Genomic DNA, 110,889 nt, shown 5'->3' with positions numbered 1-110,889 from the left:
TCCTGCATTTCGGAATAATCGCCGGCGGTGACGATGCGCAGCAGTTCCACCTTCTCCGGCGGCGTCAGCTTCGCCAGCGGCTTTTCGGCGAAATAGGGCCAGACATACATTTCGTCCGGCGTGCCCTGGCCGACATGGGCAAAGCCGGTCGCCAGCACGTCGAGAAGGATGGCGAGGACCTCGATCCCGTCGGGATCGCCGGACTGGCCCTTGAGCGTCTCGACCGGGCCTTCCTCGCTTTCGACCATGGAGACCTGCGTCTCGGTCACGCCCTTGCCGAGCAGGGGCCGCAGCCGCTCGATGTCGCCGGAGGCGGCCGCCTCGACGATGAGTTCGCGCATGCGGCGCACCGGTTCCGGCGCCTTGGCGATGTCGTGGATGACCTCGACCGGCGGCTGGTCGGCCGAGCTGTCGTCGGCAGGCCCGGTCACCGCGCCGTCGTTGCGAATCAACGGGTCGGGCAAAGGCAACTGGAGGGGGCCGGTCTCTTCTTCCGTCTCGACCGGCGCGGGCTTTTCGTCCTTCGCGGGCTCTTGGCCCTCCGCCGGCTTTTCCTGCACCTGTTCGTGCTTCAACTCGCTGAGGGCGAAGGCCGGGCGCAGGGGAGTAACGAGCATTGTCGCCGCCAGAAGCACCGACAATGCGATGACGCTGCCGCAAGGCAGCTTTTTGCCGTCAGCCGACGTCTGCATGACCTGTCTTTCCAGCCTATTGCAGGATGCGCTCGGGGGAGAATTCTCCAGCCATCATGCGCTCGCGCAGCGAATCGAGCAACGCTTCCGCGCCCTTTTCGCCATGGACGCGGATCGTCTCGCGCAGGGCGAGCGCGATGGCCGCATCGGCGATGATCTCGGCTTCGATGCCATCAGCCATCCCGTCGGCCCAGGCCTCGTTCTGGTATTCCAGAGCGGCCTGCATCTTCTCGTGCACGATCATCTCGTCGATATCGTTGAGAGTAGGTTCCATTGATCGGTCCATGCCAGGCATTCAGTTCTTACTGCACTGTTAACGACCTTAGCAGCCTTTTCCCAAAACGGCACTGGCTGCTGCGAAAACAGGTTAATTAATCCCTAATTTCCGAACCTTGCGGTAATTTCCGTGGCAAGTGTTGCACCTTCGTTACGGTATCTCTCTTCTGCGACAACCGCCGAGTCGGTGCAAGCGGTATAGATGGCCGCGAAGGAGCGGTATCCACGGTTGAATGCGGCGGTCAGCTTTTCCTGCCGCTTCGGTTCCTTCGCCGCTTCCAGCTCGATGATGCGCTGCATGGCGGCGCGCCAGTTGTCCTCCGCCTTGCCCGCACAGAGATTGCGCAGGTAATGCACCGCGCCGAGGATTTCCGAAAGCCGCTCCAGCCGCTCGTCATAGGGCGCCGGCTTCTCCTCGACGGGGGCCGCGGCGGGCGTTTCCGTGCCGGCGGCCGGCTTCGCCTTCTGGGCAAGGGCGGGGCCGGCAAGGGCAAGGCTTGCGATCAGCGCGAGGCGAATCAGCTTCATGCGGCAGGCCCCAGCCGTTCGGCCTCCAGCCGGGCGATGCATTCGCGCACGCTGTCGGGCGCGGGAAGGCCCGCGATCTCCTCGGCGGTATACCAACCCACCCCCGCCGCGTCGTCCGAGGCGACGGCGACCGCATTCCGGTCGGCCTTTACCTTGAAGACGGAGAGGAAGAAGGAGGGGCTGCCGGGACCGTCCTCGCGGCCGGGCAGGTCGTAGGTCGCGAAAAGCACGGGCTTTTCGGCGCGGATGCCGGTTTCCTCGAAGAGTTCGCGCAGCGCCGTCTCGGCCGGCGTCTCGCCGTCCTCGCCGCGCCCGCCGGGAAAGGCATACATGGCGTCCGACGGCGGCTTGCTGCGCAGCACCAGCAGGTAGCGCCCGTCGCGCTCGATGACGGCGGAGGAGGCGGGCTGGGGTCTTCTGGATGTCTTCATCGCTGTCCGGCTCGGTTGCGCTTCATTGACCCCTTATAGGCAAAGTGCGATGACGACGCCATGTGTGGACGATATGCATTGCTGGCCAAGACGGATCTCGCCGAAGCGTATTTCGATCTTGCGGAACTGGACGACCTGCCGGAGCGCTACAACATCGCGCCGACGCAGCCGATCCTCGTCGTCGTCGCCGGCGAAAGGCAGGCGCCCGGCAGCAACCTGCCGGAGCGCAGGGCGATGCTGGTGCGCTGGGGCTTCATGCCCGGCTGGGTGAAGGACCCCCGCGAATTCCCGCTTTTGATCAACGCGCGCGCCGAAACGGCGATCGGCAAGGCCTCTTTCAAGGCCGCCATGCGCCACCGGCGCATCCTCGTGCCGGCCTCCGGCTTCTTCGAGTGGCGGCGGCCGGCGGAGAAGGGCGCGAAGGCGCAGGCCTACTTCATCCGCCCGCGGAAGGGCGCGATCGTCGCCTTCGCCGGCCTGATGGAGACCTGGTCTTCGGCGGACGGTTCCGAGGTCGATACCGGGGCGATCCTGACGACGGCGGCGAACAGCGACATTTCCCGCATCCACGACCGCATGCCGGTCGTCATCCGCCCGGAGGATTTTTCCCGCTGGCTCGACTGCAAGACGCAGGAGCCGCGCGACGTCGCGGACCTCATGAAGCCCATCGACGACGGCTTCTTCGAGGCGATCCCGGTTTCCGACAGGGTGAACAAGGTCGCCAATATGGGACCCGACATCCTCGATCCCGTCGAGGAGCGTGCCGAGGAGGCGCCGGAAAAGAACAAGGGCGCAGAAGCGCCCCCATCGTCGGATCAGCTTTCGCTTTTCTGATCGCCTATTCGTAAAGCGACTGCAGGACCGGCGGCAGGTCGCGTTCGCGGCGCGGGTCCGTGCACTTCACCTCGGGCTTGCACTGCGTGGCGGCCACGACGGCGCGCAGGCCGAGCGGCTTGTAGCGCGCCTGCAAGGTCTCGGCGGCGGCACCGGTTTGTGCGGGTTGTTTCTTTGCGGTTGGCATTCTCACTCTCCTGACGTGTCGTTCTCAGGCGGCCCCGTATGATTCCCCCGGTTTGCCCCTGACGACCTATGCATTTACCGGACCCTTTCGGCCAAATTCTGCTCAAATTTTGATCGCTCTGCGGCGAAGGCGCCGAATGACGGGGTTTGACGATCAACAATTATGACCGGCGGACATATCGCGCACCGGGCGTGAGGCTGCCTCCCATGGCCGTAACGGGCCGAAAGGACAGGATTTTCGTCGCCTGGCCTTCGCGCCCGCTTGACCGCAGGCCCGCGCGGCGCGATAAAGCAGGCCATGAAAACGGTACTCTGCATTCGCCGGAGCATTATTCGCTAGCGCACGCGCTGGCCCGGCCGTTTTCGTCCCTCAAAATCCCCGGATGACAACGACCCGGCCAGCCGGGTGCATGCATTTTGGGAGATTTCCATGGCCGAAAAGCCGGTCCTGACGCTGTACAACACGCTCACGCGCTCGAAGGAGCCCTTCGCTCCCATCGATCCCGACAACGTGCGCATGTATGTCTGCGGCCCGACGGTCTACGACTTCGCCCATATCGGCAATGCGCGGCCGGTCATCGTCTTCGACGTGCTCTACCGCCTGCTGCGCCATGTCTATGGCGAAGCCCACGTCACCTATGCCCGCAACATCACGGACGTCGACGACAAGATCAACGCCCGGGCGCTGCGCGATTTCGGCGGCGAGATCGAAAGCGGCGCCCTGTCGCTGAACGAGGCGATCCGCCGGGTGACGGAGAAGACGGCCAACCAGTTCCATTCCGACATCGCCACGCTCGGCGCCATGCCGCCGACCCACGAGCCGCGCGCCACCGAATTCGTGCAGCCGCGCGAGGACGGCAAGGCGGACATGATCACCCTGATTCAGCGTCTCATCGAACGTGGCCATGCCTATGAAACCAATGGCGAAGTGCTGTTCGACACCGGTTCGATGGCCGATTACGGCCAGCTCTCCAGGCGCAATCTCGACGAACAGCAGGCCGGCGCCCGCGTCGCCGTCGACGTGCACAAGAAGAGCCCCGGCGACTTCGTGCTCTGGAAGCTCTCCTCGCCGGAAGAGCCCGGCTGGGATTCGCCTTGGGGCCAAGAGGCGTGGAAGGCCGCAGGCCTGACAGGGAAACCAAAGGGCCGGCCCGGCTGGCATATCGAGTGCTCGGCCATGTCGGCCGCCTATCTCGGCGAGGTCTTCGACATCCATGGCGGCGGGCTCGACCTGATCTTCCCGCACCACGAGAACGAGATCGCCCAGTCGCGCTGCGCCCATGGCACGAAGGTCATGGCGAATGTCTGGATGCACAACGGCTTCGTGCAGGTCGAAGGCCGCAAGATGTCGAAGTCGGAAGGCAACTTCGTCACGATCTACGAACTGCTGCACGAGGAGAAGTTCGGCGGCCGCAAATGGCCGGGCGAGGTGCTGCGCCTCGCCATGCTGATGACGCATTACCGCGAGCCGATCGACTTCTCCGTCAAGCGGCTGGAGGAGGCCGAGCGCCTTCTCTCCAAGTGGCCGGCCGGCGGCGATCCGGCGGAAGGAAGGGTGGACCAGTCGGTGCTCGCGCCGCTCTTCGACGACCTCAACACGGTCGGCGCCGTGCAGGCTTTGCACGCGCTCGCCCAATGCGCCAACAACGACCCGCTGATGCTACCGGTCTTCGCCGCCAGTGCCCGGCTCCTCGGCGTTGAGCCGAGGAAGGCCGAGGTCTCGAAGGCGCTGGAGGAGAGCATCGACTCGATCATCCAGCTCCGCCTCGAAATGCTGAAGGCGAAGAACTTCACTGAAGCCGACAGGATCCGCGACGACCTTTCCGCCAAGGGCATCCAGCTGAAAGACGGCAAGGACCCGGCGACGGGCGAGCGCGTGACGACGTGGGAGGTGAAGAGGTGACCACGCCCTTCTACACCGGTGGATGCCAGTGCGGCGCCGTGCGCTTTCATGTCGAGGGCGCGCTTGGCGATGCGTCGGTCTGTCATTGCCGGATGTGCCAGAAGGCGAGCGGGAACTTCTATCTGCCGCTGGTTTCGGTCAGCGGCGCGAAGCTGACATGGACGCGCGGCGCGCCGAAGCGCTTCAAGTCCTCCAACCACGGCCATCGCGGCTTCTGCGCCGAATGCGGCACGCCGCTGACCTATGAGGCGCCGGACGGCGTGGCGCTGACCATCGCCGCCTTCGACGATCCCGCCGAAATCGCCCCGCGCATCCAGTGGGGCATCGAGGCGAAGCTGCCCTATGTCGACACGATCCGCGACCTGCCCGGCGAGGACACGATGGCCGACCAGGACGCTGCGTCCTTCCTCGCCGATCTCGTCTCCTACCAGCACCCCGACCACGATACCGACGAATGGCCGCCGGAGCGCGCGTCATGAGCATCTCGCGCATCTATACCGGCGGCTGCCAGTGCGGCGCGGTGCGCTATCGCGTCGAGGGCACGCTCGGCGATCCGCATCTGTGCCATTGCCGCATGTGCCAGAAGGCGGCCGGCAACTATTTCCTGCCGCTCGCCAATGCCCCGCGCGAGCGCTTCGCCATCACCCGCGGCGAGCCGGGCTGGTTCCGGTCGTCGCAGATCGTGCGCCGCGGCTTCTGCCGCGATTGCGGCACGCCGCTCTTCTACGACGCCCTTGCCGCCGACCATGTCAATGTGACGCTCGGCTCGCTCGACGACCCGGACGACGTGCGCCCCATCGCGCAGGCCGGCGTCGAATCGCGCGTCGTCTGGTTCGCGCAACTCGCCCGGCTGCCGGAGCACGAAAGCAATGAAGGAGAGGGCGGCGAGGCGCGGCATGTGAGGATCCGCGATACGAACCGCCAGCATCCCGACTACGACACCGATCACTGGCCCCCGGAGGGTTCCGTATGAGCGATCCGAAACCCGAACTCGGCTTTCCCCGCAGATGGCTCTATTTCATCGCCGGCAAGCTGATCCTCATCACGGCCGTCGTGATCGCCGTCGTCGTCTATTCCACCTATCGCTGAAGGAGCCTGCCATGACCACGCAACAGGAAGGGATCAGGACCGGCGGCTGCCAGTGCGGCGCCGTGCGCTTCCGCATCAAGGGCGGGCTCGGCCGCCCGTCGATCTGCCATTGCCGCATGTGCCAGAAGCAGTTCGGCGGCTTCTTCGGCCCGCTCGTCACGGTCAAGGGCGAGGCGGAGTGGACCCGCGAGGAGCCCGCCTATTTCCAGTCCTCGGTCAACATCGCCCGCGGCTTCTGCCGGAACTGCGGCACGCCGCTGACCTACAGGCATCCGGGCGGGCTGGAAATCGCCATCGGCGCCTTCGACGACCGCAGCGATCTCGCCCCGCAGGTCCAGGTCAATTACGGCGCGCGCCTTCCCTGGGTCGAGACGATCTTCTCCGCGCCCGTCCATGAAGACCCGGATTATTACAGCCAGCAGGAGGCGATCATCTCCTTCCAGCACCCCGATCACGAAACCGAAAACTGGCCTGCCCACGGAATGAAGCTATGAGCGAAACCCTGCGTACCCTCTATCCCGAGATCGAACCCTATGCCTCGGGCCACCTGGACGTCGGCGACGGACATGTCGTCTACTGGGAACGGGCCGGCACGCCGGGCGCCAAGCCCGCGGTCTTCCTGCATGGCGGCCCGGGCGGCACGATCTCGCCGAGCCATCGCCGGCTGTTCGATCCGAAGCTCTACGACGTCACGCTGTTCGACCAGCGCGGCTGCGGCAAGTCCACGCCGCATGCGACGCTGGAAGCCAACACCACCTGGCACCTGGTCGCCGACATCGAGCGGCTGCGCGAGATGGCGGGCGTGGAAAAGTGGCTGGTCTTCGGCGGCTCCTGGGGTTCGACCCTGGCGCTCGCCTATGCGGAAAAATATCCCGAGCGCGTCTCCGAGCTCGTGCTTCGCGGCATCTACATGCTCACGAAGGCCGAACTCGACTGGTACTACCAGTTCGGCGTTTCGGAGATGTTCCCGGACAAATGGGAGCGTTTCATTGCGCCCATCCCGCCGGAAGAGCGCCACGAGATGATGCAAGCCTACCATCGCCGCCTGACCAGCGACGACAAGGCGACGCGCATCGCCGCGGCGAGGGCCTGGAGCCTGTGGGAAGGCGAAACGATCACGCTCCTGCCGGAGCCGGCGACGAGCGACCGCTTCGGCGAGGACGAATTCGCCGACGCCTTCGCCCGCATCGAGAACCATTTCTTCGTCAATGCCGGCTGGATGGAGGAGGGGCAGTTGCTGCGCGACGCGCACCGGCTGCATGGCATTCCCGGCCTCATCGTGCACGGCCGCTACGACATGCCGTGCCCGGCGAAGAACGCCTGGGCGCTGCACAAGGCCTGGCCGGACGCCGAGTTCTATCTCGTCGAAGGGGCGGGCCACGCCTATTCCGAACCCGGCATCCTCGACCGCCTGATCTACGCGACCGACACGTTCGCCGGTAAAGTTTGAGAGATTGCCCCTCACCCTGACCTTCTCCCCGCAGGCGGGGAGAAGGTCAGGGTGAGGGGCGGATTTGAAGTGCCTGGACCGTTCCCAGGGAGGGAACCGATGAAAGACCGTATCTACCTTTTCGACACCACGCTTCGCGACGGCCAGCAGACGCCGGGCATCGACTTTTCCGTCGAGGACAAGATCGCCATCGCCGCCATGCTGGACGCGTTCGGCCTGGACTATGTCGAGGGCGGCTATCCGGGCGCCAACCCCACCGATACGGCCTTCTTCGCGAAGAAACGCACCGGCCGCGCGAAATTCGTCGCCTTCGGCATGACGAAGCGCGCCGGCATCTCCGCCTCCAACGATCCCGGCCTCGCCGCGCTCCTCGATTCCCGCAGCGACGCGATCTGTCTCGTCGCCAAGAGCTGGGACTATCACGTGCGCGTCGCGCTCGGCTGTTCCAACGAGGAGAACCTCGAAAGCATTGCCGAATCCGTGAAGGCCGTGGTGGCCTCGGGCCGCGAAGCCATGATCGACTGCGAACATTTCTTCGACGGCTACAAGGCGAACCCGGATTATGCGCTGGCCTGTGCCACGACCGCCTTTTCCTCCGGCGCGCGCTGGGTGGTGCTCTGCGACACCAATGGCGGCACGCAGCCCTCCGAGGTGCAGGCCATCGTGAAGGCGGTGATCGCCGCCGGCGTGCCGGGCGAGAACCTCGGCATCCACGCCCACAACGACACCGGGCAGGCCGTCGCCAATTCGCTCGCCGCCGTCGAGGCGGGCGTGCGCCAGGTCCAGGGCACGCTCAACGGCATCGGCGAGCGTTGCGGCAACGCCAACCTCGTCACGCTCGTGCCGACGCTCGCGCTCAAGGAAGCCTATAACGGGCGCTTCGAGACCGGCATCGACACGGAAAAGCTGACCGGCCTCACCCAGCTCGCCCACACATTCGACGAGCTGCTCAACCGCTCGCCCGACCACCAGGCGCCCTATGTCGGCGCTTCCGCCTTTGCCACCAAGGCCGGCATCCATGCCTCCGCGCTGCTCAAGGACCCGCGCACCTACGAGCATGTCACGCCGGAAAGCGTCGGCAACCTGCGCAAGGTCATGGTGTCGGACCAGGGCGGCAAGGCGAATTTCATCAACGCGCTGAAGCTGCGCGGCATCACGGTCGCCAGGGACGATCCGAAGCTCGACCGCCTCATCCAGATCGTCAAGGAGCGCGAGGCGACGGGCTATGCCTATGAGGGCGCGGATGCCAGCTTCGCGCTGCTCGCCTACCGCACGCTCGGCACCGTGCCGGATTTCTTCCATGTCGAAAGCTTCCGCGTCATGGTCGAGCGCCGCTATGACGCCAACGGCCAGCTCAAGACGGTGTCCGAGGCGGTCGTGCGGGTGATCGTCGACGGCGAGACCATGATGTCCGTCGCCGAGGGCCACGGCCCCGTCAACGCGCTCGACCTTGCGCTTCGCAAGGACCTCGGCAAGTACCAGGCCGAGATCGCCGACCTGGAACTGGCGGACTACAAGGTGCGCATCCTCAACGGCGGCACCGGGGCCATCACCCGCGTCCTCATCGAATCGACCGATGCGTCGGGCGCCCGCTGGTGGACCGTCGGCGTCTCCGACAACATTATCGACGCCTCCTTCCAGGCGCTGATGGATTCGATCGTCTACAAGCTGCTGAAGAACCGCGGCGAGGCGGGGCGGGCGGCGGCGGAATAGGGGCGAGGTTCAGCGCCCTTCATCCTCCCTTCACGGGAATGAATTGGTGCATTCACCGCCATTGGGGTAGGACGACGGAAATCCGGGACATCGACGGGAAGTGACACCATGGCCGACGCAAATTCCTCCAGCGGCCCCGAAACGGGCGATTCGCCGCGCGGCTTCGCCTTTGCGCTTGCAGCCTATCTGCTGTGGGGCTTCCTGCCCTTCTTCATGAAGGCGGTTGCCCATATTCCCGCCTCCGAAGTGGTGGCCCACCGCATCGTCTGGTCGGTGCCGCTGGCCGGCCTCGTGCTGGTCTGGCTCGGCCGCACGGCCGACATAAAGGCGGCGCTGCGCTCGCCGCGCATGCTGGCCATGGCGACGCTGACGGCGGTGCTGATCACCGTCAACTGGGGTATCTATGTCTGGGCCATCGGTGCCGGCCGGGCCATCGAGACGGCGCTCGGCTACTATATCAACCCGCTCTTCTCGGTCTTCCTCGGCGCGGTGCTGCTGAAGGAAAAGCTCGGCAAGGCGCAGATGGTGGCCATCGCGCTCGCCGCCTGCGCGGTGGCGATCCTCGCCTTCGACGCCGGCGGGCTGCCGTGGGTGTCGATCGGCCTCTGCTTCTCCTGGGGTTTCTACGCCTTCTTCCGCAAGACGCTGCCGGTCGGCCCCAACCAGGGCTTCTTCCTGGAGGTGCTGCTGCTCAGCGTGCCGGCGCTCGCCTATGTGGTCTGGCTCGAGGCGACGGGGCAGGGGCATTTCGGCGACACGGGCATGGCCGACATGCTCTGGCTGCTCGCCTGCGGCATCGTCACCGCCGTGCCGCTGATGATCTACGCCAACGGCGCGAAGCTCCTGCGTCTGTCGACCATCGGCATCATGCAGTATATCGCTCCGACGATGATCTTCTTCATCGCCGTCTTCGCCTTCGGCGAACCCTTCGGCACCACCAAGCTCATCGCCTTCGCCTTCATCTGGGCGGCGCTCTTCATCTATTCCGGATCGATGCTGCACACGGCGCGGGCAAGGCGCCTTGCGGCGGCGGAGTTGAAGCCGGCGGAATAGCAAGGGGCAGGGAATGCCTCGGGGCGAGCCCGAGGCAGGGGCGCCTAGAGCCGCGCGATGATCTCGGCTTCGCCTTCGCGGTCGATCTGGCCGGCCCAGTGGTCGAGGAGGGTGCTGACGATCTCCTCCGGCTCGTCGATGACGACCGGCTGGACGAGGTGGGCGGTGTGGATGAAGCCCTCGTCGGCCATGTGGCGGATGAGCTTCAGCATCGGGTCCCAGAAGCCGCCGACATTGGCGAAGACCATCGGCTTCCGGTGCCGGCCGAGCTGCGCCCAGGTCATCACCTCGACGATCTCCTCCAGCGTGCCGATGCCGCCGGGCAGCGCCACGAAGGCGTCGGCGCGGTCGAACATCTTGTGCTTGCGCTCGTGCATGTCGGGCGTGACGATCAGTTCGCTGAGCTGGCCGAGCGAATGACGCGTGGCCTCCATATCCACGAGGAATTGCGGTATGATGCCGGTGACGCGCCCGCCATGCGAGAGCACGCCGCTGGCGACGGCCCCCATGATGCCCTTGGTCCCGCCGCCATAGACGAGCCGGAGGTGGTTTTCCGCCATCGCCTTGCCGAGTCGCCGACCGGCGGCGATATAGGCGGAATCACGGCCTGGCTGGGAACCGCAGTAAACGCAGACGGATCGAATCGGCATGTTTTGTTCGCTCATGGCGCGATTCAGACACCCGCCCGCCGGCCCGTCAAGGATAATGACCGAAAAAGCGTGCGGAGGGTGCTCGCAATGCCCCCGGAACCTTGTGCAACACACCGGGAATCGATAGCAATTTCGGCAGGGGACCTCCCGGGAAACCGGGACAGAGAGAGAGTTGATGATGAAGAACAGGACCGGCCTTGTGGCGTTGATCGTGCTGGCGGTGGCGACGCTGCTCATGGTTTTCTTCGTGCTGCCCAACATGAACAAGGAAAAGCCCGCGCAAACGCCGGTCGCGACGATTGACGAAAAGCCGGCCGAGGGCGGCGGCGACACGACGGCGGCTGACGGCAAGCAGGCGCGCGCGGGCGGCGAGCAGGCGCCCGTCGAGGGCGAAAAGCCGGCCGCCGAACCTGCCGGCGAGCAGGCCGCCAAGCCGGAAGAGGCCCCGGCCGATCCCGCCGCAAGCTGGGTCACGCCCGCCTTCGATGTCCTGCGTGTCGAGCCGGACGGCTCCACCGTCATCGCAGGCCGCGGCCAGCCGAACACGAAGCTGGAGATCAGGAACGGCGAGACGGTGATCGGCAAGGCCGATATCGGCCCGTCCGGCGATTTCGCTGCCGTCTTCGACCATCCGCTCGCCGCCGGCGACTATCAGCTCACCCTCGCCACCCGCGACGACAGGGGCGCCTCGAAGACCTCGGAAGAGGTCGCGACGGTGTCCGTGCCGAAGGACGGCAGCGGCGAGCTGCTCGCCATGGTGTCCCGCCCCGGCGAGGCGAGCCGTCTGATCACGGTGCCGGAAGCCGCCCGGAAGCCGGCCGGCGACGCCGCGCAAACGGCGCAGGCTGCCGCCGGCCAGGTCGCCGGTGACGTTGCCTCGGCGGCCGGCGATGTCGCCGCCACGGCGAACGAGACAGCCGCGGCCGCTGGCCAGGCCGCCGCCACGGCCAGCGATGCGGCTGCGACGGCCGGCGCGCAGGCCATGCAGCCGGCGGGTGAGGGCGCGCAGCCCTCTGCCGACACGGCGAGCAGCGCCACGGCGGGCCCGGCCGCGCAGGCCCGCGTTTCCGCCGTCGAGCTGGAAGGCGAACGCATGTTCATCGCCGGCACGGCCCGGCCCGGCGCGCTGGTGCGCATCTATGCAGACGACAAGCTCGTCGGCGAGGCGAAGGCGGACGACGAGGGCCGCTATGTCGTCGACGGCAGGATCGACCTTTCCGTCGGCCGCCACACGGTCCGCGCCGACGTGATGAGCGCGGACGGCAGCAAGGTCGATTTCCGCGCCTCCGTTCCGTTCGACCGGCCGGAAGGCGAGCAGGTCGCCGTGGTGGCGCAGGACAATGCCGCTAGCGATGCCGGCCCGGCGCTCGGCCTCATCGGCGGCGGAACCTTCGACAAGCTTCGCACCGAGGCGGACAAGGCGATCGCCCTCCTCAAGGGCCTCTATGCAAACGGCCGCGTGCCGACCGCCGAGGAACTCGCCGCCGCCCGCTCGGCGACGGAGATCGCGCTGAAGTCGCTGGCCGAATTCAAGCCGGGCGAGGAAGAGGGCGAGGCTGCCCGCCAGATGGCCGCCAAGGCCTCCGCCGCTGCCGCCTCCGCACTCGCGCGCCTCCATGCCCTGCCGTCGGATGCCGCCGCAGTCGGTGAGGCGCTCGGCTCGATCGAGACGGCTGTGGCCGATGCGCTCGCGCCCGCGATCGAAAAGGCGCATGACGCGGCGGGCCATGTCGTCGCCGCGGCCGGCGACACCATCGAGTCGCTGGCGGGACAGGCGAGCGCGCTCCAGCAGAAGTTCGTGGCGCTCTTTTCTGATGGCGGCAACGCGACGACGGCGGATATCCGCAGCGCCCGCAGCGCGCTGGAAGGGGCCCTCAGGCGCATCACGGGCTTCACGCCGCCGGCCGGCACCGCTGCCGACGTCGGCGCGGCCATCGAGGAACTGAAGGGCTGGGCCGCCACCGCGCTCGACCGCCTCGCCGCCGTTCCCGCGGATGCCGGCAAGGAGGCCTACCAGCAGGCGCTGGTGGCGCTCGAAGGCATGCCTTCGCTCACCGCCGCCGCCAATGCGGTCGCGACGGCGACCGAAGGCGCTGCCCCCGCCACGGACGCCTCCAAGGCTGCCGGGACGACGGACGTCGAAGGCGGCAGCACCGCGGCACCGGCCGGGCAGGGCGCTGCTCCCGTCGCCGCCGGCGAGGCCGCGGCCGAAGAGCCCGAGACCGTCGAGCAGGCGCCGCTGCAGCAGAGCAAGACCTCGGTCATCATCCGCCGCGGCGATACGCTGTGGCAGATCTCCCGCCGCATCTACGGCAAGGGCGTGCGCTACACGACGATCTACCTCGCCAACGAGGACCAGATCACCAACCCGGACCGCATCATCCCCGGCCAGGTCTTCGGCGTACCGGACAAGACCATGGAGACCGACGCCGAGGCCGAGGAGATGCACCGAAAGCACGTCCGCGGCAATTGACCGCTGTTATTTCCCGCCGGCCGTTGCGAAACGGCCGGCGAGGTCCTATCTCCGCGATGCGGCGCCCCACCGGGCGCCGCATTTTCATTCAGGCACGGCCGGCGGGCGCACGATGAAGCGCTCCGGCAGCACACGAGACCGGGCACACGGCCGCCCGGCGGAGGCCAGCGTGGCGACGACGACGAAGAAGACGGTTTCGGCCGACAGCAGCAATCCCCTCCACACGCTGGTGAATCTCTGGCCCTACATGTGGCCCTCCGACCGGCCGGACCTGAAGATGCGCGTCGTCTGGGCCTCTGTCTTCCTGCTCGCCTCCAAGGTCGTGCTGCTGCTCGTGCCCTATTTCTTCAAATGGGCGACGGATGCGCTGAACGGCAAGCCCGATGCCGTGGGCCTCCTGCCGACATTCCTGCTCGGCGCCGTCATGCTGGTGCTCGCCTATAACGGCGCGCGCATCGTGCAGGCAGGCCTCAACCAGCTCCGCGACGCGCTCTTCGCCAGCGTCGGGCAATATGCCGTGCGCCAGCTCGCCTACCGCACCTTCGTGCACCTGCACCGCCTGTCGCTGCGCTTCCATCTGGAGCGGCGCACCGGCGGTCTTTCGCGCGTCATCGAGCGCGGCACCAAGGGCATCGAGACGATCGTGCGCTTCACGATCCTCAACAGCATACCGACCTTCGTCGAGTTCCTGCTGACCGCCGCCGTCTTCTGGCGCGGCTACGGCCCGCAGTATCTCCTCGTCACGGCCGTCACCGTATGGTTCTACATCTGGTTCACCGTGCGGGCGAGCGACTGGCGCATCTCCATCCGCCGCTCGATGAACGACAGCGACACGGAGGCGAACACCAAGGCCATCGATTCGCTTCTCAACTTCGAGACGGTGAAGTATTTCGGCAACGAGGAGATGGAGGCCCGCCGCTTCGACCAGTCCATGGAGCGCTACGAGAAATCCGCCACGCAGGTCTGGACCTCGCTCGGCTGGCTGAACTTCGGCCAGTCTCTGATCTTCGGCGTCGGCATGGCGGTCATGATGGCCATGTCCGCGCTCGCCGTGCAGCGCGGCGAGCAGACGGTCGGCGACTTCGTCTTCATCAACGCCATGCTGATCCAGCTCGCCATCCCCCTCAACTTCATCGGCTTCGTCTACCGCGAAATCCGCCAGGGCCTCACGGACATCGAGCAGATGTTCGATCTCCTGGAGGTCGAGGAGGAGGTTCAGGACAAGCCGGGCGCGGCCGACCTTGCCGTCACCGACGGCGCGATCTCCTTCAAGGACGTGCACTTCGCCTACGATCCGGCGCGGCCGATCCTCAAGGGCATTTCCTTCGACGTGCCGGCCGGCAGGACCGTCGCCGTCGTCGGCCCGTCCGGTGCGGGCAAGTCGACGCTCTCTCGTCTCCTCTACCGTTTCTACGACGTGCAGGAGGGCGCGATCACCATCGACGGGCAGGACGTGCGCGACGTCACGCAGAAGAGCCTGCGCAAGGTCATCGGCATGGTGCCGCAGGATACCGTGCTCTTCAACGACACCATCGCCTACAACATCCGCTACGGCCGGCCGGGCGCGAGCGACGAGGAGGTGGCCGCCGCCGCCGAGGCCGCCCAGATCGGCCCCTTCATCCGGCATCTGCCGGAAGGCTACAACGCCATGGTGGGCGAGCGCGGCCTGAAGCTTTCCGGCGGCGAGAAGCAGCGCGTCGCCATCGCCCGCACGATCCTCAAGAGCCCGCCGATCCTCATCCTCGACGAGGCGACCTCGGCCCTCGACACGCGCACGGAGCAGGAGATCCAGGCCGCGCTCGACATCGTCTCGAAGAACCGCACGACGCTCGTCATCGCGCACCGCCTGTCGACCGTCATCTCGGCCGACGAGATCATCGTGCTGAAGGATGGCGTGATCGCCGAGCGCGGCACGCATGGCGAGCTGATGCAGCGCGACGACGGCCTCTATGCCTCCATGTGGAACCGCCAGCGCGAGGCCGTCCAGGCCGAGGAGCGGCTGAAGCAGGTGCGCGAAAGCGACGAATTCGGCATCGTCGCGCGCGGCGTGCCGGCGGCGGAGTGATCAGTCGCCGGGGGCGGCGAAGAGAAGCAGGTTGCCGTCCGGATCGCGGACGATGACGTTCCTTGCGCCCCATGGCTGCGTCGTCAGCTCCAGGTGGAAGGACACGCCCTTCGCCTGATAGCCTAGAAAGAACCGCTCGATGGCCGCCGCGCTGTCGAGCGTGATCGATGCCGAAAGCAGCTCCTTACGCTCCCGCACGTCTCCGGCAAAGACTGGCCCTTTCACGAGCCGCAGGCAGAGCCGCGCCCGATCCCGCTGCACGACGCCGTAGAACGGCGGGTCGCCGTAGGTGAAATCCACCGCAAAACCGAGCTTCTGTGTGTAGAAGGCGAGGGCGGCGGGAAAGTCGGTGACGTAGAGGACCGGTTCTGCGCCGCTGAGAAAGGGCTGTTTCTCCGTCTCACTGCTCATGGTGTGTCTCCCGTGTCCGGCATGAATGTCGGCCTCTTAGGGCAGGCCTGTCAATGCGGCCGCCCACTGTGGCCTGCTGGCGCCAACCTCACTCAAGCAGAAACGCTAGCGAGGGCCGAAACATAGCCCAATCCAATCTCCCCCCTTGAGGGGGAGATGCCCGGTAGGGCAGAGGGGGGGTATGCCGCCCGCTTTCCCATCGAAACCACATACGCCAAGCCTCACCTCCGGGGTCTATCCACTGCGCCGCATTGCCCCGGCGGGCTTTTCACGCTAGTTCGATGGCGTGAAATCATCAGGAGATGCCGGAAGATGAGTTTGGTCGATACGATACGCAGCACCCTGGTGCCGATCCATCGGGAGGGCTGGAAGTTCGTCGCCGGCTTCTTCGTCGCCTCGCTGCTGCTCGGCGCTGCCTGGCAGCCGCTGATGTGGATCGGCTTCATCCTCACCGCCTGGTGCGCCTACTTCTTCCGCGACCCCGAGCGCCTGACGCCGCAGGACGACGACCTCGTCATCAGCCCCGCGGACGGCCGCGTCTCGGCCATCGCCATGATGACGCCGCCGGCCGAGCTGGAACTCGGCGACCAGCCGATGCTGCGCATCTCGGTCTTCATGAACGTCTTCAACTGCCATGTGAACCGCGCGCCGATGCGCGGGCGCATCGCGCGCGTCGCCTACCGCGCCGGCAAGTTCCTCAACGCCGATCTCGACAAGGCGAGCCAGGACAACGAGCGCAACGGCCTCGTCATCGAAACCGCCCATGGTCCTATCGGCGTCGTGCAGATCGCCGGCCTCGTCGCCCGCCGCATCCTCTGCTGGAGCGCGATGAACGACCATCTGGAGGCCGGCGAGCGCTTCGGCCTCATCCGCTTCGGCTCGCGCCTCGACGTCTTCCTGCCGGCCGGCGCCGAGCCGCGCGTCAGCGTCGGGCAGACGGCGATCGCCGGCGAGACGGTGCTTGCCGAGTTCGGCTCGGCCAAGGGGCCGGTCATCAGCCGGCGCGGCTGAACGATTGACCATTCGCCGCGGCGGCTTATCTCAACGGGAAACGGCCGCTGCCAGGCACACGAACGAAGCGAAAAGCAATGGACACTCCGTTTCCGCCCTATGAGCCGAATGGCCCGAACGACGAGGCCCGCGGCCCGCGCCTGCGCGAAATCCCGCTGCGCATCATCATCCCGAACGTCATAACGGTCCTCGCCATCTGCGCCGGCCTCACCGGCATCCGGCTCGCCTTCGAGAACCGCTATGAACTCGCCGTCGGCATGGTCCTGCTCGCCGCCTTCCTCGACGGCATCGACGGCCGCGTCGCGCGGCTCCTGAAGGCGACGTCGAAGTTCGGCGGGCAGATGGATTCGCTCGCCGACATCGTCAATTTCGGTGTCGCACCCGCCCTGGTGCTCTATGTCTTCATCCTCGACCAGGCGCGCTCCTTCGGCTGGATCGCCGCGCTGATCTACGCCATCGCCGCGGGCCTGCGCCTCGCGCGCTTCAACGTCATGGCCGAGCGCGAGACCAAGGCGAAGTGGCAGTCGGAATATTTCGTCGGCGTGCCGGCGCCGGCCGGCGCCATGCTGGTGCTGCTGCCAGTCTATCTCGGCTTCCTCGGCATCGCGCCGAGCCCGCTCTTCGCCTTCCTCGCCTCCGGCTACACGGTGCTGATCGGCTTCCTGCTGGTCAGCCGCCTGCCGGTCTGGTCCGGCAAGTCCGAGGGAAGCCGCATCCGCCGCGACCTCGTGTTGCCGGCGATCCTGCTCGTCGTCATCTATGTCGCGACGCTGATGAGCTTCACCTGGGAAACCATGGTTGTGACGGTCGTCGCCTATCTGGCGACCCTGCCGTTCGGCGCGCGCTCCTGGCAGCGCAAATACGGCGGCTGGACCGCACCCTCGACCCACGGCGCGAGCGAGTTCCCCGAAGAGACCGACGGCCCCTGACCCTTCGTCATCACGTCCGCGTGAGATCGATACGAAGCCCCGTCCACGGCCCGTGGGCGGGGCTTGATTTTTTGACGCGGATCAATTACCTAGCGAGCAAATAGGTAGCAAGCTAATAATGTCCGGACTATCAAGATGAACACGACCGATCCGCGCGAGCGCCTTCTCGACGATCTCTCCCGTGTGCAGCGCAAGATGCGCGCGCTGTTCGATGCCCGCGTGAAGGAGAGGGGACTGACGCTCCCGCGCGCCCGCGCGCTGCTGATCCTCGGCCGCGGCGTGCAGCTCAACCAGCGCGAACTTGCCGACGAACTCGACATCGAGACCCCGACGCTGGTGCGCCTGCTCGACGGCATGGAGAAACAGGGCTTCATCGAGCGGCAGGCCGTCGAGGGCGACCGCCGCGCCAAGCAGATCGCCATGACGCGCTACGGGGCGAAGGTGGCCGAAGAGGTGCTGGACCTTGCAAGGACCCTGCGCGCCGATGTCCTGAAGGGCATTTCCCCGGCCGACATGGCGACCACCGTCAAGGTCTTCGCCGCTATGGCCGGCAACATCGCGCAAAGCTGTCGGGAGAGCGCCGACGCATGACCAGCGCTCCCGTCAACGGGGCACGCGGGGCAGGGGGCGAGGAGGCTGCGGAGGAAAAGCCCGCCGCACCGCCGCCGCCGCCGTCCGCGCCCTCCGCGCCCATGGCCCCCTCCCGCGCCGCCGCCTACATGGCCGCCTCCACCCTGCTGGCCCTCACGCAGGGCTTCGGCATGAACCTCGTCGCCGCCAACATCCCGCAGCTTCAGGGGCCGTTCGGCGCGACGAGCACGGAGGCGCTCTGGCTGATGGCGGCCTACATGGCGCCCAACGCCTCGCTGTCGCTCGCCCTCATCAAGATCCGCAACCAGTATGGCCTGCGCCATTTCGCCGAGCTCGGCATTGCCGTCTTCCTCGTCGTGGCGGCGCTGCATATCTTCATCACGGACCTTCAATCCGCGATCGTGCTGCGCTTCTTCGCCGGCATCGCCGCCGCGCCGCTCTCCTCGCTCGGCTTCCTCTACATGCTGGAGGCGTTTTCCCCGGCGCGCAAGCTGACGGTCGGCCTCTCGCTGGCGCTCACCAATATCGGGCTCGCCGCGCCGCTGACGCGCTTCATCTCGCCGACGCTCATCGACCTCGGCGGGGTGAGGGCGCTGCTGCAGCTGGAGCTGGCACTCGCCATGCTTTCCTTCGCGGCCATCTACCTCCTGCCGCTGACGCCGATGCCGCGCGCCAGGGTCATCGAGAAGCTCGACATCGTCAGCTATCTCTTCATCGCCATCGGTTTCGGGGCGGGCGCCGTCATCCTCGTGACCGGCCGCACCTACTGGTGGCTTGAGGCGCAGTGGATCGGCGAGCTGCTGGTGGTGATGATCGGCGCGCTCACCATCGCCGCCGTGCTCGAACTGAACCGGGAAAAGCCCCTTGTCGACCTGCGCTGGCTCGTCAGCCGCGAGGTGCTGCATGTCGGCGCCGTGCTGGTCCTCTTCCGGCTGATGCTGGCCGAGCAGACGGCCGTCGCCGGCAACTTCTTCCAGATCACCGGCCTGCAGAACGACCAGCTCACCGGCCTCTACGGCTTCGTGGCGCTCGCCACCATCGCGGGCGGCCTTGCCTGTGCGGCGGTCATGAAGCCCGGGCGCGAACCGGGCATCCACATGGTGGCGCTGCTGTTCATCGGCGCCGGCGCCTTCCTCGACAGCCACGCGACGAACCTCACGCGGCCGGAGCAGATGTACTGGAGCCAGGCGATGATCGCCGTCGGCGGCAGCCTCTTCATGCCCCCGGCGGTGGCCTCCGGCTTCACCATGGCGCTGCGCAAGGGCCCGCAATACATCCTCAGCTTCATCGTCGTCTTCCTGGTGACGCAGAGTCTCGGGGGGCTTGCCGGCTCGGCGCTGTTCGGCTCCTTCATCACGCTGCGCGAGAAGTTCCATTCGAACATGCTCGCCCAGTCGATGACGCTCACCGACCCGCTGGTCGCCACCCGCGTCTCGCAGCTTTCCGCCGCCTATGGCCGCACGATCACCGATCCCGCCGTGCTCAAGGCGGAAGGCATATCGCTGCTCGGCCAGCAGGTGACGCGCGAGGCGAACGTCCTGGCCCACAACGACGCGTTCCTCGTCATCGCCCTCCTGGCGGTCGCCGCTGCCGCCGCGCTCGCCATTCACATGCTTTACGTCCGTATCAGAGAGGCCGCCGCCCGCACCGATGGGCAAGCGGCCGTTGAAGGTTGACCGAAATGAAGAAGTACATCCGCAACACCGCGACCACGCTCGCCGTGCTCCTCGGCCTCGCCGGCATCCTCGCCGTGCTCTACGCCTGGCAGCTCCCGCCCTTTTCCAGCGAGGTGCAGACGACGGACAACGCCTATGTGCGCGGCTACGTGACGCTGATCAGCCCGCAGCTTCCCGGCTACGTCACCGACGTCTCCGTGAAGGATTACGAGACCGTGAAGGCCGGCGCCGTGCTCGCCCGCCTGGATGACCGCATCTACCGGCAGAAGGTCGAGCAGGCCAATGCCACGCTTGCCAGCCAGAAGGCGGCGCTGGCCAATTCGCAGCAGCAGGAGAAGGCGGCCAAGGCCCGCATCGGCGCCAGCGAGGCGGCGCTTGCCAGCGCCACCTATGCCAAGCGCAGGGCCGAGGAGAGCTGGAACCGCATCGAGGAGCTCTCCGACAAGGGCATCGCCACCCAGAGCGACCGCGAGCAGAGCCGCACGACGCTCGACCAGGCCGAAGCCGCCGTCTCGCAGGGAGAGGCCAATCTCGAAGTGTCGAAGCAGGATCTCCAGACGATCATCGTCGGCCGCGATTCGCTGCGCGCCGCCGTGGCGGGCGCCGAAGCCGCCGTCGAGCTCGCCCGGATCGACCTGTCGAACACGGTCATCACCGCGCCCCGCGACGGCGTCGTCGGCGAGGTGGGCGTGAAGCTCGGCCAGTATGTCGCCGCCGGCACCCAGCTCATGGCCGTCGTTCCGCACGACACCTGGGTCATCGCCAATTTCAAGGAGACCCAGCTTGCCTATATCAGGCCCGGCCAGAAGGTGAAGGTGAGCGTCGATGCGCTGAAGCACGCCGTCCTCACCGGCCATGTCGAGCGCTTCTCGCCCGCCGCCGGCTCGGAATTCAGCGTCATCCGCCCGGACAACGCCACCGGCAACTTCACCAAGATCGCCCAGCGCATTCCCGTCCGCATCGCCATCGACGAGGGGCAGGACCTGGCGAAATATCTCGCGCCGGGGCTTTCGGTGGAGGTGACGACGGTGGTCGGGGAATAGGCAGTAGGCAGTAGGCAGTAGGCGGTAGGTTTGCCCCTCATCCGCCTGCCGGCACCTTCTCCCCGCAGGCTGGGCGAAGGCTTACGCCGATCTGGCTTCCAGCAATTCGCAACCGTGGTGGATGGCAGAACCGTGCCACGACAATCCTTCTCCCCGCTTGCGGGGAGAAGGTGCCGACAGGCGGATGAGGGGCTCTACTGGCGCCCACCTCAATCCGGCAGCCGGTAATCCAGCAAACGCCCCTGGCGCATGTCGAAGAGCTTGCCCGTCTCCGTGAAATCCGGCGAGACCAGCGACAGGATGGCCTTCGCCACCTCGGAAGGATGCTGCACCGTCGACGGGTCCTCGCCCGGAATGGCCTGTGCGCGCATGGCGGTGCGGGTGGCGCCGGGGTCGAGCGAGGTGATGCGCAGCGCCGTGCGCTGCGTCTCGCCGGCCCAGGTGCGGGCGAGCGCCTCGACGGCGGCCTTGGAGGCCGAGTAGGGCCCCCAGAAGGGCTTGCACTTGTGCGCGGCGCTGGAGGAGAGGATGACGGCGCGGCCGGCATCGGACTTCAGCAGCAGCGGCTCGACCGAGCGGATGAGCCGCCATGTCGCGGTGACGTTGACGGTCATCACCTTCTCGAAGACCTTCGCCTCGACATGGCCGATGGGCGAGATGGTGCCGAGCACGCCGGCATTGGCGACGAGGATGTCGAGCTTGCCCCAGCGCTCGAAGATCGAGCCGCCGAGCTTGTCGATGGCCGCCATGTCGGCGAGGTCGAAGGGCACCAGCGTTGCGCTGCCGCCGGCGGCCTTGATCGCATCGTCCAGTTCCTCCAGCCCCCCGACGGTGCGGGCGCAGGCGACGACATGCGCGCCGGCCTTTGCCAGTTCGAGGGCGGTGAAATAGCCGATGCCGCGCGAGGCGCCGGTGACCAGCGCGAGGCGGCCCTTCAGGTCGATGCTCATGATGTCTTCAATTATCCGTTGCTTGCCAGAACCGAGACCTTCCGTCCCATCGTCTCGCCTTCCTTGTCAAGGAGGCGCGTCGGATAGTCGCCGGTGAAGTAATGGTCGGTGAACTGCGGACGGGCCGGGTTGCGGTCCTCGCCGCCGACGGCGCGGTAGAGCCCGTCGATGGACAGGAACTCCAGCGAATCCGCGCCGATATACTTCGCCATCGCCTTGACGTCGTTGTACTGGTTGGCGAGCAGCTTGTCCCGGTCCGGCGTGTCGATGCCGTAGAAGTCCGGATAGAAGATCATCGGGCTGGCGACGCGGATATGCACTTCCTTCGCCCCCGCATCGCGGATCATCTGCACGATCTTCAGCGACGTCGTGCCGCGCACGATCGAATCGTCGACGAGGATGACGCGCTTGCCGTCGATCATCGCCCGGTTGGCCGAATGCTTCAGCTTGACGCCGAAGGCGCGGATCTGCTGCGTCGGCTCGATGAAGGTGCGCCCGACATAATGGTTGCGGATGATGCCGTATTCGAAGGGAATGCCGCTCTGCTGCGCGTAGCCGAGCGCCGCGGGCGTGCCGCCGTCCGGCACCGGCACGACGACGTCGCCCTCGACCGGATGTTCCTTGGCAAGGTTCATGCCCATGTTCTTGCGCGCCACATAGACGCTGCGGCCGCCGACGACGGAATCGGGGCGGGCGAAATAGACATATTCGAAGAGGCAGAGCCGTTCCGGCTGCGGGTTGCCCGATTTCCTCGCCTCGATGCTGATCGAGCCGTCCGGCTGGATCTCGCAGACGATGATCTCGCCGTTCTCCACGTCACGGATGTATTTCGCGCCGATGATGTCGAGCGCGCAGGTCTCTGAGGCGAAGATCGGCTTGCCGTCGAGCTCGCCCATGACCAGCGGGCGGATGCCCGTGGGGTCGCGCGCGGCGATCAGCTTGGTGCGGGTGATTCCGAGCATCGAATAGCCGCCTTCCATCTGGCGGATGGCGTCGATGAAGCGGTCGGTGGTGGAGGTGTAGCGCGAGCGGGCGATGAGGTGGAGGACGACTTCGGTGTCCGAGGTCGACTGACAGATGGCGCCGCCGGCGATGATCTGGCGGCGCAGCGTCAGGCCGTTGGTGAAGTTGCCGTTATGGGCGACGGCGATGCCGCCGACTTCCAGTTCGGCAAAGAGCGGCTGCACGTTGCGCAGCGCCACTTCCCCGGTCGTGGAATAGCGCGTGTGGCCGATCGCCATGTTGCCGGGGAGCTTGGCCAGCGTCGCCGGGTTGGTATAGTGGTCGCCGACGAGTCCCATGTGCTTTTCGGTGTGGAACTGCTTGCCGTCGAAGCAGACGATGCCCGCCGCTTCCTGGCCGCGATGCTGCAGCGCGTGCAGCCCCAGCGCCGTCAGCGTGGCCGCCTCGGGATGGCCGAGGATGCCGAAGACGCCGCATTCTTCATGAAGCGTATCGCCGTCGAGATCGTCGTCGTGGCGGCCGGGGAACTCAAAATCGCTCATTGCTGCAAGCCTTTGCTCGGGACCGTAAGAGGTTGCACGGGGTATTACGCTTTCTTCGCGTCCGGCGAGGCGCATATGGGTATCGCCGAAAGCATTTGCCACCGAGGCCCGGAAGCGTCAGTGGCGATTGTCTATCCTACCAAAAAATCGGGGAGCCTGCGCTCGTCAATTCTCGCGAGCGGCGGCTCCCCTGGTCGGTTCATCCGTTCGTGGCCGGGGCATCTTCGGCGGGCGTCTGGTTCGTGCCGCCGGTGGCGCCATCAGGGTCTTCCGCACCGCCTTCGCCCTGGGCCGGCTTGCCGCGCAGCCGGTCGATGATCGTCGCGTCGGCGTCCTCCGGCAGCAGCGCCACGAGGCGCGAGCCGAGATTGTCGAGAAGCGGCTTGGACTTGGCCGTGGTGACCCAGGTCGGCTGCTGCTGCGGGGCGACCAGCCAGTTGAAGAACAGCATGGCGACGACGACCAGCAGGATGCCGCGGGCCGCGCCGAACAGGAAGCCGAGCGTGCGGTCGAGCGCGCCGATGCGGCTGTCGATGATGAAATCGGCGATGCGCATGGTGATGAAGGAGATCACGATGAGCGCGACGAGGAAGACGGCACCGGCCGAGCCGACCATCGCGACGGTGTCGCTCGTCGTATAGTCCTTCGCATAGGGCAGGAGCACCGGATAGAGGAAGTAGGCGGCCGCGGCGGCGCCAACCCAGCTTGCGACGGAGAGCACCTCGCGCGAAAAGCCGCGCACCATCGCCAGAACGGCGGAGAACAGGGCAACGCCGATGACGATACCGTCGAGAATTGTGATGGGCATGTTCGTCCTACTCCAAACCCGAAATGTCGCCGGCCCCACGTCCCGGTGCGGGGCGCACATTAGCGAAAGGCGTCCTTGCCGTCCCGGTCCGGCACGCGCCAGGCCATGTTTCCCACAGGGCTTTATGCATGCCGGAGGGCGTCAGACGTCCTCGTCCTCCCGTTTCAGGGCGTTCTTCGATCCGGCAATGCGCGCCACCAGATCCGGCAGGCCGCCGATTTCGCTCCAGCGGCCACCGCTGCCCTTGGGCAGATCGGCGGAACCGGCGGGCAGCACGGCCTGCGAAAAACCCAGCTTTTCGGCCTCTTTGAGGCGCTGGGCGGTGTGCGCAACCGGGCGAATGGCGCCCGACAGGCTGACTTCGCCGAAATAGACGCAATCGGCGGGAAGGGCAAGTCCGGCAAGCGAGGAAACGAGCGCGGAGGCGACGGCAAGGTCCGCCGCCGGCTCCGAGATGCGGTAGCCGCCCGCGACGTTGAGATAGACGTCGTGCTGGCCGAGCCTGACGCCGCAATGGGCCTCCAGCACCGCGAGGATCATCGAAAGCCGCGCCGAATCCCAGCCGACGATGGCCCGGCGCGGCGTGCCGAGCGAGGTGGGCGCGACGAGCGCCTGCACCTCGACCAGCACCGGCCGCGTGCCCTCCATGCCGGCGAAGACGGCCGCGCCCGGCGCCTTGGCGTTGCGCTCGCCGAGGAAGAGCTCGGAGGGATTGGAGACCTCGCGCAGCCCCTTGTCGGACATTTCGAAGACGCCGATCTCGTCCGTCGGGCCGAAGCGGTTCTTCACCGTGCGCAGGATGCGGTAGTGGTGGCCGCGATCGCCCTCGAAATAGAGCACGGCATCGACCATGTGCTCGACGACGCGGGGACCGGCGATCTGGCCTTCCTTGGTGACGTGGCCGACCAGCACCATGGCTGCGCCCGTCTGCTTGGCGAAGCGGATCATCGCCTGCACGCCGGTCCTCACCTGCGTCACCGTGCCGGGCGCGGCCTCGGCCGTGTCGCTCCACAGCGTCTGGATCGAATCGATGATGACGAGGTCCGGCCGCTTGCCCTCGCCGACGGTGGCGAGGATATCCTCCACATTGGTCTCGGCGGCGAGCAGCACGTCCGTCTCGTGGGCGTGCAGGCGCTGGGCGCGAAGGCGCACCTGCGCGACGGCCTCTTCGCCCGAGACATAGATGATGCGGTGGCCCTGCCGGGAAAGCGCGGCGGCGGACTGCATCAGCAGCGTCGACTTGCCGATGCCGGGATCGCCGCCGATCAGCACCGCAGAGCCGCGCACGAAGCCGCCGCCGGTCGCCCGGTCGAGCTCGGCGATGCCGGTATGGATGCGCGGGGCCTCCTCCGTCTCGCCGGAAAGCGTGGTGAGCGCGACGGGGCGGCCCTTCTTCGGCACTTTGCCGGGGCCGGCGCCGATGCCGCCCATCGGGTCTTCCTCGACCACGGTGTTCCATTCGCCGCAGCCCTCGCATTTCCCGACCCAGCGGGAATGCGCGGTGCCGCAGTTCTGGCAGACGAATTGGGTGCGGGCTTTCGCCATCGGATCTCGCTTCTGGTGCCTGACATGGGAATCGTCCGCAAGCCCATAGCACAAAACAGGAACATGTCCTATTTTTTCACCGCCTCGTATCGCCGCTCGTAGCGGTTGCCGAGGCTGGTGAGGAGTTCGTAGTCGACGGTGCCGGCGGCGCGCGCGACATCCTGGATCGGCATGGCGCGGCCGAAGAGTTCTATGAAGTCGCCGGCCCGCACGCTGCCGGGCGGCAGGTCGGTGACGTCGAAATGGGTGAGGTCCATGGTGACGCGGCCGATCAGCGGCACGGTGCGACCGTGCAGCACGCCGCTCGCACCGGGAATGCCGGCCGCGCGCAGCGGCACACCGGCGCCGAGCGTGCGCATGTAGCCGTCCGCATAGCCGATGGCGGCGATGGCGATGCGGCTGTCGCGGGCAAGCGGCGTCGCGCCGTAGCTCACGCTCTCGCCGGCCTTCGCCTCGCGCACCTGGAGGATGCGCGCCTCGGCGGTGACGACCGGCTTCATCGGGTTTTCCACACCGTTGACGGCGCTGCCGCCATAGAGCGCGATGCCGGGGCGGGTGAGGGTGAAGTGATAGTCCTCGCCGAGGAAGATGCCCGCCGAATTGGCAAGGCTGGCGTCGATGTCGTCGAAGGCCTCGACGACGCTGCGGAACCTTTGCAACTGCTGGCGGTTGAGCGGGTGGGCCGGCTCGTCGGCGCAGGCGAGGTGGCTGAGCAGCATGATCGGCGAGAAGCTTGCCGGCCGCGCGGCGTCGTTTGCCAGCGCCAGCGCGTCCTCGACCCGAAGGCCGAGCCGGTTCATGCCCGTATCGACATGCAGCACGCAGGGATGGTCGCGCCCATCGGAAACCGCCGCCATGAAGACGACGAGCTGTTCTTCCGAGACGATGACGGGCACGAGGTCGAATTCGAAGAAGAGGCGTTCCGAGCCGGCCCACATGCCGGAGAGCACGTAGATGCGCGCATCCGGTAGGACGGCACGCAGCGTCGCGCCTTCCGCCGGCGTGGCGACGAAGAAATCGCGGGCACCCGCATGATGGAATGTCCGCCCCGCATGCTCCAGGCCGATGCCGTAGCCGTCGGCCTTGAGCACGGCGGCCGTGCGCGCCGCGCCGGAACGCCGGGCCATCGCCCGCCAGTTGTCGGCGAGTGCGGAGAGGTCGATCGTCAGGCGGGCGTGATCCTCGCCGGCGATCGGCAGGCTGGAACGTGCATGGGAATGATGCGGGCTCATGATTCTGAATACAGCCTGTTGACCATGGCGGCAATATGCCGTTTCTCGGCATTGCCGCCGGAAAAGCCCGTCACTATGGTTCGCGCCAAAAAGGGGAAGAGCATGCGGCGGATAACGGGAACGGCCTTCGGGATGGTGGCGGTCGTCCTTGCCTTTGCGGCGCAGGGCGTGGCCCAGGCGCCGCCCACGGACGCGGAAATGCGCCAGGTCCATGCCGCGTTGCTCGGCCTTGCCCAGGACGGCGCGGAGTCCGAGCGGGACGACGGGGCGGACATCTACTATTCCATCGTCGAGAACCCGAACGCGCCGCGGCTGGTCACGCGGCTTGAGGTCTCCGGCGCGCCCTGCCGCGCCCGCACGGTCTCCGCGCTGCAGTTTCCCGGCAAGTGGGCGACCCTGACCCTCGGCCGCATCGATCTGTCCCGCGTCGCCGCCGTCACCGCCTATGCCTCGGTCGACGACATGATCGCCGAGATCAATCCGCTCCCGCTCGATGCCCCGGCGGTCGAGCAGGTCGTGCTGACGGGCGAGGGGCTCTACTGCACCAGCCGCATGTCGCTCTCCGGCGAGAGCATGACCGCGGACGAGGCCTGTTCCGACCGCCTCGACCTGTCCATGGCGGACGCCGACCAGAAGACGCGCGGCAGGCGCGCCCTCGCCATCGTCGCGGACGTCTGCAAGGCCCCGGCCTTCGGCGGAAAGTGAACCCGAAAGCAGGAAACCCGCCGTTTCGGGCGGGTTTCCTCATCTGTCCGTGCGCGTGAGATTACGGCGTGGTCGTGGTCGCGCCGCCGCCTTCGGCCGGCTGGCTTTCCGGCGACTGGGTGCCGCCGGTCGTACCGCCGGTCTGGCCATCGGTGGGCGTGCTTCCAGCCGGGGCAGGAGCCGGGGCAGGAGCCGTAGCAGGGGCAGGGGCAGGGGCCGCAGGGGTATCCGGCGTGCCGACAGCCGGGGTGTTGGCGTTGGGCTCGACGCGGTCCGGCGATCCGCCGCCGACGAAATAGTAGATACCCACGGCAACGAGGACGGCCAGGATCACGGCGACGGCCCAGCCGCCAGCGCCGCTGCCGCCGCTGCTGGCATTGACGACCGTGGGGCCGCGATCTTCCGGCCGGCGCGCATTGGGGTCCTCCACGGGACGATTGACAAGATTGGGGTCTTGCATGTCTGGCACTCCATCTGGTTTGGTCGGGCTGAACAACGCGCCATGACCATTTTTGTTCCTGTGCCATCGGGCAACGGGACGGCGCTTCCCGGCAGGGGCCTTGCATTCGTCCGGAAAATCCGTATAAGCGCGCTGTTCAACACACCCGGTCAATCGGCTGGTGGCTGAACGGAGGGCCGGCGATCCCAGCGATCCGCCGTTTGGAGCCAAGGGCTCCAGCCTCCCGTGTCTCCGCTCTCGACCGTCTGGATTAACGCTTTTCTTGCTTGCGGCCTTGGGCCCCTGGGAACTGTCGTTGAGGCTTGGCGCCGGTTTCGGGTGTAGGATCAAACGCAAGAAAGGCAAAGCCACATGGCTCTCTACGAACATGTATTCCTGGCCCGCCAGGACGTGTCCGCCCAGCAGGTCGACGCTCTCGTCGAACAGTACAAGGGCGTGATCGAAGCACACGGCGGCAAGGTCGGCCGGGTCGAGAACTGGGGCCTCAAGTCCCTGACCTACCGCATCAAGAAGAACCGCAAGGCGCATTACGCGCTGATGGACATCGACGCTCCGGCCGCCGCCATCCACGAGATGGAACGCCAGATGCGCATCAACGAAGACGTTCTTCGCTACATGACCATCGCCGTCGAGGCCCACGAAGAAGGCCCGTCCGCGATGATGCAGAAGCGCGACCGCGACGACCGTCCGCGCCGCGATGGCGACGACCGCGGCCCGCGCCGCGATTTCGGCGACCGTCCGCGCCGCGACTTCGGCGACCGCCCGCCGCGTGGCGACCGTCCGGCCCGCGAAGACCGCGCGTAATCGAAGCAGAAGGAGACTAAGACAATGGCTGATACTTCCTCCGCTCCGGCACGCCGTCCGTTCCACCGCCGTCGCAAGACCTGCCCCTTCTCGGGCGCCAACGCTCCGAAGATCGACTACAAGGACGTCCGTCTTCTGTCGCGTTACATCTCCGAGCGCGGCAAGATCGTTCCGTCCCGCATCACGGCCGTTTCCCAGAAGAAGCAGCGCGAACTCGCCAAGGCGATCAAGCGCGCCCGCTTCCTCGGCCTGCTGCCCTACGTCGTGGCGTAACAACGCGACGTCTCCGGCCTGACATCATGTCGGGCCGGATCGCCTGATTTCGGGGAAGACGGCCTGCCGCCTTCCCCTTCTCCCTTCCGCGTTGGGCGCGGATCGGAACCGCCGGCCTTTCGAGGCCAGAACCCATGTTGGGGATGTCTTCCTGAATCGCTTTGCCAGGAAACTCCTCTAACTGTCTGACCGGACAGGACAGCGAACGTGAAGACCCTGACGCCAACCTCGATTGCGACCGGCCTCGTCGCCGGTGTGACCGCCGCTCTGCTGTCGCTGAGCGCGAACGCGCAGTCGTCGCTCGCCATCGTGCTCTACGCCGCGTCGGCCCTTCCCATCCTCATCGCCGGTCTCGGCTGGGGCAATGCGAGCGCCTTCATCGCGGTCGTGGCGGGCGGCGCGACGGCTTCCGCACTGGTCTCCTCGCAATTCGCCGCGCTGATCGTCATCATCACGCTCATCCCGGCCGGCTGGCTCAGCAATCTTGCGAACCTCGCCCGTCCGGCCTCCGAGCTCGGCGGCCCGGAAGACGCGCTCGCCTGGTATCCGCTGTCCAACATCCTCGCCCATCTCGCCGTGATGGTGACGCTCGGCATGATCGCCGTCGGTGCGATCGTCGGCTACAACAGCGAGATGGCCGGCAAGCTGGTCGACATCGTCATCGAGACGCTGAAGGCGCAGGAACCGCTCTACAATCCGGATGCCGCAGCCGTCGCGCAGATGAAGTCCATCTTCGCGCTGGCGCTGCCGCTGGTGCAGGGCGCGCTGTGGGTGTTCCTGCTGTTCGCCGCCTATTATGTCGCAAGCTTCATCGTGCGCCTTTCCGGCAAGGGCCTGCGCCCGCGCGAGGACATGCCCTCCACGCTGCGCATGCACCGCAACGCGATCTTCATCTTCCTCGCCGGCCTCGTCCTTTCCTTCATGGGCGGCGTCCCGGCGCTCGTCGGCGCGCTCGTCTGCGGCACCTTCGGGGCCGGCTTCGTGCTCGCCGGCTTCGCGAGCCTGCATTTCAGGACGCGCGGCAAGCCGTGGCGGCTCTTTGCCCTGTGGTTCGCCTATATCTCGGTATTGCTCTTCACGATACCGGTCTTCGCCATCCTCGTCCTCGGCCTGATGGACACGCGGCGCACCATAGCGCTGACGCCCGCCGGCCCGGCGAGCAAGAAAAACCAGAATAGCTGAACTCAAGAAAGGAACTCGAAATGGACGTCATCCTCCTCGAACGCATCGCCAAGCTCGGCCAGATGGGCGAGACCGTAAAGGTCCGCGACGGCTTTGCCCGCAACTACCTGCTGCCGCTCGGCAAGGCGCTGCGCGCCAACGAAGCCAACAAGAAGCGCTTCGAATCCGAGCGCGCGACGCTCGAAGCCCGTAACCTCGAGCGCAAGTCGGAAGCCCAGGGCGTTGCCGAAAAGCTCGACGGCAAGTCCTTCATCGTCGTCCGCTCCGCCGGCGAAACCGGCCAGCTCTACGGTTCGGTCGCTGCCCGCGACATCATCGAGGTCCTGTCGGCCGAAGGCTTCAACATCGGCCGCAACCAGGTCGAACTCAATACCCCGATCAAGGCCATCGGCCTGCACAAGGTCGTCCTGCACCTTCATGCCGAAGTCGAGATCTCGATCGTGCTGAACGTCGCCCGCTCCGCAGACGAAGCCGAACGCCAGGCCAAGGGCGAAAGCCTGACCTCCGCCGACGCCATCTACGGCGTGGACGAGGACGCCCTGAAGCCGGAAGACTTCTTCGATCCGGAAGCCGACAACGACGGCGACGAAGAATAACAATCGAACGGATGAGCCGGCTTTTGCCGGCTCATTTGTTTCCGGCGAAGGCCTCCCGCCGCGGCCTGTCGGCACTGTTCCCGGGCATTCCTGCCTTCACCGGCCGGCTTCGCCTGTCCGCCAGACTTGAAAAAGGCCAAAAAACGCGGGTTGAAATCCCGCTTTTTCCGTTAATATTTATACTTCGTTAGACTGGATTGGCGGTGGGGCCGCTTTCTAGGCCGGTTTCCGACCAGACCCGTTCCGCCAGATTTTAAGCGCGACGGAGTTTAGAGAATGAAATTCATTGTACAGGCTCTCGTTTCCCGCCTCATCGAGACCGGAAATCTGACGATTACTTACCCCGACGGCAGCAGCCAGACCTATGGCGACGGCACTGGCAATCCCGTCCATCTGCGCATCAACACCAGGAAGGCCCTCTGGGGCATCGGCTTCGACCCCGCCTACTATCTCGGCCATTGTTACGGCACGGGGGAGGTCGACCTGGTCGAGGGCGACATGTACGGCCTGCTGAAGGCCGTCTTCACCGGCAATCCCGACTTCAAGTATTACGACACCGGCTGGAACCGCCTCCTCGAGCGGGTCCGCTATCTCTTCCGCTGGGTGCGCGAGAAGAACAGCGTCGTGCGCTCGCGCAGGAACGTGCAGCATCACTACGATCTCACCGGCGCGCTCTACGATCTCTTCCTCGATCGGGACCGGCAATATTCCTGCGCCTATTTCGAGCGCCCCGACCAGTCGCTGGACGACGCCCAGCTCGCCAAGAAGCGCCATATCGCCGCCAAGCTGAACATCAACCGGCCCGGCCAGAGCGTGCTCGACATCGGCTGCGGCTGGGGCGGCATGGCGCTTTACCTCGCCCGCCAGCTCGGCGCGAAGGTGACCGGCGTCACGCTGTCCGACGAGCAGCACGCGATGGCCGTGAAACGGGCGAGCGACGCGGGCCTGTCGGAGGAGGTGAAGTTCCTGCTGCAGGACTACCGCAACACGGACGGTCCCTTCGACCGCGTCGTCTCCGTCGGCATGTTCGAGCATGTCGGCCGGCCGAACTACCTGACCTTCTTCAAGAAGAGCGCATCGCTGTTGAAGCGCGACGGCGTGATGCTGCTGCACACGATCGGCCGCACGGACCGGCCCTCCGCCAACAATCCGTTCATCGAGAAGTACATCTTCCCGGGCGGCTACATCCCGGCGTTGTCCGAGGTGATGCAGGCGGTGGAGAAGAGCGGGCTTGCGGTGACGGATGTCGAGATCCTGCGGCTGCACTACGCCGAGACGCTGCGCCACTGGCGCGAGCGCTTCATGGCGCGGCGCGCGGAGGCCAAGGCGCTCTACGACGAGAAGTTCTGCCGCATATGGGAGTTCTATCTCGCCGCCTCCGAAAGCGCCTTCCGCTGGCAGCACCTCGTCGTCTTCCAGCTCCAGCTTGCGCACGACCAGCAGTCCGTGCCGCTCATCCGCGAATATATCGGCCGCGGCGAGGATTGCCTGAAGGCGCACGAGGCCAATCCGAAGGGCGAGCGGCATGGCGCCCGCCAGTTCCCGCAGGAGGCCTCGCTCTGAGTCGCACGAGTCAACCGCAAGGTGGCAGGCCCGGCGGAATCCGGGCTTGCTGTGTCCCCGCTGCCTGTGGAAAAGTCTAACACCGGGCCTAAGGCAAGCGTCGAGTCGGAAGCGCTTGACCCTCGGCGCCAAAGCAACCAAACCACCGGCTTCAGGAAACAGGGACGGGAGATTCGGGACGATGAACGATGCCGTGCGCAAGCTGAGCCAGGCCGGTCGCGAACTGCCGGAGGCACATCACCGCGAGGCGCCGAACAACGTCGAGGCGGAACAGGCGCTGCTCGGTGCGATCCTCGTCAACAACGACGCGTATTACCGCGTCTCCGACTTCCTCAAGCCGATCCATTTCCACGAGCCCCTGCACCGCAAGATCTACGAGCTTGCCGGCGACACGATCCGCATGGGCAAGATCGCGACGACGATCACGCTGAAGACCCACCTGCCGGCCGACGGCAAGGTCGGCGACCTGACGATACCGCAATATCTCGCCCGCCTTGCCGCCGAGGCCGTGACGATCATCAACGCGGAAGACTATGGCCGCGCGATCTATGACCTGGCGCTGCGCCGCTCGCTGATCAATATCGGCGAGGACATGGTCAACATCGCCTATGACGCGCCGCTCGACATGCCGCCGCAGACGCAGATCGAGGACGCCGAGCGCCGCCTCTTCGAGCTGGCCGAGACCGGCCGTTACGACGGCGGCTTCCAGTCGTTCAACGATGCGGTGGCGCAGGCGATCGACATGGCCGGCCAGGCCTTCGAGCGCGACGGCTCGCTTTCCGGCATCTCCACCGGCATCCAGTCGCTCGACGGCCGCATGGGCGGCCTGCAGCGCTCGGACCTGATCGTGCTCGCGGGACGCCCCGGCATGGGCAAGACCTCGCTCGCCACCAACATCGCCTACAATATCGCCGCCGCCTACGAGCCGGAGGTTCAGGCGGATGGTTCGTTCAAGGCCAGGAACGGCGGCGTCGTCGGCTTCTACTCGCTGGAAATGTCCTCCGAACAGCTCGCCACCCGTATCATCTCCGAGCAGACGGAAGTCTCCTCCTCGAAGATCCGCCGCGGCGACATTTCCGAGGCCGATTTCGAAAAGCTCGTCGCCTGCTCGCAGATGATGCAGAAGGTGCCGCTCTATATCGACCAGACCGGTGGTATCTCGATTGCCCAGCTTTCCGCCCGCGCCCGCCGCCTCAAGCGCCAGCGCGGCCTCGATTGCCTCGTGGTGGACTATATCCAGCTCATGACAGGCTCGGGCAAGTCGAGCGACAACCGCGTGCAGGAGATCACCCAGATCACGACGGGCCTGAAGGCGCTCGGCAAGGAGCTGAACGTGCCGATCATCGCGCTCTCCCAGCTCTCCCGTCAGGTGGAAAGCCGCGAGGACAAGCGCCCGCAACTCTCCGACCTTCGCGAATCGGGCTCCATCGAGCAGGACGCCGACGTGGTGCTCTTCGTGTTCCGCGAGGAATATTACGTCAAGAACCTCGAGCCACGTGACGAGTTCGATCCGAAATACGAGGAATGGAAGATGAAGTTCGAAGCGGTGAAGGGCACCGCGGACGTCATCATCGCCAAGCAGCGTCACGGACCCACCGGCACGGTCAAGCTCGCCTTCCAGTCGGAATACACCCGCTTCACCGACCTCGCCGACCCGTCCTTCAGCCAGTACGAGCACTGAGGGCGTTTCCGGCTTGCCGGAGGCTCCGGCAAGCCGTTCGTGCGGCGCTTACATCGGCGCCGGGTAGAGCCGGTGGATGCGGCGGATGCCGTTCATCACCTCGGCGGAAAGTGTCACGTCCTTCGCCCCGATGTCCGCCTTCAACTGCTCCATGGTCGTCGCGCCGATGATGACGGAGGCCATGAAGGGGCGCGTCAGGCAGAAGGCGAGGGCCATCTGGGCGGGATCGAGCCCGTTTTCCTTCGCAAGCTCCACATAGGCGCGCACCGCCGGCTCCTGCAGCGGCTGGTAGCGCCCGCCGAGATCGCCGTTCTTCGTCAGGCGCGAGCCTTCGGGCCGCGCGCCGTCGAGATACTTGCCGGTCAGGAGCCCGGCGGCGAGCGGCGAATAGGCGAGCAGCCCGATCTCCTCGTGATGCGACACCTCCGCGAGGTCGAGGTCGTAGGCCCGGTAGAGCAGGTTGTATTCGTTCTGGATCGAGGCGACGCGCGGCAGGCCCTTTTCCTCGGAAAGCTTCAGGAGCTGCATCGTGCCCCAGGCCGTGTCGTTGGAAAGGCCGAGCGCCCGCACCTTGCCGGCCTTGACGAGTTCGCCGACCGTTTCGAGGATTTCGAGAAGCTCGGCGGCGACCTTCGCGCGGTCCTGCCTGGAGGGCTCGTAGCTCCAGGCGTTGCGGAAATGGTAGTGGCCGCGGTTCGGCCAATGGAGCTGGTAGAGGTCGAGATAGTCGGTCTTGAGGCGCGACAGGCTGTTGTCGATCGCCTCCAGGATGCCCGCGCGGCTCATCGGCGCGCCGCCGCGTATGTAGGGGCGGCCGGGGCCGGCGACCTTGGAGGCGAGCACGATCCGGTCGCGGTTGCCGCGCGCCTTCATCCAGCTGCCGATGAAGCGTTCGGTGTCGCCATAGGTTTCGGGGGAAAGCGGCGTGGTCGGGTAGAGCTCGGCGGTATCGATGAAGTTGACGCCTTCCGAGAACGCGTAGTCGAGTTGGTCGTGGGCGTCCTGCTCGCTGTTCTGCGACCCCCAGGTCATCGTGCCGAGGCAGATCTCCGACACGCTGATGCCGGTCCGGCCGAGCGGATTGTATTTCATGGGTGGGAAAATCCTTTGGTGGAAACCGCGCGAATGTAGGCAGGTCTTTGCGAAGCGCAAGTCCGAAGGGCGCGATTCCCTGTGCGAAGGCCCCGGAAAGGCGGGGGCAGGCGGGGCCGGGGAGGCGCCACGCCTTGACTTGCGGGGCCGGAATGTGAATGGAAAAGGAAAGATGAGACGGGAGAACCCCCTATGAGCGTAGCATTCACCTTCCCCGGCCAGGGCAGCCAGGCCGTCGGCATGGGCAAGGATCTCGCGGACGCCTTCCCGGAAGCGCGCGCCGTTTTCGCCGAAGTCGACGAGGCCCTCGGCCAGAATCTGTCCGCCATCATGTTCGAGGGACCCGAGGAAACTCTGACGCTGACGGCCAACGCCCAGCCGGCGCTGATGGCCGTTTCCATCGCCGTCATGCGCGTGCTGGAAGCGCGCGGCCTATCGCTGAAGGATCAGGTCTCCTATGTCGCCGGCCACTCGCTCGGCGAATATTCGGCGCTCTGTGCCGCCGGCACCTTCTCGCTGGCCGATACGGCGCGCCTGCTGCGCATCCGCGGCAACGCCATGCAGTCGGCCGTTCCGGTCGGCGAGGGCGCCATGGCCGCGATCATCGGTCTGGAACAGGCGGATGTCGAAGCCATCTGCAGGGAAGCCTCCACTGGCGGCTCGTGCCAGATCGCCAACGACAATGGCGGTGGCCAGCTCGTCATCTCCGGCTCCAAGCCGGCCGTCGAAGTCGCAGCCCGGCTCGCGACGGAGAAGGGCGCCAAGCGCGCGCTGATGCTCTCCGTCTCCGCCCCCTTCCATTCCGCCCTGATGGCGCCTGCCGCCGACGCCATGCGCGAGGCGCTCGCCACTGTCACGGCCAAGGCCCCCGTCGTCCCGGTCGTCGCCAATGTCCGCGCCGCCCCGGTCAGCGACCCGCAGGAGATCGTCACGCTCCTCGTCGAGCAGGTCACCGGCCAGGTCCGCTGGCGCGAGACGGTCGAATGGTTCGGCGCGAACGACGTGACGACGCTTTACGAAGTCGGCTCCGGCAAGGTGCTGACCGGCCTTGCGCGCCGCATCGACAAGTCCGTCACCGGCATCGCTATCAACACCCCCGCCGACATCGACAGCGCGCTCGCCGCGCTCATCGGCTGATCTCTTTTTGAAGGAACACGACCATGCTTGATCTTACCGGCCGCAAGGCTCTCGTTACCGGCGCATCCGGCGGCATCGGCGAGGAGATCGCCCGCATCCTCCACGCCCAGGGCGCCATCGTCGGCCTGCACGGCACCCGCGTCGAGAAGCTGGAAACGCTCGCGGGCGACCTTGGCGAGCGCGTCCACATCTTCCCGGCCAACCTTTCCGACCGCGCCGAGGTCAAGGCGCTCGGCGAGAAGGCGGAAGCCGAGCTCGGCGGCGTCGACATCCTCGTCAACAATGCCGGCATCACCAGGGACGGCCTGTTCGTGCGCATGAGCGACGAGGACTGGGACGCCGTCCTCGAAGTCAACCTCACGGCCGTCTTCCGCCTGACACGCGAGCTGACCCACCCGATGATGCGCCGCCGCTACGGCCGCATCATCAACATCACCTCGGTCGTCGGCGTCACCGGCAATCCGGGGCAGGCGAACTACTGCGCCTCCAAGGCCGGCATGATCGGCTTCACCAAGTCGCTGGCGCAGGAGATCGCGACCCGCAACGTGACCGTCAACTGCGTCGCCCCCGGCTTCATCGAAAGCGCCATGACCGGCAAGCTGAACGACAAGCAGAAGGAAGCCATCATGGGGGCCATCCCGATGAAGCGCATGGGCACCGGCGCGGAAGTCGCATCCGCCGTCGCCTACCTCGCCTCGTCGGAAGCGTCCTACATGACGGGCCAGACGCTGCATGTGAACGGCGGCATGGCGATGATCTGAACATGGCCCAAGCGCCCGGCGAAACAGCATAAATTGCATGTTGACCGCTGGAGTGCCCGCCATTTTCAGGCTTTGCGGCAGGCATAAACCGTGTTAATCGGGCCATGACTGCCAGCAGTCGACCGGTAAAAGCCTGAGCGATCGGGCGATACGCAAAAGGATCGTCGATCCCGCATTGCCGGTTGAAGGGATTGCCGGGTGTGTTCTTGAGGCACATCGGGCGTGTCGAGTGTGCGGCGCCGTGAAGGCGCCGATCAAAAAACGAAGGTCGAGGAATCCGACATGAGCGACGTAGCAGAACGCGTAAAGAAAATTGTCATTGATCATCTGGGCGTTGACGCCGAAAAGGTCAGCGAAGGCGCAAGCTTCATCGATGATCTTGGCGCGGACTCTCTCGACACCGTCGAACTGGTCATGGCGTTCGAAGAAGAATTCGGCGTCGAGATCCCGGACGATGCCGCCGACTCGATCCTGACGGTCGGCGACGCCGTCAAGTTCATCGAGAAGGCCCAGGCCTGATCTGGCTGCCGGCGGGCCGCTTTCCAGCGGCCCGCCCCGGTCCGCCCGCGGGCGGCCGCACCTCTTGACGAGGCAACGACTATAAGACTGCAAAGGGTGGATCACGGACGATGAGGCGTGTCGTTATCACGGGTACCGGCATGGTATCCCCGCTTGGCTGTGGCACCGAAGTGACCTGGAGCCGGCTTCTGGAAGGCCGCAGCGGCGCCGCCAGGATAACCGCCTTCGAGGTCGAGGACCTCCCCGCCAAGATCGCCTGCTCCATCCCGCTCGGCGACGGTTCCGACGGCACCTACAATCCCGACCAGTGGATGGAACCCAAGGAGCAGCGCAAGGTCGATCCGTTCATCGTCTATGCGATGGCGGCCGCCGACATGGCGCTTGCCGACGCCGGCTGGCATCCGAAGACCGACGAGGACCAGATCGCCACCGGCGTGCTCATCGGCTCCGGCATCGGCGGCCTCGAAGGCATCGTCGAGGGCGGCTACACGCTGCGCGATAAGGGCCCGCGCCGCGTCTCGCCCTTCTTCATCCCCGGCCGCCTGATCAACCTCGCCTCCGGCCACGTCTCGATCCGCCACAAGCTGCGCGGCCCGAACCATTCCGTCGTCACCGCCTGCTCGACCGGCGCGCACGCCATCGGCGACGCCAGCCGCCTGATCGCGCTCGGCGACGCCGACGTCATGGTGGCGGGCGGCGCCGAATCGCCGATCTGCCGCATCGCGCTCGCCGGCTTTGCCGCCTGCAAGGCGCTGTCGACCGAGCGCAACGACGACCCGACCGCCGCCTCGCGCCCCTATGATCGCGACCGTGACGGCTTCGTCATGGGCGAGGGCGCCGGCATCGTCGTGCTGGAGGAGCTGGAACACGCCAGGGCGCGCGGCGCGAAGATCTATGCCGAAGTCGTCGGCTACGGCCTTTCCGGCGACGCCTATCACATCACCGCGCCGTCCGAGGACGGCGACGGCGCCTTCCGCTGCATGACCATGGCGCTGAAGCGCGCCGGCATTGCGGCGGGCGAAGTCGACTATATCAACGCGCACGGCACCTCCACCATGGCTGACACGATCGAGCTCGGCGCGGTGGAACGGCTCGTCGGCGATGCGGCCTCCCGCGTCTCCATGTCGTCCACCAAGTCGGCCATCGGCCACCTTCTGGGCGCGGCCGGTGCCGTCGAGGCGATCTTCACCGCGCTGGCGATCCGTGACAATATCGCGCCGCCGACGCTGAACCTCGACAATCCCGACGTCGAGACGGCGATCGACCTGGTGCCCCACAAGGCCCGCAAGCGCGAGATCAACGTGGCGCTGTCCAACTCGTTCGGCTTCGGCGGAACGAATGCATCGCTGGTTCTCAAGCGTTACGACGCCTGATCCCGTCCGGGACGCCATGTCGTCCCGGCGCGCCCGCACACCCGAATGAGAAGAGCGGGTTCATCCCGCTTTTGCCGCATTGCTCTGCTGCAAGACGTCGAGCAATGCCCGAACCCATGAGGACAGTCCGTGAGCGACACGAACGATTCCGGCGAGACGCAATTCGGCCGCGGCGAGGCCTCCGGCCAGCCGCGCATCATTCCGAAGTCCGCCAAGGAGGCCCTGCGTCCCGAGCAGGTGCCCGAACCGCCGAGCCGCCGCCGGTCGCGCAAGGCGCGCAGCCAGGTCGTCATCTTCCTGAATTTCGTCATGACCGTGGTGGTCTTCGCCACGATCATCGGTGTCTGCGTCTTCTATTACGGCATCAAGAGCTACGAGGAAGCCGGCCCCCTGACCGCCAACACGAACTTCATCGTGCGGGGCGGGGCGGGCACCAACGAGATCGCCGCCAACCTCGAGCGCAACAACATCATCACCGACAGCCGCGTCTTCCGCGTGCTCTCGCGCATCTATCTCGACGGCGAGACCCTGAAGGCCGGCGAATACGAGATCAAGGCCGGCGCCTCCATGCGCGAGATCGTCGAATTGCTGAAGTCCGGCAAGTCGATCCTCTACAGCGTGTCCGTGCCGGAGGGCCTGACGGTCAAGCAGGTCTTCAAGCGTCTCGCGGAGGATCCGGTGCTGGAAGGCGACCTGCCGGCCGAACTGCCGGCCGAGGGCTCGCTGATGACCGATACCTACAAGTTCTCGCGCGGTACCAAGCGCGTCGACATCCTGCGCCAGATGCTCGACGCCCAGAAGGCCCTGATCGACCAGATCTGGGAGCGCCGCGACGACAACCTGCCGATCGCCAGCCGCGAGGAGTTCGTTACGCTCGCCTCGATCGTCGAGAAGGAAACGGGCAGGGCCGACGAGCGCTCGCGCGTCGCGTCGGTGTTCCTCAACCGGCTCGAAAAGGGCATGCGCCTGCAGTCCGACCCGACGATCATCTACGGCATCTTCGGCGGCGAGGGGAAGCCGGCCGACAGGCCGATCTACCAGTCGGACCTCGAAAAGCAGACGCCGTTCAACACCTATATCATCAAGGGCCTGCCGCCGACGCCGATCGCCAATCCCGGCCGCGCGGCACTGGAGGCGGTCGCCAACCCCTCGCGGACCTCCGACCTCTACTTCGTTGCCGACGGCACCGGAGGCCACGTCTTCGCCGAGACGCTGGAGGAGCACAACCAGAACGTCCGCCGCTGGCGCAAGCTGGAAGCGGAGAAGGCGGCGGAAGCGGCCAAGGAAACGAAATCCACCGATTCCCCCTAACGGCCCCCGCATTCGGTGAAGCGGCTCTGGCGCGGCATGCGCCGGGGCCCGTCGGGCGTCGGCAGCCCGCCGATGCTCGCATTCGAGGGCTTTTCGGCCGGTCGCACCACCTTTGATGTGGATCGATGCCCACACGGCGCGCCAAGCCGTTTCCAACCCCGCGAAACTGTTTCACTTTGAATGGATGATGGCGCTGCTGCGCGTATCCGGCAGCCCGCTTGCAGCGAGGCGCCATTGGAGGCTGACATGACGTTGCAATCGATGACCGGCTTTGCGCGGGTCGAGGGAACCAGCGGACGCACGCGCTGGGCATGGGAGCTGCGTTCCGTGAACGGCAAGGGGCTCGACATGCGCCTTCGCCTGCCGCCGGGGCTGGAGGCGCTGGAGGCGGACGTGCGACGCCTTGCCGGCGAGGCCTTCTCGCGCGGCAATCTCCAGGTCGGCCTTTCGACCAGCGTCAGCGAGGCGCAGGTCGAGGCCGTCGTGAACCAGGGCGCGCTTGCCGCCGTGCTGGCGCTGCGCGACCAACTCGCCGGCACCATCGATCCCGCGCCGGTCAGGCTCGACACCCTGCTCTCCGTGCGCGGCATCGTCGATTTCCGCGAAGCGGAGGAGAGCGAGGCCGAGCGCAACGCGCGCGACGCCGACATCCGCGCGGGCTTTGCCGAGGCGGTGCGCTGTCTTGCCGACATGCGGCGCAAGGAGGGAAGCGCACTTGCCGGCGTGCTTCTCGGCCAGGTCGACCGCATCGAGGCGCTGACGCAGATCGTCGAGGCCGATCCCTCGCGCAGCGTCGCGGCCACCGCCGAGCGGCTCGCCGGGCAGGTCGCGGTGCTGCTGCAGGGCGCCACCGCGCTCGACCGGGACCGGCTGCACCAGGAGGCGGCGCTGCTCGCCACCAAGGCGGACCTGCGCGAGGAGATCGACCGGCTGAAGGCGCATGTGGCGGCCGCGCGCGAACTCATCGCCGCCGGCGGCCCGATCGGCCGCAAGCTCGATTTTCTCGCACAGGAATTTAACCGGGAATCGAATACGATCTGTTCCAAGTCGAACGCCGCTGCTGTAACGGCTGCAGGCATCGAGCTGAAGGTCGTCATCGACCAGTTCAGGGAACAGGTCCAGAATTTGGAGTAGGCCATGGCCGAACCGTCGAAGCAGATCCACATCGAGCGCCGCGGGCTCATGCTCGTCATCTCCTCGCCGTCGGGCGCCGGCAAGTCGACCATCGCCCGCAACCTGCTGGAGGCCGATCCCGGCCTCAGCCTCTCGGTCAGCGTGACGACACGCCAGCGCCGCGCCAGCGAGATCGCCGGCCGGCACTACCATTTCATCAACCACAAGGAATTCGAGCGCCTGCGCGACAGCCACGCGCTGCTCGAATGGGCCGAGGTACACGGCAATTTCTACGGCACGCCGCGCGAGCCGGTGGAGGAAGCCATGTCCGCCGGCCGCGACATGCTCTTCGACATCGACTGGCAGGGCGCCCAGCAGCTCCAGGAGAAGATGCCGGCCGACGTCGTCTCGATCTTCATCCTCCCGCCCTCGATGACCGAGCTGCAATCGCGCCTGCATCGCCGCGCGGAGGACACGGAGGAAGTCATCCAGACGCGCCTGGCCAATTCCTGCGCCGAGATCGAGCATTGGCGGGAATACGACTACGTCATCCTCAATGACGACCTCTCGGTCGCCTTCGATGCCGTGCAGAGCATCGTCAAGGCCGAGCGCCTGCGCCGCGACCGGCGGCACGGACTGTTCGAGTTCGTGACGAATCTGGTGACGGAGAAGCCGGTTCTGTAAGGTTTGGACCGTGCGGCCTTGCCCTTCACCCTAACCTTCTCCCCGCAAGCGGGAAGAGGGCACTTGCCCCACGGCATGTTCGAGGTTTGGGGAAACCGGCGCGGCACGTCTTCTTCTCCCCGATGGCCGGCAGGCCGGATGAGGGGCGAATGCTACAGCGCGTTCGCCAGCCGCACGAACTCTTCCACGCTCAGCGTCTCCGCCCGCCGCTGCGGATCGATCTCCGCCCGCGCCAGCAGCGCCTCGCCGCCGAGCGATTTCACGCTCTGGCGCAGCATCTTGCGGCGCTGGCCGAAGGCAGCCTGGGTGACGCGCTCCAGCGTGCCCGCATCGCAGGCCAGCGGATTGGCGATCGGTTCCAGATGCACGACGGAGGACGTCACCTTCGGCGGCGGCGTGAAGGCCTGCGGCGGCACGTCGAAGGCCATGCGCGCATGGGTGCGCCAGCCGCAGAGCACGCCGAGCCGGCCGTAGTGGTCGTCGTTCTCCTCGGCGACGATGCGCAGGCCCACCTCGCGCTGGAACATCAGCGTCAGTGATTCCCAGAAGGGCGGCCATGTCTTCGGCAGCAGCCAGTTGACCAGGAGCTGCGTGCCGACATTGTAGGGCAGGTTGGCGATGATGCGCACGGGCTCGCCCGGTGCCAGCGCCTCGAAATCCGTTTTCAGCGCATCGCCTTCGATGACCGTCAGGCGGCCCGGATAGTGGTCGGAGATTTCCGCCAGCGCCGGCAGGCAGCGGGCGTCGCGCTCGATGGCGATCACGCGTTTCGCGCCGAGCGCAAGGATGGCGCGCGTCAGGCCGCCCGGACCGGGCCCCACTTCGATCACCGTATGGTTCTCGATCGGGCCGGCGGTGCGGGCGATCTTCTGGGTGAGGTTCAGGTCGAGCAGGAAGTTCTGGCCGAGCGCCTTCCTGGCGTCGAGCCCATGCCGCTGGATGACGTCGCGCAGCGGCGGAAGTCCGTCGAGCGCCGCCATCACGCATCCGCCTTCGCAAGCTGTTCATGCGCGGCGAGTTCCGCCGCAAGCCGCAGCGCGGCCAGCAGGCTGTCCGGTCTGGCGACGCCCTTTCCGGCAATGGCAAAGGCCGTGCCGTGGTCCGGCGAGGTGCGGATGAAGGGTAGGCCCAGCGTCGCGTTGACGGACGTGTCGAAGCCGAGCGCCTTGGCCGGGATCAGCGCCTGATCGTGATACATGCACAGCGCCACGTCATAGGTCGCGCGGGCGGCGTCGTGGAACATCGTGTCGGCCGGAAGCGGGCCGACGGCATCGATGCCGGCCGCCCGCAGCCGCGCGACGGCCGGCCGCACGACGGCATCGTCCTCCAGCCCCAGCGCGCCGCCTTCGCCGGCATGCGGATTGAGCCCGGCAATGGCAAGGCGCGGCCTTCCAATGCCGAAGCGCTCGCGCAGATCCCGCTCGGTGATGGTGGCCGTCTCGACGATCAGGTCCTCCGTGAGCGCGGCGGGAACGTCCTTCAGCGGGATGTGGATCGTCACGGGCACCGCCCGCAGTTTCGGCCCGGCGAGCAGCATGACGGGCGGGAGGAACGGCTGGCCCGTCGCCTTTGCCGCGAGGTCGGCCAGGAACTCCGTGTGGCCGGGAAAGCCGAAGCCGGCATCGTAGAGGACGGCCTTGGCGATCGGGTTCGTCACGACGGCGGATGTCCGGCCGGCCATGGTCAGGGCGACGGCGGTCTCGATCGCGCCTATGATCGCGCCGGCATTGCGCGCATCCGGCGTGCCCGGCACGACGGGGGCAGGGCAATCGGCGGCGAGCACGGGGATGGCCTTTGGAAAGACGGCGCTGGCCGTCTCGGGCTCCGCGGCCGCCACGGCGATATCGAGGCCGAGTACTGCTGCGCGCTCACGCAGGACCCGCGCATCGCCGATGAAAAGGAAAGGAGGAAGCGAGAGAGCGTCGCGCGCCGCCCAGAGGGCAAGGGTGATGTCGGGCCCGATCCCTGCCGGATCGCCCATGGTGAGCGCCAGCGGCGGAATGTTCGTCGTCGTCATGAGACCCTGCCGCGTGAGCAATTCCGGCAAGCGCGCGCCGCGGTTGGCATCCGGAATTGCGGGGGAATGAAAGGCGGGAGCATTCGCAAATGCTCCCGCGGGATTGAAAAGCGTCTGCCGTCCCCGGCGCGCCGGAGGATCAGCGTTCGGTGATCGTCGCCTTCTTGCGCAGTTCGGCGATGTACTTCTTGCTGTTCTCGTCGTTTTCGTCGCCCTTGGCCTTGGCGAGGTCTTCGGCGCGGAAGACCATTTCGGCGGCCACGTCGTCGTTCACTTCGCGCTTCTTGCAGATCGCGAGATATTCGACGCCGCGTTCGGTGACGCGCGTGCCGGTCGTCAGGCCGTTGGCCTTCTCGACCAGCGGCTTCCAGTCCTCTGGCATCTGCGGGGCGAGGACGCGGCCGAGATCGCGGATCGACACGTCGTGCATCGTCGCGGCGAAGGCCTTGGCCTGGTCGCAGCCCGGGAACTTCGAACGGGAAGCCTCGGCTTCCGCCTTGCGCTTGCCGAGGATCGCGTTGCGGCGCTTTTCCGGCACCACGAAAATCACCTGCTTGAGGAAATATTCCGTCGTCACCGGCTTCTTGCCGCCGTGCTCCTGCATGCGCTCGACAAGCGTCTTGCCGTTGGCGTTGCCGCCGAAGCGGGCGTTGACCACGCGCGGCCAGCTCATCTGGATGGCGATGAACTGCTTGAAATGCTCCGGTCCGACGCCGGCCTGGTTGAGGATCTTTCCAAGCTGGTCCGTCGTCATCTTGTTGGACGAGGCGAAGCGCCCATAGGCGGCGTCCACCTCGCTCGTGCTGACGGAAGCGCGCGCCCTGAGGACCTCCTCGCGCTTCAGCGCTTCCTCGATGAGCTGCTCGCGGGCAACGCTTCGCAGATTGCCCTTGGTGCGCTGCAGCTTCAGGAAGTTGATGCGGCGCTCGACATCGCCCGACGTGATCGGCGTGTTGTTGACGACCGCGACGACCGACGTCGCCGCCTGCGCAATGCCGGCCGGCGCAGCGATGATCGCCGCCACCGCCAGCGCAACGCCCGCCGTCATGGATCGCACCAGAGATTGTCTGCCCATCTTGCCAGTCCCTTTATCCAAACCCGTTTCGCGCCCGCCCGTTCTCCACACGGCCATCAGGGCGCGCGGCGTCGGCGGGAAACCATTGCCCCGGATGTGCATAATACATACGGCCAAACGATGACAAGACCGGCAGGCGGCGGTTATTCGAAACCGGTGAGCGTCGCATCGCCGACCTTTATGTCGCCGAGCGTGCGGAACATCAGGCGCGCGCCGATCGACCAGTCGTTTGCATTGGTATTTCCTCTATCCCTCGTCTGCTCGTAGACGATGGAGAAGACCGTGTCGCGGTCATCGTAGGACAGGCCGATACCGTTGCGCGAAATGACGTGATTGCCGATGTCGTACGTCAGTGAACCGAAGACGGACCAGTAGTCGTGGAACTTGAAGGCCGCCTTGCTCTGCAGTTCGCTGGCGGTCTCCAATGAGCCGTAGTCCGGCTGCGCCGCGACGCGCGTATAGGTGAACTCCGTCTCGACCTTCGCGCCGTCGAAACGCAGCGAGGTGTCCGAGCGGCGCAGCGACAGGTCGTCCTTGTCGAGGCGCGCGCTGGTGGAGAAGGAAATGCCGTTCGGCAGGTCCACGCCCGCCATGCCGACATAGTCGGAGCGGTCGGTGTCGAGGCCGGAATTGGCGCCGGCATTCACCAGGTCGGGCATTGCGAAGGAGTTCACGCCGCCGAGATGGAACGACTGGCCGACGATGCTGCGCACGAGGACGCCGTTGTCGAAGGTGCCGGTATAACGCAGGCCGAGATTGGCGCGCGTGCCGCCCTCGATACGGTCGAAGCCGGAAAACTTGTCGCGCTCGAAGAGGTTGGTGGCGTCGAAGACGAAGCTCTGGGAGTCCTCGTTCGGCAGGCCTCCGGCAAGGTCCTCGTCGGGACGCATGTAGAGCTGCGCGATCGGTTCGAAGAGGTGCGTGCTGTAGTCCGTCGTCGCGAGGATCGGGTAGCGCGCCTCCAGGCCGGCCGTCAGCATCGAGCGGGTCGCGCTGCCGCCCGTCTCGTAGGCGCCGCCATAGGGGTTGAGGCCGCCGCCTGGCGCGCGCATGTCGAGGCGATGAATGTCCCCGCGCGCGGCGAGCAGCGGCGTCAGCACGAGCCCGCCCGGCACGACGAACTGGCGCTTCCATTCCACTTCGCTGGTCAGCCGCGTCATGCCGCCTTCGAGGCCGAGGAAGCGGTCGCTCGTGCCGATGGTCAGGGTATCGGCAAGGTCGCGGTCGATATTGGTGATGTTCGTGGTGACGCTGAGTTCGCCGCCGAGCACCGGCTGCGGCACGATATATTCGTGGTCGAGCGTCTGGGCGATCGCCTGCTTGCGCTCGGCATTGTCATCGGGGTCGGCGTCCTGGACGTCGAAATAGAAGGCGCGCATGTCGAAGCTGTTGCGGCGGCCGAGGCCCGAAAGATAGCCCTGGTTGACGAAGGTGTTGTCGTTGAATCCGTCGATGTCGTAGGTGCGCGAGAAGTTGTTGTCGGTCTGCGCCATCACCTTCCAGCCGAACGACCAGCGCGGATTGATCCGGAACTGGCCGGTGGAGGCGACCATGCCGCGGAAGCCATCCGCCAGGTTGTCGCTTTTGCCCGGCGTGAAGGTGTCCGAATCCATCTGCTTGATGCCGGCGGTACGCAGCGTCACGAGGCCGTTGTGGAAGCGCTTGCGGAATTCGGCTTCCATCAGGAAGCCCTGCCTGGTCAGCACGGTGGGCGAAAGCGTCGCGTCCACATCGGGTGCGATCGCGATGTAATAGGGCGTCGTCACGCCGAGGCCGAGCTTCTGGGCGTAGCTGAACTGCGGGAAGAGGAAGCCGGTCTTGCGCTTGACGGTATGGTCCGGCACTTCGAGCACAGGAATATAGGCGATCGGCCTGCCGAACATCTCGAAGCGGGCGCGTTCGAGGCGAATGGTCTTGGTGCGGCCGTTCTGCACGACGCGCTCGGCCTTGATCTCCCACAGGCCGCGATGCGTCGGATCCGTGGCGCAGGGCGTACAGGCCGTGTAGACGGCATGGTTGAGGATCATCTCCTCGTTGTCGACGCGCTCGCCGCTGGTGGCGGCCAGCTTGGTGAGGTCGGTTGTCTCGATTCGCAGCGCGTTGACGAACCCGTTGGCGAAGTCGTCCGACAGGTCCATTTCCTCGCCGTAGAGGCGGTTGCCGGTCGGCTCGATGAGCTCGATATTGCCGCGTGCCTTCAGCCGGCCTGTCTTCTGGTCGTATTCGACCTCGCGGGCGACGAGCTTGTAGCCGCCGTAATTGATCTGCACGGCGCCGCGCGCGACGACCGTCTCGTTGTCCCTGTTGTAGACGAGTTCGTTGGCCGCGAGGATCAGCTTGCTGCCCTCGGGAATGCTCGGCTCCATCCGGGCGATGTCCGGCGACTGCGCAAGGGAGGGGACGGCGGATGCACAGGTGAGCGCGCACGTTGCCGCACCTGCAAGCAGGGCGGCTTTCAACCACCTATTCGTTTTGCGGTCGCCTGCCGCCACTAGCCGTCCTCCTGATGCAGAAGAATCGTCGCACCCAAGGACATTGCGACGACCACTGGGAGCCAGGCCGCAACGAACGGAGGAACAACACCGCTGCTTCCGAATGCCTTCACAAGCACGGTGACGACATAAAGCATGAAGCCTGACAGGATTCCACCCAGAATCACCGCACGCGATTGATTAAACCGGCTAAATTTTAACGATACACAGGCTGCGATCAGCGTCATCGCAACCAGGAGCAGCGGAAGCGCAAGCATGGAGTGACGCTGCGTTTCCATCGCATTCGTCGGGAAGCCGAAGGACCTCGCCGCTTCGATTTTGCGTCCAAGCTCGAAAAATGCAATGTTTTCAGGCTTTTCCAGGCTCTCCTGGACGAACTCCCGTTTCATGTTGGTACGAAGTTGTACCTCATCGTGACGAACCGGCAGCTCGCCGATGCGCGTCTCGCGAACGTTCTTAAGCAGCCAGTAACCATCTTCCAAGGTGGCTGAGTCGGCGTCCTGCCGGAGCACGATCGCACCCCCCTCGTCGAAGTGGATGACGGAGACGTTGAGGAGGCGCGTCCCGCCGTCCAGCATCGCCTTCGCGCCGATGATCGCCTGGTCCTTTCCGTAGATCTGGCGCAGCCAGGGAACGGTGTTCTCGGCGCGCGCGTTGGTGGCGCCCCAGGAGGCTTCGAATTCCTGTGCCTTCCTGCTGCCCAGGGCGGCGAGCGGATTGAGCACCAGCACCGCCAGCATGCCGAACAGGAAGGCGCCGACCACGAAAGGGCGCAGGAACTGCCAGACGGAGATCCCCGCGGCGCGCGTGACGACCAGCTCGTATCGCCGGTTGAGCGAGATGAGGGCGGCCATGCCGGCAAAGAGCGCGACGAACGGCACGGTCTGCATCAGGATCGTGGGAATGCGCAGCGCCGTGACGAGCAGGCCGGTGGTGACCGTGTAGTGCGGCAGGCTGCCGACGCGATTCGACATCTCGCTGAAGTCGATGATGAAGATCAGCGCGAAGATGCCGAGCAGAAACCAGATCGTGGTGACGACATAGCGGCGAAGGAAGTAGCGGGCGAGCGTGGGGATCATGGATTGCCGCCTCCGCCGGCCGGGGCCGAGCCGCCGCCGGTGAGGCGCGAAAGCAGCCTGCCGCGCAGCTCGGCAAGGCGCTCGCCGAGCGTGGCGGGAATCTCCAGGCTCTTGTTGCGCGCGAGGTAGCGGATCGCAAGGCCGCCGGTGACGAGCGGTATGAGATACATCATGACCGTGAAATAGACGGAGTTTTCCGCACTGTTCGAGGCATAGAAGCTCGCCCATCGCACGAAGAGCGCCGTCAGCAGCGCCGTGATCATCGGGTGCATGCGCGCCTCGCGGTGCGAGCGGGCATCGCCGCTGACGACGAGGGCGATCAGGCCGAAAACCGCGGGAAACAGCCATTCGGAGAAGCGGCGGTGCAGTTCAGCGGAAAAGGCCCCCGGCTTGCTCTTGAAGTAGGGGTCGTTCGGATCCGGGTTGATGAGATAGGGCAGGTCCCGGTCCTTGGGACGGATGTTCGCCTCGCCCGCGCTCTGGGTGAGGTCGGCCAGGTCGAAGGCGTAGGATTCGAACTTGATGATGGAGACGTTGCCGTCCGGCAGCTTGCGGTGCACCTCGCCGTCCTTCATCACCAGCGCCGAGCTGTTCTCGTCGACCGCGCCTTCGCGGGCGTAATAGACCATCTCGAAGCGCGGATCGCGCGTGTCGGCGACGAAGAGGCCGCGCAGCACGCCGCCGTTCCGCCGTTCCGCCACCTGCACGTAGAGGCCGTCCGTGATCTTGCGGAAGGTGTTCTCCTGCACGACGGCGGACAGCATGTCGGCATGGGCCGTGGCGATCATCTTGCGCACGGCCATGCGCGAATAGGGTTCCACGAAATTGTCGACGGCGAAGGAGACGAGGCTCATCGCCACGGCAAGGATCATGATCGGCCGGATGATTGTCACGCGCGAGGCGCCGGCCGAATTCAGCACCGTCAGCTCCGAATCGCCGTTCATGACGGTCAGCGTCTGCGACACGCCGATGACGAGCGCGAAGGGCAGGATGATGGGGATGACGGAGGGCAGGATCAGCGTTGCGAGCTTGAGGAAGGCGAAGATCGACTGGCCGCTGTCCGTGACGAGGTTGACGCTGGTCAGCGCCTGCGTGACCCAGACGATGCCGAGCAGGGGCAGAAGCGTGGCGACGAACATCAGCGACGCCCGCCGCAGGATATAGCGCTCGATCAGTTTCATCTTTCAGTCCGTGCGTCCGACAAGCGGTTCCGGTCTCGCGCCCACGACGCCCGTCAACGGAACTGCAATGGGCATATAAGCTTTCTTGAGGCTGACGCCATAGCGAAGAGTGTCCGCCCGGATGGAAAATTTATGGCGAACAAGCATGCCTAACGTTCTCTAAACAAGCGAGCGCATCTTGCCAAGCGTCGTAAAAGCGACAAGGAATTGATGTGGTTCACGGCCTTTCCGGCCGGACGAGAGGCCGCAAGGCCACATGCGGAGTGTATCATGGCTTTCAGGTTCGACATCGGTTTTGCAAAGACGGCGCGCGCTTCGGGCGGTCTTGCGATCCTTCTTCAGGTTGCCGGCGCGCAGGCGGCGGGCCTTGGCGAGGTCGACCCGGAGGGCGTCGTGGCGCGCGCCGCGGGTGTTACGAAATTCACCGGCAAGGCGCTGAAAAGCCTCGACGTGCTGGCGCCGCACGGCGCGCCGGTCGACCGCATCGTCGTGCTCGGCCTCGGCGAGGCGGAGAAGCTTGCCGCCCATGACTGGCTGAAGGCCGGCGGCGCGGCCGCCGCGAAGATTTCCCGCGCCGAGAAGGCGACGATCCATCTCGATGCGCCGGGCGTCACCGTCACGGCGAAGAACGCCGCCGACTTCGCCCTCGGCATGCAGCTCGGCGCCTACAGCTTCGATCTCTACAAGACGAAGAAGAGCGACGACGACGAGGCGAAGAACGGCAAGGCCGTGAAGGTGACGATCGTCACCGCGACGGCGACCGCCGCCAGGAAGGCGAACGACGTCTCCGACGCCGTGGCCGAGGGCGTCATCCTCGCGCGCAACCTCGTCAACGAGCCGGCCAACGTGCTCGGCCCCGTCGAATTCGCTGACAAGGCCAAGGCGCTCGAAAAGCTCGGCGTCGAGGTGGACATCCTCACCGAGCGCGAGATGAAGAAGCTCGGCATGGCCGCGCTGCTCGGCGTCGCGCAGGGCTCCGTGCGCCCGCCGCGCCTTGCGGTCATGCACTGGAAGGGCGGCAAGGAGAAGGACCGGCCGGTCGCCTTCATCGGCAAGGGCGTCGTCTTCGACACCGGCGGCATCTCCATCAAGCCTGCCGCCGGCATGGAGGACATGAAGGGCGACATGGGCGGCGCCGCCGCCGTCATCGGCCTCATGCACACGCTCGCGGCGCGCAAGGCGAAGGCGAATGTCGTCGGCGTCCTCGGCCTCGTGGAAAACATGCCCGACGGCAACGCCCAGCGTCCCGGCGACATCGTCAGGTCCATGTCCGGCCAGACCATCGAGGTCATCAACACGGACGCCGAGGGCCGCCTCGTGCTCTGCGATGCGCTCTGGTACTGCAACGAGACGTTCAAGCCGCAGTTCATGGTGAACCTTGCGACGCTGACCGGCGCGATCATGGTGGCGCTCGGCAGCCACCATGCCGGCCTCTTCTCCAACGACGACACGCTCGCCGCGCGCCTCACCGCCGCCGGCCTTTCGACGAACGAGCGCCTCTGGCGCATGCCGCTCGGCCGCGAATACGACAAGATGATCGACAGCAAGTTCGCCGACATGAAGAACACCGGCGGCCGCTATGCCGGCTCGATCACCGCCGCGCAGTTCCTCCAGCGCTTCGTCAAGGATACGCCCTGGGCGCATCTCGACATCGCCGGCACGGCCATGGGCTCGCCGACCGACGAGATCAACCAGTCCTGGGCCTCCGGCTTCGGCGTGCGCCTGCTGGATGAGCTCGTACGCGCCAACTACGAGGGGTGAGGAAGAGGTGAGCGAAGTCCTCTTCTACCACCTGACGGAATCCAGGCTCGAAGACGCGCTGCCGCCGCTGCTCGACAAGAGCCTGGAGCGCGGCTGGCGTGTCGTCGTGCAGGCGGGGGACGCCGAGCGCCGCGATGCGCTCGACACGCATCTGTGGACCTTCCGCGAGGACAGCTTCCTGCCGCACGGTACGGACGAGCAGGCCTTCCCCGAAGACCAGCCGGTGCTCCTGACGGCAACGCCCGAAAACCCGAACGCCGCCACCGTGCGCTTCCTCGTCGCGGGCGCTGAGCCGCCGCCGCTCGACGCCTACGAGCGCGTCATCTTCATGTTCGACGGCTACGACCAGGCCGAGCTGGAGACGGCACGCGCACACTGGAAGCGCCTGAAAGGCGAGGGGCACCAGCTCACCTACTGGCAGCAGAACGGCGACGGGCGCTGGATGAAGAAGGCGTGACCGTCATTTGGCGGCTTCGCCCCTCACCCTAACCCTCTTCCCCCAAGCGGGGAGAGGGGACTGGCCTCACGCAATGTTGCAGGTTCGGGAAACCGGCGCGGCACAGCACTTTTGCCTCGCTCGCGGGGAAAAGGTGGCCGGCCGGATGAGGGGCTTTCGGAAAATCAATCGTAAAATGAATCGACGAACTTCCGCCGGCCGAGCATGAAGGCATCCGCGACGTGGCGGAGCGGCGCGAGGTCGACGTCGGACCTGCCGGCCTTGATGATCTCGGCGAAGCGCCGGTAGAGCATCGGATATTCCTGCTCCGGCTCCTCGTGCACCAGCTTGCCGTCGATGGAAAGCTTGGCGCCGCCTTCCGACAGCACTATCTCGCCGGCGTCCGTCTTCGCCACGATGTCCCAGCTCTGCCTGCCAGTCTGGCGCCAGTCGAATTCGGCGGCAAGATCGAGCCCGTTGGCGTCCGAGAAGGTCATCGAGGCGGCGATGGGGGCGTCGCGGTTTTCCGGGAACTCCAGCGTGGCGGCGGTGATGAAGACGGGGCGGGGCAGGATGTGCGTCACGATGGAGAGCGCGTTGATGCCCGGGTCGAACACGCCGAGGCCGCCGGCCTGCCAGATCCATTCCTGATTCGGGTGCCAGTGGCGCACGTCTTCCTTCCAGATCACCCGCATCGAGCGGATGGTCGTGCCGGCAAGGAATTCCCTGGCGGCCTCGACAGCCGGCGCATAGCGCGAATGCCAGCTCGCAAAGAGCGAAAGCCCCTTGGAGGCGGCGAGCGCCTCGAGGTCCGCGACCTCGGAGAGCGTCGCGCCGGGTGGCTTTTCCAGGAAGACGTGCTTGCCAGCCGACAGCGCCTTCTCGGCGGCCTCGTAGCGATACTGCGGCGGCATGCAGAGCGACACGGCATCGATGGCCGGCACGGCGACGAGCATCTCGTCGATGGACTTGAAATTGTCGATGCCCTCGACCGTGCCGTGGCGGCTGGCCGCGGCGACCAGCCTGTAGTCGCTGTTGCCGGCGACGGCCGGAAGATGCTGGTCGCGCACGATCTTGCCGACGCCGACGATTGCGAGATTGATCGGGGACATGGCTCCGCCCTCATTTGTATGATGATTTGGCGCTGTTGTAGCAGAACCGCCGGGCAGGGCAAGGCCGCTCCCCCGCGTCCCCGCCTGCATCTGCCCTATCCCGCGGGGGTGCCGGTCAGCCGGCCATCGCCTCTTCGTATTGCGCCGAAAGCTCCAGCCATTGCTCCTCGGCCTCGTTGAGCCGGTCCACCGCCACCGAGCGCGATTTCGCCTTCTCGGCCGCCTTCGCCGGGCTCTTCTCGTAGAGCATTGGGTCCGCCAGTTCCGTGTCGAGAAGCTGAATCTGTTTCTGCAGCTTCGCCGTCAGGGATTCGATTTCGTTGATCTTTTTCTTGAGCGGGGCGAACTGGGCGCGCCGGTCGGCATTGGCCTTGCGCAGATCCGCCTTGCTGGCCTCGCCGCTGGTCGCGACCTTGTCCCGGTCGTCCTTCCGGCCGGACTGCACGATGAGGCTGCGGTAGTCCTCCATGTCGCCGTCGAAGGACTTCACGGTGCCGTCGCTGACCAGCCAGAGCCGGTCGACGGTCGCCTCGATCAGGTGTCGGTCGTGCGAGATCAGGATGACGGCGCCGTCATAGTCGTTCAGCGCCTCGATCAGCGCGCGACGGCTGTCGATGTCGAGATGGTTCGTCGGCTCGTCGAGGATGAGCAGGTTCGGCGCGTCGAAGGCGGCAAGGCCCATCAGGAGCCGGGCCTTCTCGCCGCCGGAAAGGTCCTTGGCGGCCGTCGACATCTTCTCGGTGGCAAGCCCCATCTGCGCCACGCGGGCGCGCACCCTGGCCTCCGGCGCCTCCGGCATCAGCCGGCGCACATGCTCGACCGGCGACTGGTCGGGGACGAGGTCGTCGAGCTGGTGCTGCGCGAAGAAGCCGATCTTGAGGTTCGGCGCCTTCTTCACCGCGCCGGCCTCCGCCTCCAGCCGGCCCGAGATGAACTTGGCGAAGGTCGACTTGCCGTTGCCGTTCGAGCCGAGCAGGGCGATGCGGTCGTCGTTGTCGATCCTGAGGTTGATCTGCTTGAGGATTGGCTTGCCCGGCACATAGCCGACGGCGCCGCCCTCGATCGCCACGATCGGCGAGGCGGGCTGCTTTTCCGGCTCCGGGAAGGTGATCGGCTGCACCTGCGTCTCGATCACGGCGGCGACCGTGCCCATGCGCTCGAGCGCCTTGATGCGGCTCTGCGCCTGGCGGGCCTTCGTCGCCTTGGCGCGGAAGCGGTCGATGAAGCTCTGCAGGTGCTTGCGCGCGGCGTCGTTCTTGGCCTTCGCCTTCATCTGCAACTCGTCCGCCTCGGCCTTCTGCCGCTCGAACTGGTCGTAGGGGCCGCGGTAGAAGGTCAGCTTCTGCTGGTCGAGATGGATGATCGAATTGACGGCGGTGTTCAGCAGGTCGCGGTCGTGGCTGATGATGATGACCGTGTGCGGATAGCGCCTCACGTAATCTTCCAGCCACAGCGTGCCTTCGAGGTCGAGATAGTTGGTCGGCTCGTCGAGAAGCAGGAGGTCGGGTTCGGAGAAGAGCACGGCCGCCAGCGCCACGCGCATGCGCCAGCCGCCCGAAAAGCTCTTCGCCGGGCGCTGCTGCGCCTCGTGGTCGAAGCCGAGGCCGGCCAGGATGCTGGCCGCGCGCGCTTCCGCCGAATGGGCGCCGATGTCGGTGAGGCGCGTCTGGATCTCGGCGATGCGGTGCGGGTCGCTCGCCGTCTCCGCTTCCTTCATGAGGGCGGCGCGCTCCTTGTCGGCGGCAAGCACGATCTCGATCAGCGGATCGTCCGTGCCCGGCGCTTCCTGCGCCACCTGGCCGATGCGCGCGTTCTTCGGCACCGTTATGGTTCCCGCCTCGGCGGCAAGGTCGCCGGTGATGACGCGGAACAGCGTGGACTTGCCGGTGCCGTTGCGCCCGACGAGGCCCGCCTTCACGCCGCTCGGCAGGGAAACGGACGCGTTGTCGATGAGGAGACGCCCGGCTACGCGGGCGGTGAGGCCGGAAATCGTGATCATTCCGGGTCTATAGGGCGGGGCGGCGGGCTAAGGCAAGGGGTTCAGGCCGCGTTGCCGCCGCGATAGACCCGGCTTGACCGTTCGGCGACCTCGGCCGAATAGATGCGCAGCGCGATCCCCGCCTCGGCCGCATAGCCGAGCGCCTGCTCCGCCTGGTCGTAGAGCATGGCCGGCGACTGCGCCGAATCGCTCATCGAAAGGCCGGCCGTCAGCGTCAGGAAGCCGGCGGGAAGCTCGCGGTCCATGAAGGGGAAGGGCTTTTCGGCGACCCGGACCGCGATGCGCCGGGCGATGGTGACGGCGATCTCGCGGCTGACATCGGCAAGCAGCAGGCAGAAGACGTCCGGCCCGGAGCGGGCGACGAAGTCCTCCTTCTTCACCGACTGGCGGAAGAGGCCGGCGAGCCGCTTCAGCGTCTTCTCCGCGGCACCGGCCGGGTGGGTTTCGGCGAAGTCCTTGAGTTGCTCGACGCGGAAGAGGAGCAGGGCCGACGCATTCTCCCCCGACGTCTCCTTGAAGAGACCCTTCAGCCGGCCGAGCAGCGCGGCGTGGTTGGCAAGCCCGGTCACCGGGTCGTGGGTCAGCGCCTCGCGGCTGACGGAAAGACCCGAGCGCAGGCCGTCGAGATGGGCCTGAAGATCGTCGAGCCGGGCGCTGGCCTTCCGGTCGGCGCCGAGAATGTCGCGGACCAGTGAGAGCAGGCGCGCCGTGTCGCTGCCGAAATCGGAAATGCCGAGGACGGGATCCCGGCTCAGGCGGCCGGCGATTTCCTCCAGTTCCTGCGTCGCGGCGGCGCGCTGGCGATGGCTTTCCTCCGCCGTCCTCGAGATTTCCGTGAGAACCCGCACGGCCTCGCCGGCGGCCTGCCCGGCGGCAAGCACATTGTGGCTCGGCAGCGAATGGCGCAGGGCGACGGCATCGAGCGCCGACTGCTCTGGCGCCTTGCCCAGCGCCGCGATCTCGCGCGCGACGCCCGCATTGCCGTTCAGCGCCTCGAACAGCAGTTCGTAGTTGCGCGGCAGCGCGGCGATGCCGAGGCTGACCATGAGATGCGCGATGCGCGCCATGATCGGCGGAACGGCCGATTGTGCATCCCTGGGGGCGGGTGTAGCTTTGCTGCTCATGAAAACGCCGTCGGATAGGGCGCGGGCGGGGAACGCCTGCGCTCGGAAAGGATATTTCGGCCTAAGTATTGGATTGCACGGTTAATTTTACGTGTGCTGAACAAGCATTCAACCAAAGTCGTAATTGAGCGGACACAATCGCCGCCCCCGCCGGCAGCAACCCCGGGGCGGTCAGGCGGTGCGCCGGGCAAGCGGGATCGCCCGCATCATCTGGCCGATCGCCGCCAGGCGCCGGGACGGGCTGTTGCGGGCCGGTCGGCTTTCCGGCTGCGATTCGCGCATGGCGGCCGCATAGCCTTCGGCGCGTGCTTCCTTCACCGCGATTTCGATGGTCTTCTCGATCACCGGATAGCACTCCTCCGGCAGGTAGGCGCCCGGGGCATCGGTGCCGTGGACGCGCGCCATCTTGCAAAGCGTGCTGCCGAGCAGGGCTGCCCACTCCTCGTTCGTTCTCGCCATCGTCTTTCCTCTTTCCGGGCAAGGCGCGCGCCCTTCGGCGCCGGCACCGGGGCCGAACGCTCCCATATCCCAGAAGTGTATCAGTACTATTGCAGGATCATCGCGGGAGCGGATGGTCGGCTCACCCCGCAGCTTTCAGGAGGCCGGCGCCCTCGGTGCGCACGAAGGAGATGAGGTCGAGCGTGATACTCGGGCCGCCGAGCGTCGTCAGCATGGCGTGGCACTGGCCGCGGTGGTGGGTCTGGTGGTTGAAGAGGTGCGCCAGCGCCGGGCCGAGCGGGTGGGTGATGACCGCAGGACTGGTGATCGGGCTGTAGGTGAAATGTGCCGCGATCCTTTCTTCCGTCAGCGAACCGACATAGGCGGCAAGGCGCGCGTCCTCCGCCTGCCGCGCCGCCCGCAGGCCGGCAAAATCCTCGTGCAGGATCGTGTCGAGGCTCGCCGGCGCCTGGCCTTCGCCGGTAAAGCGGCGCATCCAGATGCGGTCCGCCGACAAAAGGTGGTTCAGCGTGCCGTGCAGCGAGCCGAAGAAGGCGCCGAGGTTCCGGCGGTAGTCGGCATCGTCGAGCTTGCCGACCTCCTCGTAGAGCACGCGATTGGCCCAGGCATTGTAGGCGGCGAACATGCGGTAGTGATCGAGCATCGGCCTCTCCGTGGTTTGCCCGACTATAGACCGGCCGGCCATCGCGCGCATGAATGCCATCCATGAAATTATCTGATTTGCGCCGGCTTTCGCGTTGCGCTCCAATGCGGCCCGATCGATCGAAGAGGTTTGCATGACCCGACTGCTCTATGCGCTCGCCGGCGCCGACAGGGACCGCCAGTTTTCGCCCCACGTCTGGAAGACGGTGATGTCGCTCGCCCACAAGGGCCTCGACTACGAGACCGTGCCGGTGGGCTTCACGGAGATCGCGGGCATCGAGGACGGCAGCGCGGCGACGGTGCCGGTGCTGCGCGACGGCGACCTCCTGGTGCGCGACAGTTTCGACATCGCGGTCTATCTCGACGAGGCCTATCCCGACCGGCCGACGCTGTTCGGCGGGCAGGGCGGCAGGGCGATGGCCCGCTTCATCGAGAGCTGGTCGCAGTCGGCGCTGCACATGGCCGTGACGCGCATCGCGATCCTTCACATCCACGACCTGCTCGGCCCGGCCGACCGGGCCTATTTCCGCCGCAGCCGCGAGGCGCGGCTCGGCGCCTCGCTGGAAGACATCGCGGCGGCCGGCGCGGCGGAGGTCGCGGGCTTTGCCAAGAGGCTCCAGCCTCTGCGCAACATGCTGAAGGCGCAGCCCTTCATCGGCGGCGAAGGGCCGCTCTTTGCCGACTATATCGTCTTCGGCGCGCTACAATGGCTGCGCACGACGGCCGGAACGAAGGTGCTGGAGGACGACGATCCGGTCGCCCTCTGGTTTCGCCGCTGCCTCGACCTCCACGGCGGCGTCGGCCATCGTGTGACGGCGGCATGAAAGTTTCCGCCTGAAGACGGCAAAAGCCGCCGCCCTCTTGTTTTGCGGGACGTTGGCGGCTATGGAACCGCCACTTTCACCGGATAACCAAGGGAAACGGGAAAATGGCGATTGAACGCACCTTTTCGATGATCAAGCCGGACGCGACGAAGCGCAACCTGACCGGCGCCATCACCAAGATGCTCGAAGATGCGGGCCTCCGCGTCGTTGCTTCCAAGCGCGTCTGGATGAGCCGCCGCGAAGCCGAAGGCTTCTACGCCGTCCACAAGGAACGCCCGTTCTTCGGCGAGCTCGTCGAAGGCATGACCTCCGGCCCGACGGTCGTCCAGGTCCTCGAAGGCGAGAACGCGATCCTCAAGAACCGCGAAGTCATGGGCGCCACCAACCCGGCCAACGCCGACGAAGGCACCATCCGCAAGACGCACGCCCTGTCGATCGGCGAAAATTCGGTCCACGGCTCCGACGCTCCGGAAACCGCCGCCCAGGAAATCAAGTACTGGTTCTCCGACACTGAAATCGTCGGCTGAATCGGTTTGTCCGGCTCCGGCCGGAAACCTTTGAAATGACTCGGGAACCGGGGCCGCAAGGCTCCGGTTCTTTCGTTTGTCGAGCGGTTGCCGTACCCCATTGACCCGAGCACCTCACCGTCGTCACCCTCGGCCTTGAGCCGAGGGTGACGACGGTGAGGCGTCGCGTTGAGGGGTGGATGCTCGGGGCAAGCCCGGGCATGACGAAGAAGGGGCTGCCGGATCTACCGTTCACACGAGTTGGACCGAACGAGTCATGGCCGAGGGGCTTTTTACCTGGCGCACGTCGCCATTTCGAAATGCGCGGGCGCCTTGCCGTCCTTGAAGACTTCGGGGTTCTTGTCGTAGCCGGGGCCGACGACGAGGGGCTTTGCCGGCAGGATGTTCTGGTCGGCGCTCGACGTCACCTCGGTCTCGATCGATTGCAGCGTGCCGCCGTCCGGCCCCACCACCGCGATCGTGACCTTGTAGGGCCGCGCCTTCTTCACGCAGGTCACATCAGGGCTTTCCAGCACCACGCGCGGCAGGTTGGGAAAGATCTTCCGCTCCAGCGTCAGCGGCGCGCCGCCCGCCGGGTTCTCGAACTCGGCCTTCACGATGGCGCCGTCGGGCAGCGGCTCGGTCTGCTCCAGCGTGACGAGATAGGTCGCGTAGGCGAGGCGATAGTTGAAGACGAACATCTTGCCCGTCAGCTTCAGCGGATCGCCGCCCGTCTCGCGCTGGCAGGCGGTGAGCGCGAGGGCAAGCGGCAGCAGGATCGCCAGATATCGTCTCATGGCCGTGGCTCCCCGCGGTTGCGGCGGTAGTGCCGGCTCGCCTTCGCGCGGTTGCCGCAGACCGCCATGTCGCACCAGGCGCGCGAGCGGTTGCGGCTGCGATCGAGGAAGAGCCACCCGCAGTTCGGGCAGATCTTCAGCCGCTGCGGGTCCGGCTGCGAAAGCAGCATCAGCGCGGAGCGGGCCGTCGCCGTATCGAGCGCCTGCGGCCTTTCGCCGGACAGGCGCAGCGTCGAGGCGATGGCCTCCAGCAGGTCGGCAAGCAGGCCCGGTGTTCCCGCACCCAGCACCTCGGCGCGGAAATGCCGGTCTATCGCCTCGCGAAGCCGCACCATTCCTGCGCGTGCGTCCTGCGCAACGGGTTCCAGCAGGCCGAAAAGGGTGCGCTCCGCCCCGTGCCGGTTCGCGCCGGCCGGAAAGGCGTCCATCGCGGCCGGATCGGCGAAGCGGTCGATCCGCCGGTCCGGATCGGCCCGCAGCACGACGGAATTGGCGACATCGAGCGCAAGCACGCCGCCGGAAAAGCGATGTGGGGTCCAGGAAAAGGTCATGGCGATATTCTAACTGGTAAAAGCAATTTTGCCAGTTATAATTCTGGAAATTGCGGAGCCGCCATGGCCTACTTTCTCCAGCAGATCGCCAATGCCGCACCCGTGGCGGCGCTCTATGCGGCGCTCGCCTTCGGCTATTCCATCGCCTTCGCGGTGACGCGCCGGGCGGATGTGGCCTATGGCGCGCTCTTCGCCTTCGCGGCGCAGATGTTCGTGCTCTTCGCAAGCGTCGGCTGGACGCGGCTCTGGCTCGTGCTGCCGGCCGCGCTCGCCTTCGGCGCGGCTGCGGCGCTGCTTTACGGCGTCGGCGCCGGCCTCCTCGTCGGGCGCCATGTCATGCGACCGCTCGCCTTTTCCTCGGACAACACGGTCGTGGTCGCCGCGCTCGGCGTGGTGCTGGTGCTGATGGAGACGGCGCGGCTCGCCTCGGACACGAAGAGCTTGTGGCTGCCGCCGCTGCTCGGCACGCGTGTCGTCTTCTGGGACGATCCCGGCTTTCCCGTGGTGCTGACCGTGCTGCAGCTCGTCAACACGGCCACCATGGCGGCCATCGTTGTCATCGGCCATGCCTTCCTCGTCCGCTCGGCCTGGGGCCGGCGCTGGAGGGCGGTGTCGGACGATCGCCAGGCGGCGGCGCTGTGCGGGGTCGATGCCGGCGCCGTCTTCCTCTCCGCCTATGTCGCGGCAGCGCTGATCGCCAGCCTCACCGGCATCCTCGCAGTCTCCTACTACGGCAACATGGATTTCGGTGCCGCCATGGTCTTCGGTGTCAAGGTGCTCTTCATCGCCGCCATCGGCGGGGCAGGGGCGCCGCTTCGCTCCGCGATCGGCGGGGCGGCCATGGGCCTGGCCGAAACGGTCTGGAGCGCCTATGGCGCGTTCCTCTGGCGCGACCTGGTGATCTTTTCAGGGCTGGTGCTGCTGCTGGTGATCTTCCGGCGGGAGCGGCCGGTGCCGTAGAGTGGGGAGCGTCCCTTACGCCCACTTCCCCCGCGCCCGATCGTCGCTTTCCTTGGCGTCGACCCAGCCGCCTTCGCTTCCGTCGGCAAAATGCTCCTTCTTCCAGAAGGGGGCGGAGGTCTTCAGGTAATCCATGACGAAGGACGCGCCGTCGAAGGCCGCGTGACGGTGCGGCGCGGCGGCGATGACGAGCACGATATTGCCGCCGGGCGCGATTTTGCCGACGCGGTGGATCGCCGAGATGCCGAGGAGGGAGAAGCGCTTGACGGCCGTCCGGCAGATGCGCTCGATCTCGGCCTCGGCCATGCCCGGATAATGCTCCAGTTCCAGCGCCGAAAGCCGCCCGCCTTCGTCGCGGCAAAGGCCCGTGAAGGTCACGATGGCGCCGGCCGCGGCGGCGTGCCCGCCAGTCAGGCGCGCCGTTTCGGCCGCACTGTCGAAGTCGTCCGTCTGGACGCGGACGACGACCGGTGCCGGGATGCCGCCGGCCATGGCTCAGCCCCCCGTCATCGGGGGGAAGAGGGCGATCTCGCGGGCGCCGGCAATGGGCTCGTCGTGCTCGACATGCTCCTGGTTGACGGCGATGCGGATGACAGTCTCGTGCTCCAGTGCATGAGCATAGTCCTCACCGAGCGTCTTCAGGTGCCTGAGAAGGTCGGCACCGGTCTTCACGGAGGCCGGCAGGTCGATGTCTTCCTCGCCCTTGCCGATCCGTTCGCGCACCCAGGCGAAATAGACGAGCCTGGTCATCTTACTCGTCCACGATGTGCTTGAGGCCGGCGCGGAAATAGTCGTAGCCGGTATACATCGTGATGATCGCCGCGACCCAGAGCAGGCCGATGCCGATCTCGGTCGTGTACGGCAGAACCTTCTCGCCGGCCGGCCCGGCCAGCAGGAAGCCGATGGCGACCATCTGAATCGTCGTCTTCCACTTGGCGATGCGCGTCACGGGAACGCTGACCTTGAGGTCGGCGAGATATTCGCGCAGGCCCGAAACGAGAATCTCGCGGCACAGGATGATGATCGCCGCCCAGATCGTCCAGCCGGCGATGGTGCCGTCGGCGGCCATCAGCAGCAGGACCGAGGCGACGAGCAGCTTGTCGGCGATCGGATCCAGCATGCGGCCGATATTCGACGTCTGGTTCCAGATGCGGGCGAGGTAGCCGTCGAGATAGTCGGTGATGGACGCGACGACGAACAGCCAGAAGGCCGTCCAGCGCGCGAAATCCGACGATTCCAGCCGCCCTTCCACGAAGAAGCAGAGAACGATCAGCGGCACGGCGATGATGCGGCCGTAGGTGAGGAGATTCGGGATGCTGTATGCGCGGGAGGCCATGGATTCTTCAGTCTCGTCTGTTTGCGGCTAGATGAGGCGTTTGTGACGGCGTCGTCAACCTTTGTTTCCGGCAATTGGTGGCGAATTTACGGTGCTGCGGATTCTATCCGGCCGCATCGTCGTGAAAGTGATTGTAGACGAGGCGCGCCACGCTTTCCGAAATCCCGCTCACGGCCATCAGGTCGGCCATCGCCGCGCGGGAGACGGCCTTCGCCGTGCCGAAATGCTGGAGCAGGGCGCGCTTCCTCGTCGGGCCGATGCCGCCGATCTCGTCCAGCGGGTTCCTGACCAGTTCCTTCTTGCGCCGCGCCCGGTGCGAGCCGATGGCGAAGCGGTGCGCCTCGTCGCGCAGGCGCTGCACGAAATAGAGCACCGGATCGCGCGGCGGCAGCGAGAAGTCGGGGATGCCCCTCATGAAGAAGCGCTCGCGCCCCGCCTCGCGGTCCGCGCCCTTGGCGACGCCGATGGCCACCACCTGGTCGGTAATGCCGAGCTCTTCCAGGATGGCGCGCACCGCCGTCATCTGGCCCTGGCCGCCGTCGATGAGGATGACGTCCGGCCAGGCGGGGAAGGGCAGGTCCGCCGCCTCCGCGCCCGCATCCGCATTGCGGTCCGGCAGGCCCTCTTCCTTGATAAGCCGGGAGAAGCGCCGTGTCATCACCTCCTTCATCATGCCGAAGTCGTCGCCGGGCGTGATGTCGGTCGATTTGATGTTGAACTTGCGGTACTGCCCCTTCACGAAGCCTTCCGGCCCCGCCACCACCATGCCGCCCACGGCATTGGTGCCCATGATGTGCGAGTTGTCGTAGATCTCGATCCGGCGCGGCACATAGGGCAGCTTGAAGGTCGCGGCGAACCCTTCGAGCAGGCGCGACTGCGAAGCGGTCTCCGCGAGCTTGCGCCCATGCGCCTCGCGGGCATTGGCCACGACATGGTCGACGAGGTCCTTCTTTTCGCCGCGCTGCGGCACGGAGATCAGGACCTTGTGGCCCGAGCGTTCGGAAAGCGCCTGCGAGAGAAGGTCGATCTCCTCCACCGTCTCCGAAAGCAGGATCTGCCGGGGACAGGGCTTGTCGTCGTAGAACTGGGCAAGGAAGGCGTTGAGCACTTCCGCGCTCGAAAGCTGCGGGTCGGCCTTCGGGAAATAGGCGCGGTTGCCCCAGTTCTGCCCGGTGCGGAAGAAGAAGACCTGGATGCAGGAAACGCCGCCCTCGTGATGGACGGCGAAGACATCGGCCTCCTCGACGCCCGCCGGATTGATGCCCTGGTGGCTCTGGACGTGGCTGAGCGCCGCCAGCCGGTCGCGATAGACGGCGGCGCGCTCGAAATCGAGGTCCTGCGAGGCGGCGTTCATGGCCTCGGCCATATGCGCCTTCACCTTCTGGCTCTTGCCGGAAAGGAAGTCCTTCGCCTCCTGCACCAGTTCGGCATAGCCGCTATCGCTGATCTCGTGGGTGCAGGGCGCGGAACAGCGCTTGATCTGGTAGAGCAGGCACGGCCGCGTGCGCGTTTCGAACACGCTGTCGGTGCAGGTGCGCAGCAGGAAGGCCCGCTGCAGCGAGTTGATCGTGCGCCCGACCGCCCCCGCCGAGGCGAAGGGCCCGAAATAGTCGCCCTTGCGGCTGCGCGCGCCGCGGTGCTTGAAGATCGCCGGCGCCCGGCTGTCGCCGGTCACGAGGATATAGGGGAACGACTTGTCGTCGCGCAGCAGCACGTTGAAGCGCGGGCGAAGGCGCTTGATGAGGTTCGCCTCCAGCAGCAGCGCCTCGGTCTCGGTGCGCGTCGTCACGAATTCCATGTTCGCCGTCAGGCGAATCATCTGCGTGATGCGGTTGGAGTGGCCGCGGCCCTGCGCGTAGTTCGTCACGCGCTTCTTGAGGCTGCGTGCCTTGCCGACATAGAGCACGTCGCCTGCCGCGTTGAACATGCGGTAGACGCCGGGGCTGTTCGGCAGGCGCTTGACGATGGCCTGGATCCGCTCGGCGCCGACAAGGCCTTCGGGCACGTCGCCGCCCTCGTTCCAGTCGATGCCCGGGGTGGCGATGGCGGGCGCATTGCCGCCTTCGGGCGGGCTTTCCTGAAGCTCGTCTTCCTCGTCGGTCTCGTTCTCGTCGTAGAGGATGCCGCCATCCTCCACCTTCCGGCCGTTCATTCCGCTATTCCCCCGACATCGGGTGTTTCCCAGGCGAGATGCTGCCCGCCGTCGAGCGCTATCATTTGCCCCGTTATGGACGGCGTGTCGAACAAAAAGCGAACTGTGCGGCCAAATTCCTCCAGGGCGGGGCCGCGCTGCAGGATCAGGCCTTCCACCTGCGCCTGGAAGGCCGCGTCGTCCTGCCGCTCGTTCGGCAGGGAAGGGCCGGGGCCGATGGCATTGACCCGCACCCGCGGCGCAAAGCTCTGCGCCATGGTCCGTGTCGCCATCCACAGGGCCGCCTTGGAGAGCGTGTAGGAATAATAGCGCGGCGTCGGGTTCCAGACGCGCTGGTCGATGATGTTGACGATCGAGCCTGCCGCGTCCGCGGGAAGCTGGCGCACGAAGTCGCGGGCAAGGATCGACGGCGCCTTCAGGTGCACGGCGAAGTGCCGGTCCCAGAGCGTGTCGTCGAAGGCCGTGACGCTGTCGGGCTTGAACAGGGAGGCATTGTTGACGAGGAGGTCGATCGGCCCGATGGCGGCCGTTGCCTTGTCCATCAGGCGGGCCGTCGCGCCCCCGTCCGACAGGTCGCATTGCAGCGCGACGGCCCTGAGGCCACGTTCGCCGAGGCGGCGTGCGATCGCCGCCGCCTCCTCCAGGGATTCGTTCGCGTGGATGGCGACCGCAAATCCGTTTGCCGCGAGATCCTCCACGATAGCCTTGCCGATGCGCTTCGCGCCGCCCGTCACCAGGGCCGTCTTCAAGGGATTCTTCAAGAAAAGTCCGTCCTGCCGATTCATTTGATTAACCGGCCCAAGATATAGACATCTTCTCGCAGGCTTAAACTCCCCCTGAAAATTGGTTGCGGAAAAATTAACCGCAAAGGCCAATTCAAAGTAATTTGAAGTATATTTTGCGACATTCTTCGGTAATTGAAATCATGGTTAACGAATTCCCTGTTGTGCAAAAGTCACATCCAATTTGCGCCGCGTGTCTGCCACAATGATTTCACATTTTGGCTCTTCCATTTCCTCAATCTTTATTCAATTTCCCCTCAACCGGGCGGGACTGAATTGGAAATGACGACGCCCGTCAGCCTCCCAAAGAGGGCGTCGTTTAGTAAAGGAGAATATCATGCGTACACTTATCGCCACCCTCGTCGCTTCGACGGTTTCCATGGCTGCCTTCCAGGTCGCCCATGCTGCCGACGCCATCGACGAAGTTCCGCAGGCTCCGGCCGCCGAATATTCCGAGCCGGTCGTCAAGAACTGGTCGGGCGCCTATGTCGGTGGCACCGCCACCTGGCAGAAGGGCAAGTTCAACGGCCAGGGCCAGGACCGCGCACACGGCTTCGGCGGCGGCGTCTACGGCGGCTACAACATGCAGAACGGCCAGATGGTTTACGGCGGCGAAGCCGACCTGAACTACTCCGGCGTCGACCACAACAACGGCGTGTTCTCGGCCAAGCAGGGCGCCAACGGCTCCATCCGCGGCCGCGTCGGTGTCGACCTGAACCCGGTTCTGGTCTACGGCACGGCCGGTATCGCTGCCTCGAACGTCAAGGTCAACAGGGCTGGTGCGAAGGATGACGCGACCATGCTCGGCTGGACGGCCGGTGCCGGTGTCGAAGCCTTCGTCACGGACAATGTGACGGCTCGCGTCGAATACCGCTACAGCGACTACGGCAAGAAGACCTTCGCTGGTGCTGGCGGCACGCGCAGCGGCTTCGAAGACCACAGCGTCCGCGTCGGTATGGGCGTGAAGTTCTAAGCCGTTACGGCTCAGGAAAAGAAAAGGCCGCTGAGCGATCCGCGGCCTTTTTGCCGTGTTCAGTCCTTGAACGACGCGTAGTCGGGGAAGACGGCCTCGAAGCGCGAGAGATAGCGCTTCAGCTTCGGGCGGCCGCGCTGCCACTTTCCGGAAAAGCGCATCTCGATGTAGCGCAGCATCGCCGCAAGCGCGAAATGGCCGGCATGGGGCTTCTTGCCGAGGCGCGGCATGTTGGCTTCGAGATGGTCGAGCGCGCGCTCGACCTTCTGCCACTGGCGGTCGATCCAGGGCTGGTGGACCTTGTCCTCCGGCCGCGTGCGGCGTTCGTAGACGATGGAGAGCAGGCTGTCGCAGATGCCGTCGGCGGTCGCCTCCAGCACGTCGACCTCGGTGCGCTTGGCGGCGTTGCGCGGGTAAAGCGAACCGCGCGTCTGGCGGTCGATATAGTTCATGATCGCCCGGCTGTCGTAGACGGCGAGCCCGTCGTCGGTGAGAAGCGTCGGGATCTTGCCGAGCGGATTGGCGGCCAGCAGCTCGGCCGGGTTCGCATTGGTGTCGACAACGACCGCATCGACCGGAAGGCCGGCATAATGGGCGGCCATGCGCACCTTGGTGGAATAGGGGGAGGCGTCGGAATAGAAGATCTTCATGGGTGGTTCCTGTTCTAGCGGATGGGCGGCTGTTCGATGGACGGGGCGCGGCAGGCGGCGCGGTCGACGGCGGGGCAGGTGCGGAAGGCAAGGTCCGCCGTCATGCAGATGCGGACCTCCTCCAGCCGGCCGTCCTCGCAGGTAACGGCGATGCCCTTCGGGTCGAGCCCGGGATTGGCGGCGATGAAAGCGCTTTCCACCTTGTCGGGCGAAAGACGGCCGCCGCCACGGCCTGCCTCGGCCGGAATGCGGACGCGCTCGAAGGCCGCGCGGGTAACGGCGAAATAATCTGTCTGGGAAAGCCCCGAGCAACTGCCGTGCTTGCGCCATTGATGCCCGATCAGCCCCATGGAGGGAATGATGTCGAGAACGGTGCGGCCGAGGCTCTCCGGGACGCGGTCCGATTCCCGCGTCGGGCAATATTCCGGATAGCCGCGCTCGTTCTGCGGCCAGAGCCCGTGAACGATGAAACCGTTGTTCTCGCCGCGGCGGCATTGCTGCGTCCTGCCGCCGGCATCGTTGTCCGCGCACCAGGTGGGCGACCAGGAAAGCGACAGCACGTAGAAGTCGAAGCCCTTGCCGAGCGGCGCCTGTGCGCGCTTTTCCGGCGCGGCGTGATTCGTCTCGGGCTTGGCCTTCCCGGCCGGCTTTTCCTCGCCGCAGCCGGCGAGCGCGGCCATGCCGGCGAGGAGCAGCGGGACGAGGATGGAGGAGGGCCGTCGCATCATGGCGCGGCCGCGGGCAAGCATGTCATGAAGGTCTCCCGGTTCGGCGCGCGATTGTTGCCGCCGAAGGAGAAAGGTCAAGAGGCCTTCGCTTCGCCTGCAAGCCAGAAAATACGCGCCGCGGCGAAACGGTCCTGCGCCAGCCGCTCCTTGAGGAAGGGCAGCAGTACATCGAGCTCCTGCTTCAGCGTGAAGGGCGGGTTGACGACGATGAGGCCGGAGCCCGTCAGCCCCGTCGTTTCCCGGTCACTCCTCACGGAAAGCTCGGCGCAGAGCATCTTGGCAATGCCCGTCTCTTTCAGCGCCTTGTGGAAGGCGGCGATCGGCGCGTTCTTCTTCAGCGGATACCACAGGCAATAGACCCCGCCCGCAAAGCGGCGCACGGCCTTTTCCAGCCCGTCGACCAGCCGCTCGTATTCGCCCTCGATCTCGAAGGGCGGATCGACCAGCACGATGCCGCGCTTTTCCTTCGGCGGCAGATGCGCGCCGAGCGAAAGCCAGCCGTCGAGATGGGTGATGCGGCTCTGGAAATCGCCGTCGAAGAGGCGATGCAGCGTCTCGTAGTCGTCCGGATGCAACTCCATGGCCGAAAGCCTGTCCTGCGGGCGGAACAGCATGCGGGCGAGCTTTGGCGAGCCGGGATAATGGGTTAGCCCGCCCTGCGGATTCAGTTCCTGAATGACCTTGAGATAAGGTTCAAGGATGGCGGCCACCGCCGCCGGCATGTCGCCTTCGAGCAGCCGGCCGATGCCGTCGCGCCATTCGCCGGTCTTCTGCGCCTCCTCGCTGGAAAGGTCGTAGAGGCCGATGCCGGCATGGGTATCGAGCATGCGGAAGGCCTTGTCCTTGCCCTGCATGTAGGTGACGAGGCGAGCGAGCACGGCATGCTTCAGCACATCCGCGAAATTGCCGGCATGGTAGATGTGGCGGTAGTTCATGGAGCGCTGCCCGGGATCGTCCGCAATGATGCGACGATGAATTGTTGCGATGGTAGAACGTTTTGCCTTTTGGCCGTTTGCGCTCTGCAATATAGAAAAGCCATGAACGTTGCGACCCCCCATCTCGGAAAACCGCGGATCGGCCATTCGGCCTGCCCGCACGACTGTCCCTCCACCTGCGCCCTCGATATCGAGATCGATGCGGAAGGCCGCATGGGCCGCGTCAGGGGCAGCGCCGACAACAGCTACACGGCCGGCGTCATCTGCGCCAAGGTCGCCCGTTACGCCGAACGCCTCTATCATCCCGACCGGCTGATGAAGCCGCAGGTCCGCAAGGGCGCCAAGGGCAGCGGCGAATGGGCCGACATCTCCTGGGAAGCCGCATTGGACGCCATCGCCGAAGCCTTCGTCAAGGCCGAGCAGGCGCATGGCACGGAGGCGGTCTGGCCCTATTACTACGCCGGTACGATGGGCCTCGTGCAGCGCGATTCCATCGAGCGCCTGCGCCATGCGAAACGCTATTCCGGCTTCTTCGATTCCATCTGCACCAATCCGGCCTGGACGGGCTTCACCATGGGCGCCGGCACGCTGCGCGGTCCCGATCCGCGCGAGATGGCGAAGTCCGACTGCGTGGTGATCTGGGGCACGAACGCCGTCTCCACCCAGGTCAACGTGATGACCCATGCCGTGAAGGCGCGCAAGGAGCGGGGCGCGAAGATCGTCGTCATCGACGTCTACGACAACCCGACGATGAAGCAGGCCGACCTGGCGCTGAAGCTCAAGCCGGGCACCGACGCCGCGCTCGCCTGCGCCGTCATGCATGTCGCCTTCCGCGACGGCTATGCCGACCGCGCCTATATGCAGAAATTCGCGGACGATCCGGCCGGCCTCGAAGCCCATCTCGCGACCCGCAATCCGCAATGGGCGGCCGACATCACCGGCCTTGCCGCCGAGGAGATCGAGGCCTTCGCCGCGCTCGTCGGGCAGACGAAGAGAAGCTTCTTCCGTCTCGGCTACGGCTTCACCCGCAGCCGCAACGGCGCGGTCTCCATGCATGCCGCGCTTTCCGTCGCCACGGTTCTCGGCTCCTGGCAATATGAGGGCGGCGGCGCGTTCCACAGCAATTCCGGCATCTTCCATCTGCGCAAGGGCGAGCTGACGGGCGCGAAATTCGTCGACCCCGATATCCGCATGCTCGACCAGTCGCAGATCGGCCGCATCCTGACGGGCGATGCCGTCGCGCTGCGCGATCGCGGTCCGGTCACGGCCATGCTGATCCAGAATACCAACCCCGCGAATGTCGCCCCCGAACAGCGCCTCGTGAAGCAGGGCTTTCTGCGCGACGACCTCTTCGTCGCCGTGCACGAGCAGTTCATGACGGATACGGCAAAGCTCGCCGATATCGTTCTGCCCGCCACCATGTTCGTCGAGCATGACGACATCTATCGCGGCGGCGGCCACCAGCACATCCTGCTCGGCCCCAAGCTCGTCGAGCCGCCGGCGACCGTGCGCACCAATCTCTTCGTCATCGAGGAGCTGGCAAGGCGCCTTGGCATCGCCGGCCTGCCGGGCTTCGGCCTGTCCGAGCAGCAGCACATCACCCGCATGCTGCCCTATTACGAGATGGACTTCGACGGGCTGAAAGAAGAGAAGTGGATCGACTGCCAGCCGGATTTCGAGACGGCGCATTTTTCCAAGGGCTTCGGCTTCCCCGACGGCAAGTTTCGCTTTCGCCCGAACTGGACGAACACGCCGGCCCCCAACAAGCCGCCGAAGGTGCTCGGCGCCTTCGGCCCGCACGAGGCGCTGCCGGCCTTCCCGGATTATGTGACCGTGATCGAGACGGCGGACGAGGACCATCCGTTCCGCCTCGCGACATCGCCCGCCCGCACCTTCCTCAACTCCACCTTCTCGGAAGGCAAGAGCTCGCGCGAGCGGGAAGGGCGGCCGGAGGTGATGATCCACCCCGAGGACGCGGCGGCTGAGGGCATCGAGCCGGGCGATATCGTGCGCCTCGGCAACCGGCGCGGCGATATCCGCCTGCATGCGAAGGTGACGGCGGAGGCCAAGCCCGGCGTGCTCATCGCCGAAGGTATCTGGCCGAATTCCGCCCATCTCGACGGGGAGGGCATCAACGTGCTGACCGGCGCCGATCCCATCGCGCCCTATGGCGGCGCGGCCTTCCACGACAACCATGTCTGGCTGCGCAAGGCCTGACGCCGAAGGGTATTCCATGTCCGCAGAAAAGCAGTCCTCCGTCCGTATCGTCGAGCAGCAGACGGTCTGGAAGCGCTTCATCCATTTGCGCACCCTCGTCCTCGAACAGACCCGTGCCGACGGCCGGGTCGAGTTCCTCGACCGCGAGGTGCACGACCACGGCGCGGCGGCGGCGATCCTCCTCGTCGATCCGGTGCGCCAGACGGTCGTGCTGGTGCGCCAGTTCCGCCCCGGCGCCTTCCTCGGCGGCCACCCGGACGGCTTCCTCCTCGAAGTGCCCGCCGGCCTCCTCGACGACGACAGCCCGGAAGATGCCATCAGCCGCGAGGCGATGGAGGAGACCGGCTACGCCGTCAGCGACCTCCGCCACGTCTTCGACATGTATTCCAGCCCCGGCACCCTGACGGAGCGCGTCTCCTGCTTCGCCGCCCATATCGATTCCGCCGGGCGCGACGGCAAGGGCGGCGGTGTGGACGGCGAGGGCGAGGATATCGAGATCGTCGAAATGCCGATCGACGAGGCCTGCGGCCTGATCGCCAACGGCGGCATCGTCGATTCCAAGACGATCATGATGCTGCAATGGCTGATGCTGAATCGCGAGGCGTTTGCCTGAACGGCGCGGTGATTCCCTTGCCGCTTGCCCCTCACCCTAACCCTTGTAACTTGGACTTTGCTTCCCGGACCGGCCGGTTCGGGGGGATTGGCGATCAAGCCCGATAACTCTGAGAACTTGAAGTTCGTGGGAGAGCAAGGGACACTCGCCAGGATTTCCCAAGCCCATACAGTCGCTTGGGCCAAGCTCCGGCCGGGGACCAAGCCCGCTATGCGCAAGGATGGGACACCGAAATTCTCAACAAGCTCCTCGTTCCTAAGCCCTTTCTTGGCTTGCAGCTCAAGACAGTCGCTCTCCCGCAAGCGGGGAGAGGGGACTTGCCCCACGAACGGTTGCTGATTGGGGAAAACGGCGCGGCATATCCCCTTCTCCCCGCTTGCGGGAAGAAGGTGGCCGGCGGGCCGGATGAGGGGCGGGCACCTGGCCTTTCCCCCGCCAAGCCTTGACAAACGGCCGCCACCATGCGCTTTTCCGCGCGATTTTCTTGGGTAGCTGCGCCGGGACCTTCCCGCGCGGCCCGTCAGCATTTCAGGATACCACGATGCACCGTTACCGCAGCCATACCTGCGCCGCTCTCCGCAAGTCCGATGTCGGCGAGACCGTCCGTCTTTCCGGCTGGGTCCACCGCGTCCGAGATCATGGCGGCGTGCTCTTCATCGACCTGCGCGACCATTACGGCATCACCCAGGTCGTCGCCGACCCCGACTCCCCGGCCTTCAAGAAGGCCGAGACGGTGCGCGGCGAGTGGGTGATCCGCATCGACGGTCTTGTCAAGGCGCGCACCAAGGACACCGTAAACAAGGGTATGCCCACGGGCGAGATCGAGCTTTACGCGCAGGAGATCGAAGTCCTGTCGGCCGCGAAGGAACTGCCGCTGCCGGTCTTCGGCGAGCCGGACTACCCGGAAGACGTGCGCCTCAAGTACCGCTTCATCGACCTTCGCCGCGAGACGCTGCACCGGAACATCGTCAAGCGCACGCAGATCATCTCCGCCATGCGCAAGGGCATGGGCGAGGCCGGCTTTGCCGAATACACGACGCCGATCCTCACGGCCTCCTCGCCCGAGGGCGCGCGCGACTTCCTCGTGCCGAGCCGCATCCATGAAGGCAAGTTCTTTGCCCTGCCGCAGGCCCCGCAGCAGTACAAGCAGCTCCTGATGGTCGCCGGCTTCGACCGCTACTTCCAGATCGCGCCGTGCTTCCGCGACGAAGACCCGCGCGCCGACCGCCTGCCGGGCGAATTCTACCAGCTCGACGTCGAGATGAGCTTCGTCACCCAGGAAGACGTCTGGCAGACGATGGAGCCGATGATGACGGCCGTCTTCGAGGAGTTCGCCGAAGGCAAGCCCGTCACGAAGGAGTGGCCGCGCATCCCCTATGACGAGGCGATCCGCAAATACGGCTCCGACAAGCCGGACCTGCGCAACCCCATCGTCATGCAGGCCGTCACCGACCATTTCGCCGGCTCCGGCTTCAAGGTCTTCGCCAACATGATCGCGTCGAACCCGAAGGTCCAGGTCTGGGCGATCCCGGCCAGGACCGGCGGCAGCCGCGCCTTCTGCGACCGCATGAACGCCTGGGCGCAGTCGACCGGCCAGCCCGGCCTCGGCTACATCTTCTGGCGCAAGGAAGCCGACAAGCTCGAAGGCGCGGGCCCGCTCGCCAAGAACATCGGCGAGGAGCGCACGGAAGCCATCCGCACCCAGCTCGGCCTCGATGACGGCGACGCCTGCTTCTTCGTCGCCGGCGATCCGGCCAAGTTCTACAAGTTCGCCGGCGAAGCCCGCACCCGCGCCGGCGAGGAACTGAACCTCGTCGACCGCGACCGCTTCGAAATGTGCTGGATCGTCGACTTCCCCTTCTACGAGTGGAACGAGGACGAGAAGAAGATCGACTTCGCGCACAACCCCTTCTCCATGCCGCAGGGGGGGCTCGAAGCCTTCGACAGCAAGGAGCCGCTGGAGCTCAAGGCCTACCAGTACGACGCTGTCTGCAACGGCTTCGAGATCGCATCGGGCTCGATCCGTAACCAGTCGCCGGAGCTGATGGTCAAGGCCTTCGAGAAGGTCGGCCTCTCGCAGGGCGACGTGGAAGAGCGCTTCGGCGGCCTCTACCGCGCCTTCCAGTACGGCGCCCCGCCGCATGGCGGCTGCGCCTTCGGCATCGACCGCGTGGTCATGCTGCTCGTCGGCGCGAAGAATCTCCGCGAAATCTCGCTGTTCCCGATGAACCAGCAGGCGCAGGACCTCCTGATGAACGCCCCGTCGCCGGCAACGCCGACGCAGCTTCGGGAACTGGCGCTGCGCGTCGTTCCGTCCAAGAAGGACTGATATCTGGAGGGCGGGAAGGGCCTTGCCGTTCCCGCCGCCCGGAACAGTCGGGCGCTCCGGCCGTTCTCCTCCCGTCAACACAGGAGAACGAACATGCGAAACAGGCTTATCCTTGCCTCCGCGGCGGCGCTTCTGTCGCTGTCCGCCACGGCCTATGCCCAGGACACGGTGATCATCCAGGAGACCGATCCGGTCATGACGGAATCGACCGTCGTCGTTCCGGGCGAGGTCCGCACCTATGTCCTGGAGCGGGACATTCCCTCGGTGCCCTATGAAGGCGACATCCTTATCGGACGGGTCGTTCCCGGCGAGGTGGAAATCCACGCCATCGACGGCCAGCCCGATTATGCCTACACCATCGTCAACGAGCGCCGCGTCATCGTGAACCCGCAGACGCGCACCGTCATTCAGGTGCTCGAATAATCCGTCGCGACGGATGCCGGTAATCCCCGCACGAACCAAAGAGAAAGCCCGGAGCGATGCTCCGGGCTTTCCTGTTCCTGCGCCAGAAGATTACTGGTTGGCGGTGACGGTGACGCCAAGGACCTGCGGGATGGTCTGCGGCGCGCCCATGGCAGCGCCCATGATCATCGGGAACGGCACCGGCTCCTTCGGCTCGGCGCTGATCGTCAGGCTCTTCGGGTCGTCGAGATAGGTGTTGACGGCGGCCGAGATCTGGTTCTGCAGGTCGGGCATGTTGAGCTGCGCGATCATGATCGGGACGAGGCCCTTCAGCGACTGCGCCATCTGGTCGCCCGTCACGCCCTGTTCGCTGCCGGCATAGTCGAGCAGCTTCTTGGTGATCGAGGCGTCCTCGAAGGAGATCGAGGCATTGTCGAAGGTGAGCTGCTGGACGAGGCCCATCATGGCCATGCCCATCGCGGCGTTCGCCTCTTCCTTGTTCGGGTTGGCTTCGGCCGTCTTCAGGGCTTCCTGCATGTTCTTCAGGAAGTCGAGCGTGTAGCCGGAGAAGGCGAGCGAGAGGTTGAGGCGGCCGACATCCTTGAAGTCGAAGGCATATTCGTCGACGGCCAGCTTGCCGCTCGCCAGCTCCCAGCTGCCGGACATGCTGACCTTGCCTTCCAGCGCATGCAGGCCGATCTTGTCGAGCGCTTCCTTTGTCTTGGGGTCCTCGACGCTCGTCAGGTCCGCCTTCAGGTCGGACATCGTCGCGTCGAATTCGAGGCCGGCATCGTCGTCCATGCGGGTGACGTTCGCTTCCATGCCGGACATGGAGAAGACTTCCTTGCCCTTGGCGGCGACGCTGACCGGGCCGGCGGATGCCGATTCGTACATCAGCAGCGATTCGAGCGTGCCGGGAACGACCTTGCCGGGAATGGAAACGCCGCTGATCGAAAGGTCCTTCGCCGTCACCGTCGTCTCGGCCTCGGTGACGTTGATGTCCTCGAAGGAAACGGTCTCGACGGTGTAGCCGCCGTCGCCGTCTTCCTCGACGCCCTCCATGGTGATGGTGCCGAGCTTGATCGGCGCTTCGCTGCCGGTCGCCTTCATCTGCGCGCCTTCCAGCGTCACGGTGGAGCCGTCGGCGGTAACGTTCGAAGAGCTGATGGATACGCCGCTGGTCGCATAGGTTGCGTTCAGCTTGGCCAGCAGGTCCGCGCCGTCGAGTGCGAAGGCGGGGCTTGCCAGTGTGGCAAGCGCTGCGCCGGCGAGGAGGGCGCGGAAGTGGGAGGTGCGCATCATGAATAGGCTCTCTTTCTGGATTTCTTGGACGGCTGCCTTGCCGTTACCGCCCCTAGACGGGCGGTGCGGCAAATATATTCATGCCGTGTGGACTTTCCATGGAATTCTCTCACCGCGCGGGCAGATTTCGAAAAAGCTTTACAAACTGCTATCCACAGCCCGATTGCCCGGTTTCCTTGCCGCGAATCGGCCAAGAGGGTAGTCAAGTCCCATGGGACAAAACACTTTGCCGCCCGATGGCGGAGACGACAACATCCAACCGGTCGACCTCAAGGCGGCGCTGGAAGAGCGCTATCTCGCCTATGCGCTGTCGACCATCACCCAGCGCGCGCTGCCGGATGTGCGTGACGGCCTGAAGCCCGTCCATCGCCGCATCATCCACGCCATGAGCGAAATGGGCCTGAGGTCCAATTCCTCCTTCAAGAAATGCGCGCGTATCGTCGGCGACGTCATCGGTAAGTTCCACCCGCACGGCGACCAGTCGGTCTACGACGCGCTGGTGCGCCTCGCGCAGGATTTCTCGCAGCGCTACCCCATCGTCGACGGGCAGGGCAATTTCGGCAATATCGACGGCGACAACGCTGCCGCCTACCGGTACACCGAAGCGCGCATGACCGAGGTCGCGTCGCTGCTGCTCGAAGGCATCGACCAGGACGCCGTCGACTTCCGTCCGACCTACAACGAGGAGGACGAGGAGCCGATCGTCCTGCCGGGCGCCTTCCCGAACCTCCTGGCGAACGGTTCCTCCGGCATCGCCGTCGGCATGGCCACCTCCATTCCCTCGCACAACGCCCATGAACTGTGCGATGCCGCGCTCCACCTCATCCGCAATCCGGACGCGGATGTGGAGAAGCTCGTCGAGTTCGTGCAGGGCCCCGACCTTCCGACCGGCGGCATCGTCATCGACAGCCGCGAAAGCATCATCGAGGCCTACAAGACCGGTCGCGGCGGTTTTCGCGTGCGCTCGAAATGGCAGACGGAAGACCTCGGCCGCGGCGGCTACCAGATCGTCGTCACCGAAATCCCCTACCAGGTGCAGAAGTCGCGCCTGATCGAGAAGATCGCCGAGCTGCTGATCGCCCGCAAGCTGCCGCTGCTGGAGGACATCCGCGACGAATCGGCCGAGGACGTGCGCATCGTGCTCGTGCCGAAGAGCCGCACGGTCGATCCGACGATCCTGATGGAATCGCTCTTCAAGCTCTCCGAGCTCGAAAGCCGCATTCCGCTCAACATGAACGTGCTCTCGATGGGGCGCGTGCCGAAGGTCATGGGCCTCAAGGACGTGCTGGTCGAGTGGCTGGCCCATCGGCGCGAAGTGCTGCAGCGCCGCTCGCGCCACCGCCTCGCCGCCATCGACCGCCGTCTCGAAATCCTCGGCGGCTACCTCATCGCCTATCTCAACCTCGACGAGGTGATCCGCATCATCCGCGAGGAGGACGAGCCGAAGGCCTCTCTCATGGAGACCTTCTCGCTGACGGACGTGCAGGCCGAGGCGATCCTCAACATGCGCCTGCGCTCGCTGCGCAAGCTCGAGGAGTTCGAGATCCGCACCGAGTTCGACAACCTGTCGAAGGAGAAGGCGGAGATCGAGACGCTGCTCGCCTCCGACGAGAAGCAGTGGCAGACCGTCGCCTGGGAGATCGGCGAGGTTCGCAAGAAATTCGCCAAGGCGACCGAGCTCGGCCGCCGCCGCACCCAGTTCGCCAGCGCCCCGCAAGCCGATGTCGAGGCCATCCAGCAGGCCATGATCGAGAAGGAGCCGGTCACGGTCGTCATCTCGGAGAAGGGCTGGATCCGCGCGCTGAAGGGCCATATGGCCGATACGTCCGGCCTCCAGTTCAAGGAGGGCGACGCGCTGAAGGTGGCCTTCCCGGCGCAGACGACGGACAAGGTGCTGATCGTCACCACGGGCGGCAAGGTCTTCACGCTCGGGGCCGACAAGCTGCCGGGCGGGCGCGGCCATGGCGAGCCGCTGCGCATCATGGTCGACATGGAGAACGACCAGGACGTCCTGACCGCCTTCGTGCACGATCCCGCGCGCAAGGTCATTGTCGCATCGCAGGCCGGCAACGGCTTCGTGGTGGCGGAAACCGAGATGGTCGCCAATACCCGCAAGGGCAAGCAGGTGATGAATGTCGGCATGCCCGACGAGGCCAAGCTCGTCGTGCCGGTGCGCGGCGACCACGTCGCCGTCGTCGGCGAGAACCGCAAGATGCTGGTCTTCCCGCTGTCGCAGCTTCCCGAGATGACGCGCGGCAAGGGCGTGCGCCTGCAGCGCTACAAGGACGGCGGCGTCTCCGACATCCGCTGCTTCGCGATGGCCGACGGCCTTTCCTGGGACGACAGCGCCGGCCGCAACTTCGTTCGCACCAGGGAGGAACTCGCCGAGTGGCTGGGCGACCGCGCAAGCGCCGGCCGCACCGTGCCGAAGGGTTTCCCGCGCAGCGGCAGGTTCAGCGGCTGATCAGCCGGGGTAGGGGACGCTGACGTCGCGCAGGAAGCGCGCCGCCCCCTCCTCGTCGATCTCCCCGGCAGCGACGGCGAGGACGAAGGCGTAGAGCGTGGCGTCGTCCGTTGCGATCTCGAACCCGTTGTCCATCAGGAAAACGGCCGCCGCGACGATCGCAATGCGTTTGTTGCCGTCGACGAACGCGTGGTTCTTCGCCAGCCCGTAGAGATAGGCTGCGGCGAGTTCGAATATATCCTCGCTGCCGTAGTGCGCCTTGTTGACGGGCCGGGACAGTGCCGACTCGAAGGCATTCTCGTCGCGCAAGCCGGCCGCTCCGCCGAACCGCTCGATCTGAATGTCATGGAGCCGTTCGACGAGCCGTCTATCGAGGAAGACGATGCTCATTCGGCAAGCTTCTTGAGCGCGACCTTGTAGCGATCCATGAATTTTTCGGCATGGGCGAGCTGTCGGTCGAAATCGCCGTCTGCCGCCGTGAGGATGAGCTTGCTGCCCTCGCTCGTCATCGTGATCTCGTCGCCCGCCTTGACGCCCAGGCGATCGAGAACGTCCTTCGGTATGATGATGCCTTCGGAATTGCCGATCTTGCGGATGGTGATGTTCATGGCCTTGCTCCGTTATAACCAAGTTATAACATTCTGCGTAGCCGATCTCAAGCCTCATCCGGTGAACGGAAACTCCGCCGCCGCGTCGCTGCGGGCTTTCGAGCGCATCTGCCAGAGGGAATGGGCGAGGAGGGCGAGGATGAGGATCGAGCCGCCGATGAGGGTCTGCGTGGTGGGCGTCTCGGCAAAGACGATCCACACCCAGATGGGGGCGAGCACGGTTTCCAGCAGATAGAACATGCCGACCTCGGGCGCGGAGAGGTAGCGCGGACCCGTCGCCAGGCACCAGAAGGCGAGCGGGATCATGATGAGCCCGTTGAACAGGATGAAGCCGGGGGTGGCGATCTGGAAGCCCGTGTCGGGCAGCAGGAGCAATGCGACGATACCCGGGAAGATGGCGGTGACGAGCGGCACGAAGCCCATGTCCAGTCCGCTGCGGCGGCTGAGGGTGATGGCGGAGGCCAGCAGGAAGGCGGAGCAGGCCGCCATGGCGTCGCCGAAGAAGTTGCCGCTTTCCAGCCCGTCATGCACGATCAGCGCGACCCCGGCGACCATGGCGGCCATGGTGACGAGCGTGGCGTTGGACGGCCGCTCGCCGAGGAAGATCCACGAGAGGATCGCCGCGAACATGGAGGTGAAGGCGAGGATGAACACGACATTGGCCGTCGAGGTGTTGAACACCGCAAGCATGAAGGTCAGCGAATTGATGCCGTAGAGAATGCCGATCAGGAGCCCGACGGGCCCGGGGATCAGCGCCACCTGCTTGCCGAGCGCGAAGCGGACGACGGACCAGGCCAGAAGCGCCATGACGAAGGTCGCGATGCTGCGCGTCGCCAGCATCGACCAGACCTCGCCGTTTGCCGAGCGGATCAGCGGGATGTCGAAGGAAAGGGCGAGGCCGCCGGTGGCGGTGATAAGAAGGCCCTTGCGGTGAAGGGCAGGATCGCTGGTCTGGGGCACGTCGGGTCCGAATCTGGGATCAAGGGGCGCTGTCTTCGCCGTTATAGCGCTCCCAACCGCGCGACATCAGGTGCTCCTGCGGCAAAAACTTTGTTTTATAGTCCATTTTGCGCGATCCCTTGACCCAGTAGCCAAGATAGACGTGCGGCAGGCCGAGGGCTTTCGCCCGCCGGATATGGTCGAGGACCATGAAGGTGCCGAGAGAGCGGCGCACCAGCTCCGGATTGTAGAAGGAATAGACCATGGAAAGGCCGTCGCCCATGCGGTCGGTCAGCGCTACGGCAAGCAGCTCGCCCTGCGGGCGTTCCTTGACGCCGGAGCCTTCCTCGCGCACGCGGTATTCGATGATCTTGGTGTGGACATGCGTGTCCTCCACCATCATCGCATAGTCGAGCACCGACATGTCCGACATGCCGCCCTTCTGGTGGCGGGCGTCGAGATACTGGCGAAAGAGGGAATATTGCTCGCTGGAGGGCTCGGCCGGATATTCGTGCGAGACGAGGTCGGCATTCTCCGCCAGCACCCGGCGCATGGTGCGGCGCGGCTCGAACTCGTTGACGAGGATGCGCACGGAAATGCAGGCGCGGCAGGTCTCGCAGGCCGGACGGTAGGCGATGTTCTGCGAGCGGCGGAAGCCGCCCTGGGTGAGAAGATCGTTGAGTTCCGGCGCGCGCTCGCCCACCAGATGCGTAAACACCTTCCTCTCCATCTCCTGCGGCAGGTAGGGACAGGCCGCCGGCGCGGTGAGATAGAACTGCGGAGAGGATGTTGCCTGCGTATTCATCGGCCGTTGGGCGACTCCCTCGCTGTGTGACGCGTCTATGCCAATACCATGGCGCAGTTCAGGAAAAGGTCAACTAGAGGATTTCGCCCGCGCGTTTTGGCTTTCGTCAATAACGATCGCGGCGAACCATCACCGTGCCGAGCAGAAGATCGTGCAGCAGGCGGCCACGGTCGGTGAAGAGGCCGACGAGCACGATGAACGGCGTCAGCAGCGCGTTGCCGATCCAGAAGAGCACGAGATGCACGATGGCGGTCAGGAAGTCGATGGGACGTCCGTCCACCCGGGCAAGGACGAGGCCCATGACGTTCATGCCGGCGCTCGCCTGCGACGGGCCGCCCATCGTCAGGCCGAAATAGAGCATGGCGACGATGGCGAAGAGCGCGGGATAGAGGAAGAAGCCGAGGCCGAGCGTCAGGATGCCGAGGAAGAAGACCACGATGGCAGCCGGAATCCAGAGCAGCGCGATGATCGCGTAGTCGATCAGGAACGCGAAGATCCGGCGTGACAGCACGCCGCGATAGGCCTGCCAGTCCGTCGTCGGAACCCGCGTTTCGTTGAAATCAGCGCTCATCTGTCTGTCTCCCTGATGGAACATGCCTTCCATATGGGGATGCTTTCGGGGAAAACAACGGGGAGAGGGATGGCGGCGCTTGCCGCCCGTCCCGCCTGCCTGCCACCTTCCTCCCGCGGGCGGGGAAAGGGACGTCGCCGGGGCCGAAGCGGACTGGCGTCAGCCCTTCGCCGCCAGGTGCCGCGCCACGTCCATCGCGAAATAGGTGAGGATGCCGTCGCAGCCGGCGCGCTTGAAGGCGAGGAGGGTCTCGAGCATGACGCGCTCGCCGTCGATCCAGCCGTTCAGCGCGGCGGCCTTGATCTGGCTGTATTCGCCGGAGACCTGGTAGGCGAAGACCGGCAGGCCGAACGCCTCCTTCATGCGCCAACAGATGTCGAGATAGGGCAGGCCCGGCTTGACCATCATCATGTCCGCGCCTTCCTCGACGTCGAGCGCGGCGTCGCGCATCGCCTCGGTGCCGTTGGCGGGGTCGATGTAATAGGTCTTCTTGTCGCCCTTGAGCAGGCCGCCGGTGCCGATGGCGTCGCGGAAGGGGCCGTAGTAGGCCGAGGCGAATTTCGTCGCATAGGCCATGATGCCGACATCCTGGTGGCCCGCCGCATCGAGCGCCCGGCGGATCGCGCCGATGCGCCCGTCCATCATCTCGGACGGCGCGATGATGTCGGAGCCGGCATCGGCCTGGATGACGGCGGCCTTGGCGACCAACTCGACCGTCTCGTCGTTGACGATGACGTCGCCGCGCAGCACCCCGTCATGGCCGTGGCTGGTGAAGGGATCGAGTGCGACGTCGGTGATGACGCCGATATTCGGCACGGCCTTCTTGATGGCGCGCGTCGCCTCGTTGATGAGGTTGTCGGCCGCAAGGCTGTGCGAGCCCGTCTCGTCGCGCAGGCGCATGTCGATATTGGGGAAGGTGGCGATGGCGGGGATGCCGAGGTCGGCCGCTTCCCTGGCGGCTTCCACGAGCCTGTCGACGCTCATGCGGTTGACGCCCGGCATGGCGGCGACCGGATCGGTGACATTGGTGCCCGGCACCACGAAGACCGGCCAGATGAGGTCGTCGACCGTCAGGCGGTTTTCCTGCACGAGCCGGCGCGTCCACTCGGCCTTCCGGTTGCGCCGCATGCGGCGGTGGCCGGTGATCTCGTCGACGATGTTCCTGCTGCCGGTCATGATGCCATTTCCTTGCTGGTCCTTTGCTGCGCGCGTATTACCACGCCGCTTCCGGCAATCAAATCGCCAGCGGAAAAAGAGGCTGCGGCATATGGCCGTGCATGATGCGCTTTGCGGGCTTTATGCGCGCCGTCCTTGCCCTTACTGTCCGCGCCATGGTTGCTGATTCTGCCAAGGGCCCAAGGCCGAGCCTGACCGAAACGCTGTTCGCGCTGTTCCTGCGGCTGGTGGCGGTGGCCTCGCTATGGTTCGCGCTGCAGTACTGGGCCATGCTCACGGGCTTCTCGCTTGGAGGGAAGGGGCGCTTCGACCTTCTTCCGCCGGCCTGGAAGGCGGCCTCCACGGCGCTCGCCGTGCTCTTTCCCGTCGCGGCCGTCGGCCTCTGGCTGCTGGTCTCCTGGGGGCCGGTCATCTGGCTGATCGCGGCGGCGACCGAGATCGCCATGCACGAGGTCTATCCCTCCATCTTCGGCATCAACCGGCTGCTGGTCATCATGCATCTCGCGGTGGCCGCCGTGTTCCTGCTTTTCCGCGCCGCGCTCTTCATCCAGCGCCGCCGCCAGGCCCGCACGGTAAGAACTGATTCACCCTGAGACAGGGTCGCTCTCCGGTAAGGCGCTGTTAAGGCTGCAGTTTAAGTAGAATTTTAGATGCATTCGCTAGGTTCTCACTCAAGGCGGGACAACAAACCACACCGCCAAACAAAACAGTGAGGCAGAGAACCATGAACACCAAGATGAAGCCGCAGCAGGCCCCGGTCGTCGATCCGCAGGAAGATGCGATCCGCAACCTCTATCTGGAATCCCTTCACCTCGTCGAGCGCCTGCACCGTCGCCTGCTCGATGTCATCAAGGACGAATTCGACCGCGCCGGTCGCTCCGACGTCAACGCCGTCCAGGCGCTGCTCCTCTTCAACATCGGCAATTCCGAGCTGACCGCCGGCGAGCTGCGCTCGCGGGGCTACTACCTCGGCTCGAACGTCTCCTACAACGTCAAGAAGCTGGTCGACCTCGGCTTCATCAACCACCAGCGCTCGCGCATCGACCGCCGCTCGGTCCGCATCAGCCTGACGGAAACCGGCCAGGAAGTCGCCGAGACCGTCGCAAAGCTCTACGAGCGCCACATCGGCTCGATCCAGAAGGTCGGCGGCATCGGCGAAAGCGAGTTCAACCAGATGAACAAGCTGCTCCAGCGCCTCGACCGCTTCTGGAACGACTCGATCCTCTATCGCCTGTAAGTCCGGGCGCCGTTTCCGACCTCCTCCAAAAGCCGGCCGCGTTCCCTGCGCGTCCGGCTTTTCGCGTTTTCCGCTCCTTCACATCTTCGCGCGCACCCCGGTCCCGGGCCTCCGAGACACGAATTGGCCATATTGCTGTGACACCCGGACGCTGGGCTAAAGGTATGCGCGGACGGCACGGCCGGTTTGCGTTTGTTAACCCTGTTCATGATAGCTGCATCGGGTATGGACCGCTTGGTCGCGTGCCGCGTGCACCTCGCCGCTCGGTGCGGCGTTTCAGGAGATGATAGGATAGATGTCTCGCAAACCCGGATTTGACGTGTTCTCGCGCCGTGCATTCCTGCGTTCGGCAGCAACCCTCGGAGCCGCCGCCGTCGCCGGCCCGACGTTCGCCCAGTCGGCCATGGACGATATCCTGGATTCCTCGCGCCGCGGCAACTGGGACGACCAGTTCGACGCCAAGGCCTCGCGCAGCGCCGATGCCGTCGCCTCCAACAATCCTATCCTCGGCCCCGGCGCCGTGCCGAACATCCAGCAGGCGATCGCCGACTACCAGCAGATCGTGTCCGCCGGCGGATGGTCGGACGTGGCGTCCGCCCAGAAGCTGCAGCTCGGCGTGGTCGATCCCGGCGTCCAGACCCTGCGCCAGCGCCTGATGATCTCGGGCGACCTGCCGCGCGAGGCCGGCATTTCCAACTCCTTCGATTCCTATGTCGACGGCGCGGTGAAGCGCTTCCAGGCCCGCCACGGCCTGCCGCAGGACGGCGTGCTCGGCGAATATACGCTGAAGGCCATGAACGTGCCGGCGACGACGCGCCTCAACCAGCTCAACACGAACCTGGTGCGCCTGCAGACCATGTCCGGCGATCTCGGCCAGCGCTACGTGATGGTGAACATCCCGGCCGCCTATATCGAGGCCGTGGAAGACGGCCGCGTGGCGCTGCGCCACGTCGCGGTGGTCGGCCGCATCAGCCGCCCGACGCATATCCTCAACTCGAAGATCTACGACGTCACGCTCAATCCCTACTGGACCGCGCCGCGCTCGATCGTCGAGAAGGACATCGTGCCGCTGATGCGCAAGGACCCGACCTACCTCAAGCGCAACAACATCCGCCTGATCGACGGCAGCGGCCGCGAGGTCGCGCCGGAGACCGTCGACTGGTTCGCCGACAAGGCGCCGAACCTGATGTTCCGCCAGGACCCGGGCAAGATCAACGCTATGGCGTCCACCAAGATCAACTTCCACAACACCAACAACGAATACATGCACGACACGCCCCAGCAGGGCCTGTTCAACAAGCTGATGCGCTTCGAATCGTCCGGCTGCGTGCGTGTGCAGAACGTCCGCGACCTCATCACCTGGCTGCTGCGCGACACGCCCGGCTGGTCGCGCCAGCAGATCGAGAAGGTCATCAACGACCGCGTCAACACGCCGATCAAGCTGGCCGTCGAGGTCCCGGTCTACTTCGTCTACATCACCGCCTGGTCGGCCCGCGACCGTGTCGTGCAGTTCCGCGACGACATCTACCAGATGGACGGCGCCACCGAACTCGCCCTCCAGACCGGCTACGGCATGGAAAAGCCCGCCGGCTCCCCGGACGACGACCTGCTGCCGCAATGAGGCGATTTGTCGGATTTTTCAAAGGCCCCGCTTCCCCTTGGAATGCGGGGCCTTTTTCCTTTGGGCTATCGGCCCCTTGTCGTTTTTATCCCATAAGGCGCGTTGAAATGGCGCAAACCGTGGAGCGGATATTGCCCTTGCCATGCGAGGACGTTAAACACCGTGCCACCCACCCTTAAGGAGCCTCGAGGATGAGCCAGTCTTCCGCCACCGAAGTTTTCTTCACGCGTTCCCTTGCCGACACCGATCCGGAGATCTTCGGCTCCATCCAGAAGGAACTCGGTCGCCAGCGCCATGAGATCGAGCTGATCGCCTCGGAGAACATCGTCTCGCGCGCCGTGCTCGAAGCCCAGGGCTCGATCATGACGAACAAATATGCCGAAGGCTATCCGGGCAAGCGCTACTATGGCGGCTGCCAGTTCGTCGACATCGCGGAAGAGCTCGCCATCGAGCGCGCCAAGAAGCTGTTCGGCGTCAACTTCGCCAACGTCCAGCCGAATTCCGGCTCGCAGATGAACCAGGCCGTCTTCCTCGCGCTGCTCCAGCCGGGCGACACCTTCATGGGCCTCGACCTGAATTCGGGCGGCCACCTGACGCACGGCTCGCCGGTCAACATGTCCGGCAAGTGGTTCAACGTCGTCTCCTACGGCGTGCGCGAGGAAGACCACCTGCTCGACATGGACGACGTCGCCGAGAAGGCCCGCAAGAACAAGCCGAAGCTCATCATCGCCGGCGGCACCGCCTATTCGCGCATCTGGGACTGGAAGCGCTTCCGCGAGATCGCCGATGAAGTCGGCGCCTACCTGATGGTCGACATGGCGCATATCGCCGGCCTCGTCGCCGGCGGCCAGCACCCGTCGCCGTTCCCGCATTGCCACGTCGCGACCACCACCACGCACAAGTCGCTCCGCGGCCCGCGCGGCGGCGTCGTGCTGACGAACGACGAGGACATCGCCAAGAAGATCAACTCGGCCGTCTTCCCGGGCCTGCAGGGCGGCCCGCTGATGCACATCATCGCCGCCAAGGCCGTCGCCTTCGGCGAGGCGCTGCAGCCGGAATTCAAGGAATACGCCGCGCAGGTCGTCAGGAACGCCAAGACGCTCGCCGAGACGCTGAAGGCCGGCGGCCTCGACATCGTCTCGGGCGGCACCGACAACCACCTGATGCTCGTCGACCTTCGCAAGAAGAACGCGACCGGCAAGCGGGCGGAAGCCGCCCTCGGCCGCGCCTATGTCACCTGCAACAAGAACGGCATCCCGTTCGACCCCGAAAAGCCCTTCGTCACCTCGGGCGTCCGCCTCGGCACGCCGGCCGGCACGACCCGCGGCTTCAAGGAAGCCGAGTTCACGGAGATCGGCAACCTGATCGTCGAAGTCCTCGACGGCCTCAAGGTCGCCAATTCTGATGAGGGCAATGCAGGCGTCGAAGCCGCCGTCCGGGAAAAGGTCGTCGCGCTGACGGGCCGCTTCCCGATGTACCCCTATATGTGAGCAATTCCAGGAAAAGTGTGAAGCGGTTTTCCGTCCGGAATTGCGTGAAAACAAAGAGATAGAGAATGCGCTGCCCCTATTGCGGTTCGGAAGATACGCAGGTGAAGGACTCCCGTCCCGCAGAGGACGGGGCCGCCATTCGCCGCCGGCGCATCTGCCCGGATTGCGGCGGTCGGTTCACGACCTTCGAACGGGTGCAGCTCCGCGAGCTGATGGTCGTCAAGAAGACGGGCCGCAAGGCCCCCTTCGATCGCGACAAGCTCCTGAAATCCTTCGAGATCGCGCTTCGCAAGCGGCCCGTCGACCGGGACCGCATCGAACGCGCGGTCTCGGGGATCGTCCGCCGGCTCGAAAGCTCCGGCGAGACGGAAATCGCTTCCGAGGAGATCGGCCTCCAGGTGCTGGAGGCGCTGAAGGCGCTCGATGACGTGGGCTTCGTGCGCTACGCCTCTGTTTACCGCGACTTCTCCCATGTCGACGACTTCGAGAAGATCCTCGCCGAAGTCGCCGCCAAGATCGCCCGGGATCCGGGCGCCGACGGCTAGATGTCGGCCGGCGCGGAAGATAGACGCTTCATGGCGGCGGCGATCCGCCTCAGCCGCCGCAACCTTGGCCTGACCTCCACCAACCCCTCCGTCGCCTGCCTGATCGTCAGGGACGGCGTGATCGTCGGCTCGGCCGTCACCGCGCCGGGCGGCCGGCCGCATGCGGAAACGCAGGCGCTTTCCGAGGCGGGCGCGGCGGCGCGCGGCGCCACCGCCTATGTCACGCTCGAACCCTGCTCGCACCACGGCAAGACGCCGCCGTGCTCCGAGGCGCTGATCGCCGCCGGTGTGGCGCGCGTTGTCGTCGCTGTGACCGACCCGGATGAACGGGTGGCGGGCAGGGGGCTGGCGATGCTGCGCGATGCGGGCATCAAGGTGGAGACCGGCGTTCTGGAGGAGGCGGGCCGGGAAGCCCTTGCCGCCTACCTCGCTCGCCAGACGAGGAAGCAGCCCCATGTGACTCTGAAACTTGCCGTTTCGGCCGACGGCATGCTTGGCCGGCTGGGCGAGGGGCAGGTGGCGATCACCGGCACAGTCTCGCGCGGGCAGGTGCATGTGCTGCGCGCCGAGACGGACGCGATCCTCGTCGGCATCGGCACGGCGCTCGCCGACGATCCGGAACTCACCTGCCGCCTGCCGGGGCTCGAAGCCCGCTCGCCGGTGCGCATCGTGCTCGACCCGCGGCTGGAACTGCCGCCGGCCTCGAAGCTGGCGCAGACGGCCCGGACGGTGCCGGTCATCGTCGTGACGGAGCGCGATGACAGGGACGATCCCGCTTTCGTCGCGCGTCAGGCGGCGCTGGAGGCCCTCGGCGTCGAGGTGCTGATCTGCGATCCGCGCAAGCTGGGCGCCTTGCTGACGGCGCTCGCGACGCGCGGCATCTCCTCGTTGCTGGTGGAGGGCGGTGCGCGCACGGCCGGGTCCTTCCTCGATGCCGGCCTGGTCGACCGCATCCTCCTGTTTTCCGGCACGGTCACCCTTGGCGGGGACGGGGTCGCATCCCCATTTGTCCCGGGGCGGATGCCGGACGGCTTCTCGCTTCGCCACACGGCGCGCTACGGCGCGGATGTCCTGCAAGAATACGAAAGAGACGATTGATGTTTACCGGCATTGTCACCGATATCGGAACGGTCGAGAAGATCGAGCCCATGAACGAGGGCGTGCGCCTGCGCGTGCGCACGAACTACGACCCCGCCACCATCGACATGGGCGCCTCCATCGCCCATTCCGGCACCTGCCTCACCGTGACGGGACTGCCGGAGGAGGGCACCAATGCCCGCTGGTTCGAGGTCGAGGCCTGGGAAGAAGCGCTGCGTCTGACGACCATCGGCAGCTGGACGGCCGGCACGCGCATCAATCTCGAACGCTCCCTGAAGATCGGCGACGAACTCGGCGGCCACATCGTCTCCGGCCATGTCGACGGCAAGGCGGAGATCCTCTCCGTCGAGGCGGAGGGCGATGCCACCCGCTTCCGCATCCGCGCACCGGAAGGGTTGGAGCGCTTCGTCGCGCCGAAGGGTTCCATCGCGCTCGACGGCACCTCGCTCACCGTCAACGCGGTCGATGGCGCGGTCTTCGACGTGCTCCTCATCCGCCATACGCTGGAGGTCACCACCTGGGGCGAGCGCAAGGTCGGCGACTTCGTGAATTTCGAGGTCGACACCATGGCGCGCTATGCCGCGCGGCTCGCGGAGTTCCCCGCGCCGACGGTGTGACGGCGGCGTGACGGAAGGCGGATTTCGTCCCGTATCGGTACGGGATAAAGGCCGGCTTTCGCGCGCCGGGTAACGATATCGATACTTCTGCGCTTTTACGGTGAACGGCATCGGACCCCGGAGACCGTTCCCGCATGACGCCTGATTACAACACGCTCCTTCTTGCGATCGGGCTGTCCGGCTTCTGCCTGTCGGCGACGCTGTTCGCCTCGTGGATGTCCACCCGCGTCGAACGCTTCCTGCTTTCCTGGTCGCTCGGCATCGGCTGCATCGTGCCGGCCGTCGCCGTCTACAGCGCCTATGTCGAAAACCCCGGCGTCCGTCTCGGCTGCCTTGCCTTCCTGCTCCAGTTTCTCGGCTTCGCCTTCATCTACGGTGCGGCCTACCGCTTTCGCACCGGGCGGAGGGGGCGAAAGCGCATGGTGGTGGTCTTCACGGCGAGCGCGGCCATCGCGCTGCCGTGGCTGCTTGCCGGGTATGACGGCATCGGCTTCATCGTGCTCAACCTGCTGATCGCGTCGGCGCTCGCCGCGACGGCCGCCGAGTACTGGCGCGGCCGCGAAGAAGCGCCGCTGCCGCTCACCGGCATCGCCGTCCTCTACATGACGACCGCGCTTTCCTTCGTGCTCTGCGCCGCCGTTCTCCTCCATGGCGGTCGCTGGGTGCTCGGCCATGCGCCCGACAACTGGGCGGAAAACCTCAACCTCGTCATGGCGATCGTCGGCATTACCGGCATCGGGGCCATGTCGCTGGCGCTGAACCAGTGGCGCATCGCCGGCAGCCACCAGCGCGCCGCCAACACCGATGCGCTGACGGGCCTGCTCAACCGCCGCGCGCTCTTCGACCGCTACGGCGATGAAACGATGGGCGAGCACCGGGCGGCGATCGCCTTCGATCTCGACAGCTTCAAGTCGGTCAACGACCGCTACGGCCATGCGGCCGGCGACGCGGTGCTGAAGGTCTTCGCCGACGTGCTGCGCGATGCCTGCGGCACGGCGGCCTGCATCGCCCGCCTCGGCGGGGAGGAGTTCATCGTGGTTCTGGACCGGACCCTGCCGGACCGGGCCCATCGCATCGGCGAGCATATCCGCGCGGAGTTCGCCTCCAGGCTCATCCCGTTCGGCGGACGGCCGATCACCTGCACCGTCAGCGCCGGCATCGCCTTCGGCAATGCGGACGGCCTCAGCTTCGATTCCCTGCTCAGCAATGCGGACAGGGCGCTCTACATGTCCAAGCGCGACGGCCGCAACCGCGTGTCGCTGGCCGCCTGAGCGCCAGGCACCGAATACCCTGAGCCACCGCCTTGCGCGGAAATCGCCGCAGGGGGCGGAAAACGCTTGCCAAGCCTCGCCTGTCGTGGTTTGACCGCCGCCTCTGCCCGCATCTGCGTGGCCTGCTTCCAATTTTCAGGTGATCCATGGCCAACACCGATAAACCTCATCTTCTCATCGTCGAGGCCCGCTTCTACGACGACATGGCCGATGCGATGCTCGATGGCGCCAAGAACGCGCTCGCGGCCGCCGGTGCCAGCTACGACATCGTCACCGTGATGGGCGCGCTCGAAATCCCCGCGGCGATCTCCATGGCCCTCGACGGCATGGAGAACGGCGGCACCTGGTACGACGGTTTCGTCGCGCTCGGCATGGTCATCCGCGGCGAGACCTACCATTTCGACATCGTCGCCAACGAATCGAGCCGCGCGCTGATGGACCTTTCCGTCAGCGAGGCCCTGCCGATCGGCAACGGCATCCTGACGGTCGAGAACGACGAGCAGGGCTGGGCGCGCGCCCGACGCTCGGAGGGCGACAAGGGCGGCTTTGCCGCCCGCGCGGCGCTGACCATGATCGAGCTGAAGAAGAAACTGGGCGGCGAACAGTGACCACCGAGAAGAACCAGCAGCCGGTGAAGCCGGCCAACCAGCGCGGCGCGGCGCGCCTTGCCGCCGTGCAGGCCCTCTACCAGATGGACATCGGCGGCACCGGCGTGCTGGAAATCGTCGCCGAATACGAGCTGCATCGCCTCGGCCAGGAGCTCGACGGCGACACCTACCTCAAGGCGGACGCCTCGTGGTTCCGCTCCATCGTCTCCGGCGTCGTGCGCGACCAGCGCCAGCTCGATCCGATGATCGGCGCTGCGCTGCAGGACGACTGGGCGCTTTCCCGCCTCGATTCCACCGTCCGCGCCATCCTGCGCGCCGGCACCTTCGAGCTGAAGGAGCGCAAGGACGTTCCCGTCGCCGTGATCGTCACGGAATATGTCGAGATCGCCAAGGCATTCTTCGAAGACGAGGAGCCGAAGCTGGTGAACGCGGTCCTCGACCGCATCGCCCGGCAGCTTCGGCCCGACACGACGCGCAAATAGAAGGTAGGCGGAATGAGCACCGGCACGGTCGAGGGTCTTGAACGGGAACTGTCGGCCGCGCGCCGCAACGTGTTCCTTCTCACATTCGCACAGGCGCTGCTCGCCTCCGCCGGCCCGATCGTGTTTTCCGTCGGCGGCCTTGCCGGCTACAACCTCCTCGGCCAGGACAAGTCGCTCGCGACCGCGCCTCTGACCGGTTTCAACATCGGCGTTGCGCTCGGCGCGGTGCTCGTCGCCATCGCCGCGCGCATGCTCGGCCGAACCTATGGCTTCGTCGTCGGTGCGCTCGTCGGGGCAGGGGGCGGCCTGCTTGCCGCCATCGCGCTTCTGCGCGGCGATTTCTGGCTCTTCGCCCTCGGCTTCGTGCTCGTCGGCATTTCCAGCGGCTTTGCGCAGAAGATCCGCTTCGCGGCCGCCGACGCCTCGCCCTCCTTCTACAAGCCGCGCGCCATTTCCTGGATTCTCGCCGGCGGCGTCATCTCGGCCGTCCTCGGCCCGCAGGTCGTCATCCTCACCAAGGACCTCTTCGAGCCGGTGCTCTTTGCCGGCGCCTTCGTCGCCCTCGTGCCGCTGTGCGGCGCGGCGATCGTGCTCTTCCTCTTCCTGCGCCTGCCCGACCACAAGGCGGCGGGCGCGGCCACCGGCCAGGCCGTGCGGCCGCTCCGGGAGATCGTGCTGACGCAACGCTTCCTGACGGGCATGGTCTGCGGCATCTCCTCCTATGCGCTGATGACCTTCATGATGACCGGCGCGCCGCTCGCCATGGTCATCGGCTGCGGCTTCTCGCCCGAGCTCGCGACGCTCGGCATCCAGTGGCATGTGCTCGCCATGTTCGCGCCGAGCTTCGTCACGGGCATGCTGATCCAGCGCTTCGGCACGGAGAAGGTCGTGGCCGCGGGCCTCGTCATCCTCATGGCCTGCGCCGGCATCGCCCATATGGGCATCGCGCTCTGGAACTTCTGGGGCGCGCTGATCCTGCTCGGCATCGGCTGGAACTTCGGCTTCATCGGCGCCACCGCCATCGTCGCCTCCAGCTACCGCCCGCACGAGGCCGACAAGGTCCAGGGCTTCCACGATATCATTCTCTTCGGCGCGGTGGCGCTCGCCTCGTTCTCCTCCGGCAAGGTGTTCAACGCCTATGGCTGGCAGACGATCAACCTGGTGTTCTGGCCGATCACCGGCGTCAGCCTGGTGCTCGTCATCCTTCTGCTTTTGCGCTCGCGCCGCACCGCTGCCTGAGCCTCTTCGCCCGCCTGCGTCGAAAAATCCAGCACGCCGCACCGCTTACCGCGTTGCAGCGGCTTGACGCAACCGATTCGCAATCGCAATCTGGCCGCGCGCCGGCTCCCGGCTTGTGAGGAGGCAAACGGGGACGGGCGCGTTCCGGCTGCGGGGAGAGGACCCGGCGGCCTTCAAGGAGGACAGAGCGAAATGACCATATTGTTGGGCGTTATCGCATGCGGGTTGCTCTCGGTGGTCTATGCCATCTGGGCGACGCGGTCGGTGCTTGCCGCCGATCAGGGGAATGCCCGCATGCAGGAAATTGCAGGCTATATCCGGGAAGGGGCGCAGGCCTACCTCACCCGGCAGTACAAGACCATTGCCATCGTCGGGGTCGTCGTCTTCATCGGCACCTGGCTTCTGCTTTCCGCAACGGCTGCCATCGGGTTCCTGATCGGCGCCGTCCTGTCGGGCGTCGCCGGCTTCATCGGCATGCATGTGTCCGTCCGAGCCAATGTGCGCACGGCGCAGGCCGCGTCCGTCAGCCTGTCCTCCGGCCTGGACATCGCCTTCAAGTCGGGAGCCATCACCGGCATGCTGGTGGCCGGCCTCGCGCTTCTCGGCGTCTCCATCTACTACTGGATCCTGACTGGCGTTCTCGGCCAGGAACCGGCATCGCGCGAGGTCATCGACGCGCTTGTCGCGCTCGGCTTCGGCGCCTCGCTGATCTCTATCTTCGCCCGTCTCGGCGGCGGCATCTTCACCAAGGGTGCGGATGTCGGCGGCGACCTTGTCGGCAAGGTCGAGGCCGGCATTCCCGAGGACGACCCGCGCAATCCCGCGACCATCGCCGACAATGTGGGCGACAACGTGGGCGACTGCGCCGGCATGGCCGCCGACCTCTTCGAGACCTATGCGGTGACCGTCGTCGCCACCATGGTCCTGGCGGCGATCTTCTTCGCCGGCACGCCGGTTCTCGCCAGCGCGATGATCTATCCGCTCGCCATCTGCGGCGCCTGCATCATCACCTCGATCGTCGGTTCGTTCTTCGTCAAGCTCGGCTCCAACGGCTCGATCATGGGCGCCCTCTACAAGGGCCTCATCGTCACGGGCGTGCTGTCGATCCTCGGCCTTGCGGCCGCGACGTCGCTCACCATCGGCTGGGGCAGCATCGGCACCGTCGCCGGCAAGGAGATCACCGGCACGAACCTCTTCATCTGCGGCCTTCTCGGCCTCGTGGTGACGGCCCTCATCGTCGTCATCACCGAGTACTACACGGGCACCAACAAGCGGCCGGTGAATTCCATCGCGCAGGCGTCGGTGACAGGCCACGGCACGAACGTCATCCAGGGCCTCGCCGTCTCGCTGGAATCGACGGCGCTGCCGGCGATCGTCATCGTCGGCGGCATCATCGCCACCTACCAGCTCGCCGGCCTCTTCGGCACCGGCATCGCCGTCACCGGCATGCTCGGCATCGCCGGCATGATCGTGGCGCTCGATGCCTTCGGCCCCGTCACCGACAATGCGGGCGGCATCGCCGAGATGTCGGGCCTCGATCCGGAGGTGCGCAAGTCCACCGACGCGCTCGATGCCGTCGGCAACACGACCAAGGCCGTCACCAAGGGCTATGCGATCGGTTCGGCCGGCCTCGGCGCGCTGGTGCTCTTCGCCGCCTATTCGAACGACCTCGCCTATTTCGCGGCGAACGGCGACAAATATCCGTATTTCGCGGATATCGGCACGATCTCCTTTGATCTCTCCAACCCCTATGTGGTGGCCGGCCTCATCTTCGGCGGCCTCATTCCCTATCTCTTCGGCGGCATCGCGATGACCGCCGTCGGCCGGGCGGCGGGGTCGATCGTGGAAGAGGTGCGCCGGCAGTTCCGCGAGAAGCCGGGCATCATGGCGGGCACCGAGCGGCCGGACTACGGCCGCGCCGTCGACATGCTGACCAAGGCGGCGATCCGCGAGATGATCGTGCCGTCGCTCCTGCCGGTGCTGGCGCCGCTCGTCGTCTATTTCGGCGTGCTGCTCATTTCCGGCTCGAAGGCCTCGGCCTTCGCGGCGCTCGGCGCCTCGCTGCTCGGCGTCATCGTCAACGGCCTGTTCGTGGCGATTTCCATGACATCGGGCGGCGGCGCGTGGGACAATGCCAAGAAGAGCTTCGAGGACGGCTTCGTCGACAAGGACGGCACGCGTCACCTCAAGGGCTCGGAAGCCCACAAGGCCTCCGTCACCGGCGACACCGTCGGCGATCCCTACAAGGACACGGCCGGCCCTGCGGTGAACCCGGCGATCAAGATCACCAATATCGTGGCCTTGCTGCTGCTCGCCGTTCTCGCCTGATCGAGGCACTGCCCAAACAAAAACCGCGGGGAGCGATCCCCGCGGTTTCTTTATGGAAGGATGTGCGAACCGTCAGTTGTTGCTCATCAGGTTCTTCATGAGGTTGCCGGGGCTCGCGCCGCCGCGCAGCAACTGGCCGAGGAAGGTCGTTTCGGCGCCGCCCGTCGGCGTGACGCGGGCGATCATGTCGAAGACCTTGCCGTCCTGCAGCGTGTAGTGGGCGAGGCGCTCGACATTGCCGTCCTTGTCGAAATAGACGGCAAGGACGCTCTGCTCGACGACCTTCGGCTTCATGAAGGCGGCCGCGCGCTTGCGCTTCTGCGAGATGTAGTAGAAGACCTCGTTGTCGAAGGTCGCGGTCGAGGACGGCGTGCCGAGCGACAGCAGGACCTGCTCGCGCGACGAGCCGACCGGCGCCAGGGCCAGCGTCTCCTGGTCGACGACGTAACCCTGATAGAGAACCTCGCTGGGGCCCTGGCAGGCCGCGAGCACGGAAGCGGAGAGGGTGACGGCAACGGCGGCGTTACGCAACAGCTTCATATTCGCAGAATCTCTCTTCACAACATCCCCGGGACTATGATGGCCGCGCAGCCATTGCAATTCATGCCTGCTTCGGTAAACCAGCTTCGACCGTCATGCAACATGACTTGCGACGGCACCATGGTTTGAATCAGGCAAAACTGGGCTTTATGATGATTTTCGGCCTGTTCGGCAAAAAAAACGGCAACCGGCGCATCGTCGAAAAGCAGTACGCGACCCTGACGAAGGCCGCGCGCCATCCCTATCTCTATGAGAGCCTTGGTGTTCCCGATAACGTCATGGGCCGCTTCGAGATGCTCTCGGCGGTGCTGATCCTCTACTTCCGGCGCACGCGCGCAAGCGCCACGTCGGGCCAGGAGATCGCCCAGGAGATCGTCGACGCCTTCTTCGAGGATGTCGACCACTCGATTCGCGAGCTCGGCGTCGGCGATGTCGGCGTGCCCAAGCGCATGAAGAAATTCGCCGGCATGTTCTACGGCCGGCTGGAATCCTATGCCGCCGCGCTCGATGCCGGCGACCGCGCCGCGCTTGCCGAAGCGCTCCGCCGCAACATCCATCCGGCGGCGGGCCTTGAGACCCCCTCGATGGAGGGGCTGGCCTTCTATCTCTTTGCCGCCGAGAAGGCGATGGGGGAGGCCGGTGAAGATGTGATCCGGGCCGGCATGCTCGACGTGATCGAGCCCGGCACCGAAGAAGACGCCGCCTGGGCGGCGAGGGACGTGCGATGAGAAAAGACGACGACACGCCATTTTCCTATCCGGTCAAGGTGGGCCATATCTCGGCCAATCCGGTCGAGGTGACGATCAGCGCCGACCCCGGCGAGCGGGCGGGACTTGCCGCGCTGTGGTCGGTGCTGGAGGTGAAGGCGCTCTCGGCGACCTTCCAGATCCTGCGCTGGAAGCGAGACGGCGTGCGCCTCAAGGGGCGGGTGACGGCGGACATCGTGCAGGCCTGCGTGGTGACGCTCGATCCGGTCGAGTCCCATATCGACGAGCCGGTCGAGGTCGTCTTCGTGCCGGAAGGCTCCAAGCTGGCACGGCTTCCGGTCTCCACCGAAACCGGCGAGATGCTGCTCGATCCCGATGGCCCCGATGCGCCGGAGGTTTTCACCGGCGACACCATCGATGCCGGCGTGGTGGCCGCCGAACATGTGGCGCTCGCCATCGATCCCTATCCGCGCAAGGCCGACGTCGACTTCTCCGGCCACATCGAAAGCACCGACCAGGACGATCGCAAACCCTCGCCCTTCGCCGTTCTGAAGGACTGGAAAAAAGACTGAACGGCTTATTGAGCGTCCGATAATTCAGTTGTGCCCCCGGCGAAAAGCGGTATTTTGGCCGAATTCCGCCGCGGAGGCCCCTTCGCCCGTGGAAACAAGAATCAAGGCCAGCAACCAAGGCCAGGAACTAAGGCAAGACTCGCGTGGTCAGAATTTCCGTCGATGTCATGGGTGGCGATTTCGGTCCGAAGGTCGCCATTCCCGGCGTAGCCAAGGCTCTCGATCGTCATCCCGAAATCCGCTTCGTCCTCTATGGCAATGCCGCCGAATGCGATCCGCTGCTGGCGCAATATCCCAAACTGAAGGCTGCCAGCACCTTCCACCATTGCGACGTCTCCGTCGCCATGGACGAGAAGCCGAGCCAGGCGCTGCGCCGCGGCCGCGGCAAGTCCTCCATGTGGCAGGCGATCGACGCGGTGGCCAAGGGCGAGGCCGATGTCGCGGTTTCCGCCGGCAATACCGGCGCGCTGATGGCCATGTCGAAGTTCTGCCTGCGCATGATGTCCAATATCGAGCGCCCCGCCATCGCCGGCATCTGGCCGACGCTGAAAGGCGAGAGCATCGTGCTCGACATCGGCGCGACGATCGGCGCGGATGCCGGTCAGCTCTTCGACTTCGCGCTGATGGGCGGCGCCATGGCGCGCGCCCTCTTCGAGATCGACAGGCCGACGGTGGGCCTGCTCAATGTCGGCGTCGAGGAGATCAAGGGCCAGGAGGAGGTCAAGGCCGCCGGCCAGCTCATCCGCGAGGCCAATTTCGACACGATTGAATATTACGGCTTCGTGGAAGGCGACGATATCGGTCGCGGCACGGTGGACGTGGTGGTCACGGAAGGTTTTGCCGGCAATATCGCCCTGAAGGCGGCGGAAGGTACGGCGCGCCAGATCGCCGAGTACCTGCGCGCCGCCATGTCGCGCACATGGCTCGCCAAGCTCGGCTATATCCTCGCCAAGAGCGCCTTCGACCGCGTGCGCGAGAAGATGGACCCGCGCAAGGTCAATGGCGGCGTGTTCCTCGGCCTCAACGGCATCGTCATCAAGAGCCATGGCGGCACGGATGCCGAGGGCTTCGCCGCGGCGGTGGATGTCGGCTACGACATGGTCCGCAACGGCCTCAGGGACAAGATCGAAAGAGATTTGCAGAAGTATCACGCAGGCCGGCCTGTCGAGGGCGTCCAGAGCGTGGGCGACGAGGTATAGAATGATTCGTTCAGTGGTCCGGGGCTTCGGGACGGCGCTTCCCAAACGGGTGCTCACCAATGCCGAGCTGGAAAGCATGGTCGACACGTCCGACGATTGGATCGTGCAGCGCACCGGCATCCGCCAGCGCTACATCGCCGGCGAGGGCGAGACGACCGCCTCGCTCGGCGAGGGGGCTGCCCGTGCCGCGCTGGAAAATGCGGGCCTCACCGCCGCCGACATCGACGTCATCATCGTCGCGACCTCGACGCCCGACAACACCTTCCCGGCCACCGCCGTGAACATCCAGAACCGCCTCGGCATGCATCACGGCTTCGCCTTCGACGTGCAGGCGGTCTGTTCGGGCTTCGTCTATGCGGTGACGACGGCGGATGCCTATATCCGCGGCGGCCTTGCAAGGCGCGTCCTCGTCATCGGCGCCGAGACCTTCTCGCGCATCCTCGACTGGACCGACCGAACGACCTGCGTGCTCTTCGGCGACGGTGCCGGCGCCATCGTGCTGGAGGCGCAGGACGGGGCAGGGACCAATGCGGACCGCGGCGTCCTGTCGGCGCAGCTTCGCTCCGACGGTGCCCATCGCGACAAGCTCTATGTCGACGGCGGCCCATCCACCACCGGCACGGTCGGCCATCTGCGCATGGAGGGCCGCGAGGTCTTCAAGCACGCGGTCGGCATGATCACCGACGTGATCGTCTCGGCCTTCGACGCCACCGGCTTCACGGCCGACGACGTCGACTGGCTGGTGCCGCACCAGGCCAACAAGCGCATCATCGACGGCTCGGCCAGGAAGCTCGGCATCCCGCTGGAAAAGGTCGTCGTGACAGTGGATCTGCACGGCAACACCTCGGCGGCCTCGATCCCGCTGGCGCTCGCCGCGGCGGCCAGCGACGGACGCATCAAGCAGGGTGACCTCGTGCTTCTGGAGGCCATGGGCGGCGGTTTCACCTGGGGCGCGGTGCTGCTGCGCTGGTAACGGAGCGCCGGACTGCGGGGCCGCTTGACCCGAGGGGGCAAGGACAATACTCTTCCGCGACTTAACCATGCGCTTTCAATAGGAAATCGGTGAGGAACGATGAGCGGCAAGACGGTGACACGCGCAGATTTGGCCGAATCGGTTTTCCGGAAGGTCGGGCTTTCCCGAACCGAATCCGCGGAGCTCGTCGAAACCGTGATCGACGAGATCTGCAACGCCATCGTGCGGGGAGAGAGCGTGAAGCTCTCCTCCTTCGCGACCTTCCAGGTGCGCGACAAGAACGAGCGCATCGGCCGCAACCCGAAGACCGGGGAGGAAGTGCCGATCTCGCCGCGCCGCGTGATGACCTTCAAGGCCTCGAACGTGCTCAAGCAGCGGGTGCTGAAGGCGCATCTCGCGCGCAAGGCGAAGCTGAAGCCGGCTTCGCCCGCATCCTGACCGGTTTTACCGCTTATTGTCGGACACCAGCGATTTGAAACTTGAATATCGCCCGGCAACCCGCTGAAATGAATACGATTCGGCTGCACAGGCATCGTGCTGCTGCCGTGAGCTTTCATCGAGGGTAGAATGGACAAGAGTCCGGACGCTTTCCGCACCATCAGCGAGGTCGCCGACGACCTCGACCTGCCCCAGCATGTGCTGCGTTTCTGGGAAACGCGCTTCACCCAGATCAAGCCGATGAAGCGCGGCGGCGGCCGGCGCTACTATCGCCCCGAGGACGTCGATCTCCTCAAGGGCATCCGCCATCTGCTCTACGACCACGGCTATACGATCAAGGGCGTGCAGAAGCTGCTCAAGGTCAACGGCAACAAGTTCGTCGCCGCCATTGCCAGCGGCGATCTTGCGACCGTCGAGGCGCTGGCGGCCGCCAGCCACGAGGAGCCGCCCCCGCCGAAGGCAGGCAGCGACGAGGACCAGATCGTCGGCCGCGCCAAGGCGCCCGCCAGCCGCCGCTTCTTCTCCTTCGGCGGCGGCGGCGACGAGCCGCCGGAAATCTCCATCGGCAAGACGAGCGTCGGCAAGGAAGACCGCGCCCTCCTGCAGGAGGCGCTCTACGATCTCCTGGAATGCAAGCGCCTGCTCGACCAGGTTCGCTGATCCGAAAAGAAAAAGCCCCGCACTGTGGCGGGGCAAAACAGGCGTCACGCTTGGCTCCGTGACGCGGGGGAGTGCTCGCAAATGACAAGCGAGCCATGACACTCTACGACTTTCGTCTAATGCCCGGGAAGGTCTGATTCGGCGATTCCGGTACGGTTGCCAAAAGAATTCGGCCGCGGGGGCGAAAGCGCGGCGGTTCGGGCAGTCCGGGAGTGAAGCGCCCCGGCCTTGGCTGGCGGGACAGGCCCGCAGCCTCCGCTTGCGATGCAAACGCTCCTCGCCGGCGAGGCCCGCGAGACGAAAATGTCCCGATTTGTCGTCCACGCCGTTTTTTGGGCTTGCGTCCAAATCCCCGAGAATATAGAGGTTTGCGCGGTCCGGAATGTAGCGCAGCCCGGTAGCGCACTTGACTGGGGGTCAAGGGGTCGTGGGTTCGAATCCCGCCATTCCGACCAATCTCTCCCTCCTCGCTGACAGCAGCACATCTTCCCGTGGAACTTTACGTTTCCTTGCGCGTTAGTGTGCGCCGGCTGCTGCGCCGGCGTTATCTGGAGCTTGAGGAGATTTCGCATGGAAGACGCAGGTATCGGCTGGATCGCGGCCATCATCATCGGCGGTGTCGCCGGCTGGCTCGCCGAAATGTTCATGAAGAGCAACATGGGCATGCTGATGAACATCGTGCTCGGCATCGTCGGCGCGGCCGTCGCCAATATCCTCCTGGGCCTGATCGGCGTCTCGCTCGGTGGCTGGCTCGGCTATCTCGTCGCCGGCTTCATCGGCGCCTGCATCCTCATAGCGCTGGCGCGGGCGATCAGACGATAGAGCCGTCCCGGAGCTTTTTCCAAAAGCCGTCTTTCCGCAAGGAGAGGCGGCTTTTCGCATGGCCGCTAAAGCGATCAGGCAAGGGTGGTGCCCGATGCGATCCGCCGGTTGTGGCGCCGTTCCAGCGCAAGGCATCCCCATACCACCCCGAGCAGCAGGTAGAAGTGACGCCAGTGATCGGTGTCGATGACGAAGCCGATCGCGCTGTGCCCGAGGAGGGTGATGAAGGCGATCATCAGGAAGGGTTGCCACGGACGGTCGCGCAGCAGAACCCTGAAGCCGGCCGAAAGCGTCCATGCCATGAGCGTCAGATAGGTGGCGAAACCCAGCCAGCCGTAAGTGGTCAGCGATTTCAGGTAGATGTTGTGCTCGTCCTCCGGAAACATCTTGCTGAACATCATCGGGCCGATGCCGAGCGGCTTTTCCATGGCCATCAGGAAGCCGATGCGGTGGCGCTCGAAGCGGCCGAGATGCCCGCCGTCATATTCCTGCACGAGCTGCGTTCGGCTGGAGAAGAGGTTCGCGACCTTGTCGAATTGCAGCGCGGCGACCAGCGCGAGGATCATCAGGCCCGCGGCCGAAAGGCTGAGGATGAGGATCTTCAGCCGGAAGGCGCCGGTGCGCTCCTTCAGCAGCATGACGAAGACCAGCGCCACCACGCCGAAGAGGTAGAGCCCCCAGGCCGCGCGGGAGAAGGAGAGGAAGAGGCCGAGCGCCAGGATCAGGACGCCGACCACCTTCAGCGGCGCGCCGAGGATGCGGCCGGAAAGCAGGCCGTGCATCAGGTAGAGCGACGGCGCGACGAGGAAGGGGCCGAAGACGTTGGGATCCTGGAAGGCGCCCTTGGCGCGGTCGTAGAGCGTGAAGGCCTCTGCGCCGGGAAAGGCGTGGAAATAACCGAGGATGCCGAGGATCGAGGTGATGAGCGCGCCCGCCACCCAGGCGCGGAAGATGAGCTCCAGCCGCGCCGGCCGCGCCTCCACGATGGCCGCGAAGAAGACGCTGGAAAGGGCGAGGAACAGCGAGACGGCCATGTACATCGGGCCGCTGGAAAGGTCGTCCATCACCGTCAGCGAGAGCATGCCGCCGACATTGAAGAGCACGAGCAGCACCAGGAGCGGCGCGATCCCGCGCGAGATGCGCAGGCCCACCACCGCCCAGAGGCCGATGAGGCCTGCCATGAACACCTCGTAGGGCGCCGGCTCGCTGATGACGAAGCCCGACAGGAAGACGCCCGTCGTCACCAGCATGGAGCCGACGATGCCGACAGCCGCGAGCTGCGGCCGGAAGGGCGTGGCGTGGGGGAGGGCCGCGTCGCTCAATAGGCGTTTTCCGTGTTGAGCAGGCGGATCGGCGTCAGGAACAGGATCTTCAGGTCCAGCCAGAGCGACCAGTTCTCGATATAGTAGAGGTCGAATTCCGTGCGGAAGCGGATCTTGTCGTCATGGTCGATCTCGCCGCGCCAGCCGTTGATCTGCGCCCAGCCGGTCACGCCGGGCTTGACGCGGTGGCGGGCGAAGTAGCCGTCGACGACATCGACATACTTGCGGTCGCGCGACTGCGCCTCGATGGCATGCGGGCGCGGGCCGACGAGCGAGAGCTCGCCCTTGAGCACGTTGAAGAGCTGCGGCAGTTCGTCGATGGAGGACTTGCGCAGGAAACGGCCGACGCGGGTGACGCGCGGGTCGCCCTTGGTGACGGCGGCGCGCGCGGTCGGATCCGACAGATGGGTGTACATCGAGCGGAACTTGTAGACCTCGATGATCTCGTTGTTGAAGCCGTGGCGCTTCTGCTTGAAGATGATCGGGCCGGGGGAGGAGAGCTTCACCGCGATCGCCGCGCCGATCAGCACCGGCCAGAGAAGGACGAGTGCGACGACGCTGAAGAAGATGTCGAAGATGCGCTTGGCGACATTATCCCAGTCGGCGATCGGCTTGTCGAAGATGTCGAGCATCGGCAGGCTGCCGACCTGGGAATAGCTGCGCGGACGGAAGCGCAGCCCCTTCGCATGGGCGGCAAGGCGAATGTCCACCGGCAACACCCACAGCTTCTTGAGCAGCGTCAGGATGCGCGTTTCTGCCGACAGCGGCAGCGAGATGATCAGCATGTCGATGCGCGCGAGGCGGGCGAACTCGACGAGCTCGGCGACATTGCCCAGCTTGGGATAGCCGGCGATGATCGAGGGCGAGCGGCGCTCGTCGCGGTCGTCGAAGATGCCGCAGATGCGGATGTCGTTCTCCGGCTGATGCTCCAGCGTGCGGATGAGTTCCTTGGCCGGCTCGCCGCCGCCGACGATGACGGCGCGCCGCTCCATCGTGCCGTTGCGGGCCCAGCGGCGGATCGAATAGGCGATGACCTGCCGCTCGACGACGAGATAGACGGCACCCGCCGCGAACCAGGCGGCGAACCAGAAGCGCGAATAGTGGTCGCCCGACTTGAAGAAGAAGAGGACGAGCGACATTGCCGCGAAGGCGATGGCCCAGGCGGCGAGGATGCGCGGCGTCATGCGCAGCGGCGAGCGCAGCGCCGGCACCTGGTAGGCATCGGCAAGCTGGATCAGCAGCACGCCGATGGCCGCCCCGCCGACGAGCACGCTCACATAGAGCGCGGTCATGCCCATGCCGACATAGAGCGCATGGATGCAGTAACCGATCGCCACCAGCGCTGCGAACTCCGACAGGCGCAGCAGGCCGGTGATCATGGCCGGCGAATAGCTGTCGTCGCGGAATTGCTGGGCGATCTGGCGGGCAAGCGGATTGAGCTCGGCGGCCGTTTCATCGGCCCCGCCCGCCCGGCTTTCGGAGACCTTGCGCCTCAGAGCGTCCGGATCGAAGGATTCGGGCTTGTCGACATGGTTCATGGCACGCACCTATGGGCTTTACGCCGGAAATAGCACGAAGCCCCTAAGAAACGTTTACGGCCTCAGGCCGCCGCGACCTCTTCCGCAAGCCGCCGCCCGCCCGGCTGGCGGGCGAGGATGTCCCGATAGAGGGCAAGGAGCGAGCCGGACATGACGGAGGCCGAGAAGGTTCCCTTGAAGGCGGCGGGCTCGGGCATGACCTTGCGCAGCCAGGCGGGATCGCTGACGGACTGGGCCATGACGCCGGCGAGCGACTGCGCGTCGCCCGGTTCCGCGAGCGCGATGCTGTCGCGGCCGAGCACTTCGGGAATGCCGCCGACGCGGCTGGCTATGACGGCTTTTCGCGCGGCGAGCGCCTCGAGCACGATATAGGGCATCGCCTCGGCGCGGGACGGAACGACGACGTTGCGGGCGAGCGCGAAGGCCTCGCGCGCCTTCATCGACGGCAGCATGGCGATGCGGCGGCCGAGGCCGAGCTGGAGCATCATCTGCTCGTATTTCTCCTTGTCCGGCCCGTCGCCGACCATCAGCGCCGAAAGCGGGCGGCCGACGAGGCGCTCGGTCCGCGCGAAGGCGTCGACGAAGACGTCGGGTCCCTTGAGGTCGCGCAGCATGCCGATATAGAGGAAATCCACCGCGTCCTCGCGGGGATAGACGGTATCGAAGTCGCGGTCGTGGATGCCGTTGTAGATGCGTTCGGCCCGCACGCGCGGCCGGCCGACGCGGGCCGTATAGGCCTCCCGCTCGTAGTCGCAGACGAAGGCGATCGCATCGCCGAGCGGTTCGAGAAGCCGCTCGGCCGTCAGGATGGCCAGTCCCGCGGCGGTGCGGTTCGTATAGTGCAGGCTGCCGCCGTGCGGCGAATAGAGGCGGGCTACGCGATACCTGTTGACCCGCAGGGCTGAGCCGATGAGCCGGGCGATGGCGCCACCCTTGGCGCCGTGCCCGTGCAGCACATCCGGCCGCAAACCTTTTATTTCACGATAACTTTCCCTGAAGGCGCCGATGTCGCGCGGACTGATCGAACGGTTGATCGGCATGCGCACGAGGCCGAGCGGAAGGTAGGGACGGATCTCGTCGAACAGCGAATCCTCGAAGGACCCGCCCGTGAGGCTGTCGCAGATGATGCCGACCTCATGGCCGGCCCGTGCATGGAATTCGGCGAGATCCCGCACATGGCGGAAGATACCGCCGATGGGAGACCGGAAACAATGAATGATGCGCAAAGGCCCATCGTCCGCCATGATGCTCAGAACAGTCGTTCGCGGACATAGACGGTGTCGCCGGCCAGGATCGGGTCAGAGATGGAGACGCGTCCGGTGATGATCTTTCCGTTGATCTTGCGTGTCACGTCGACGTCGCGCTGGTTGGCGCGCGGCGAGAAGCCGCCGGCGACGGCGATGGCGTTCTGGATCGTCATGCCGGCGACATAGCTGTACTGCCCGGCCTGGCCGACCTCGCCCATGATGTAGATGGAGCGGTAGCGGTCGACCTCGATGGAGACGTCGGGATCGCGCAGATACCCCTGGCGCAGCTTTGCCGCGATGGCGCTCTCCAGTTGCTGGATCGTCTGGCCGCGCGCCGGCACGGCGCCGATGAGCGGGAAGGCGACATAGCCGGCCTGGTCGACGGTATAGGTATTGCTGAGGCCCGTCTGTTCGAAAACGGTAATGCGCAGGCGATCGCCGCTGTCCAGGCTGTAGGGCCGGATCGTCGCCTCGTGGAAGGCCTTGGGGGCGGGACGATAGCCGCTGCAGGCCGAAACGGCCGGCACGACGAGCGCCATTGCGAGCAGCATGCCCTTGTTGAAGGTTGCGAATCCCATTCGCGTTTCCAATCCCCAAATCAGAAGTCTCACCGTTGTTATCGATCCGTTAGGGTTAATGGCTGGTAAAGGCGAGGGCCTGCACGGAGGGTTCCCTGCCGATTTTTTCGCGAAAGGGGCGGGGGGAAAGGCGCCCGCGGCCGGCAGGGATTAACCCTTGCGTTACCATGTTTGTTTACCGTGCCGGAAAATCGTCGTGCTTGGAGTGGGATATGTCGGGCGTTCACGAAAGCCAGCAGGATGTCGATATAGACCTTGGCGGTCTGTTCGGCTCGATCTGGCGCAACCGCATGCGGGTGCTTCTGGCGACCGTCGCCTGCGCGGGCATCGCCTTTGCCGGTGCGAACCTGGTCACGCCGAGATACAAGGGCGAGGCGCGCCTGCTCATCGAAACGCGCGAACCGGCCTTCACGACCGGCCAGGACCGGGCGCAGGGCCGCGACCAGCCCGCCTTCGACGAGCTGGGCATCGCCAGCCAGGTCCAGCTCCTGCAGTCGGCCGACCTCATCAAGCAGGTCGCCCGCGACATGAAGCTCTACGAGCTGGAGGAATTCGACACTACGGCCAAGCCGTCTGCCGTTTCCGACCTGCTCGTGCTGCTCGGCCTGAAGAAGAACCCGCTCGACCTTCCGCCGGAAGAGCGCGTGCTGAAGGAGTTCGCGGGAAAGCTCGTCGTCTACCAGGTGGAGCGCTCGCGCGTCATCGGCATCGAGTTCACCTCGAAGGACCCGCGCCTAGCGGCGGCAATCCCGAACGAGATGGCCAAGGTCTATCTCTCGCTCCAGAGCGGGGCCAAGCTCGACGCCAATTCCGAGGCGACGCGTTGGCTGGAGCCGGAAATCGCCAACCTGCGCGAGAAGGTGCGCGAGGCCGAGCAGAAGGTCGCCGAATACCGTTCGCAATCCGACCTCCCGCCGACCGGCGACAGCGCGACCTTCGCGATGCGGCAGCTCAACGACATCTCGACGGAAGTCGCCCGCGTGCGCGGCGAGCGGGCGAGCGCGGAGGCGCGTGCCGAAAGCGTGCGTGCCGTGCTGAAGAACGGCGGGGCGCCGGATACGCTCTCCGAGGTCGTCGGCTCGCAGATGATCCAGCGCCTGAAGGAGAGCGAGGCGCAGATCCAGGGCCAGATCTCCGACCTTTCAACCTCGCTCCTCGAAGGCCATCCGCGGCTGAAGGGGCTGCGCTCGCAGCTTGCCGGCATCCGGACGCAGATCAAGGCGGAAACGCAGAAGATCCTTTCGAGCCTCGAAAACGAGGCGAAGACGGCGCGGCTGCGCGAAAGCCAGCTCATGCAGCAGCTCAACACGCTGAAAGCCGAGACCGCCCGCGCCGGCGAGGACGAGGTGGGCCTGAAAGCGCTGGAGCGCGAGGCGACCGCCCAGCGCCAGTTGCTCGAAACCTATCTGGCGCGCTACCGCGAGGCGACCTCGCGCACCGACAGCAGCTCGACGCCGGCCGATGCCCGCGTCATTTCCGCCGCCGTCGAGCCGACGGACGTCTCCTTCCCGAAGGTGGTTCCGATCACCGTCGTCGGCGGTGTCGTGGGCTTTGCGCTGAGCGCCATCGTCATCCTTCTGGCCGAGCTTTTCAGCGGGCGCGCCCTCAAGCCCGTCGGCGCCGCTGCCGCCATGCCCCGCCGCCGCGACGAGGATGTGGAGGAACTGGCGGAACCCGTGGCGCCGGAGAACGAGCCCTTCGCCGCGAAGGGTCCGGCGGCCCGCCCGGAATACGGCACCATCAGGGATATGGGCGCGCCGGCAAGGTCGCTGCTTTCGGACATCGGCCCCGAAGAGGAGGGCGAGGACGTCGAAACCTCACCCGACGGAGCCGCCGTCGCCGAGGACGACAACGATTTTTCGATTGCCGCCGTCGCCAGGCACCTGATCGAGAACAATATCTCCGTGGTGGTCTCCGTCTCGCCGTCCGGCGACCGGGGCTCGACTGCCACCGTCATGCTCGCCCGCCGCATAGCGGAGGAGCACCGCAAGACGCTGATCATCGACCTCACGGGCTCGGCCTGCCCGACGCGCCTGATGGCCCAGTCGGTCCACCTGCCTGGCATCACCGATCTTCTCGTCGGCGACGCGGCCTTCGGCGACATCATTCACGGCGACCGCCTGTCGGGCGCGCATATCATCCCGCGCGGCAATGCTAACATCAAGCGCGCCATGCGCGGCATCGACCGGCTGGCGATCGTGATCGACGCGCTGTCCGACGCCTATGACACCGTCATCGTCGAATGCGGCCCGGCGGAAGTGGAAGGCGTGCGGCGCCTGACGCGCGGGCAGGAAACCGACATCGTCCTGTCGATTCCCGGTGCCGGCGAGGACGAGATCGTCGACCTGATCGGCGCCTTCGGCGAGGCCGGCTACAACGAGATCGTGCTGATGACGGGCGAAGGCAGCGAGCCGCCCGGCCATCCGGGACGCCGGGCGGCCTAATCCGGCTCGCCGCCGGCGCTCGCTACCTCCGCCTTGCCGAAGCGAAGGCGCTGCACGAAGGAATAGACCTGCGGGTTCTGCTTGATGAGGCGCTTGGTGGCCGCCTTGGCGCGATGCATGGTCGCCGCGGCCCTCCCGGCGAGCGTCACCGGCCAGAAGAGGTCGTGCTGCGCCGTCTCGATCGGGCACCAGGAGCGCTTGTAGAGCTGGTCGCCGATGCCGAAATCGAAGAGGCGCACACCCTCCTCGCACAGTTTCTCGATGGCGATGTGGAACAGGTAGTCGCCGGGGCTGGCATCGGCCGCCACGCTGTCGTCGATCGAGCCGAACTGGCAGATCACGTGGTCGCCCTTGCGCGACAGGCCGGTGATCGCAGCGATATGCCCGTCATGCTCGCCCTTGAGACGCAGGGCATGGAGCTGGAGCAGGTAGTTTCCGTCCGCCGCGGGGGTCGAGACGAGCCGGCGGAAGAAGTCGCGCGTACGTTCGTCGCGAAAGACGTCCGGCAGGCCCATGGCCTCGAAGCGGGCGGCCTTCTGGTGAAAGAACAGATCGAGCAGGGCGCGCGCTTCCGCTCCCGCCTCGGCCACCACATGCTCATGCCCGCCCAACGCCGCCAGCCGGCGCTCGGAGCTGCGGGCACGCTTGCGGCGGCGCTTGGCGTTGATCTGTTCCAGCGTCCGCTCGAAGCTCTCGAACAGTTCGAGCTGGAAGGATGCGTTCTGGTTCAGGACGGAGGGAAGGCCGGCGAAGGGGCTTTCCCGGCCCCGCCAGTCGAGCGGCACCCGTTCGAAGAGCAGGATGTCGCAGGCGCCTGCGAGCGCCGCGCGTATGTCCCCAAGGGCCCGGTGGAACTCCTGCGAGGAAAGGGAGGAGGCGCGGAAGGCCTCTGTGTAGAGGCCGGTATTGATGTTGCTGAAATCGGTGGCGATGAAGCGCGCGGTGCGCAACGGTCCCTGGCGGACGACTTCGAACGGAAGGATGAACTGCGTGCGGTCGTCGCAAAGGCCCTCGACGACCAGCAGCGGACAGCCATGCGTTTCCACCCAGGCCCGGCACCAATCGTAGCTCTGGTGCAGGGACAGGCCGTTTTCCCTTTCGAGGGCGCGCCAGGTCGCCTCCAGCGGCTCCATGCGGTCGTGCAGGCGAAGGGCGAGGGGCAGGGGCAGCCCACGTGCCACCTCTTCCGCAAGCCCATGCCCGGACGCCTTGATCTGCAATTGCATCGCCTTCGACCCTTGCCTTGGCAAGCGGCTGCATCGCCGCGTTCTGACGATACGCGCAAGGTCTGCGGAAATGGTTTAAACCCGGCCGGCGCCGCCATGCATAGCGGCAAATCGGAGGACGCGGTTAGCGATTCGATAACGGACGGGCTGGGCAGGATGCGGCGCAGTTACTCGCCGCGCGGCTTGCCCGGTTTTTCCATCCACTTGATGATGAGCATGGCCGGCAGGATCCACAGGAGGCCGGTCAGCGCGAAATAGAGCAGATGAATATACCACGGCGACTGCCCGAGCGTGGCGGAGGCGACGGTCGTGGCGACCAGCGCATAGACGAGCACGAGGATGATGATCAGGATCGTGCCGATCAGTTTTCTGAGGCGAGGGGGCATTGACGGTCTTTCAAATCGTGGAACGGCGAGGCGCGACGGCATGCCGCAAAGGTTCGGGCCTTGTTTTGCACGGGCCGGTCGGGCAAATCAACGCTGGAACAATTCCAGCATGGGGCCTCGCGCGGTTTTGCGCCGGCAATCGCGTGGAAATGCCCGGGAGGCGGCTTGGCCGCCCTCCGGGAGACAGGAGCCGACAGAATGAATGCCACGACCACTGCCGCCTACCGCAGCGACGACATGGACAGGATCGACCGCAACCGCCGCCAGGTGCGCCGCTGGCTGGCCCTCGTGCTGTTCACGCTGTTCGTGCTGGTGCTCGTCGGCGGCGCGACGCGGCTCACCGGCTCGGGCCTTTCCATTACCGAATGGAAGCCGATCCACGGCGTCATTCCCCCGCTCACCGCCGCCGAATGGCAGGAGGAATTCGAGCTCTACAAGCGCATCCCGCAATATGAGCAGATCAACAAGGGCATGACCGTCGACGCGTTCAAGTCGATCTTCTGGTGGGAATGGGCGCACCGGCTGATCGCGCGCTCCATCGGCTTCATCTTCGCCGTGCCCCTCGTCTTTTTCTGGTTCACCGGGCGCATCGAGAAGCGGCTGCGCTGGCCGCTCGCCGGCCTTCTGGCGCTCGGCGGGTTCCAGGGTTTCATCGGCTGGTGGATGGTGTCCTCGGGCCTTGCCGAGCGCGTCTCGGTCAGCCAGTACCGGCTGGCGACGCACCTCACCATCGCCTGTCTCATCTTCGCGCTGACGATGTGGATCATGCGCGCGCTCTCGCCGCATAGCGAGGATGCGCCGCCGACCGCCGGCGCGCGCCGGATGGCCGGCATCATCGCCTGCATGGCGATCTTCCAGATCTATCTCGGCGCGCTCGTGGCCGGCCTCCATGCGGGCCTCACCTACAATACATGGCCCTTGATGGACGGCGCGCTGGTGCCGGGCGGCCTCTTCGTGCAGCAGCCGTGGTGGATCAACCTCTTCGAAAACCCGAAGACCGTGCAGTTCGTCCACCGCCTCGGCGCCTACCTGCTCTTCGCGCTCGCCCTGGTCCACCTCGTCTCGTCGCTGCGCGCCGCGCCGGAAACGACGCATGCGCGCCGCGCGCTGCTGCTGTTCGGCCTCGTCTGTCTGCAGGCGACGATCGGCATCCTCACGCTGGTCTGGCAGGTCCCGCTCGCCTGGGCGCTCGCCCACCAGGGCGGCGCGCTGATCGTGCTCGGCTTCGCCATCGCACACTGGCGCGGGTTCTACGGGGAGATGGAGCGGTAGGGGAGAGAGGACGGCCCCTCATCCCGCTGCCGCGACCTTTGTAACTTCCCTTGGCCCGCGTTTGGCGCTGTAGTGCGTGTCGCGGTGGCGGATGAGAGACCGCATGACCTTTGGGCTTGCAAGCCCGTGGGAGA

The 110,889-nt window shown here is 66.0% G+C and carries 110 protein-coding genes and 1 tRNA gene (1 of these 111 only partly in view); 62 read left to right on the top strand and 49 right to left on the bottom strand.

Annotation, left to right across the window (positions count from 1 at the left end):
- From L0976_RS17590 to L0976_RS17575, 4 genes are all read right to left on the bottom strand, one after another.
- Nucleotides 1-692 carry the 5' portion of a hypothetical protein gene (locus L0976_RS17590; protein WP_234188540.1) on the bottom strand. 76 nt of this gene lie to the left of the window's left edge, so only the first 692 of its 768 coding nucleotides appear in the window; the start codon lies at nucleotides 690-692; the stop codon falls past the left edge of the window.
- Nucleotides 693-708: 16 nt separating this feature from the next.
- Nucleotides 709-978 carry a hypothetical protein gene (locus L0976_RS17585; protein ID WP_234188538.1) on the bottom strand — a complete coding sequence of 90 codons (270 nt, stop codon included), beginning with the start codon at nucleotides 976-978 and terminating at the stop codon, nucleotides 709-711.
- 92 nt (nucleotides 979-1,070) lie between these two features.
- Nucleotides 1,071-1,496, bottom strand: coding sequence for a TIGR02301 family protein (locus tag L0976_RS17580; RefSeq protein ID WP_234188537.1), 426 nt, complete (start codon nucleotides 1,494-1,496; stop codon nucleotides 1,071-1,073).
- Entirely contained in the window at nucleotides 1,493-1,927 is a 435-nt protein-coding gene (locus L0976_RS17575; RefSeq protein WP_203318487.1) for an NUDIX domain-containing protein, read from the bottom strand. The genes L0976_RS17580 and L0976_RS17575 overlap by 4 nt, the downstream gene beginning before the upstream one ends.
- Nucleotides 1,928-1,987: 60 nt before the next feature.
- Between L0976_RS17575 and L0976_RS17570 the strand changes: the two genes are divergently transcribed.
- Nucleotides 1,988-2,761, top strand: a complete 774-nt coding sequence (locus L0976_RS17570) for an SOS response-associated peptidase (protein ID WP_234188536.1) — start codon at nucleotides 1,988-1,990, stop codon at nucleotides 2,759-2,761.
- Nucleotides 2,762-2,765: 4 nt separating this feature from the next.
- On the opposite strand, the gene L0976_RS17565 is transcribed toward L0976_RS17570, so the two are convergent.
- A complete protein-coding gene (locus tag L0976_RS17565) occupies nucleotides 2,766-2,948 on the bottom strand; it encodes a hypothetical protein (protein ID WP_203318489.1) in 183 nt (60 codons plus the stop codon).
- Nucleotides 2,949-3,377: 429 nt separating this feature from the next.
- Here L0976_RS17565 and cysS point away from each other — a divergent pair, with 429 nt between their 5' ends.
- The 7 genes from cysS to rarD all read left to right on the top strand — a co-directional run bounded on the left by cysS (nucleotide 3,378) and on the right by rarD (nucleotide 10,155).
- Entirely contained in the window at nucleotides 3,378-4,850 is a 1,473-nt protein-coding gene (cysS, locus tag L0976_RS17560; protein WP_234188535.1) for a cysteine--tRNA ligase, read from the top strand.
- Nucleotides 4,832-5,329 carry a GFA family protein gene (locus L0976_RS17555; RefSeq protein WP_370577017.1) on the top strand — a complete coding sequence of 166 codons (498 nt, stop codon included), beginning with the start codon at nucleotides 4,832-4,834 and terminating at the stop codon, nucleotides 5,327-5,329. The genes cysS and L0976_RS17555 overlap by 19 nt, the downstream gene beginning before the upstream one ends.
- A complete protein-coding gene (locus tag L0976_RS17550; RefSeq protein WP_234188534.1) occupies nucleotides 5,326-5,823 on the top strand; it encodes a GFA family protein in 498 nt (165 codons plus the stop codon). The genes L0976_RS17555 and L0976_RS17550 overlap by 4 nt, the downstream gene beginning before the upstream one ends.
- Before the next feature lie 127 nt (nucleotides 5,824-5,950).
- Nucleotides 5,951-6,433, top strand: a complete 483-nt coding sequence (locus L0976_RS17545) for a GFA family protein (RefSeq protein ID WP_203318493.1) — start codon at nucleotides 5,951-5,953, stop codon at nucleotides 6,431-6,433.
- A complete protein-coding gene (gene pip, locus L0976_RS17540) occupies nucleotides 6,430-7,389 on the top strand; it encodes a prolyl aminopeptidase (RefSeq protein ID WP_234188533.1) in 960 nt (319 codons plus the stop codon). Before L0976_RS17545 ends, pip begins: the two co-directional genes overlap by 4 nt.
- Before the next feature lie 99 nt (nucleotides 7,390-7,488).
- Nucleotides 7,489-9,102: a citramalate synthase gene (gene cimA / locus L0976_RS17535; protein ID WP_203318495.1), complete on the top strand. Its 1,614-nt coding sequence runs from the start codon at nucleotides 7,489-7,491 to the stop codon at nucleotides 9,100-9,102.
- 108 nt (nucleotides 9,103-9,210) lie between these two features.
- On the top strand, nucleotides 9,211-10,155 hold the full coding sequence (gene rarD / locus L0976_RS17530) for an EamA family transporter RarD (protein WP_203318496.1): 945 nt from the start codon (nucleotides 9,211-9,213) through the stop codon (nucleotides 10,153-10,155).
- A 44-nt stretch (nucleotides 10,156-10,199) separates the two neighbouring features.
- Here the strand turns inward: rarD and L0976_RS17525 are convergent, their stop codons facing one another.
- Entirely contained in the window at nucleotides 10,200-10,820 is a 621-nt protein-coding gene (locus L0976_RS17525) for a TIGR00730 family Rossman fold protein (protein WP_203318497.1), read from the bottom strand.
- A 160-nt stretch (nucleotides 10,821-10,980) separates the two neighbouring features.
- Here L0976_RS17525 and L0976_RS17520 point away from each other — a divergent pair, with 160 nt between their 5' ends.
- Both L0976_RS17520 and L0976_RS17515 read left to right on the top strand, forming a co-directional pair.
- Nucleotides 10,981-13,278: a LysM peptidoglycan-binding domain-containing protein gene (locus tag L0976_RS17520; RefSeq protein WP_234188531.1), complete on the top strand. Its 2,298-nt coding sequence runs from the start codon at nucleotides 10,981-10,983 to the stop codon at nucleotides 13,276-13,278.
- Between the two features lie 169 nt (nucleotides 13,279-13,447).
- A complete protein-coding gene (locus L0976_RS17515; RefSeq protein WP_234188529.1) occupies nucleotides 13,448-15,343 on the top strand; it encodes an ABC transporter ATP-binding protein/permease in 1,896 nt (631 codons plus the stop codon).
- Here L0976_RS17515 and L0976_RS17510 read toward each other — a convergent pair whose 3' ends face one another.
- Complete coding sequence (locus L0976_RS17510; protein WP_370643705.1) at nucleotides 15,344-15,754, bottom strand: VOC family protein; 411 nt, start codon at nucleotides 15,752-15,754, stop codon at nucleotides 15,344-15,346.
- Nucleotides 15,755-15,910: 156 nt separating this feature from the next.
- Here L0976_RS17510 and L0976_RS17505 point away from each other — a divergent pair, with 156 nt between their 5' ends.
- The 5 genes from L0976_RS17505 (at nucleotide 15,911) to L0976_RS17485 (ending at nucleotide 21,004) form a co-directional block, all read left to right on the top strand.
- Nucleotides 15,911-16,765 carry a phosphatidylserine decarboxylase gene (locus L0976_RS17505; RefSeq protein ID WP_255696043.1) on the top strand — a complete coding sequence of 285 codons (855 nt, stop codon included), beginning with the start codon at nucleotides 15,911-15,913 and terminating at the stop codon, nucleotides 16,763-16,765.
- A 77-nt stretch (nucleotides 16,766-16,842) separates the two neighbouring features.
- Entirely contained in the window at nucleotides 16,843-17,694 is an 852-nt protein-coding gene (gene pssA, locus L0976_RS17500; protein ID WP_203318500.1) for a CDP-diacylglycerol--serine O-phosphatidyltransferase, read from the top strand.
- A 135-nt stretch (nucleotides 17,695-17,829) separates the two neighbouring features.
- Nucleotides 17,830-18,285 (top strand): MarR family winged helix-turn-helix transcriptional regulator, encoded by a 456-nt coding sequence (locus L0976_RS17495; protein ID WP_203318501.1) that lies wholly within the window; start codon nucleotides 17,830-17,832, stop codon nucleotides 18,283-18,285.
- Nucleotides 18,286-18,386: 101 nt separating this feature from the next.
- Nucleotides 18,387-19,961, top strand: coding sequence for an MFS transporter (locus tag L0976_RS17490; protein ID WP_233290790.1), 1,575 nt, complete (start codon nucleotides 18,387-18,389; stop codon nucleotides 19,959-19,961).
- A 5-nt stretch (nucleotides 19,962-19,966) separates the two neighbouring features.
- Nucleotides 19,967-21,004 carry an HlyD family secretion protein gene (locus tag L0976_RS17485; RefSeq protein WP_234188524.1) on the top strand — a complete coding sequence of 346 codons (1,038 nt, stop codon included), beginning with the start codon at nucleotides 19,967-19,969 and terminating at the stop codon, nucleotides 21,002-21,004.
- A gap of 209 nt (nucleotides 21,005-21,213) precedes the next feature.
- Here the strand turns inward: L0976_RS17485 and L0976_RS17480 are convergent, their stop codons facing one another.
- From L0976_RS17480 to alr, 5 genes are all read right to left on the bottom strand, one after another.
- Nucleotides 21,214-21,954, bottom strand: coding sequence for an SDR family NAD(P)-dependent oxidoreductase (locus tag L0976_RS17480; protein WP_234188522.1), 741 nt, complete (start codon nucleotides 21,952-21,954; stop codon nucleotides 21,214-21,216).
- A gap of 11 nt (nucleotides 21,955-21,965) precedes the next feature.
- Nucleotides 21,966-23,459: an amidophosphoribosyltransferase gene (purF, locus tag L0976_RS17475; protein ID WP_234188520.1), complete on the bottom strand. Its 1,494-nt coding sequence runs from the start codon at nucleotides 23,457-23,459 to the stop codon at nucleotides 21,966-21,968.
- Nucleotides 23,460-23,658: 199 nt separating this feature from the next.
- The gene (locus L0976_RS17470) at nucleotides 23,659-24,267 is read right to left on the bottom strand and encodes a CvpA family protein (RefSeq protein ID WP_203318506.1); all 609 of its coding nucleotides are present in this window, start codon (nucleotides 24,265-24,267) and stop codon (nucleotides 23,659-23,661) included.
- Between the two features lie 141 nt (nucleotides 24,268-24,408).
- Nucleotides 24,409-25,812 (bottom strand): DNA repair protein RadA, encoded by a 1,404-nt coding sequence (radA, locus tag L0976_RS17465; RefSeq protein WP_234188518.1) that lies wholly within the window; start codon nucleotides 25,810-25,812, stop codon nucleotides 24,409-24,411.
- Between the two features lie 68 nt (nucleotides 25,813-25,880).
- Nucleotides 25,881-27,044 (bottom strand): alanine racemase, encoded by a 1,164-nt coding sequence (gene alr / locus L0976_RS17460; RefSeq protein WP_234188516.1) that lies wholly within the window; start codon nucleotides 27,042-27,044, stop codon nucleotides 25,881-25,883.
- A gap of 102 nt (nucleotides 27,045-27,146) precedes the next feature.
- Between alr and L0976_RS17455 the strand changes: the two genes are divergently transcribed.
- On the top strand, nucleotides 27,147-27,749 hold the full coding sequence (locus tag L0976_RS17455) for a hypothetical protein (protein WP_234188515.1): 603 nt from the start codon (nucleotides 27,147-27,149) through the stop codon (nucleotides 27,747-27,749).
- A gap of 61 nt (nucleotides 27,750-27,810) precedes the next feature.
- On the opposite strand, the gene L0976_RS17450 is transcribed toward L0976_RS17455, so the two are convergent.
- Nucleotides 27,811-28,209: a hypothetical protein gene (locus L0976_RS17450; protein ID WP_234188514.1), complete on the bottom strand. Its 399-nt coding sequence runs from the start codon at nucleotides 28,207-28,209 to the stop codon at nucleotides 27,811-27,813.
- Between the two features lie 351 nt (nucleotides 28,210-28,560).
- On the opposite strand from L0976_RS17450, the gene rpsF reads away from it, so the two are divergent.
- The 6 genes from rpsF to L0976_RS17420 all read left to right on the top strand — a co-directional run bounded on the left by rpsF (nucleotide 28,561) and on the right by L0976_RS17420 (nucleotide 34,308).
- Nucleotides 28,561-29,013, top strand: coding sequence for a 30S ribosomal protein S6 (rpsF, locus tag L0976_RS17445; protein ID WP_203318510.1), 453 nt, complete (start codon nucleotides 28,561-28,563; stop codon nucleotides 29,011-29,013).
- Nucleotides 29,014-29,037: 24 nt separating this feature from the next.
- Nucleotides 29,038-29,286, top strand: coding sequence for a 30S ribosomal protein S18 (rpsR, locus tag L0976_RS17440; RefSeq protein WP_069059269.1), 249 nt, complete (start codon nucleotides 29,038-29,040; stop codon nucleotides 29,284-29,286).
- A gap of 207 nt (nucleotides 29,287-29,493) precedes the next feature.
- Complete coding sequence (locus L0976_RS17435) at nucleotides 29,494-30,468, top strand: DUF2232 domain-containing protein (protein WP_234188513.1); 975 nt, start codon at nucleotides 29,494-29,496, stop codon at nucleotides 30,466-30,468.
- Nucleotides 30,469-30,488: 20 nt separating this feature from the next.
- A complete protein-coding gene (rplI, locus tag L0976_RS17430; protein WP_203318512.1) occupies nucleotides 30,489-31,064 on the top strand; it encodes a 50S ribosomal protein L9 in 576 nt (191 codons plus the stop codon).
- A 276-nt stretch (nucleotides 31,065-31,340) separates the two neighbouring features.
- A complete protein-coding gene (locus L0976_RS17425; RefSeq protein ID WP_234188512.1) occupies nucleotides 31,341-32,627 on the top strand; it encodes a cyclopropane-fatty-acyl-phospholipid synthase family protein in 1,287 nt (428 codons plus the stop codon).
- Nucleotides 32,628-32,808: 181 nt separating this feature from the next.
- Nucleotides 32,809-34,308 carry a replicative DNA helicase gene (locus tag L0976_RS17420; RefSeq protein ID WP_203318514.1) on the top strand — a complete coding sequence of 500 codons (1,500 nt, stop codon included), beginning with the start codon at nucleotides 32,809-32,811 and terminating at the stop codon, nucleotides 34,306-34,308.
- Between the two features lie 48 nt (nucleotides 34,309-34,356).
- Here the strand turns inward: L0976_RS17420 and L0976_RS17415 are convergent, their stop codons facing one another.
- Nucleotides 34,357-35,400 (bottom strand): aldo/keto reductase, encoded by a 1,044-nt coding sequence (locus L0976_RS17415; RefSeq protein WP_234188511.1) that lies wholly within the window; start codon nucleotides 35,398-35,400, stop codon nucleotides 34,357-34,359.
- Nucleotides 35,401-35,592: 192 nt separating this feature from the next.
- On the opposite strand from L0976_RS17415, the gene fabD reads away from it, so the two are divergent.
- The 7 genes from fabD (at nucleotide 35,593) to gmk (ending at nucleotide 42,298) form a co-directional block, all read left to right on the top strand.
- On the top strand, nucleotides 35,593-36,537 hold the full coding sequence (gene fabD / locus L0976_RS17410; RefSeq protein ID WP_234188509.1) for an ACP S-malonyltransferase: 945 nt from the start codon (nucleotides 35,593-35,595) through the stop codon (nucleotides 36,535-36,537).
- A gap of 23 nt (nucleotides 36,538-36,560) precedes the next feature.
- Nucleotides 36,561-37,298 carry a 3-oxoacyl-[acyl-carrier-protein] reductase gene (gene fabG, locus L0976_RS17405; protein ID WP_203318517.1) on the top strand — a complete coding sequence of 246 codons (738 nt, stop codon included), beginning with the start codon at nucleotides 36,561-36,563 and terminating at the stop codon, nucleotides 37,296-37,298.
- A 282-nt stretch (nucleotides 37,299-37,580) separates the two neighbouring features.
- A complete protein-coding gene (locus L0976_RS17400; protein WP_018327362.1) occupies nucleotides 37,581-37,817 on the top strand; it encodes an acyl carrier protein in 237 nt (78 codons plus the stop codon).
- A 110-nt stretch (nucleotides 37,818-37,927) separates the two neighbouring features.
- Nucleotides 37,928-39,190 (top strand): beta-ketoacyl-ACP synthase II, encoded by a 1,263-nt coding sequence (gene fabF / locus L0976_RS17395; protein ID WP_234188507.1) that lies wholly within the window; start codon nucleotides 37,928-37,930, stop codon nucleotides 39,188-39,190.
- 129 nt (nucleotides 39,191-39,319) lie between these two features.
- The gene (mltG, locus tag L0976_RS17390) at nucleotides 39,320-40,501 is read left to right on the top strand and encodes an endolytic transglycosylase MltG (protein ID WP_234188505.1); all 1,182 of its coding nucleotides are present in this window, start codon (nucleotides 39,320-39,322) and stop codon (nucleotides 40,499-40,501) included.
- A gap of 246 nt (nucleotides 40,502-40,747) precedes the next feature.
- Nucleotides 40,748-41,635 carry a YicC/YloC family endoribonuclease gene (locus L0976_RS17385; RefSeq protein WP_234188504.1) on the top strand — a complete coding sequence of 296 codons (888 nt, stop codon included), beginning with the start codon at nucleotides 40,748-40,750 and terminating at the stop codon, nucleotides 41,633-41,635.
- Between the two features lie 3 nt (nucleotides 41,636-41,638).
- Complete coding sequence (gmk, locus tag L0976_RS17380; protein ID WP_203318521.1) at nucleotides 41,639-42,298, top strand: guanylate kinase; 660 nt, start codon at nucleotides 41,639-41,641, stop codon at nucleotides 42,296-42,298.
- A 152-nt stretch (nucleotides 42,299-42,450) separates the two neighbouring features.
- On the opposite strand, the gene rsmA is transcribed toward gmk, so the two are convergent.
- The 6 genes from rsmA to lptF all read right to left on the bottom strand — a co-directional run bounded on the left by rsmA (nucleotide 42,451) and on the right by lptF (nucleotide 50,142).
- Nucleotides 42,451-43,278: a 16S rRNA (adenine(1518)-N(6)/adenine(1519)-N(6))-dimethyltransferase RsmA gene (gene rsmA, locus L0976_RS17375; protein ID WP_234188503.1), complete on the bottom strand. Its 828-nt coding sequence runs from the start codon at nucleotides 43,276-43,278 to the stop codon at nucleotides 42,451-42,453.
- Nucleotides 43,278-44,315 carry a 4-hydroxythreonine-4-phosphate dehydrogenase PdxA gene (gene pdxA, locus L0976_RS17370; RefSeq protein WP_234188502.1) on the bottom strand — a complete coding sequence of 346 codons (1,038 nt, stop codon included), beginning with the start codon at nucleotides 44,313-44,315 and terminating at the stop codon, nucleotides 43,278-43,280. Before pdxA ends, rsmA begins: the two co-directional genes overlap by 1 nt.
- Before the next feature lie 139 nt (nucleotides 44,316-44,454).
- Entirely contained in the window at nucleotides 44,455-45,390 is a 936-nt protein-coding gene (locus L0976_RS17365) for a peptidylprolyl isomerase (protein ID WP_203318525.1), read from the bottom strand.
- A 143-nt stretch (nucleotides 45,391-45,533) separates the two neighbouring features.
- A complete protein-coding gene (locus L0976_RS17360; protein WP_234188500.1) occupies nucleotides 45,534-47,882 on the bottom strand; it encodes an LPS-assembly protein LptD in 2,349 nt (782 codons plus the stop codon).
- On the bottom strand, nucleotides 47,882-48,961 hold the full coding sequence (gene lptG, locus L0976_RS17355; RefSeq protein WP_203318527.1) for an LPS export ABC transporter permease LptG: 1,080 nt from the start codon (nucleotides 48,959-48,961) through the stop codon (nucleotides 47,882-47,884). Before lptG ends, L0976_RS17360 begins: the two co-directional genes overlap by 1 nt.
- A complete protein-coding gene (lptF, locus tag L0976_RS17350; RefSeq protein WP_203318528.1) occupies nucleotides 48,958-50,142 on the bottom strand; it encodes an LPS export ABC transporter permease LptF in 1,185 nt (394 codons plus the stop codon). Before lptF ends, lptG begins: the two co-directional genes overlap by 4 nt.
- Nucleotides 50,143-50,412: 270 nt before the next feature.
- Between lptF and L0976_RS17345 the strand changes: the two genes are divergently transcribed.
- Nucleotides 50,413-51,903 (top strand): leucyl aminopeptidase, encoded by a 1,491-nt coding sequence (locus L0976_RS17345; RefSeq protein WP_234188498.1) that lies wholly within the window; start codon nucleotides 50,413-50,415, stop codon nucleotides 51,901-51,903.
- Between the two features lie 7 nt (nucleotides 51,904-51,910).
- The gene (locus L0976_RS17340) at nucleotides 51,911-52,360 is read left to right on the top strand and encodes a DNA polymerase III subunit chi (protein ID WP_234188496.1); all 450 of its coding nucleotides are present in this window, start codon (nucleotides 51,911-51,913) and stop codon (nucleotides 52,358-52,360) included.
- Nucleotides 52,361-52,524: 164 nt separating this feature from the next.
- On the opposite strand, the gene L0976_RS17335 is transcribed toward L0976_RS17340, so the two are convergent.
- The 5 genes from L0976_RS17335 to L0976_RS17315 form a co-directional block, all read right to left on the bottom strand.
- Nucleotides 52,525-53,451, bottom strand: a complete 927-nt coding sequence (locus tag L0976_RS17335; protein ID WP_234188495.1) for a Gfo/Idh/MocA family protein — start codon at nucleotides 53,449-53,451, stop codon at nucleotides 52,525-52,527.
- A 115-nt stretch (nucleotides 53,452-53,566) separates the two neighbouring features.
- Nucleotides 53,567-55,450 carry an ABC-F family ATP-binding cassette domain-containing protein gene (locus L0976_RS17330; RefSeq protein ID WP_234188494.1) on the bottom strand — a complete coding sequence of 628 codons (1,884 nt, stop codon included), beginning with the start codon at nucleotides 55,448-55,450 and terminating at the stop codon, nucleotides 53,567-53,569.
- A 41-nt stretch (nucleotides 55,451-55,491) separates the two neighbouring features.
- On the bottom strand, nucleotides 55,492-56,574 hold the full coding sequence (locus L0976_RS17325) for a GGDEF domain-containing protein (RefSeq protein ID WP_203318533.1): 1,083 nt from the start codon (nucleotides 56,572-56,574) through the stop codon (nucleotides 55,492-55,494).
- Between the two features lie 171 nt (nucleotides 56,575-56,745).
- Nucleotides 56,746-57,033: a hypothetical protein gene (locus L0976_RS17320; protein ID WP_203318534.1), complete on the bottom strand. Its 288-nt coding sequence runs from the start codon at nucleotides 57,031-57,033 to the stop codon at nucleotides 56,746-56,748.
- 121 nt (nucleotides 57,034-57,154) lie between these two features.
- Nucleotides 57,155-57,676: a DinB family protein gene (locus L0976_RS17315; protein WP_234188493.1), complete on the bottom strand. Its 522-nt coding sequence runs from the start codon at nucleotides 57,674-57,676 to the stop codon at nucleotides 57,155-57,157.
- 133 nt (nucleotides 57,677-57,809) lie between these two features.
- On the opposite strand from L0976_RS17315, the gene L0976_RS17310 reads away from it, so the two are divergent.
- Together L0976_RS17310 and ndk are read left to right on the top strand one after the other, a co-directional pair.
- Nucleotides 57,810-58,499 carry a glutathione S-transferase family protein gene (locus L0976_RS17310; RefSeq protein WP_234188492.1) on the top strand — a complete coding sequence of 230 codons (690 nt, stop codon included), beginning with the start codon at nucleotides 57,810-57,812 and terminating at the stop codon, nucleotides 58,497-58,499.
- Between the two features lie 104 nt (nucleotides 58,500-58,603).
- Nucleotides 58,604-59,026 (top strand): nucleoside-diphosphate kinase, encoded by a 423-nt coding sequence (gene ndk, locus L0976_RS17305; protein ID WP_184144620.1) that lies wholly within the window; start codon nucleotides 58,604-58,606, stop codon nucleotides 59,024-59,026.
- 272 nt (nucleotides 59,027-59,298) lie between these two features.
- Here ndk and L0976_RS17300 read toward each other — a convergent pair whose 3' ends face one another.
- Nucleotides 59,299-59,802 carry a hypothetical protein gene (locus tag L0976_RS17300; RefSeq protein ID WP_234188491.1) on the bottom strand — a complete coding sequence of 168 codons (504 nt, stop codon included), beginning with the start codon at nucleotides 59,800-59,802 and terminating at the stop codon, nucleotides 59,299-59,301.
- Nucleotides 59,799-60,353, bottom strand: a complete 555-nt coding sequence (locus tag L0976_RS17295) for a CGNR zinc finger domain-containing protein (protein WP_234188490.1) — start codon at nucleotides 60,351-60,353, stop codon at nucleotides 59,799-59,801. The genes L0976_RS17300 and L0976_RS17295 overlap by 4 nt, the downstream gene beginning before the upstream one ends.
- 63 nt (nucleotides 60,354-60,416) lie before the next feature.
- Between L0976_RS17295 and L0976_RS17290 the strand changes: the two genes are divergently transcribed.
- Nucleotides 60,417-61,313: a branched-chain amino acid ABC transporter permease gene (locus tag L0976_RS17290; RefSeq protein WP_234188488.1), complete on the top strand. Its 897-nt coding sequence runs from the start codon at nucleotides 60,417-60,419 to the stop codon at nucleotides 61,311-61,313.
- 15 nt (nucleotides 61,314-61,328) lie between these two features.
- Here the strand turns inward: L0976_RS17290 and L0976_RS17285 are convergent, their stop codons facing one another.
- The 5 genes from L0976_RS17285 to L0976_RS17265 all read right to left on the bottom strand — a co-directional run bounded on the left by L0976_RS17285 (nucleotide 61,329) and on the right by L0976_RS17265 (nucleotide 65,562).
- The gene (locus tag L0976_RS17285; RefSeq protein ID WP_203319707.1) at nucleotides 61,329-61,793 is read right to left on the bottom strand and encodes a molybdenum cofactor biosynthesis protein MoaE; all 465 of its coding nucleotides are present in this window, start codon (nucleotides 61,791-61,793) and stop codon (nucleotides 61,329-61,331) included.
- A gap of 15 nt (nucleotides 61,794-61,808) precedes the next feature.
- Nucleotides 61,809-62,063 (bottom strand): molybdopterin converting factor subunit 1, encoded by a 255-nt coding sequence (moaD, locus tag L0976_RS17280; protein ID WP_203318540.1) that lies wholly within the window; start codon nucleotides 62,061-62,063, stop codon nucleotides 61,809-61,811.
- A gap of 1 nt (nucleotide 62,064) precedes the next feature.
- Complete coding sequence (gene pgsA / locus L0976_RS17275) at nucleotides 62,065-62,649, bottom strand: CDP-diacylglycerol--glycerol-3-phosphate 3-phosphatidyltransferase (protein WP_203318541.1); 585 nt, start codon at nucleotides 62,647-62,649, stop codon at nucleotides 62,065-62,067.
- A gap of 103 nt (nucleotides 62,650-62,752) precedes the next feature.
- A complete protein-coding gene (gene uvrC / locus L0976_RS17270) occupies nucleotides 62,753-64,801 on the bottom strand; it encodes an excinuclease ABC subunit UvrC (protein ID WP_234188486.1) in 2,049 nt (682 codons plus the stop codon).
- Nucleotides 64,798-65,562 (bottom strand): SDR family oxidoreductase, encoded by a 765-nt coding sequence (locus tag L0976_RS17265; protein WP_234188484.1) that lies wholly within the window; start codon nucleotides 65,560-65,562, stop codon nucleotides 64,798-64,800. The genes uvrC and L0976_RS17265 overlap by 4 nt, the downstream gene beginning before the upstream one ends.
- A gap of 358 nt (nucleotides 65,563-65,920) precedes the next feature.
- Here L0976_RS17265 and L0976_RS17260 point away from each other — a divergent pair, with 358 nt between their 5' ends.
- Nucleotides 65,921-66,556, top strand: a complete 636-nt coding sequence (locus tag L0976_RS17260; protein WP_203318544.1) for an outer membrane protein — start codon at nucleotides 65,921-65,923, stop codon at nucleotides 66,554-66,556.
- A gap of 59 nt (nucleotides 66,557-66,615) precedes the next feature.
- Here L0976_RS17260 and L0976_RS17255 read toward each other — a convergent pair whose 3' ends face one another.
- From L0976_RS17255 to L0976_RS17245, 3 genes are read right to left on the bottom strand one after another with little or no spacing between them, the layout of a single operon-like run.
- Complete coding sequence (locus L0976_RS17255; protein ID WP_234188483.1) at nucleotides 66,616-67,206, bottom strand: glutathione S-transferase family protein; 591 nt, start codon at nucleotides 67,204-67,206, stop codon at nucleotides 66,616-66,618.
- Nucleotides 67,207-67,220: 14 nt separating this feature from the next.
- A complete protein-coding gene (locus tag L0976_RS17250; RefSeq protein WP_234188482.1) occupies nucleotides 67,221-67,955 on the bottom strand; it encodes a ribonuclease T(2) in 735 nt (244 codons plus the stop codon).
- Between the two features lie 53 nt (nucleotides 67,956-68,008).
- Nucleotides 68,009-68,869 (bottom strand): 23S rRNA (adenine(2030)-N(6))-methyltransferase RlmJ, encoded by an 861-nt coding sequence (locus tag L0976_RS17245; RefSeq protein WP_234188481.1) that lies wholly within the window; start codon nucleotides 68,867-68,869, stop codon nucleotides 68,009-68,011.
- Nucleotides 68,870-68,971: 102 nt separating this feature from the next.
- On the opposite strand from L0976_RS17245, the gene L0976_RS17240 reads away from it, so the two are divergent.
- The 4 genes from L0976_RS17240 (at nucleotide 68,972) to L0976_RS17225 (ending at nucleotide 74,451) form a co-directional block, all read left to right on the top strand.
- Nucleotides 68,972-71,086 carry a molybdopterin-dependent oxidoreductase gene (locus L0976_RS17240; RefSeq protein ID WP_234188480.1) on the top strand — a complete coding sequence of 705 codons (2,115 nt, stop codon included), beginning with the start codon at nucleotides 68,972-68,974 and terminating at the stop codon, nucleotides 71,084-71,086.
- A 16-nt stretch (nucleotides 71,087-71,102) separates the two neighbouring features.
- Complete coding sequence (locus L0976_RS17235; RefSeq protein WP_234188479.1) at nucleotides 71,103-71,699, top strand: NUDIX domain-containing protein; 597 nt, start codon at nucleotides 71,103-71,105, stop codon at nucleotides 71,697-71,699.
- A 541-nt stretch (nucleotides 71,700-72,240) separates the two neighbouring features.
- Nucleotides 72,241-74,028: an aspartate--tRNA ligase gene (gene aspS / locus L0976_RS17230; protein WP_234188478.1), complete on the top strand. Its 1,788-nt coding sequence runs from the start codon at nucleotides 72,241-72,243 to the stop codon at nucleotides 74,026-74,028.
- Between the two features lie 93 nt (nucleotides 74,029-74,121).
- A complete protein-coding gene (locus L0976_RS17225) occupies nucleotides 74,122-74,451 on the top strand; it encodes a DUF1236 domain-containing protein (protein ID WP_203318550.1) in 330 nt (109 codons plus the stop codon).
- Nucleotides 74,452-74,541: 90 nt separating this feature from the next.
- Here L0976_RS17225 and L0976_RS17220 read toward each other — a convergent pair whose 3' ends face one another.
- Nucleotides 74,542-75,732: a hypothetical protein gene (locus L0976_RS17220; RefSeq protein WP_203318551.1), complete on the bottom strand. Its 1,191-nt coding sequence runs from the start codon at nucleotides 75,730-75,732 to the stop codon at nucleotides 74,542-74,544.
- Nucleotides 75,733-75,943: 211 nt separating this feature from the next.
- On the opposite strand from L0976_RS17220, the gene parC reads away from it, so the two are divergent.
- Nucleotides 75,944-78,196, top strand: a complete 2,253-nt coding sequence (gene parC, locus L0976_RS17215) for a DNA topoisomerase IV subunit A (protein WP_234188477.1) — start codon at nucleotides 75,944-75,946, stop codon at nucleotides 78,194-78,196.
- Here the strand turns inward: parC and L0976_RS17210 are convergent, their stop codons facing one another.
- The 6 genes from L0976_RS17210 to hemB all read right to left on the bottom strand — a co-directional run bounded on the left by L0976_RS17210 (nucleotide 78,197) and on the right by hemB (nucleotide 82,295).
- On the bottom strand, nucleotides 78,197-78,586 hold the full coding sequence (locus L0976_RS17210; RefSeq protein ID WP_234188475.1) for a type II toxin-antitoxin system death-on-curing family toxin: 390 nt from the start codon (nucleotides 78,584-78,586) through the stop codon (nucleotides 78,197-78,199).
- The gene (locus L0976_RS17205) at nucleotides 78,583-78,804 is read right to left on the bottom strand and encodes an AbrB/MazE/SpoVT family DNA-binding domain-containing protein (protein ID WP_234188474.1); all 222 of its coding nucleotides are present in this window, start codon (nucleotides 78,802-78,804) and stop codon (nucleotides 78,583-78,585) included. The genes L0976_RS17210 and L0976_RS17205 overlap by 4 nt, the downstream gene beginning before the upstream one ends.
- 54 nt (nucleotides 78,805-78,858) lie before the next feature.
- The gene (locus L0976_RS17200) at nucleotides 78,859-79,764 is read right to left on the bottom strand and encodes a DMT family transporter (protein ID WP_234188473.1); all 906 of its coding nucleotides are present in this window, start codon (nucleotides 79,762-79,764) and stop codon (nucleotides 78,859-78,861) included.
- A 19-nt stretch (nucleotides 79,765-79,783) separates the two neighbouring features.
- Nucleotides 79,784-80,548: an arginyltransferase gene (locus L0976_RS17195; RefSeq protein ID WP_203318556.1), complete on the bottom strand. Its 765-nt coding sequence runs from the start codon at nucleotides 80,546-80,548 to the stop codon at nucleotides 79,784-79,786.
- A gap of 106 nt (nucleotides 80,549-80,654) precedes the next feature.
- The gene (locus tag L0976_RS17190) at nucleotides 80,655-81,119 is read right to left on the bottom strand and encodes an RDD family protein (RefSeq protein ID WP_203318557.1); all 465 of its coding nucleotides are present in this window, start codon (nucleotides 81,117-81,119) and stop codon (nucleotides 80,655-80,657) included.
- A gap of 159 nt (nucleotides 81,120-81,278) precedes the next feature.
- Complete coding sequence (gene hemB, locus L0976_RS17185) at nucleotides 81,279-82,295, bottom strand: porphobilinogen synthase (RefSeq protein WP_234188472.1); 1,017 nt, start codon at nucleotides 82,293-82,295, stop codon at nucleotides 81,279-81,281.
- A 101-nt stretch (nucleotides 82,296-82,396) separates the two neighbouring features.
- Here hemB and L0976_RS17180 point away from each other — a divergent pair, with 101 nt between their 5' ends.
- The 12 genes from L0976_RS17180 (at nucleotide 82,397) to L0976_RS17125 (ending at nucleotide 94,831) form a co-directional block, all read left to right on the top strand.
- A complete protein-coding gene (locus L0976_RS17180; RefSeq protein WP_370643702.1) occupies nucleotides 82,397-82,888 on the top strand; it encodes a DUF6163 family protein in 492 nt (163 codons plus the stop codon).
- A 131-nt stretch (nucleotides 82,889-83,019) separates the two neighbouring features.
- Nucleotides 83,020-83,532, top strand: a complete 513-nt coding sequence (ldtR, locus tag L0976_RS17175) for a transcriptional regulator LdtR (protein ID WP_203318560.1) — start codon at nucleotides 83,020-83,022, stop codon at nucleotides 83,530-83,532.
- Between the two features lie 295 nt (nucleotides 83,533-83,827).
- The gene (locus L0976_RS17170) at nucleotides 83,828-85,153 is read left to right on the top strand and encodes a murein L,D-transpeptidase (protein WP_234188471.1); all 1,326 of its coding nucleotides are present in this window, start codon (nucleotides 83,828-83,830) and stop codon (nucleotides 85,151-85,153) included.
- 191 nt (nucleotides 85,154-85,344) lie between these two features.
- On the top strand, nucleotides 85,345-86,643 hold the full coding sequence (gene glyA / locus L0976_RS17165; protein WP_203318562.1) for a serine hydroxymethyltransferase: 1,299 nt from the start codon (nucleotides 85,345-85,347) through the stop codon (nucleotides 86,641-86,643).
- A 65-nt stretch (nucleotides 86,644-86,708) separates the two neighbouring features.
- Complete coding sequence (nrdR, locus tag L0976_RS17160; protein ID WP_234188469.1) at nucleotides 86,709-87,188, top strand: transcriptional regulator NrdR; 480 nt, start codon at nucleotides 86,709-86,711, stop codon at nucleotides 87,186-87,188.
- The gene (gene ribD / locus L0976_RS17155) at nucleotides 87,189-88,286 is read left to right on the top strand and encodes a bifunctional diaminohydroxyphosphoribosylaminopyrimidine deaminase/5-amino-6-(5-phosphoribosylamino)uracil reductase RibD (RefSeq protein WP_234188467.1); all 1,098 of its coding nucleotides are present in this window, start codon (nucleotides 87,189-87,191) and stop codon (nucleotides 88,284-88,286) included.
- Nucleotides 88,286-88,903, top strand: a complete 618-nt coding sequence (locus tag L0976_RS17150) for a riboflavin synthase (protein ID WP_234188465.1) — start codon at nucleotides 88,286-88,288, stop codon at nucleotides 88,901-88,903. Before ribD ends, L0976_RS17150 begins: the two co-directional genes overlap by 1 nt.
- Before the next feature lie 134 nt (nucleotides 88,904-89,037).
- Nucleotides 89,038-90,174, top strand: coding sequence for a diguanylate cyclase (locus tag L0976_RS17145; protein ID WP_234188463.1), 1,137 nt, complete (start codon nucleotides 89,038-89,040; stop codon nucleotides 90,172-90,174).
- A gap of 146 nt (nucleotides 90,175-90,320) precedes the next feature.
- Nucleotides 90,321-90,782: a 6,7-dimethyl-8-ribityllumazine synthase gene (ribH, locus tag L0976_RS17140; protein WP_203318567.1), complete on the top strand. Its 462-nt coding sequence runs from the start codon at nucleotides 90,321-90,323 to the stop codon at nucleotides 90,780-90,782.
- Nucleotides 90,779-91,264: a transcription antitermination factor NusB gene (nusB, locus tag L0976_RS17135; RefSeq protein ID WP_203318568.1), complete on the top strand. Its 486-nt coding sequence runs from the start codon at nucleotides 90,779-90,781 to the stop codon at nucleotides 91,262-91,264. The genes ribH and nusB overlap by 4 nt, the downstream gene beginning before the upstream one ends.
- Nucleotides 91,265-91,276: 12 nt before the next feature.
- Nucleotides 91,277-92,503 (top strand): MFS transporter, encoded by a 1,227-nt coding sequence (locus L0976_RS17130; RefSeq protein WP_234188462.1) that lies wholly within the window; start codon nucleotides 91,277-91,279, stop codon nucleotides 92,501-92,503.
- 192 nt (nucleotides 92,504-92,695) lie between these two features.
- The gene (locus tag L0976_RS17125) at nucleotides 92,696-94,831 is read left to right on the top strand and encodes a sodium-translocating pyrophosphatase (protein WP_203318570.1); all 2,136 of its coding nucleotides are present in this window, start codon (nucleotides 92,696-92,698) and stop codon (nucleotides 94,829-94,831) included.
- Between the two features lie 72 nt (nucleotides 94,832-94,903).
- Here the strand turns inward: L0976_RS17125 and L0976_RS17120 are convergent, their stop codons facing one another.
- On the bottom strand, nucleotides 94,904-95,371 hold the full coding sequence (locus L0976_RS17120; RefSeq protein ID WP_203318571.1) for an outer membrane protein assembly factor BamE: 468 nt from the start codon (nucleotides 95,369-95,371) through the stop codon (nucleotides 94,904-94,906).
- Between the two features lie 152 nt (nucleotides 95,372-95,523).
- Between L0976_RS17120 and L0976_RS17115 the strand changes: the two genes are divergently transcribed.
- The 8 genes from L0976_RS17115 to L0976_RS17080 all read left to right on the top strand — a co-directional run bounded on the left by L0976_RS17115 (nucleotide 95,524) and on the right by L0976_RS17080 (nucleotide 100,742).
- Nucleotides 95,524-96,099 carry a ubiquinol-cytochrome C chaperone family protein gene (locus tag L0976_RS17115; RefSeq protein ID WP_234188702.1) on the top strand — a complete coding sequence of 192 codons (576 nt, stop codon included), beginning with the start codon at nucleotides 95,524-95,526 and terminating at the stop codon, nucleotides 96,097-96,099.
- On the top strand, nucleotides 96,096-96,650 hold the full coding sequence (locus L0976_RS17110) for a DUF177 domain-containing protein (RefSeq protein ID WP_203318573.1): 555 nt from the start codon (nucleotides 96,096-96,098) through the stop codon (nucleotides 96,648-96,650). Before L0976_RS17115 ends, L0976_RS17110 begins: the two co-directional genes overlap by 4 nt.
- A gap of 143 nt (nucleotides 96,651-96,793) precedes the next feature.
- Complete coding sequence (plsX, locus tag L0976_RS17105) at nucleotides 96,794-97,849, top strand: phosphate acyltransferase PlsX (RefSeq protein WP_203318574.1); 1,056 nt, start codon at nucleotides 96,794-96,796, stop codon at nucleotides 97,847-97,849.
- Nucleotide 97,850: 1 nt separating this feature from the next.
- Nucleotides 97,851-98,822: a beta-ketoacyl-ACP synthase III gene (locus tag L0976_RS17100; RefSeq protein ID WP_203318575.1), complete on the top strand. Its 972-nt coding sequence runs from the start codon at nucleotides 97,851-97,853 to the stop codon at nucleotides 98,820-98,822.
- A 99-nt stretch (nucleotides 98,823-98,921) separates the two neighbouring features.
- The gene (locus tag L0976_RS17095) at nucleotides 98,922-99,260 is read left to right on the top strand and encodes an integration host factor subunit alpha (RefSeq protein ID WP_203318576.1); all 339 of its coding nucleotides are present in this window, start codon (nucleotides 98,922-98,924) and stop codon (nucleotides 99,258-99,260) included.
- Between the two features lie 129 nt (nucleotides 99,261-99,389).
- A complete protein-coding gene (locus L0976_RS17090; RefSeq protein WP_203318577.1) occupies nucleotides 99,390-99,920 on the top strand; it encodes a MerR family transcriptional regulator in 531 nt (176 codons plus the stop codon).
- A gap of 378 nt (nucleotides 99,921-100,298) precedes the next feature.
- Nucleotides 100,299-100,375: transfer RNA gene (locus tag L0976_RS17085), tRNA-Pro, on the top strand.
- A 115-nt stretch (nucleotides 100,376-100,490) separates the two neighbouring features.
- Nucleotides 100,491-100,742, top strand: a complete 252-nt coding sequence (locus tag L0976_RS17080) for a GlsB/YeaQ/YmgE family stress response membrane protein (protein ID WP_203318578.1) — start codon at nucleotides 100,491-100,493, stop codon at nucleotides 100,740-100,742.
- A 74-nt stretch (nucleotides 100,743-100,816) separates the two neighbouring features.
- On the opposite strand, the gene L0976_RS17075 is transcribed toward L0976_RS17080, so the two are convergent.
- The 4 genes from L0976_RS17075 to L0976_RS17060 form a co-directional block, all read right to left on the bottom strand.
- Complete coding sequence (locus L0976_RS17075; protein ID WP_234188460.1) at nucleotides 100,817-102,064, bottom strand: O-antigen ligase; 1,248 nt, start codon at nucleotides 102,062-102,064, stop codon at nucleotides 100,817-100,819.
- On the bottom strand, nucleotides 102,061-103,602 hold the full coding sequence (locus L0976_RS17070) for an undecaprenyl-phosphate glucose phosphotransferase (RefSeq protein ID WP_203318579.1): 1,542 nt from the start codon (nucleotides 103,600-103,602) through the stop codon (nucleotides 102,061-102,063). Before L0976_RS17070 ends, L0976_RS17075 begins: the two co-directional genes overlap by 4 nt.
- 62 nt (nucleotides 103,603-103,664) lie before the next feature.
- Entirely contained in the window at nucleotides 103,665-104,846 is a 1,182-nt protein-coding gene (locus L0976_RS17065) for a glycosyltransferase family 4 protein (RefSeq protein ID WP_203318580.1), read from the bottom strand.
- A gap of 5 nt (nucleotides 104,847-104,851) precedes the next feature.
- Nucleotides 104,852-105,400 (bottom strand): polysaccharide biosynthesis/export family protein, encoded by a 549-nt coding sequence (locus tag L0976_RS17060; protein WP_370643709.1) that lies wholly within the window; start codon nucleotides 105,398-105,400, stop codon nucleotides 104,852-104,854.
- 239 nt (nucleotides 105,401-105,639) lie between these two features.
- Here L0976_RS17060 and L0976_RS17055 point away from each other — a divergent pair, with 239 nt between their 5' ends.
- The gene (locus L0976_RS17055) at nucleotides 105,640-107,871 is read left to right on the top strand and encodes a GumC family protein (protein ID WP_234188458.1); all 2,232 of its coding nucleotides are present in this window, start codon (nucleotides 105,640-105,642) and stop codon (nucleotides 107,869-107,871) included.
- Here L0976_RS17055 and L0976_RS17050 read toward each other — a convergent pair.
- Nucleotides 107,868-109,097, bottom strand: coding sequence for a GNAT family N-acetyltransferase (locus tag L0976_RS17050; protein WP_234188457.1), 1,230 nt, complete (start codon nucleotides 109,095-109,097; stop codon nucleotides 107,868-107,870). The genes L0976_RS17055 and L0976_RS17050 overlap by 4 nt on opposite strands.
- Nucleotides 109,098-109,264: 167 nt before the next feature.
- On the bottom strand, nucleotides 109,265-109,483 hold the full coding sequence (locus L0976_RS17045; RefSeq protein WP_203318584.1) for a DUF2842 domain-containing protein: 219 nt from the start codon (nucleotides 109,481-109,483) through the stop codon (nucleotides 109,265-109,267).
- Between the two features lie 198 nt (nucleotides 109,484-109,681).
- Here L0976_RS17045 and L0976_RS17040 point away from each other — a divergent pair, with 198 nt between their 5' ends.
- Complete coding sequence (locus L0976_RS17040) at nucleotides 109,682-110,755, top strand: COX15/CtaA family protein (RefSeq protein ID WP_234188456.1); 1,074 nt, start codon at nucleotides 109,682-109,684, stop codon at nucleotides 110,753-110,755.
- Nucleotides 110,756-110,889: the final 134 nt, after the last annotated feature.

The sequence above is a fragment of the Shinella sp. NM-101 genome (genome assembly GCF_021401195.1).
In the GTDB taxonomy this organism is placed as follows: domain Bacteria; phylum Pseudomonadota; class Alphaproteobacteria; order Rhizobiales; family Rhizobiaceae; genus Shinella.
This window is presented reverse-complemented; position numbering and strand designations above follow the sequence as displayed.

Bases quoted from the DNA above. Each gene is read 5' to 3' on its own strand.
- L0976_RS17055 (WP_234188458.1), top strand. From the start codon at position 105,640: ATGTCGGGCGTTCACGAAAGCCAGCAGGATGTCGATATAGACCTTGGC.
- L0976_RS17510 (WP_370643705.1), bottom strand. From the start codon at position 15,754: ATGAGCAGTGAGACGGAGAAACAGCCCTTTCTCAGCGGCGCAGAACCG.
- L0976_RS17575 (WP_203318487.1), bottom strand. From the start codon at position 1,927: ATGAAGACATCCAGAAGACCCCAGCCCGCCTCCTCCGCCGTCATCGAG.
- L0976_RS17470 (WP_203318506.1), bottom strand. From the start codon at position 24,267: ATGCCCATCACAATTCTCGACGGTATCGTCATCGGCGTTGCCCTGTTC.
- L0976_RS17585 (WP_234188538.1), bottom strand. From the start codon at position 978: ATGGACCGATCAATGGAACCTACTCTCAACGATATCGACGAGATGATC.
- pssA (WP_203318500.1), top strand. From the start codon at position 16,843: ATGGACACTCCGTTTCCGCCCTATGAGCCGAATGGCCCGAACGACGAG.
- pgsA (WP_203318541.1), bottom strand. From the start codon at position 62,649: ATGGCCTCCCGCGCATACAGCATCCCGAATCTCCTCACCTACGGCCGC.
- moaD (WP_203318540.1), bottom strand. From the start codon at position 62,063: ATGACCAGGCTCGTCTATTTCGCCTGGGTGCGCGAACGGATCGGCAAG.
- rplI (WP_203318512.1), top strand. From the start codon at position 30,489: ATGGACGTCATCCTCCTCGAACGCATCGCCAAGCTCGGCCAGATGGGC.
- L0976_RS17420 (WP_203318514.1), top strand. From the start codon at position 32,809: ATGAACGATGCCGTGCGCAAGCTGAGCCAGGCCGGTCGCGAACTGCCG.
- L0976_RS17170 (WP_234188471.1), top strand. From the start codon at position 83,828: ATGTCTCGCAAACCCGGATTTGACGTGTTCTCGCGCCGTGCATTCCTG.
- L0976_RS17195 (WP_203318556.1), bottom strand. From the start codon at position 80,548: ATGAATACGCAGGCAACATCCTCTCCGCAGTTCTATCTCACCGCGCCG.
- parC (WP_234188477.1), top strand. From the start codon at position 75,944: ATGGGACAAAACACTTTGCCGCCCGATGGCGGAGACGACAACATCCAA.
- L0976_RS17290 (WP_234188488.1), top strand. From the start codon at position 60,417: ATGGCCTACTTTCTCCAGCAGATCGCCAATGCCGCACCCGTGGCGGCG.
- L0976_RS17080 (WP_203318578.1), top strand. From the start codon at position 100,491: ATGGAAGACGCAGGTATCGGCTGGATCGCGGCCATCATCATCGGCGGT.
- L0976_RS17315 (WP_234188493.1), bottom strand. From the start codon at position 57,676: ATGCTCGATCACTACCGCATGTTCGCCGCCTACAATGCCTGGGCCAAT.
- L0976_RS17545 (WP_203318493.1), top strand. From the start codon at position 5,951: ATGACCACGCAACAGGAAGGGATCAGGACCGGCGGCTGCCAGTGCGGC.
- fabD (WP_234188509.1), top strand. From the start codon at position 35,593: ATGAGCGTAGCATTCACCTTCCCCGGCCAGGGCAGCCAGGCCGTCGGC.
- L0976_RS17150 (WP_234188465.1), top strand. From the start codon at position 88,286: ATGTTTACCGGCATTGTCACCGATATCGGAACGGTCGAGAAGATCGAG.
- alr (WP_234188516.1), bottom strand. From the start codon at position 27,044: ATGAGCCCGCATCATTCCCATGCACGTTCCAGCCTGCCGATCGCCGGC.
- rsmA (WP_234188503.1), bottom strand. From the start codon at position 43,278: ATGGCGGCGCTCGACGGACTTCCGCCGCTGCGCGACGTCATCCAGCGG.
- cimA (WP_203318495.1), top strand. From the start codon at position 7,489: ATGAAAGACCGTATCTACCTTTTCGACACCACGCTTCGCGACGGCCAG.
- L0976_RS17385 (WP_234188504.1), top strand. From the start codon at position 40,748: ATGACGTTGCAATCGATGACCGGCTTTGCGCGGGTCGAGGGAACCAGC.
- L0976_RS17190 (WP_203318557.1), bottom strand. From the start codon at position 81,119: ATGAGCGCTGATTTCAACGAAACGCGGGTTCCGACGACGGACTGGCAG.
- gmk (WP_203318521.1), top strand. From the start codon at position 41,639: ATGGCCGAACCGTCGAAGCAGATCCACATCGAGCGCCGCGGGCTCATG.
- rpsR (WP_069059269.1), top strand. From the start codon at position 29,038: ATGGCTGATACTTCCTCCGCTCCGGCACGCCGTCCGTTCCACCGCCGT.
- purF (WP_234188520.1), bottom strand. From the start codon at position 23,459: ATGAGCGATTTTGAGTTCCCCGGCCGCCACGACGACGATCTCGACGGC.
- L0976_RS17115 (WP_234188702.1), top strand. From the start codon at position 95,524: ATGATTTTCGGCCTGTTCGGCAAAAAAAACGGCAACCGGCGCATCGTC.
- fabF (WP_234188507.1), top strand. From the start codon at position 37,928: ATGAGGCGTGTCGTTATCACGGGTACCGGCATGGTATCCCCGCTTGGC.
- L0976_RS17050 (WP_234188457.1), bottom strand. From the start codon at position 109,097: ATGCAATTGCAGATCAAGGCGTCCGGGCATGGGCTTGCGGAAGAGGTG.
- L0976_RS17495 (WP_203318501.1), top strand. From the start codon at position 17,830: ATGAACACGACCGATCCGCGCGAGCGCCTTCTCGACGATCTCTCCCGT.
- L0976_RS17040 (WP_234188456.1), top strand. From the start codon at position 109,682: ATGAATGCCACGACCACTGCCGCCTACCGCAGCGACGACATGGACAGG.
- L0976_RS17065 (WP_203318580.1), bottom strand. From the start codon at position 104,846: ATGGCGGACGATGGGCCTTTGCGCATCATTCATTGTTTCCGGTCTCCC.
- L0976_RS17365 (WP_203318525.1), bottom strand. From the start codon at position 45,390: ATGGGCAGACAATCTCTGGTGCGATCCATGACGGCGGGCGTTGCGCTG.
- L0976_RS17415 (WP_234188511.1), bottom strand. From the start codon at position 35,400: ATGAAATACAATCCGCTCGGCCGGACCGGCATCAGCGTGTCGGAGATC.
- pip (WP_234188533.1), top strand. From the start codon at position 6,430: ATGAGCGAAACCCTGCGTACCCTCTATCCCGAGATCGAACCCTATGCC.
- L0976_RS17490 (WP_233290790.1), top strand. From the start codon at position 18,387: ATGGCCCCCTCCCGCGCCGCCGCCTACATGGCCGCCTCCACCCTGCTG.
- L0976_RS17120 (WP_203318571.1), bottom strand. From the start codon at position 95,371: ATGAAGCTGTTGCGTAACGCCGCCGTTGCCGTCACCCTCTCCGCTTCC.
- L0976_RS17580 (WP_234188537.1), bottom strand. From the start codon at position 1,496: ATGAAGCTGATTCGCCTCGCGCTGATCGCAAGCCTTGCCCTTGCCGGC.
- cysS (WP_234188535.1), top strand. From the start codon at position 3,378: ATGGCCGAAAAGCCGGTCCTGACGCTGTACAACACGCTCACGCGCTCG.
- ribH (WP_203318567.1), top strand. From the start codon at position 90,321: ATGGCCAACACCGATAAACCTCATCTTCTCATCGTCGAGGCCCGCTTC.
- L0976_RS17245 (WP_234188481.1), bottom strand. From the start codon at position 68,869: ATGAACTACCGCCACATCTACCATGCCGGCAATTTCGCGGATGTGCTG.
- L0976_RS17130 (WP_234188462.1), top strand. From the start codon at position 91,277: ATGAGCACCGGCACGGTCGAGGGTCTTGAACGGGAACTGTCGGCCGCG.
- L0976_RS17145 (WP_234188463.1), top strand. From the start codon at position 89,038: ATGACGCCTGATTACAACACGCTCCTTCTTGCGATCGGGCTGTCCGGC.
- ndk (WP_184144620.1), top strand. From the start codon at position 58,604: ATGGCGATTGAACGCACCTTTTCGATGATCAAGCCGGACGCGACGAAG.
- L0976_RS17520 (WP_234188531.1), top strand. From the start codon at position 10,981: ATGATGAAGAACAGGACCGGCCTTGTGGCGTTGATCGTGCTGGCGGTG.
- lptG (WP_203318527.1), bottom strand. From the start codon at position 48,961: ATGATCCCCACGCTCGCCCGCTACTTCCTTCGCCGCTATGTCGTCACC.
- L0976_RS17400 (WP_018327362.1), top strand. From the start codon at position 37,581: ATGAGCGACGTAGCAGAACGCGTAAAGAAAATTGTCATTGATCATCTG.
- fabG (WP_203318517.1), top strand. From the start codon at position 36,561: ATGCTTGATCTTACCGGCCGCAAGGCTCTCGTTACCGGCGCATCCGGC.
- L0976_RS17205 (WP_234188474.1), bottom strand. From the start codon at position 78,804: ATGAACATCACCATCCGCAAGATCGGCAATTCCGAAGGCATCATCATA.
- rpsF (WP_203318510.1), top strand. From the start codon at position 28,561: ATGGCTCTCTACGAACATGTATTCCTGGCCCGCCAGGACGTGTCCGCC.
- L0976_RS17300 (WP_234188491.1), bottom strand. From the start codon at position 59,802: ATGAGACGATATCTGGCGATCCTGCTGCCGCTTGCCCTCGCGCTCACC.
- L0976_RS17570 (WP_234188536.1), top strand. From the start codon at position 1,988: ATGTGTGGACGATATGCATTGCTGGCCAAGACGGATCTCGCCGAAGCG.
- L0976_RS17095 (WP_203318576.1), top strand. From the start codon at position 98,922: ATGAGCGGCAAGACGGTGACACGCGCAGATTTGGCCGAATCGGTTTTC.
- nrdR (WP_234188469.1), top strand. From the start codon at position 86,709: ATGCGCTGCCCCTATTGCGGTTCGGAAGATACGCAGGTGAAGGACTCC.
- L0976_RS17235 (WP_234188479.1), top strand. From the start codon at position 71,103: ATGTCCGCAGAAAAGCAGTCCTCCGTCCGTATCGTCGAGCAGCAGACG.
- pdxA (WP_234188502.1), bottom strand. From the start codon at position 44,315: ATGACGACGACGAACATTCCGCCGCTGGCGCTCACCATGGGCGATCCG.
- L0976_RS17320 (WP_203318534.1), bottom strand. From the start codon at position 57,033: ATGGCGAGAACGAACGAGGAGTGGGCAGCCCTGCTCGGCAGCACGCTT.
- L0976_RS17330 (WP_234188494.1), bottom strand. From the start codon at position 55,450: ATGATCACGATTTCCGGCCTCACCGCCCGCGTAGCCGGGCGTCTCCTC.
- L0976_RS17345 (WP_234188498.1), top strand. From the start codon at position 50,413: ATGGCTTTCAGGTTCGACATCGGTTTTGCAAAGACGGCGCGCGCTTCG.
- uvrC (WP_234188486.1), bottom strand. From the start codon at position 64,801: ATGAACGGCCGGAAGGTGGAGGATGGCGGCATCCTCTACGACGAGAAC.
- L0976_RS17425 (WP_234188512.1), top strand. From the start codon at position 31,341: ATGAAATTCATTGTACAGGCTCTCGTTTCCCGCCTCATCGAGACCGGA.
- L0976_RS17220 (WP_203318551.1), bottom strand. From the start codon at position 75,732: ATGATGCGCACCTCCCACTTCCGCGCCCTCCTCGCCGGCGCAGCGCTT.
- L0976_RS17250 (WP_234188482.1), bottom strand. From the start codon at position 67,955: ATGCTTGCCCGCGGCCGCGCCATGATGCGACGGCCCTCCTCCATCCTC.
- L0976_RS17110 (WP_203318573.1), top strand. From the start codon at position 96,096: ATGAGAAAAGACGACGACACGCCATTTTCCTATCCGGTCAAGGTGGGC.
- L0976_RS17455 (WP_234188515.1), top strand. From the start codon at position 27,147: ATGCGGCGGATAACGGGAACGGCCTTCGGGATGGTGGCGGTCGTCCTT.
- L0976_RS17100 (WP_203318575.1), top strand. From the start codon at position 97,851: ATGATTCGTTCAGTGGTCCGGGGCTTCGGGACGGCGCTTCCCAAACGG.
- L0976_RS17505 (WP_255696043.1), top strand. From the start codon at position 15,911: ATGCCCGGTAGGGCAGAGGGGGGGTATGCCGCCCGCTTTCCCATCGAA.
- L0976_RS17335 (WP_234188495.1), bottom strand. From the start codon at position 53,451: ATGTCCCCGATCAATCTCGCAATCGTCGGCGTCGGCAAGATCGTGCGC.
- L0976_RS17480 (WP_234188522.1), bottom strand. From the start codon at position 21,954: ATGAGCATCGACCTGAAGGGCCGCCTCGCGCTGGTCACCGGCGCCTCG.
- rarD (WP_203318496.1), top strand. From the start codon at position 9,211: ATGGCCGACGCAAATTCCTCCAGCGGCCCCGAAACGGGCGATTCGCCG.
- L0976_RS17485 (WP_234188524.1), top strand. From the start codon at position 19,967: ATGAAGAAGTACATCCGCAACACCGCGACCACGCTCGCCGTGCTCCTC.
- ldtR (WP_203318560.1), top strand. From the start codon at position 83,020: ATGAACACCAAGATGAAGCCGCAGCAGGCCCCGGTCGTCGATCCGCAG.
- L0976_RS17295 (WP_234188490.1), bottom strand. From the start codon at position 60,353: ATGACCTTTTCCTGGACCCCACATCGCTTTTCCGGCGGCGTGCTTGCG.
- L0976_RS17550 (WP_234188534.1), top strand. From the start codon at position 5,326: ATGAGCATCTCGCGCATCTATACCGGCGGCTGCCAGTGCGGCGCGGTG.
- L0976_RS17210 (WP_234188475.1), bottom strand. From the start codon at position 78,586: ATGAGCATCGTCTTCCTCGATAGACGGCTCGTCGAACGGCTCCATGAC.
- L0976_RS17225 (WP_203318550.1), top strand. From the start codon at position 74,122: ATGCGAAACAGGCTTATCCTTGCCTCCGCGGCGGCGCTTCTGTCGCTG.
- L0976_RS17260 (WP_203318544.1), top strand. From the start codon at position 65,921: ATGCGTACACTTATCGCCACCCTCGTCGCTTCGACGGTTTCCATGGCT.
- L0976_RS17240 (WP_234188480.1), top strand. From the start codon at position 68,972: ATGAACGTTGCGACCCCCCATCTCGGAAAACCGCGGATCGGCCATTCG.
- L0976_RS17325 (WP_203318533.1), bottom strand. From the start codon at position 56,574: ATGAGCAGCAAAGCTACACCCGCCCCCAGGGATGCACAATCGGCCGTT.
- lptF (WP_203318528.1), bottom strand. From the start codon at position 50,142: ATGAAACTGATCGAGCGCTATATCCTGCGGCGGGCGTCGCTGATGTTC.
- ribD (WP_234188467.1), top strand. From the start codon at position 87,189: ATGTCGGCCGGCGCGGAAGATAGACGCTTCATGGCGGCGGCGATCCGC.
- L0976_RS17565 (WP_203318489.1), bottom strand. From the start codon at position 2,948: ATGCCAACCGCAAAGAAACAACCCGCACAAACCGGTGCCGCCGCCGAG.
- L0976_RS17090 (WP_203318577.1), top strand. From the start codon at position 99,390: ATGGACAAGAGTCCGGACGCTTTCCGCACCATCAGCGAGGTCGCCGAC.
- L0976_RS17180 (WP_370643702.1), top strand. From the start codon at position 82,397: ATGATGCGCTTTGCGGGCTTTATGCGCGCCGTCCTTGCCCTTACTGTC.
- L0976_RS17310 (WP_234188492.1), top strand. From the start codon at position 57,810: ATGACCCGACTGCTCTATGCGCTCGCCGGCGCCGACAGGGACCGCCAG.
- glyA (WP_203318562.1), top strand. From the start codon at position 85,345: ATGAGCCAGTCTTCCGCCACCGAAGTTTTCTTCACGCGTTCCCTTGCC.
- L0976_RS17525 (WP_203318497.1), bottom strand. From the start codon at position 10,820: ATGAGCGAACAAAACATGCCGATTCGATCCGTCTGCGTTTACTGCGGT.
- L0976_RS17255 (WP_234188483.1), bottom strand. From the start codon at position 67,206: ATGAAGATCTTCTATTCCGACGCCTCCCCCTATTCCACCAAGGTGCGC.
- L0976_RS17070 (WP_203318579.1), bottom strand. From the start codon at position 103,602: ATGAACCATGTCGACAAGCCCGAATCCTTCGATCCGGACGCTCTGAGG.
- hemB (WP_234188472.1), bottom strand. From the start codon at position 82,295: ATGACCGGCAGCAGGAACATCGTCGACGAGATCACCGGCCACCGCCGC.
- L0976_RS17045 (WP_203318584.1), bottom strand. From the start codon at position 109,483: ATGCCCCCTCGCCTCAGAAAACTGATCGGCACGATCCTGATCATCATC.
- L0976_RS17125 (WP_203318570.1), top strand. From the start codon at position 92,696: ATGACCATATTGTTGGGCGTTATCGCATGCGGGTTGCTCTCGGTGGTC.
- aspS (WP_234188478.1), top strand. From the start codon at position 72,241: ATGCACCGTTACCGCAGCCATACCTGCGCCGCTCTCCGCAAGTCCGAT.
- L0976_RS17450 (WP_234188514.1), bottom strand. From the start codon at position 28,209: ATGCAAGACCCCAATCTTGTCAATCGTCCCGTGGAGGACCCCAATGCG.
- L0976_RS17060 (WP_370643709.1), bottom strand. From the start codon at position 105,400: ATGCTGCTCGCAATGGCGCTCGTCGTGCCGGCCGTTTCGGCCTGCAGC.
- radA (WP_234188518.1), bottom strand. From the start codon at position 25,812: ATGGCGAAAGCCCGCACCCAATTCGTCTGCCAGAACTGCGGCACCGCG.